Origin of the sequence: Streptomyces sp. NPDC051018, from assembly GCF_044456085.1 — a bacterium.
Lineage (GTDB): Bacteria > Actinomycetota > Actinomycetes > Streptomycetales > Streptomycetaceae > Streptomyces.
In genome coordinates this window covers 230687-346029 of the sequence record NZ_JBITFN010000006.1, presented here as the reverse complement: position 1 = coordinate 346029, position 115343 = coordinate 230687, and the positions used below count along the sequence as shown (strand labels likewise).

91 protein-coding genes, 1 tRNA gene and 2 pseudogenes (1 of these 94 cut by a window edge) are annotated in these 115343 nt (G+C 71.1%); 40 read left to right on the top strand and 54 right to left on the bottom strand.

Translation table 11 applies throughout. The features are described from left to right. Nucleotides 1–197: 197 nt before the first annotated feature. The 5 genes from ACIBCM_RS13820 to aspS form a co-directional block, all read right to left on the bottom strand. Complete coding sequence (locus ACIBCM_RS13820; RefSeq protein ID WP_399242641.1) at nucleotides 198–956, bottom strand: L,D-transpeptidase family protein; 759 nt, start codon at nucleotides 954–956, stop codon at nucleotides 198–200. Further along, a complete protein-coding gene (locus tag ACIBCM_RS13815) occupies nucleotides 953–1927 on the bottom strand; it encodes a hypothetical protein (RefSeq protein WP_399242639.1) in 975 nt (324 codons plus the stop codon). The genes ACIBCM_RS13820 and ACIBCM_RS13815 overlap by 4 nt, the downstream gene beginning before the upstream one ends. Further along, on the bottom strand, nucleotides 1914–2444 hold the full coding sequence (locus tag ACIBCM_RS13810; RefSeq protein ID WP_399242637.1) for a SigE family RNA polymerase sigma factor: 531 nt from the start codon (nucleotides 2442–2444) through the stop codon (nucleotides 1914–1916). Before ACIBCM_RS13810 ends, ACIBCM_RS13815 begins: the two co-directional genes overlap by 14 nt. 645 nt (nucleotides 2445–3089) lie before the next feature. Then, the gene (locus tag ACIBCM_RS13805) at nucleotides 3090–3818 is read right to left on the bottom strand and encodes an SMI1/KNR4 family protein (protein ID WP_399242635.1); all 729 of its coding nucleotides are present in this window, start codon (nucleotides 3816–3818) and stop codon (nucleotides 3090–3092) included. A 386-nt stretch (nucleotides 3819–4204) separates the two neighbouring features. Then, nucleotides 4205–6010, bottom strand: a complete 1806-nt coding sequence (aspS, locus tag ACIBCM_RS13800; protein WP_399242633.1) for an aspartate--tRNA ligase — start codon at nucleotides 6008–6010, stop codon at nucleotides 4205–4207. Nucleotides 6011–6373: 363 nt separating this feature from the next. Here aspS and ACIBCM_RS13795 point away from each other — a divergent pair, with 363 nt between their 5' ends. After that, entirely contained in the window at nucleotides 6374–8488 is a 2115-nt protein-coding gene (locus ACIBCM_RS13795) for a SpoIIE family protein phosphatase (RefSeq protein WP_399242631.1), read from the top strand. Nucleotides 8489–8901: 413 nt separating this feature from the next. On the opposite strand, the gene ACIBCM_RS13790 is transcribed toward ACIBCM_RS13795, so the two are convergent. Next, nucleotides 8902–12276 (bottom strand): BTAD domain-containing putative transcriptional regulator, encoded by a 3375-nt coding sequence (locus ACIBCM_RS13790; RefSeq protein WP_399242629.1) that lies wholly within the window; start codon nucleotides 12274–12276, stop codon nucleotides 8902–8904. A 463-nt stretch (nucleotides 12277–12739) separates the two neighbouring features. On the opposite strand from ACIBCM_RS13790, the gene ACIBCM_RS13785 reads away from it, so the two are divergent. Further along, on the top strand, nucleotides 12740–13489 hold the full coding sequence (locus ACIBCM_RS13785) for an SDR family oxidoreductase (protein ID WP_399242628.1): 750 nt from the start codon (nucleotides 12740–12742) through the stop codon (nucleotides 13487–13489). Nucleotides 13490–13800: 311 nt separating this feature from the next. Beyond that, nucleotides 13801–14439, top strand: coding sequence for an NAD(P)H oxidoreductase (locus ACIBCM_RS13780; protein WP_399242626.1), 639 nt, complete (start codon nucleotides 13801–13803; stop codon nucleotides 14437–14439). A gap of 133 nt (nucleotides 14440–14572) precedes the next feature. Here the strand turns inward: ACIBCM_RS13780 and ACIBCM_RS13775 are convergent, their stop codons facing one another. The 9 genes and pseudogenes from ACIBCM_RS13775 to ACIBCM_RS13735 form a co-directional block, all read right to left on the bottom strand. Continuing rightward, entirely contained in the window at nucleotides 14573–15481 is a 909-nt protein-coding gene (locus ACIBCM_RS13775; RefSeq protein WP_399242624.1) for a hypothetical protein, read from the bottom strand. Nucleotides 15482–15884: 403 nt separating this feature from the next. Continuing rightward, nucleotides 15885–16313 carry a hypothetical protein gene (locus tag ACIBCM_RS13770; protein ID WP_399242622.1) on the bottom strand — a complete coding sequence of 143 codons (429 nt, stop codon included), beginning with the start codon at nucleotides 16311–16313 and terminating at the stop codon, nucleotides 15885–15887. Nucleotides 16314–17075: 762 nt separating this feature from the next. Next, nucleotides 17076–18776 (bottom strand): MFS transporter, encoded by a 1701-nt coding sequence (locus ACIBCM_RS13765; protein WP_399242620.1) that lies wholly within the window; start codon nucleotides 18774–18776, stop codon nucleotides 17076–17078. 147 nt (nucleotides 18777–18923) lie between these two features. After that, nucleotides 18924–19022 (bottom strand): annotated as a pseudogene (locus tag ACIBCM_RS13760) (transcriptional regulator); the annotation flags it as partial. Between the two features lie 70 nt (nucleotides 19023–19092). Then, complete coding sequence (locus tag ACIBCM_RS13755; RefSeq protein ID WP_399242618.1) at nucleotides 19093–19860, bottom strand: inositol monophosphatase family protein; 768 nt, start codon at nucleotides 19858–19860, stop codon at nucleotides 19093–19095. After that, nucleotides 19857–20492, bottom strand: a complete 636-nt coding sequence (locus ACIBCM_RS13750) for a 2'-5' RNA ligase family protein (RefSeq protein WP_399242616.1) — start codon at nucleotides 20490–20492, stop codon at nucleotides 19857–19859. Before ACIBCM_RS13750 ends, ACIBCM_RS13755 begins: the two co-directional genes overlap by 4 nt. After that, a complete protein-coding gene (locus ACIBCM_RS13745; protein WP_399242614.1) occupies nucleotides 20489–21349 on the bottom strand; it encodes a carbohydrate kinase family protein in 861 nt (286 codons plus the stop codon). Before ACIBCM_RS13745 ends, ACIBCM_RS13750 begins: the two co-directional genes overlap by 4 nt. Then, nucleotides 21346–22611: a DUF4145 domain-containing protein gene (locus tag ACIBCM_RS13740; protein ID WP_399242612.1), complete on the bottom strand. Its 1266-nt coding sequence runs from the start codon at nucleotides 22609–22611 to the stop codon at nucleotides 21346–21348. The genes ACIBCM_RS13745 and ACIBCM_RS13740 overlap by 4 nt, the downstream gene beginning before the upstream one ends. Before the next feature lie 122 nt (nucleotides 22612–22733). Beyond that, the gene (locus tag ACIBCM_RS13735; RefSeq protein WP_399242610.1) at nucleotides 22734–24104 is read right to left on the bottom strand and encodes a hypothetical protein; all 1371 of its coding nucleotides are present in this window, start codon (nucleotides 24102–24104) and stop codon (nucleotides 22734–22736) included. Between the two features lie 258 nt (nucleotides 24105–24362). Here ACIBCM_RS13735 and ACIBCM_RS13730 point away from each other — a divergent pair, with 258 nt between their 5' ends. Then, nucleotides 24363–26168, top strand: a complete 1806-nt coding sequence (locus ACIBCM_RS13730) for an NHL domain-containing thioredoxin family protein (protein ID WP_399242608.1) — start codon at nucleotides 24363–24365, stop codon at nucleotides 26166–26168. A 448-nt stretch (nucleotides 26169–26616) separates the two neighbouring features. On the opposite strand, the gene ACIBCM_RS13725 is transcribed toward ACIBCM_RS13730, so the two are convergent. Next, a complete protein-coding gene (locus ACIBCM_RS13725; protein ID WP_399242606.1) occupies nucleotides 26617–26970 on the bottom strand; it encodes a hypothetical protein in 354 nt (117 codons plus the stop codon). Between the two features lie 325 nt (nucleotides 26971–27295). After that, nucleotides 27296–27556, bottom strand: coding sequence for a hypothetical protein (locus tag ACIBCM_RS13720; RefSeq protein ID WP_399242605.1), 261 nt, complete (start codon nucleotides 27554–27556; stop codon nucleotides 27296–27298). A 93-nt stretch (nucleotides 27557–27649) separates the two neighbouring features. On the opposite strand from ACIBCM_RS13720, the gene ACIBCM_RS13715 reads away from it, so the two are divergent. From ACIBCM_RS13715 to ACIBCM_RS13695, 5 genes are all read left to right on the top strand, one after another. Then, the gene (locus ACIBCM_RS13715) at nucleotides 27650–28489 is read left to right on the top strand and encodes a helix-turn-helix domain-containing protein (protein ID WP_399242603.1); all 840 of its coding nucleotides are present in this window, start codon (nucleotides 27650–27652) and stop codon (nucleotides 28487–28489) included. Beyond that, the gene (locus ACIBCM_RS13710) at nucleotides 28486–28701 is read left to right on the top strand and encodes a DUF397 domain-containing protein (RefSeq protein WP_399242601.1); all 216 of its coding nucleotides are present in this window, start codon (nucleotides 28486–28488) and stop codon (nucleotides 28699–28701) included. The genes ACIBCM_RS13715 and ACIBCM_RS13710 overlap by 4 nt, the downstream gene beginning before the upstream one ends. Before the next feature lie 137 nt (nucleotides 28702–28838). Then, nucleotides 28839–29048, top strand: coding sequence for a DUF397 domain-containing protein (locus ACIBCM_RS13705; RefSeq protein ID WP_399242599.1), 210 nt, complete (start codon nucleotides 28839–28841; stop codon nucleotides 29046–29048). Between the two features lie 796 nt (nucleotides 29049–29844). Then, nucleotides 29845–31086, top strand: coding sequence for a Cys-Gln thioester bond-forming surface protein (locus ACIBCM_RS13700; protein ID WP_399242721.1), 1242 nt, complete (start codon nucleotides 29845–29847; stop codon nucleotides 31084–31086). A 616-nt stretch (nucleotides 31087–31702) separates the two neighbouring features. Next, nucleotides 31703–32632, top strand: coding sequence for a tetratricopeptide repeat protein (locus tag ACIBCM_RS13695; protein ID WP_399242597.1), 930 nt, complete (start codon nucleotides 31703–31705; stop codon nucleotides 32630–32632). Between the two features lie 88 nt (nucleotides 32633–32720). On the opposite strand, the gene ACIBCM_RS13690 is transcribed toward ACIBCM_RS13695, so the two are convergent. Together ACIBCM_RS13690 and ACIBCM_RS13685 are read right to left on the bottom strand one after the other, a co-directional pair. Beyond that, nucleotides 32721–34022: a M18 family aminopeptidase gene (locus ACIBCM_RS13690; RefSeq protein WP_399242595.1), complete on the bottom strand. Its 1302-nt coding sequence runs from the start codon at nucleotides 34020–34022 to the stop codon at nucleotides 32721–32723. A gap of 329 nt (nucleotides 34023–34351) precedes the next feature. Then, entirely contained in the window at nucleotides 34352–35119 is a 768-nt protein-coding gene (locus ACIBCM_RS13685; RefSeq protein ID WP_399242593.1) for a hypothetical protein, read from the bottom strand. 238 nt (nucleotides 35120–35357) lie between these two features. Here ACIBCM_RS13685 and ACIBCM_RS13680 point away from each other — a divergent pair, with 238 nt between their 5' ends. Then, nucleotides 35358–35780 (top strand): hypothetical protein, encoded by a 423-nt coding sequence (locus ACIBCM_RS13680; protein WP_399242591.1) that lies wholly within the window; start codon nucleotides 35358–35360, stop codon nucleotides 35778–35780. Nucleotides 35781–35962: 182 nt separating this feature from the next. Here the strand turns inward: ACIBCM_RS13680 and ACIBCM_RS13675 are convergent, their stop codons facing one another. The 4 genes from ACIBCM_RS13675 to ACIBCM_RS13660 form a co-directional block, all read right to left on the bottom strand. Next, nucleotides 35963–37789, bottom strand: a complete 1827-nt coding sequence (locus tag ACIBCM_RS13675; protein WP_399242719.1) for an acyl-CoA dehydrogenase — start codon at nucleotides 37787–37789, stop codon at nucleotides 35963–35965. Nucleotides 37790–37908: 119 nt separating this feature from the next. Further along, nucleotides 37909–40323, bottom strand: coding sequence for a PQQ-binding-like beta-propeller repeat protein (locus tag ACIBCM_RS13670; protein WP_399242589.1), 2415 nt, complete (start codon nucleotides 40321–40323; stop codon nucleotides 37909–37911). Further along, entirely contained in the window at nucleotides 40320–42299 is a 1980-nt protein-coding gene (locus tag ACIBCM_RS13665) for a caspase domain-containing protein (protein WP_399242587.1), read from the bottom strand. Before ACIBCM_RS13665 ends, ACIBCM_RS13670 begins: the two co-directional genes overlap by 4 nt. A gap of 32 nt (nucleotides 42300–42331) precedes the next feature. Then, on the bottom strand, nucleotides 42332–42781 hold the full coding sequence (locus ACIBCM_RS13660) for a hypothetical protein (protein ID WP_399242585.1): 450 nt from the start codon (nucleotides 42779–42781) through the stop codon (nucleotides 42332–42334). Nucleotides 42782–42930: 149 nt separating this feature from the next. Here ACIBCM_RS13660 and ACIBCM_RS13655 point away from each other — a divergent pair, with 149 nt between their 5' ends. The 4 genes from ACIBCM_RS13655 (at nucleotide 42931) to ACIBCM_RS13640 (ending at nucleotide 46730) form a co-directional block, all read left to right on the top strand. Continuing rightward, nucleotides 42931–43386: an SseB family protein gene (locus ACIBCM_RS13655; RefSeq protein ID WP_399242583.1), complete on the top strand. Its 456-nt coding sequence runs from the start codon at nucleotides 42931–42933 to the stop codon at nucleotides 43384–43386. A gap of 234 nt (nucleotides 43387–43620) precedes the next feature. Beyond that, entirely contained in the window at nucleotides 43621–44589 is a 969-nt protein-coding gene (locus ACIBCM_RS13650) for a pirin family protein (RefSeq protein ID WP_399242582.1), read from the top strand. Between the two features lie 430 nt (nucleotides 44590–45019). Next, nucleotides 45020–45361, top strand: a complete 342-nt coding sequence (locus ACIBCM_RS13645) for a hypothetical protein (RefSeq protein WP_399242580.1) — start codon at nucleotides 45020–45022, stop codon at nucleotides 45359–45361. A 256-nt stretch (nucleotides 45362–45617) separates the two neighbouring features. After that, the gene (locus ACIBCM_RS13640; protein WP_399242578.1) at nucleotides 45618–46730 is read left to right on the top strand and encodes an AI-2E family transporter; all 1113 of its coding nucleotides are present in this window, start codon (nucleotides 45618–45620) and stop codon (nucleotides 46728–46730) included. 79 nt (nucleotides 46731–46809) lie between these two features. Here the strand turns inward: ACIBCM_RS13640 and ACIBCM_RS13635 are convergent, their stop codons facing one another. Both ACIBCM_RS13635 and ACIBCM_RS13630 read right to left on the bottom strand, forming a co-directional pair. After that, complete coding sequence (locus ACIBCM_RS13635) at nucleotides 46810–47670, bottom strand: DUF3592 domain-containing protein (RefSeq protein ID WP_399242576.1); 861 nt, start codon at nucleotides 47668–47670, stop codon at nucleotides 46810–46812. A 108-nt stretch (nucleotides 47671–47778) separates the two neighbouring features. Continuing rightward, nucleotides 47779–48894: a hypothetical protein gene (locus ACIBCM_RS13630; RefSeq protein WP_399242574.1), complete on the bottom strand. Its 1116-nt coding sequence runs from the start codon at nucleotides 48892–48894 to the stop codon at nucleotides 47779–47781. 623 nt (nucleotides 48895–49517) lie between these two features. Here ACIBCM_RS13630 and ACIBCM_RS13625 point away from each other — a divergent pair. Next, the gene (locus tag ACIBCM_RS13625; protein ID WP_399242572.1) at nucleotides 49518–50342 is read left to right on the top strand and encodes a maleylpyruvate isomerase family mycothiol-dependent enzyme; all 825 of its coding nucleotides are present in this window, start codon (nucleotides 49518–49520) and stop codon (nucleotides 50340–50342) included. Between the two features lie 73 nt (nucleotides 50343–50415). Here ACIBCM_RS13625 and ACIBCM_RS13620 read toward each other — a convergent pair whose 3' ends face one another. Together ACIBCM_RS13620 and ACIBCM_RS13615 are read right to left on the bottom strand one after the other, a co-directional pair. Further along, nucleotides 50416–51714, bottom strand: a complete 1299-nt coding sequence (locus ACIBCM_RS13620; RefSeq protein ID WP_399242570.1) for a nitrate/nitrite transporter — start codon at nucleotides 51712–51714, stop codon at nucleotides 50416–50418. Beyond that, on the bottom strand, nucleotides 51711–52361 hold the full coding sequence (locus ACIBCM_RS13615; RefSeq protein WP_399242568.1) for a GntR family transcriptional regulator: 651 nt from the start codon (nucleotides 52359–52361) through the stop codon (nucleotides 51711–51713). Before ACIBCM_RS13615 ends, ACIBCM_RS13620 begins: the two co-directional genes overlap by 4 nt. A gap of 420 nt (nucleotides 52362–52781) precedes the next feature. Here ACIBCM_RS13615 and ACIBCM_RS13610 point away from each other — a divergent pair, with 420 nt between their 5' ends. Next, nucleotides 52782–53696 (top strand): D-alanyl-D-alanine carboxypeptidase family protein, encoded by a 915-nt coding sequence (locus ACIBCM_RS13610; protein WP_399242717.1) that lies wholly within the window; start codon nucleotides 52782–52784, stop codon nucleotides 53694–53696. A 371-nt stretch (nucleotides 53697–54067) separates the two neighbouring features. Here the strand turns inward: ACIBCM_RS13610 and ACIBCM_RS13605 are convergent, their stop codons facing one another. The 3 genes from ACIBCM_RS13605 to pdhA (ACIBCM_RS13595) are packed head-to-tail and all read right to left on the bottom strand — an operon-like array spanning nucleotide 54068 to nucleotide 57744. Then, on the bottom strand, nucleotides 54068–55600 hold the full coding sequence (locus tag ACIBCM_RS13605) for a dihydrolipoamide acetyltransferase family protein (RefSeq protein ID WP_399242566.1): 1533 nt from the start codon (nucleotides 55598–55600) through the stop codon (nucleotides 54068–54070). A gap of 15 nt (nucleotides 55601–55615) precedes the next feature. Further along, a complete protein-coding gene (locus ACIBCM_RS13600; protein WP_399242564.1) occupies nucleotides 55616–56596 on the bottom strand; it encodes an alpha-ketoacid dehydrogenase subunit beta in 981 nt (326 codons plus the stop codon). Nucleotides 56597–56598: 2 nt separating this feature from the next. Then, nucleotides 56599–57744, bottom strand: coding sequence for a pyruvate dehydrogenase (acetyl-transferring) E1 component subunit alpha (pdhA, locus tag ACIBCM_RS13595; RefSeq protein WP_399242562.1), 1146 nt, complete (start codon nucleotides 57742–57744; stop codon nucleotides 56599–56601). A 371-nt stretch (nucleotides 57745–58115) separates the two neighbouring features. On the opposite strand from pdhA (ACIBCM_RS13595), the gene ACIBCM_RS13590 reads away from it, so the two are divergent. The 3 genes from ACIBCM_RS13590 to ACIBCM_RS13580 all read left to right on the top strand — a co-directional run bounded on the left by ACIBCM_RS13590 (nucleotide 58116) and on the right by ACIBCM_RS13580 (nucleotide 60802). After that, nucleotides 58116–58784, top strand: a complete 669-nt coding sequence (locus tag ACIBCM_RS13590; protein ID WP_399242560.1) for a response regulator — start codon at nucleotides 58116–58118, stop codon at nucleotides 58782–58784. Nucleotides 58785–59356: 572 nt separating this feature from the next. After that, a complete protein-coding gene (locus ACIBCM_RS13585; protein ID WP_399242559.1) occupies nucleotides 59357–59773 on the top strand; it encodes a pyridoxamine 5'-phosphate oxidase family protein in 417 nt (138 codons plus the stop codon). Between the two features lie 15 nt (nucleotides 59774–59788). After that, nucleotides 59789–60802 (top strand): phosphotransferase, encoded by a 1014-nt coding sequence (locus ACIBCM_RS13580; protein WP_399242557.1) that lies wholly within the window; start codon nucleotides 59789–59791, stop codon nucleotides 60800–60802. Between the two features lie 132 nt (nucleotides 60803–60934). On the opposite strand, the gene ACIBCM_RS13575 is transcribed toward ACIBCM_RS13580, so the two are convergent. Then, nucleotides 60935–62464 (bottom strand): protein kinase, encoded by a 1530-nt coding sequence (locus ACIBCM_RS13575; protein ID WP_399242555.1) that lies wholly within the window; start codon nucleotides 62462–62464, stop codon nucleotides 60935–60937. Between the two features lie 452 nt (nucleotides 62465–62916). Here ACIBCM_RS13575 and ACIBCM_RS13570 point away from each other — a divergent pair, with 452 nt between their 5' ends. From ACIBCM_RS13570 to ACIBCM_RS13545, 6 genes are all read left to right on the top strand, one after another. Continuing rightward, nucleotides 62917–64545: a protein kinase gene (locus ACIBCM_RS13570; protein ID WP_399242553.1), complete on the top strand. Its 1629-nt coding sequence runs from the start codon at nucleotides 62917–62919 to the stop codon at nucleotides 64543–64545. A gap of 426 nt (nucleotides 64546–64971) precedes the next feature. Next, complete coding sequence (locus ACIBCM_RS13565; RefSeq protein ID WP_399242551.1) at nucleotides 64972–65655, top strand: hypothetical protein; 684 nt, start codon at nucleotides 64972–64974, stop codon at nucleotides 65653–65655. A 97-nt stretch (nucleotides 65656–65752) separates the two neighbouring features. Then, nucleotides 65753–66421, top strand: a complete 669-nt coding sequence (locus ACIBCM_RS13560) for a PadR family transcriptional regulator (protein WP_399242548.1) — start codon at nucleotides 65753–65755, stop codon at nucleotides 66419–66421. 600 nt (nucleotides 66422–67021) lie between these two features. Further along, the gene (locus ACIBCM_RS13555; RefSeq protein ID WP_399242546.1) at nucleotides 67022–67801 is read left to right on the top strand and encodes an ABC transporter ATP-binding protein; all 780 of its coding nucleotides are present in this window, start codon (nucleotides 67022–67024) and stop codon (nucleotides 67799–67801) included. Further along, on the top strand, nucleotides 67798–70641 hold the full coding sequence (locus ACIBCM_RS13550; RefSeq protein WP_399242544.1) for an FtsX-like permease family protein: 2844 nt from the start codon (nucleotides 67798–67800) through the stop codon (nucleotides 70639–70641). The genes ACIBCM_RS13555 and ACIBCM_RS13550 overlap by 4 nt, the downstream gene beginning before the upstream one ends. Before the next feature lie 95 nt (nucleotides 70642–70736). Continuing rightward, the gene (locus ACIBCM_RS13545) at nucleotides 70737–71276 is read left to right on the top strand and encodes a bacterial proteasome activator family protein (RefSeq protein ID WP_399242542.1); all 540 of its coding nucleotides are present in this window, start codon (nucleotides 70737–70739) and stop codon (nucleotides 71274–71276) included. A 473-nt stretch (nucleotides 71277–71749) separates the two neighbouring features. Here ACIBCM_RS13545 and ACIBCM_RS13540 read toward each other — a convergent pair whose 3' ends face one another. Then, nucleotides 71750–72730, bottom strand: coding sequence for an NAD(P)H-quinone oxidoreductase (locus tag ACIBCM_RS13540; protein WP_399242541.1), 981 nt, complete (start codon nucleotides 72728–72730; stop codon nucleotides 71750–71752). Nucleotides 72731–72775: 45 nt separating this feature from the next. Further along, a pseudogene (locus tag ACIBCM_RS13535) lies at nucleotides 72776–73465 on the bottom strand (potassium channel family protein); the annotation flags it as partial. Nucleotides 73466–73768: 303 nt separating this feature from the next. Between ACIBCM_RS13535 and ACIBCM_RS13530 the strand changes: the two are divergent. Beyond that, nucleotides 73769–74761, top strand: a complete 993-nt coding sequence (locus ACIBCM_RS13530; RefSeq protein ID WP_399242714.1) for a potassium channel family protein — start codon at nucleotides 73769–73771, stop codon at nucleotides 74759–74761. Between the two features lie 285 nt (nucleotides 74762–75046). Here ACIBCM_RS13530 and ACIBCM_RS13525 read toward each other — a convergent pair whose 3' ends face one another. The 6 genes from ACIBCM_RS13525 to pdhA (ACIBCM_RS13500) all read right to left on the bottom strand — a co-directional run bounded on the left by ACIBCM_RS13525 (nucleotide 75047) and on the right by pdhA (ACIBCM_RS13500) (nucleotide 82967). Next, nucleotides 75047–76183 (bottom strand): molybdopterin molybdotransferase MoeA, encoded by a 1137-nt coding sequence (locus tag ACIBCM_RS13525; protein ID WP_399242539.1) that lies wholly within the window; start codon nucleotides 76181–76183, stop codon nucleotides 75047–75049. Nucleotides 76184–76596: 413 nt separating this feature from the next. Then, the gene (locus tag ACIBCM_RS13520) at nucleotides 76597–77499 is read right to left on the bottom strand and encodes an NTP transferase domain-containing protein (protein ID WP_399242537.1); all 903 of its coding nucleotides are present in this window, start codon (nucleotides 77497–77499) and stop codon (nucleotides 76597–76599) included. A gap of 203 nt (nucleotides 77500–77702) precedes the next feature. Continuing rightward, complete coding sequence (locus tag ACIBCM_RS13515) at nucleotides 77703–78683, bottom strand: hypothetical protein (RefSeq protein ID WP_399242535.1); 981 nt, start codon at nucleotides 78681–78683, stop codon at nucleotides 77703–77705. A gap of 497 nt (nucleotides 78684–79180) precedes the next feature. Next, nucleotides 79181–80776 (bottom strand): dihydrolipoamide acetyltransferase family protein, encoded by a 1596-nt coding sequence (locus tag ACIBCM_RS13510; RefSeq protein WP_399242532.1) that lies wholly within the window; start codon nucleotides 80774–80776, stop codon nucleotides 79181–79183. Beyond that, nucleotides 80776–81804: an alpha-ketoacid dehydrogenase subunit beta gene (locus tag ACIBCM_RS13505; RefSeq protein ID WP_399242530.1), complete on the bottom strand. Its 1029-nt coding sequence runs from the start codon at nucleotides 81802–81804 to the stop codon at nucleotides 80776–80778. The genes ACIBCM_RS13510 and ACIBCM_RS13505 overlap by 1 nt, the downstream gene beginning before the upstream one ends. Beyond that, nucleotides 81801–82967 carry a pyruvate dehydrogenase (acetyl-transferring) E1 component subunit alpha gene (gene pdhA / locus ACIBCM_RS13500; RefSeq protein WP_399242528.1) on the bottom strand — a complete coding sequence of 389 codons (1167 nt, stop codon included), beginning with the start codon at nucleotides 82965–82967 and terminating at the stop codon, nucleotides 81801–81803. Before pdhA (ACIBCM_RS13500) ends, ACIBCM_RS13505 begins: the two co-directional genes overlap by 4 nt. A gap of 205 nt (nucleotides 82968–83172) precedes the next feature. Between pdhA (ACIBCM_RS13500) and ACIBCM_RS13495 the strand changes: the two genes are divergently transcribed. Next, nucleotides 83173–83718: an Lrp/AsnC family transcriptional regulator gene (locus tag ACIBCM_RS13495; protein WP_399242712.1), complete on the top strand. Its 546-nt coding sequence runs from the start codon at nucleotides 83173–83175 to the stop codon at nucleotides 83716–83718. A gap of 51 nt (nucleotides 83719–83769) precedes the next feature. Here ACIBCM_RS13495 and ACIBCM_RS13490 read toward each other — a convergent pair whose 3' ends face one another. Together ACIBCM_RS13490 and ACIBCM_RS13485 are read right to left on the bottom strand one after the other, a co-directional pair. After that, a complete protein-coding gene (locus ACIBCM_RS13490; RefSeq protein ID WP_399242526.1) occupies nucleotides 83770–84396 on the bottom strand; it encodes a TetR/AcrR family transcriptional regulator in 627 nt (208 codons plus the stop codon). Further along, nucleotides 84393–85934, bottom strand: coding sequence for a 3-hydroxyacyl-CoA dehydrogenase (locus tag ACIBCM_RS13485; protein WP_399242524.1), 1542 nt, complete (start codon nucleotides 85932–85934; stop codon nucleotides 84393–84395). The genes ACIBCM_RS13490 and ACIBCM_RS13485 overlap by 4 nt, the downstream gene beginning before the upstream one ends. Nucleotides 85935–86057: 123 nt before the next feature. On the opposite strand from ACIBCM_RS13485, the gene paaN reads away from it, so the two are divergent. Next, entirely contained in the window at nucleotides 86058–87731 is a 1674-nt protein-coding gene (gene paaN / locus ACIBCM_RS13480; RefSeq protein WP_399242522.1) for a phenylacetic acid degradation protein PaaN, read from the top strand. A gap of 235 nt (nucleotides 87732–87966) precedes the next feature. Here paaN and ACIBCM_RS13475 read toward each other — a convergent pair whose 3' ends face one another. The 4 genes from ACIBCM_RS13475 to ACIBCM_RS13460 form a co-directional block, all read right to left on the bottom strand. Beyond that, the gene (locus ACIBCM_RS13475) at nucleotides 87967–88599 is read right to left on the bottom strand and encodes a TrmH family RNA methyltransferase (protein ID WP_399242710.1); all 633 of its coding nucleotides are present in this window, start codon (nucleotides 88597–88599) and stop codon (nucleotides 87967–87969) included. 83 nt (nucleotides 88600–88682) lie between these two features. Further along, nucleotides 88683–88850, bottom strand: a complete 168-nt coding sequence (locus ACIBCM_RS13470) for a hypothetical protein (protein ID WP_399242519.1) — start codon at nucleotides 88848–88850, stop codon at nucleotides 88683–88685. Then, nucleotides 88847–90163: an HTTM domain-containing protein gene (locus tag ACIBCM_RS13465; RefSeq protein ID WP_399242708.1), complete on the bottom strand. Its 1317-nt coding sequence runs from the start codon at nucleotides 90161–90163 to the stop codon at nucleotides 88847–88849. The genes ACIBCM_RS13470 and ACIBCM_RS13465 overlap by 4 nt, the downstream gene beginning before the upstream one ends. Before the next feature lie 11 nt (nucleotides 90164–90174). Beyond that, the gene (locus ACIBCM_RS13460) at nucleotides 90175–90876 is read right to left on the bottom strand and encodes a DUF5819 family protein (RefSeq protein WP_399242517.1); all 702 of its coding nucleotides are present in this window, start codon (nucleotides 90874–90876) and stop codon (nucleotides 90175–90177) included. 573 nt (nucleotides 90877–91449) lie between these two features. On the opposite strand from ACIBCM_RS13460, the gene paaA reads away from it, so the two are divergent. From paaA to ACIBCM_RS13430, 6 genes are all read left to right on the top strand, one after another. Beyond that, complete coding sequence (gene paaA / locus ACIBCM_RS13455; protein WP_399242515.1) at nucleotides 91450–92469, top strand: 1,2-phenylacetyl-CoA epoxidase subunit PaaA; 1020 nt, start codon at nucleotides 91450–91452, stop codon at nucleotides 92467–92469. Further along, entirely contained in the window at nucleotides 92466–92756 is a 291-nt protein-coding gene (gene paaB, locus ACIBCM_RS13450; RefSeq protein WP_399242513.1) for a 1,2-phenylacetyl-CoA epoxidase subunit PaaB, read from the top strand. The genes paaA and paaB overlap by 4 nt, the downstream gene beginning before the upstream one ends. Then, the gene (gene paaC, locus ACIBCM_RS13445) at nucleotides 92753–93469 is read left to right on the top strand and encodes a 1,2-phenylacetyl-CoA epoxidase subunit PaaC (protein WP_399242511.1); all 717 of its coding nucleotides are present in this window, start codon (nucleotides 92753–92755) and stop codon (nucleotides 93467–93469) included. The genes paaB and paaC overlap by 4 nt, the downstream gene beginning before the upstream one ends. Then, nucleotides 93463–94056 carry a 1,2-phenylacetyl-CoA epoxidase subunit PaaD gene (paaD, locus tag ACIBCM_RS13440; RefSeq protein WP_399242509.1) on the top strand — a complete coding sequence of 198 codons (594 nt, stop codon included), beginning with the start codon at nucleotides 93463–93465 and terminating at the stop codon, nucleotides 94054–94056. Before paaC ends, paaD begins: the two co-directional genes overlap by 7 nt. Then, a complete protein-coding gene (locus ACIBCM_RS13435) occupies nucleotides 94057–95112 on the top strand; it encodes a 2Fe-2S iron-sulfur cluster-binding protein (RefSeq protein WP_399242507.1) in 1056 nt (351 codons plus the stop codon). 156 nt (nucleotides 95113–95268) lie between these two features. Further along, complete coding sequence (locus ACIBCM_RS13430; protein WP_399242505.1) at nucleotides 95269–96510, top strand: acyl-CoA dehydrogenase family protein; 1242 nt, start codon at nucleotides 95269–95271, stop codon at nucleotides 96508–96510. Nucleotides 96511–97091: 581 nt separating this feature from the next. Here the strand turns inward: ACIBCM_RS13430 and ACIBCM_RS13425 are convergent. The 6 genes from ACIBCM_RS13425 to ACIBCM_RS13400 form a co-directional block, all read right to left on the bottom strand. Then, complete coding sequence (locus ACIBCM_RS13425; RefSeq protein WP_399242503.1) at nucleotides 97092–97436, bottom strand: rhodanese-like domain-containing protein; 345 nt, start codon at nucleotides 97434–97436, stop codon at nucleotides 97092–97094. A 133-nt stretch (nucleotides 97437–97569) separates the two neighbouring features. Continuing rightward, a complete protein-coding gene (locus ACIBCM_RS13420) occupies nucleotides 97570–98403 on the bottom strand; it encodes a J domain-containing protein (RefSeq protein WP_399242501.1) in 834 nt (277 codons plus the stop codon). Between the two features lie 33 nt (nucleotides 98404–98436). Continuing rightward, nucleotides 98437–99897: a DUF2252 domain-containing protein gene (locus ACIBCM_RS13415; protein ID WP_399242706.1), complete on the bottom strand. Its 1461-nt coding sequence runs from the start codon at nucleotides 99895–99897 to the stop codon at nucleotides 98437–98439. Nucleotides 99898–100419: 522 nt separating this feature from the next. Continuing rightward, a complete protein-coding gene (locus tag ACIBCM_RS13410; RefSeq protein ID WP_399242499.1) occupies nucleotides 100420–101085 on the bottom strand; it encodes a response regulator in 666 nt (221 codons plus the stop codon). Continuing rightward, complete coding sequence (locus ACIBCM_RS13405) at nucleotides 101048–103024, bottom strand: histidine kinase (protein ID WP_399242704.1); 1977 nt, start codon at nucleotides 103022–103024, stop codon at nucleotides 101048–101050. Before ACIBCM_RS13405 ends, ACIBCM_RS13410 begins: the two co-directional genes overlap by 38 nt. 259 nt (nucleotides 103025–103283) lie before the next feature. Beyond that, nucleotides 103284–103367, bottom strand: a tRNA-Leu gene (locus ACIBCM_RS13400). A gap of 976 nt (nucleotides 103368–104343) precedes the next feature. Here ACIBCM_RS13400 and ACIBCM_RS13395 point away from each other — a divergent pair. The 6 genes from ACIBCM_RS13395 (at nucleotide 104344) to pknB (ending at nucleotide 112456) form a co-directional block, all read left to right on the top strand. Further along, a complete protein-coding gene (locus tag ACIBCM_RS13395) occupies nucleotides 104344–105189 on the top strand; it encodes an FhaA domain-containing protein (protein WP_399242497.1) in 846 nt (281 codons plus the stop codon). 10 nt (nucleotides 105190–105199) lie between these two features. Beyond that, the gene (locus ACIBCM_RS13390) at nucleotides 105200–105712 is read left to right on the top strand and encodes an FHA domain-containing protein (protein WP_399242495.1); all 513 of its coding nucleotides are present in this window, start codon (nucleotides 105200–105202) and stop codon (nucleotides 105710–105712) included. A 148-nt stretch (nucleotides 105713–105860) separates the two neighbouring features. Then, nucleotides 105861–107354: a PP2C family protein-serine/threonine phosphatase gene (locus ACIBCM_RS13385; protein ID WP_399242493.1), complete on the top strand. Its 1494-nt coding sequence runs from the start codon at nucleotides 105861–105863 to the stop codon at nucleotides 107352–107354. Between the two features lie 26 nt (nucleotides 107355–107380). Next, nucleotides 107381–108790 (top strand): FtsW/RodA/SpoVE family cell cycle protein, encoded by a 1410-nt coding sequence (locus ACIBCM_RS13380; RefSeq protein WP_399242491.1) that lies wholly within the window; start codon nucleotides 107381–107383, stop codon nucleotides 108788–108790. Further along, nucleotides 108787–110250, top strand: a complete 1464-nt coding sequence (locus ACIBCM_RS13375) for a peptidoglycan D,D-transpeptidase FtsI family protein (RefSeq protein WP_399242489.1) — start codon at nucleotides 108787–108789, stop codon at nucleotides 110248–110250. Before ACIBCM_RS13380 ends, ACIBCM_RS13375 begins: the two co-directional genes overlap by 4 nt. A gap of 199 nt (nucleotides 110251–110449) precedes the next feature. Next, complete coding sequence (pknB, locus tag ACIBCM_RS13370; protein WP_399242487.1) at nucleotides 110450–112456, top strand: Stk1 family PASTA domain-containing Ser/Thr kinase; 2007 nt, start codon at nucleotides 110450–110452, stop codon at nucleotides 112454–112456. 108 nt (nucleotides 112457–112564) lie between these two features. Here the strand turns inward: pknB and ACIBCM_RS13365 are convergent, their stop codons facing one another. The 3 genes from ACIBCM_RS13365 to ACIBCM_RS13355 all read right to left on the bottom strand — a co-directional run. Continuing rightward, nucleotides 112565–113245: a class E sortase gene (locus ACIBCM_RS13365; RefSeq protein WP_399242485.1), complete on the bottom strand. Its 681-nt coding sequence runs from the start codon at nucleotides 113243–113245 to the stop codon at nucleotides 112565–112567. Between the two features lie 57 nt (nucleotides 113246–113302). Beyond that, complete coding sequence (locus ACIBCM_RS13360; protein WP_399242483.1) at nucleotides 113303–114592, bottom strand: class E sortase; 1290 nt, start codon at nucleotides 114590–114592, stop codon at nucleotides 113303–113305. 236 nt (nucleotides 114593–114828) lie between these two features. Next, nucleotides 114829–115343: the 3' portion of an aminodeoxychorismate/anthranilate synthase component II gene (locus ACIBCM_RS13355; RefSeq protein ID WP_399242481.1), read on the bottom strand. The gene runs 223 nt beyond the window's last position; 515 of the gene's 738 nt are visible here — the last part of the coding sequence; its start codon lies beyond the right edge, outside the window; the stop codon is at nucleotides 114829–114831.

Genomic DNA, 115343 nt, shown 5'->3' with positions numbered 1-115343 from the left:
GCCCGGCCCGTTCAAGGCCCGGGACGGACCCCCGACGCTCGGGCCCGGCCGACTCCCGACCCTCGCCGGGGGTCCAGGCGCCCAGGCCCAGGGGGCAGACACCCAACAGACGAGCCCGGCAGAACCAGCCTCGCCGGCGATTGAGGCGCGGGGTTCGGGGCGAAGCCCGACAGGCGGGCTCGCCCCCCGTTACGGGCTCAGCGCGCGAGTTCCTCCGCCGGGCCCATGACGACGACCGGGCGGTCCGCCGGGTCCAGGCGTCGCAGGAGGTCCTTCATCCGTTCGCGGGCCAGGCCCACACAGCCCTCCGTACCGCCGCCGTGACCCACATGGATCCAGATCCCGCCGCCACGGGACGTGCCGAGGGGGCGGGTCCAGTCGAGCGGGGTGGTGCCGGGCTTGCGGTTGTAGTTGACGGCGACGACGTAGTCGAACGCGCCGCGCTTCGGCTCGCCCTCGAAGTTCGTACCGCCGACGCGGAACGCCGGCCCCCGGTCGTACGGCAGCGAGGTCCCCGGATCGGCCAGCCGCCCGCCCGCGTCGGTGAGGCCGAAGACGCCTATCGGGGAGCGGAGGTCGCCCTGGCGGTGGTGCGGGGTCCAGCCGCGGTGGGCGTTGCGCGCGGGCCAGGGCTCGGTCACGGGCTTCCAGCCGAGTCCCGGATCGCGTTCGTACAGCGTCCCGGTGGACTGGTTGGAGTCCATGGACTCGCCGGTCACGACGAACACCTGCCGTGTCCCCGCGTCTATCCGCGCACGGGTCCCGGGCCCGAGGCCGGGTATCTCCGCGGGCCCCGGAGGGGTGGACGACGCCTTGGCGGACCCGGCGTCGTCGATCGCCGCGGCGGGCGCCCGACCGGACTTCCCCCCGTCCGCGCCGGAGCCGGAATCACCCATCTGGCAGCCCGTGAGGACCAGCCCCGCGGCCAGCGCGAGGAGCGGGACCGTACGCTTCATCGCCGTTCCCCTGTTCTGTCCGTTCCCGGTGATGTTCCGGGCAGCGTCGGCGTGTTCGTTCCCGGCCGCGTTCCGGGCAGGGCCCGCGGACTCGTCGACTGCCTGCGGGGAGCCTCGGCGTAACGGGCGTCCTCGACGCTGTCCGTCATCTCGTTCACCGTGCGCTCCGGCATGTCCTCCGCACCGCAGAGGGCGACGGAGACCAGAGCCCGGGACCCCTTCGCGCCGGCGATGACAGCGGTGTACGAGTAGACGCCGCCGATACTCCGGCAGGCGGGCGTGGGCTTGGGCAGCCTGTCCAGCGGCAGACCCAGCTTCCTCACTTTCAGGGGCCACCTCCCGGGCTTCTTCTCCAGGGTCAGTTCGAGAAGCGCTCCCCCGGGGCGCAACCGGCCGAGCGGCAGACACGTCCGCGCGCCGTCGACCGCACACGGCTGCCGGAACGCGCGGAGGGGCTGGTCCGCCGCGAACCCCCGGGCGGGTGCCTTGGATTCCGCGGCCTCCGGTACCTCCAGCGACTGCCAGCCCTCCGGGAGGCGGAGCCTGAGCCCGGCCAGATGCGGAAACTCGGCCGTGTGCTCCCCGGCCGTGCCGGACGGCGACGACACGCTGGGTCCCACGGAGACGGAGGGCGCGGCGGGCGGTACGGGCCCGGGGTCGCGCAGGGCCGCCGGCAGGAGTGTTCCGGCGAGCGCCAGCACGGTCACGGCCGTCGCGGTCGCGCCCACGGCCCGCCTCCGGCGCCGCCGGATCCGTTCCCGTATCTGCTCCAACCGCCCCTCGGGCGACACCAGCCGGGGAGTGGCGCGCTCCAGCAGGATGCGCAGCTCCCGTTCCCCGGCTCCGGTGCTCCCGCCGGTCCCGTCCGCAATGCCGTGCCGGTCCGGGATCCCGGTCCCGTCCGGCCTCCCGAGCCGTTCCGGGTTCCCGGCCCTGCCCCGATCGCCTGGGCGGGGGTCACGATCGCGCACGGCAGTCACCACCCTCCGCCATCGCGGTGGGCAGCAGTGCCCGCAGAGTACGCAGGGCCTTCGCCGACTGGCTCTTGACGGTGCCAGGGGCGCAACCGAGCGTGGCAGCCGTGTCCTCGACGCTCAGGTCCTCGAAGTAGCGCAGGACGACCACCGCCCGCTGGCGTACCGGCAGAGCGCGTACGGCGGCGGCGAGCGACTGCTCCAGGTCGACGATCTCGTACACGTCGTACGCCGCCCGGGGCTCGGTCTCCGGCACCTCGCCGTGCGGCACCTCGCCCCGCCAGCGTCTGCGCCACCAGGAGGCATGGGTGTGGATCAGCGCCTTGCGTATATACGCCTCCGGATGGTCCCCGGCGATCTTCTGCCACTTGGGCCAGACCCGCGCCAGCACGGTCTGGAGCAGATCCTCCGCGAGATGCGCGTCGCCCGTCAGCAGCCAGGCGACTCGAAGAAGTCTCGGGCCACGGGCGGCGACGAATTCCTCGAAGCCGCCGTCGTCGCGCTGGGAACCCATCCTGCCGCCCTCGCCGTTGAAACCCTGGAAGTCCTCGTAGCCGTTGAAGCCCCGGTGTTCTGTCGTCCACGCCAGGGGAACGCGGTGGGGCGGGGATCGGGTTGCCCTCCGTCCCGTGTTCCCACCGGACGCGGGCACGGACAGCCGGCCGGGACCGCGTTACCGGCCGGGCCAGGCCCTCCCACCCGCGAGTGCCCGCACGCCGGGCCGGGCGCCCGCGAGGCCGACGGTTCCCCACCCGTCGCGCGGGGTGCCGACGAACGCCGGGCCTGGCGTCCGTGCCACCGGGTCCCCGGTGCCGGGTTCCGGGTGCTCGTTGCCGGAGCGAGCGGCCGGAGCGAGCGGCCGGAGCGAGCGGCCCCCACCTTCACGCCGTAATAGATGCCGTTCCCACCGATCCGGTTCACCCGGCGGCCGTGAACACGACAGCCGTAAACACAGTGGCTTCGTAGGTGAGTTCCCAGAACGTCTGATGCTCAGCGGCGGGAACGCCCGGTTCCACGGGAGAGAGAGGTCGCCGAGCTCTGGAAACACCTCGGTGCCTGCTTCAGGACCATGGTTGTGCCCTGCACGAGGAGAGGGCCCGGGTGCTACCGAAGTCCAAGGTCCAAGGGGCGGCTGCGCCGGCAGGTCACCGCAACCTTGTCAGCGTTCGTCGTTCAGCCAATCGCCTGGGATCAGGTCACGAATGCGGTCGAGGTCTGCGGCTGTCCGGCCGCGGGCCAGAATGGCCATGCCGTCGTCGTCACGCAGAAGGACGTCCTGGCCCAGGAACCACCGGCTGGCGTGCTCCTCCTCGCCAGTGGGATACGCGGGGAAGGGCAGCCGGACGGCGTTCTCCTCCAGCAGTTCGATGCTGTCGTCGTCCGGGTCGAGGAAGTCGCAGAGCTCTTCATCGGCCTGCAGAGACTCGGACAGCACGATCTCGACGAAGCAGAGGGAAAGACGCTCCAGCCACTCTTCCCACCGCTCGGCGCTCTTGTCGGCAAGGTCAGGCCGGATGAACACCGCAGGGTCGTCATCCTGGAGGCTGTCGAGGAGGATGCCCCACGACGCTGCTCCTTGGTTCTCGTGACGGAAGACAAGGGCCTCCTTGGCGTCATCCACATACAACTGGGCCGGGCCGAGCAGCACATCGTGGTTGCTGGTGAGGTCCCGACGGCGCCCGAACAACAGATACGCCTCGCGCAACGCCGCCGGCAGCCGGACACCCAGCCTCTCCTCGGCGGCGACCAGATCCGCCTCCGCCCATCCGTCACCACTCTCCAGGGCAGCAGCCCAGTGGGCAGCGAAACCCTGGACGAAGCTCCACGCACCTCTCCGGCCCTCAACGCCTCCGGCAAGAGACGCAGCAAATTCGAACTCTTGTGTCATGTCAGGACGATACCCATCCCGCTCATCAGGCCCCTGCACACCCCAACACGCCGACGGAGTGTCCTCGGAACTCGGCAACATTCCTGACCTGCTTGATCAACATCTGCTACCCGAACTCGGCATCGATCCCCCTCCGTACAACGACGAAGCCGACACAGCGGCCGGGAACACGGCGGTACGGCGGCCGGGAACGCGGATCCCTGATGGCCCCGGAACGGCCCGAGCCGCACCGCCCGGCACCGGCCCCGCGCCTCACCCGCCGACCCGGCACCCGGCACCCGGCACCCGGCACCCGGCACGGGAAACGCCGAAGACCCCATACCACCACAGCGGTACGGGGCCTTCGCCCGGCGGTCAGGGAGCGCCGGGGCGGGAGTTCGCGGGGGTCACTCCCCGGGCTTGGCGACCGGCTTGCGCAGCTGGATGTTCAGCTCCCGCAGCCGCGACTCGTCCAGTTCGGTCGGCGCGCCCATCATCAGGTCCTGGGCGTTGCCGTTGAGCGGGAAGGCGATGGTCTCGCGGAGGTTCGGCTCGTCCGCGAGGAGCATCACGATGCGGTCGATGCCCGGGGCGATACCGCCGTGCGGCGGGGCGCCGAGACGGAAGGCCCTCAGCATGCCCGCGAACTCGTGCTCGACGGTCTCGTGGTCGTAACCGGCGATCTCGAACGCCTTGAGCATGACCTCGGGCTCGTGGTTGCGGATGGCGCCGGAGGACAGCTCGGTGCCGTTGCAGACGATGTCGTACTGCCAGGCGAGAATGTCGAGCGGGTCCTTCTCCTCCAGGTCCTTCATACCGCCCTGGGGCATCGAGAAGGGGTTGTGGGAGAAGTCGATCTTCCCTGTCTCCTCGTCCTTCTCGTACATCGGGAAGTCCACGATCCAGCAGAACCGGAAGACGCCCTCCTCGAAGTGGCCGGACCGCTTGGCGGCCTCCACCCGGACGGCGCTCATGATGCGGGAGACCTCGTCGACCTCGCCCGCGCCGAAGAAGACGGCGTGTCCGGCGGCGAGGCCGAGGCGCTCGGTGAGGACCTTGACGTTCTCCTCGGTGAGGAACTTGGCGATGGGGCCGGAGAGTGTGGGGGTACCTCCCTGGCCCTCAGGGCCATGGGGGACGTCCTCGGCGACGCGGACCCAGGCCAGGCCCTTCGCGCCCTGCTCGACCGCGTACTCGCCGAGCTGGTCGAAGAACTTGCGCGGCTGGGCGGAGACGTCCGGCACCGGCAGGGCGCGCACGTGCTTGCCCGCGAACGCCTTGAACTCGGAGCCTTCGAAGACATCGGTGATGTCGAACAGCTCCAGCTTGGCGCGCAGGTCCGGCTTGTCGTTGCCGTACTTCAGCATCGACTCGCGGAAGGGGATGCGCGGGAACGGCGAGGTGACGTGCCGGCCGTTGCCGAACTCCTCGAACAGCTCCGTCATCAGCTTCTCGACGGGCCCGAAGATGTCCTCCTGCTCGACGAAGCTCATCTCCAGGTCGAGCTGGTAGAACTCACCGGGCGAGCGGTCGGCGCGGGCGTCCTCGTCGCGGAAGCAGGGCGCGATCTGGAAGTAGCGGTCGAAGCCGGCGATCATCAGCAGCTGCTTGAACTGCTGCGGGGCCTGCGGCAGCGCGTAGAACTTGCCGGGGTTCAGCCGGGAGGGGACCACGAAGTCACGGGCGCCCTCGGGGGAGGTCGCCGTGAGGATCGGGGTCGCCATCTCGTTGAAGCCGAGGGCGGTCATCTTGTGCCGGATCGCGGAGATCACGGCAGTGCGCAGCATGATGTTGCGGTGCATGCGCTCACGGCGCAGATCGAGGAAGCGGTACTCCAGCCGCCGCTCCTCGTTGACGCCGTCGTCCGTGTTGACGGTGAAGGGGATCTGGGCCGCCGCACCCAGGACCTCGACCGCCGAGACCTCGATCTCGATCTCACCGGTGGGCAGCTCGGGGTTGACGTTGTCCGCGCCCCGGCTGACGACCTGGCCGTCCACCCGGACGACGGTCTCCTTGGTGAGATGGCTCAGCGCCTCGTTCGCCGGGGTGCCGGGGCGGGCCACCAGCTGGGTGATCCCGTAGTGGTCGCGCAGATCGATGAAGAGGATGCCGCCCAGGTCTCGGCGATTGTGCAGCCAGCCGCTCAGCCGGACGTCGGAGGAGACGTCAGAGGCGCGGAGCTCGCCGCAGGTGTGGGACCTGTACCGATGCATTCTCGTTCATCCAGTCTTGGGGATTCGGGGGTGGCCGGGCCTGTCAAGGTTACCGCCCGGCTCCCCCGCTCCTCATTGGCTTATACATGCCACGGCGCCACCTCCCCAGGGGGCTCCCGGCGGACTCCCGGCGGTCCGCGGACGCTGCCCGGCGCGGTCCGGCGCGGTCCGGCGGTCCGGGATCGGGAAACACGGCCCGGCGGTCCGGAGAGGCCGATCGGGCCGGGTCCGAACTCGGGTCCGAACCCGCGTCCGTGCGCCCGGCCGTGAACACCGCCGTGCGCCCGGGTGTGTGACCAGGCCGACCACCGCCGTGTGGACCCCGCCACATCATCCGGTCGCGGATCGGAATAAAGTGAGGCAATGCGCACCGAGGACGTCCTGGCCGCGATCGCGACCGGCCTGTGGCGGTGGGACAACGCATCCGGGACGGTCACCCTCGACGCAGAGGCCGCCCGGTTGCTGGCGCTGCCCGTGGAGCCCGGTACGTACCCCGCCTCCGTCGTACGCTCCCGCTTCCACCCCGTCGACTGGAACGAGATGAACGCCGTCGTCTCCCTCGCGCTCGCCGAGGGGACGGTCGCCGAGGGAAGACTCCGTATCGTCGACGACGCGGGCCGGGTCGTCCGGACGATCCGGGGCCGCTCCAAGCCGCTCGCGGCCGGGGACGACGGCACGTACGAGCTGATCGGCATGCTCCAGGAGGTCGCCGAGCCCGCCGAGGGCACGGCCGCGAAGACCCCCATCACCGGTGACTGGCGGCGCTCGCGGGAGGCGTTCCTGCTGGACGCGGGCCGGGCGCTCGCGGAGGCCCGCTCCACCGCCGAGGTGCTGCGGGTCGCCGCCTCCCTCTCGATGCCGGGCTTCTCCCCCGACGGGCTCGCGATCTTCGGCGCGGCCAGCGACCGGCTGACGATCATCGGACACCACGGCCACCAGGGGGCAGGCGAGGACCCGTTCAGCGATATGCGGCTGGACACGGACCACCCGGCCGCCGAGGTCGTACGCACCGGCCGGGCGGTCTATCTGCCGAACCCGGAGGAGTACAGCCGCCGCTACCCCACCAGCTGGCCGCTCGCACAGCCGCTCGGCCGCCGGTCGTGGGCGTATCTGCCGCTGATCGTCGCGGGACGCACGATGGGCGCGTGGATGGCCGCGTTCCGCCACCAGGTCGTCTTCACACCCGACGAGCGCTCCGTACTGACCACCGTCGCCCGGATGCTGGCGCAGGCCCTCGCCCGGGCCGGGGTCGCGGAGACCGAGCGCGAGCTGTCGCTCGGCCTCCAGCGCTCGATGATGCCCGTCCTCGGCCCCGCGATCCCGGGGATGACGGTGGCCGCGCGCTATGTGCCCACCGGCGGCGGCCTCCAGGTCGGCGGTGACTGGTACGACATGATCCCCCTGCCGTCCGGCCGGATCGCCCTGGTCATCGGCGATGTGCAGGGCCACGACGTACGCGCGGCCGGGCTGATGGGCCAGCTGCGGATCGCCCTGCGCGCGTACGCCTCCGAGGGGCACCGGCCCGACGCGGTGCTGGCGCGGGCCTCCCGCTTTCTGCACGGCATCACCGATACGTACGAGAAGGCCGACTACTCCAGCCCCCGCTTCGCCACCTGCCTCTATCTGGAGGTCGACCCGGCCAGCGGCTGTGTCGAGATCGCCCGGGCCGGGCATCCGGAGCCCGCGGTACGGATGGCCGACGGCACGGTGATCCTGCGGCCCACCGAGGGCGGGCTGCCGCTCGGCATCGACCCGGACTCGGACTATCCGACGACCCGGCTCACGCTGGAACCCGGCGAGACGATGATGATCTGCACGGACGGTCTGCTGGAGACCGGCGGGCACGATCTGGACACCGGGTGGGCCCGGCTGCGCGAGGTCCTGGAGAACCACCCCGAGCACGCGTCGCTGGAGGAGCTGGCGGACTCCCTCGTCCAGGCCGTCCACGGCCCGGTCTCCCACTACACGACCGGCCCACTCGCCGACCGGCGCGAGGACGACGTCGCCGTCCTCCTCCTCTCCCGGGAGGGCACCGCCGTGCGCGAGGCCCCCCGCCGTACGGCCATGACCATCGCCCAGGCCGAACCCGAGCGCATCTCGGCGGCCCGCCGGACCGCGCGGGAGCTGCTGCACGACTGGGCCGACCCCGAGCAGATCGACGCCGCGGTGCTCATGGTCTCCGAGATGGTCACCAACGTCCTCGTGCACACCGACGGCAACGCCCTGCTCGTCGCCGAGGTGACCTCCGGTGACAGCGAGGGCCCCCGCAGGGTCCGCGTCCAGGTCAGCGATACGAGCGACGAACTGCCCCATATGCGCCGGCCGGGCGAGCTGGCGTCCTCCGGCCGCGGACTGGTCCTGATGGAGATGCTCGCGGACGCGTGGGGCGTGGACCCGCGGGGCGAGGGCAAGTCGATCTGGTTCGAGCTGTACGAGTCGGCAAAGACGGACGCCCCGGATCCGGCGGGCGGCGGCTGAGCGGACCCGGCGGGCGGCTGAGCGTGCGGGGCGGGGCCGATCGGGGCGCGCCCGGGGGCTGAGGGGCACCCGGTCTGAGGAGCGGCACCCGGCATGAGGGACACCCGGCCTGAGGAGCGCCCGGGTTTGCGGACCGGGGCGCTGCGGTACCGCCGCCGTGTACGGGCGTCACGTGTAGGGGCGTCACCGCCCGGCCCCGGGGTCGGCGCCTCGCCGGGACAGGGCGACCGTGTGCTCAGCCGCCCGCCGGGCCGGAAGCCGGAGCCGGAGTGACCGCCGTGCCCGCCTGGTCACCGCTTCCCGGCCGGAAGCCGTACCCGGGCCGTACGCCGTCACCACGGCGACAGCCGTAGCGCCGTACCGGAGCCGGACACCCTACCCGGGCCGTCATCCCGTCCGAGCCGGTCAACCGATCACGCCGCCCCGCCGACCACCTCATCCGAGCCGGACGCCGTGTACGCCGTGTCCGGGGAGCGGTCCGCGCCGAGCGCGGTGTGTTCGGCGAAGGCCGCCGGGCCGAGGGCGGCCCGCACGGCCGCCGTGACACGGTCCACGTCGCCGCTCTCGGCCACGGGCAGCGGGGCGCCGGTGGAAAGGCGTACCGCGGCGGCCGTACCCAGCAGGGTGGCGGCCTCGCGATGGCGTTCCGCGAGCGCCAGGGCACCCGCGATCCCTTCGAGGGCGAGGGCGACGGCCCGGGGATCGCCGGTCGTACGGGCGATGACGAGGCCCTCCTCCTGGAGCCGCAGCGCGGTGGCCGCGTCGCCGCGCAGTTCCGCGCAGAAGCCCAGCTCCGCCAGGATCAGCGCGTTGGCGTTGTCGAGCCCGACGGTCCGGTGCCAGTCGAGGACCGCCCGCATATGGGTCTCGGCCGCGTCCAGATCCCCCTCACGGCGGGCGCCGAGGCCCAACCCCAGCTCGGCGTTGATCTCCCCGGCCCTGAAGCCCTGTTCGGCGGCGAGCCGGCGCGACCGCTCGTGCAGTTCCCGGGCCCCGTCGAGATCACCGGTGAGCAGGGCGATCCGGCCCAGCCCCGACAGCAGGTCCGCCGCCTGGGTGCTCAGCCCGAGGCGTTCGGCCATGCGCAGGCCCTCCCGCTGGAGGATCCCGGCCCGCTCGTAGTCGCCGTGGATCTCGGCGAGGGCCGCCAGGGGAGCGATGGTGCACAGCCGGGCCGCGTCGTCGCCCAGCTCGCGGAAGAGGTCCGCGCTACGGGCGCCGGCCCGGCCGGACTCGTCGAGCGCGCCCGCCAGCAGCAGCTGCATCGAACGGTCGCCGAGGGCCGCGGCCGTGCCCCACCGGTCGTCCCGTGCGCTGAAGCCGTCGATCGCCTGCTCGGTCAGGGACCGGCCCGCGGGAGCGTCGCCGGTCACACACAGGGCGTGGGACAGGATCCAGGCGGCGTGGGCCCGCCAGGAGACAGCACCCGGCCCGCCACCCGCGCCACCGGTGCCACCCGCGCCACGTACGCCCTCCGCCGGACCGTCACCCGTACCGCCCACGCCATCCACCGGACCGTCACCCGCGCCGCCCGCAGCGGAAGCGCCGAGCCCGCCCTTCGCGGCATCGGCGCCCGCCACCGCCCTCTCGTACCCGGCCAGCGCGTCCTTGATCCGTACGGCGCGGTCCGCCCCGTCCCCCGCCATGATCGCGAACGCGCTGCTCCAGACGGCGACCCGCGCCCTCAGCTCCTCGGGGGCCGTGCCCGGGGCCGCCAGCGCCGACTCCAGGAACCGCCGCCCCTCACCCAGCCTGCCGCGCAGCACCCAGTACCAGGCGAGGGACGCGGTCAGCCGCAGCGCGGACGCGGTCCGCCCGGTGTGCAGGGCGTGGGTGAGGGCGGCCCCCAGATTGGCGGACTCGATGTCCAGCCGGTCCAGCCACTCCCGCTGGCCGAAGCGGCGCAGCCGGGGCTCCGCGTCCTCCGCGAGGGCGAGATGGTGGACGAGGTGCCGCTCCCGTACCGCGTCGGTCTCCCCGGCCCCGGCCAGTTGTTCCAGGCAGTACGCGGCCACGGATTCGAGCAGCCGGTAGCGCGGCCCGGCGGCCCCGGGCGCGGCGACCAGCAGCGAGCGGTCCACCAGCCGTACCAGCAGATCGAGGACGTCCGCCCGGTCGACCCCGTCACCGGCGCAGACCTCCTCCGCCGCCTCCAGGGTGCAGCCGTCGGCGTGGACGGCGAGCCTGCGCAGCACGGTCCGCTCGGGCTCCGTCAGCAGCTCCCAGCTCCAGTCGATGACGGCGCGCAGGGTCTGCTGCCGGGCGGGCGCGCCCCGGGCGCCCGAACTGAGCAGCCGGAACCGGTCGTCGAGCCGTTCCAGCAACCGGTGCACGCCCAGGGCGCGTACCCGGGTCGCCGCCAGCTCGATGGCCAGCGGAATACCGTCGAGGCAGCGGCAGATCGCCTCCACGGCCGGGGTGGTGTCCGCGTCGAGGACGAACCCGGGCGCGGTGGCCGCCGCGCGCACCGCGAACAGCTCGACGGCTCTGTCCAGCCGGAGCGTGGGCACGGTCCACAGGGTCTCCCCGGCCAGGGCGAGCGGCTCCTGACTGGTGGTCAGGACATGGAGGCCCGGCGCGGACCGCAGCAGCGTCTCCACCAGGGTGGCCGCGCGGTCGGCGACATGCTCGCAGTTGTCGAGGACGAGCAGGAGCTCCTTGCCGCGCAGAGCCTCCGCGAGCCGCTCGGCGGTGGTGAGCCGCGCGTCCTCGGGCAGTACGCCCCACACGGCGTCGTCACGGACACCGAGCGCGGTGGCGACGGTCCCGGCGATGTCCGTGTCCGGTTCCGCGCCCGCGAGTTCGGCGAGGCAGACGCCGTCGGGGAAGGTGTCGGCCAGTTGCCGGGCGGCCTCGACGGCGAGGCTGGTCTTACCCACCCCGCCCGGACCGGTCAGGGTGACCAGCCGCCGGGTGCCGATGAGTTCCCGTACCTCCGCGACCGCCTCCTCCCGGCCGATCAGCCCGGTCAGCGCGGCGGGCAGATTGGTACGGGGACGCGAGCCGGCCGCCGGCCGCGCGGGCGCGGCGGGTGCCTCCAGGTCCGGGCTCTGGTTCAGCATCGCCCGCTGGAGGGCGGTCAGCTCCGGGCTCGGGTCGAGCCCGAGCTGATCGGCGAGCTGGGCGCGCAGATCCTCGTACCCGGCCAGGGCCTCGCTCTGGCGGCCCGCCCGGTAGAGGGCGCGCAGTTGTACGGAGCGCAGGCGCTCGCGCAGCGGATACCGCTCCACCATGGCCGTCAGCTCGCCGACGAGGATCCGGTGCTCGCCGAGTTCGAGGCGGGCCTCGGCCAGTTCCTCCTGGACGACGAGACGTTCCTCCTCCAGCTTGTTGACCGCCGCCCTGGTGAAGGTTTCCTCGGCGAAGTCCGCGAAGGGGTCCCCGCGCCACAGATCGAGCGCCTGGGTGAACAGGGCCACCCGCGCACCCGGTTCCCCGCCCGCGCGGGCCCGGTCGGCGAGCCGGGCGAAGCGGACGCTGTCCACCGCGTCGCCGTCGGCCGTGACCAGCGCGTATCCGGGCGCCCGGGACTCCACGAGATCACGGCCGCCCGGTTCGGCCTCCTCCAGGACCCGGCGCAGCTGGGAGACCTTGGCCTGGAGCGCGCGCCTGGGGTTGCCGGGGGGCTGCTCGCCCCAGAGGTCGTCGATCAGCCGGTGCGCGGAGACCGGTCGGCCCGCGTCGACGAGGAGCGAGGCGAGCAGGGCTCTGACCTTGAGTTCGGGAATCGTGACGGGCAGGCCGTCGGCCGTCCATACGCTCAGCTGCCCCAGAACCCCGAATCGCATGCCGCAACCGTAACCCGGGGCGCGGGAACGGGGCCCGTACCGGCTGCTCCGGACCTGACCCGGCCGTACCGCCGCACCGGCTCCGCAACGGGCTAACAGGCCCGTACCGAGTCGTACGGACACCCGGGGCCGCACCGGGGCCGTGCGAGCACCGCGCGCCGCACCGAGCCCGTACGACAGGCCCGAGCCCGTATACGGCCCGTATACGGCAGGCCCGGATCCCGTGCCGTACCCCGCCCCACCAGGCGGTTCCGGCCCTGTTCGAGCCGTACCGCGTGGGCCCGAACAGGGCCGCAACACCGTCCGAGCCGGATCCGAAGCGCCGGGGCGGAGTCTGGGAACCGCCGCAAGGACAACGGCGAAGAACACGAACACCGCACAACACCGAATAGCACCGAATAGCACTGAGTAACACCGAACAACACCGAGTAACACCGAAATGACGATGACAAGGAGCAAGGCCATGGGAAAGCTCAACGGCAAGACCGCACTGGTGACCGGGGCCAGCCGGGGAATCGGCCGGGCCATCGCGCTGGCGCTGGCCGCCGAGGGCGCACGGGTCGCGGTGCACTACGCCCGGGACGAGGTCGCCGCGAAGAGCACGGTGTCGACGATCGAGGCGGCGGGCGGCCAGGCGTTCGCGATCCGTACCGAACTGGGAGTCCCCGGGGACGCCGAGGCACTGTGGGCGGCCTTCGACGAACACGCGGACGGGGTGGACATCCTGGTGAACAACGCGGGGGTGGTCGGCAACGGCCTGATCCACGAGGTCAGCGAGGAGGACTACGACCGGGTATTCGCGGTGAACGTCAAGGCCCCCTTCTTCGTCACCCAGAAGGGGCTGGAGAGGCTGCGCGACGGCGGACGGATCATCAACATCTCGTCCGGTGTCACCAAGGTCGCCTTCCCCGCCATGACCTCGTACGCGGCTGCCAAGGGAGCCGTCGAGGTGCTGACCCTGACCCTCGCCCAGACGCTGGGGTCGCGCGGTATCACAGTGAACGCGGTCTCCCCCGGAACCATCGAGACGGACATCCACCCGTGGATGGCGGACCCGGCCGCGAAGGCGCACGCCGCGAAGTTCTCCGTCTTCAACCGGGTCGGCCAGCCGGCCGATGTCGCCGATGTGGTCGCCTTCCTGGCCACGGACGACGCCCGGTGGATCACCGGCCAGAACATCGACGCCAGCGGCGGTTCCGGCCTCGGCCTGTGACGGCCGCACCGCCCGGCCGCCGCATCCAGCGGCGGCCGGGTCGCCCGTCCCGGCCCGGGCCCGGGCCGGCTCACGCACCACCGGCGACGGCACCGGCCCGGCCCACGCACCACCGGCGGCCCTGACCCGCCGGATCCCGCACCCGCACCACCCCTGCACCCGCTCCACCTCCCCACCCGAAATCCGGCACCCCGAAGTCCGACCCCTGAAATCCGACACCCCGAAGTCCGACACCCCTGAGATCCGAACCCCGAAATCCGACACCCCTGAGATCCGAACCCCGAACGATCGACGTCACTGGAGGCGTGGCCATGTCCCGGACCCTGCTCGTACTCGCCCATCCCCGAGGTGACGCGCTGACCACCCAGGTCGCCGAGCGCACCCGCCACAGACTGGAGGCGGCGGGGCACACCATCGATCTGCTCGATCTGTACGCGGAGGACTTCGACCCCCGGCTGACCCCTCCCGACGAGCCCGACTGGGAGAACCGCGATAAGGTCTACTCGCCGGAGGTCCGCGCCCATATGGCCCGGATCGAGGCGGCCGACGACATCGTGGTGGTCTTCCCGGTCTGGTGGTTCTCCCTCCCGGCCGTCCTCAAGGGGTGGATCGACCGCGTCTGGAACTACGGCTTCGCCTACGGGCGCAGCAAGCCCCGGCTCGCGGGCAAGCGGATGCTCTGGCTCGGCCTGGCCGGCTACTCCGGCGAGGCGTTCGCGAAGAAGGGCATGGTCGAGGTGGTGGACCGGCAGCTACGGGTGGGCATCAGCGAGTTCTCCGGCATCGACCAGGTGGTCGTACACCTTCTCTACGGCTCCGAACTCTCCGGCGTCCCGCACGCGCTGCGCGCGGGTCGCGTACAGGAAATGTTCGCGGGCGCGGACGCGGCCCTGGACGCCCTGCACGCACTGGGGGCGGAGGCGGAGACCGAGGCCGCCGTGCTCGGATGACGGCGCCGACGGCACAGGACACCGGCCCCGGGAGAGATTTCCCGGGGCCGACGCCCGTGTGGACGGGCTTTCGGGACGGGAATCCATCCGCACTCCCGATGGATCGACCCCGCCTGCCTGTCCCCGGGGTTCCTCACGGCCCCGGTTCGTCCAGAATGCTCTCGTCGAACACGATGTCCGACCATTCCAAGGTGTTGAGGTCCTGCTGCCAGGCGCGGCGCTGAAGTCCGAGGGTGCCGATGGTGCGGAAATCCTTCCCGCCGATACGGAACTCCGTCGACTTCACCTCACCGTCCTTGGACCAGACGATCTCCGGGACCCAGACGCAGTCGCAGGTACGTGTGTTCACGCGGAGGTTGATCGTGAGCGCCCTTCCGCCCACGAGTTCCTGCGGCAGTGATTCCCGGCCCTCGAACCTCACGGTCGCGAAGTCGGCGCCGCCGTCGAGGTCGGCATAGGCGTTGAGAGTCGCGGTTCCCCCTCCGCACTGTCCGTTCTGAAGTCCCACCAGAGTCGCCTTGTCGGCGGCCGGAGCAGGCTTCCGGTTGAGGACTTTGATCCGCAGTTCCTTGATCTGCAACGGTCTGCTGTCGCCCGGTTGCACATCGATAGTGAGATGCGTACTGGCGGGGTCTCCGGCCGTTTCCTCGTTGATGAGCTTCGGATCCGGCCTGCCGTCCTCCAGTACGGGGATCTCGGAGAAGTCACGCGGCGGCCGGTTGACCACCCATGCCTGCCACGGGCACAGATACTCGCTGCGGAGATGACGGATTCCCTCCGTCTCCGCCTCGGACTGGTCCACCCGTCTGCCCTCCGCGGACGGGGGCAGATCGCCTGATGCGGGGGAGTCCGCCGCGGACGTGGACGAGGAACCCGATACGGAGGGTTGCGGACCCGGTTTGGTGGTGACCGCGTTCCTCGGCGAGAGAGAACCGGATACGTACAGGGGCGGCTTCTCCTCCTTGAACTGATCACCGATCCAGGAGAATCCGCCGACGATCCCCAGCCCGATGACCATCACGATGACCGGCGCCACGATCATCGTGGCGGTGAAGTTCCCGTCCCTCAGCGGCAGATACCGCTGCCAGCCGCTCCGCTGACTTCCGGTGCCGGGTCCGGGCTGCCCATCGGGTCCGGGCTGCCCGGGCGCGGCCGGTCCGGGGGTTGGCGTGGCCTGCCCAGGAGTTGGCGCCGGGGAAGGCGCGGGGGCCATCTGCGGCTGGACCGGTGGTTCCGGGGACGTACCACCCTGTTGTGGCTCCGGTGCGTTCGATGAGTCCGGTGAGCCCGGTAACTGCGAGGCGTTGTCTGACATGGGATCTCCTGGAACAGATGGAGCGATCTCGGAGGATTCCCGCCGGATAGTGCGCCACCGGGCGGGAATCCGGGCGGGAATCCGGGCGGGAATCCGGGCAGAAATGCGTGCGGGAATGCGTACGGCTCGGTTACCCCGCGTCGACGATGACGTCGTAGGGCGGTGTGGTGAGAGAGTTGAAAGGGCTGTCCATCTTCTCTGTACTGAGAATGTAGGTGCCCGGTTTCAGATCCGAGATCGCCTGGTACCGGCCGGTGAAAAAGGGCTCGGTCCCGGTCCAGTACCCGGACCCCAGGCTCGGCTTGAGAATCCAGCCGCCGGGCATGATGACGGCCGGGTACACCGGGCCGATTCCGTCCCGGTCGATGGTGAAGGACGCGCCGGCTTCGGCATTGGCGCCCGGTGTGCCGACCAGGGTGAAGGAGAAGTACCGGACATGGAACGGTGAGCCGGGGGTCAGCGGCTGGCATCCCCGGGCGACCACCGGGCGGACACCGGCGACTCCGAGGCGCAGCGGGTCGGAGAACGTGCCGCTTCCCGGGAGAGAGCCGCAGTCCACCGGCCCCGAAAACGGGACTCGGCCCGTGGCACCACCGGCCGAATCCCAGTCGTTGAACGGATCCGCCTCGTCGGGCGACGGGCTGTTCCCGGTGACGGCCTCTTCGGTGGTATCCGAAGCGGAGGGTTCCGGAGCGGCGGTCTCGGAGGCCGGGGAGGATTCGCTGATCCCGGGAGTCGGCGAACCGGTGCCGGAAGGAGATACGGACGAGGAACTCACCGACGGCGAATCCGCCCTGTCCGTACGGTCGGACGAGAAGCCGCATCCACTGGCGAGTAACAGAACTCCCAGCGACGATATGCTCTTTCGGATCATCAATCCCCCCAGCGTCGGAGCGGCCCCAACGGCTGCTCCGTGCGCCGGATATTACTTCTCTTCAGGGTGGGGATCCCTTAAAACAGGACATCTCCCTCTCCTGCCGTTCTGTGTGACGGCACATCCCGGTCCGCTCCCGTCCGGCCCGCCCACCCGGCCATCCGTACGCACCACCAACCGCCACCGGCCCTCACCCACCGGAACGTATGCCTCGACGAGCACGACCGGCCCGGCCTCCCCTCGCAAACGAACCACCCGCCGACCGCGTCCCCGACCTCACCGCGCGGGGCGACACGGCCCCTCCCGCACACCACACGCGGGTGCGGGCCGTGGCGACTTCCGTCACCGCGACCCGCACCCGCATCTCGTACCACGCGCCCGCCGTATCCGTGGCCGGCGCCCCTTCCCGGTGCACGGCCTCCGTGCACACGACCTCCGTGCACGACCTCACTGCACGACGACGGGCTTCTCGCCGTCGGTACGGGAGCGAGCCGCGCCCTCCGTACCGGGCTGCCCCGCGTTCCCGGCGTCCCGCACGTTCCCCGCGTCCCCCTCGTCCTGGGTGCCCGGGGTATCCGCCGCGTCCCCGGCGGTGTCCGCCCCGTGCCCCGCGTCCATGCCCGCCCCGATCGGGGCGACGTGCCGCAGCAGGGTCAGGGTGAGGACCGCGGTGACCAGGGCGAAGCCCGCGCTCACCAGCACCGCCGTGTGGAACCCGGTGGTGAAGGCGTCCCGGGCCACGGTCAGGAGCTGACCGCCCAGTTCCCCGGGGAGCCGCGCCGCCTCGGCCGCCGCGCCGCCCAGGGTGTCCCGGGCCGACTCCAGCGCACCGCCGGGCACCCCGGCGGGCGCCTGTGCGCTCACCTCGTCGCGGTAGACCGCGACGGCGACACTTCCGGTGCCCGCGATGCCGAGGGCCAGCCCGAGGTCGTACGCCGTCTGCCCGGTCGCGGCGGCCGCTCCGGCCTTCGCGGCGGGTGCGGCACCGACGGCGAGCGCGGTGCCCAGCACACTGATCGGGGCGATCCCGAACATCACGAGCGCGAGCCCGAGGGAGACGGCCACGACACCGCTCCCGAGGGAGAGCGCGAATCCGGCCAGCGTCACGGCGAGACCGCCGACGATCACATACGCGGGCCGCGTCCGCCGCGCCAGGACCGGCGTCAGCTGGGAGCCGACGACCAGACCCGCCGCTCCGGGCAGCAGCCACAGACCAGCCACCAGCGGGGACAGCTCACTGATGCCGAGCAGATACTGCGGCACCAGGTACTCGATACCGTTCAGGGCCATCATGCCGAGGAGCAGGGTCAGCAGTGCTCCGGTGAAGGCGCGGTTCGCGAAGAGCCGCAGATCGAGCAGCGGGGTCTCCAGCCGCTGCTGGCGCCGTGCGAACAGCACCCCGGCGACCACGCCCGCCGCCATGGCGGCCAGATACGTGCCCTGCGGACCGTACTCGGCGAGCTTCTTGATCCCGTAGACGGCGGGGAGCACGGCCAGCAGGAACAGCACCACGCTGATCAGGTCCAGCCGCCCGGCGTCGGGATCCCGGTACTCGGGCAGCAGCGCCGGTGCCGCCACCAGGACCGGCAGCATCACCGGCACGCCGACCAGGAACACGGAGCCCCACCAGAAGCTGTCCAGCAGGACGCCTCCGATGACCGGCCCGATCGCGATACCGACGGACAGGGCGCTCACCCACATCGCGATGGCGGTGGCCCGCTGGCGGGCGTCGGTGAACATATGGCTGATCAGCGAGAGCGTGGACGGAAGCACGGCGGCCCCCGCGATCCCGAGCAGCGCCCGGGCGGCGATCAGCATCTCCGGGCTGCTGGAGTAGGCCGCGAGCAGCGATGCCGCGATCACCCCGGTGGACCCGGCGAGCAGCAGCTTCCGCCGCCCGACGCGGTCCCCCAGCGTGCCCATGATCACCAGGAACCCCGCCGTGAGGAACCCGTAGATATCGGTGGTCCACAGCAGCTGGCTACTGGACGGGTTGAGATCGGCGGTCAGATAGGGGGTGGCCAGCCACAGCACCCCGAGGTCGGCGGTCATCAGCGTGACCGGCAGCAGCAGCACGGCGAGCCCGAGCCACTGCCGGGCCCCCGCCCTGTTCTGGTTCTGTTCTGGGTTCTTCGTCGTGGAAGTCATGCCGGTACTGTCCGCGCCACCGCTTCGGATCCGGCTCGGACACTGTTACGGCCCTGTTCGGCCCGCGCTCCCGGAGCCCCTGACGCCCCCGGGAGACCCGGCGTACGAACACCGGCGCCCGGCACCGAAGAGTTCCGGCGCCGGGCGCTGAGCTGGTGCCCGCAGCGCTCCCGTGTTCCCGGGTGCCGCCTCCGCGCGCTCGACGAAGTTGCGGTCCGGCATGCGTCGGCCCTGTTCGATCGAGGCACGGATCGCCGCCGGTGCGCGGCGCGGTGGCGCTCTCCCGGGTGACTTCAGGGGCCCGGTGAGCAGCAGTTCAGGCGCTGGCTGAATGTCCCTCCCACAGGTCTGCGAGCGACCGCGCCACCCCGGGCGCGCCCGCCAGGAGGACCGGCGAGTCGAAGGTGAACGCCTCGCCGCCGGCGCCGATCACCGTCCGCCCCCGCTCGTGGCACAGAGCGACTCCGGCCGCGATGTCCCAGGGCTTGGGGGCGATGCTCACACAGGCATCCAGCCAGCCCTCCGCCAAGCCCACCAGGTCCAGCGCCATCGAACCCTGCATGCGGACGCGGTAAGCGTCGTCCTGGACGCGGTCGAGGAAGCGGCGCGCGCCGCCGTGGGCCGATCCGGTGCCGGAGACTCCCACGACCGCGCGGCCCAGGTCCGCGGCCACGGGACGCGCTTCCTGCGGTCGGCCGGGCGTCGTCCACCGCCGACCGAGGGCCGGTGCGTGCACCACGCCCAGCAACGGGACGCCCTCATACACATAGGCGAGCGATACGGCGTACATCGGTGCGCCCCGGGCGAAGTTCATGGTGCCGTCGATCGGGTCGAGCAGCCAGCAGCGCTCAGGGAGCGGGGACCCTGTCGGCGACGACTCCTCGCCGACGACGGGGATCCGTGGAGTACGGGCGGCCAGCACCCGTGTCACCCGGGACTCCACCTCGATATCGGCGGCGGTGACCTCCTCGCCGGAGGCCTTGAACCGCGCGGACCGCCATTCCCCGTCGGCCGTCGCCAGCCAGGTGACCGCCTCGTCCACGGCCGCCCCGGCGGCCGTCAACAGCTCGTTCCGGACCGTCACCTCCGGCCCAGCGGTCGTTCCAGCAAGGTCTCCGCATGGGCGCCGTGCTCGCCCATCACATAGAAGCTGAGCCGGTCGAAGACCCACTCCTTCGGCAGACTCACCCGGTCCCGCGCGGTTCGGGCCAGTCGCAGGGCGGTCTCCTCGTCGGCACGCCCCAGCGTCACATGCGGGGCGTAGGCATCGCCGGTGTACCGGTAGCCGTAGCGCTCGTAGCTGGCGCGCTCGTCGTCGGTGAAGCGGGAGACGTCCTTGTTCCCGTCGAACGAGGCCCGGTCGAGGTGCGGGTCCAGTACCGCGAGCACGGCCGTCTGGAGTGCCTGGAGCAGCGGCGGCCGTTCCAGGGCGAGGAACAGCCAGCCCGTGGGCTGGTAGACCACTCCCGTACTGGCGAGAGACACCTCGCCGCGCAGACCGCTCCCGACCGCCGACGCCCCGATGGCCTCAAGCGCCTCGGCTGGGGCGAGGGAGTCGGCGAACGGTCCCTGGAAGACCGTGACATGGGGGAGATTTCCGTCCGGATGCAGCGTGGGCCGCAGTTGTACGCCACCGCCGACGTCCCCCTGCAGGTGAACGGCGGCACGCAGGTGGTCCGCTCGCGGTAGCAGTGCGACTCCGAGCCATCTCGTCACGGGTGAGCTCCTAGTTTCGTGATCACATGAACTGCCGCGTCGAGTCCTCGCCGCATACAGGCCGTCGGCGGTTCGCCGCTGAGCCAGCCCGCTATGACACCCGCGTCGAACGCGTCGCCCCCGCCCGTTCTGTCCAACGGTGCCACCGGCACCGTGGGTTCATGGAACAGCGTGCCGGCGGCGGTCGCCCACACGGCACCCTCTGCGCCCAGGGTCACTATGACATCACCGGCGACCAGCTTCGCCAGGTGCCGTGCGGTACCGGCCGCCCCTGCCGCGCCGTGCGCCTGTGGCAGACGAGCCGCCTCATCGGCGTTCATGAAGTTGAGGGCGGCCCCTTGCGCCAGCTCGCTCATGTCCCTGCCGTTCCACTCGACGGACACACTCCGCCCGACCCGGTGCGCGAGTTCGACGACCCGTGCGAGTGCGGGGGTGGGCTCGCCGACGACATGGACGTGGTCCGCCGCGCGTACGTCTTCTTCTGTGACGGCGTCGAAGGCGAGACCGCGGTCCGCGCCCGCGAACGTGAGCATGCGCTTGTCCCCATCGGACGAGAGGACGACGGCCATGCTCGTGCGGGCTCCCGCCTGCACCTGTGTCAAGGAGGTGTCGACACCGCTTGCGCCCAGTACTTCCCGGCACATCGTGCCGGCGGTGTCGTCACCCACGGCGGACACCAGCCTGACCGAGCAGCCCTGCCGCATCAGCCCCACAGCGGTGTTCGACGCCGCGCCTCCCGGCAGCACGCGGCACTCCTCGCCCCGCAACTTCTCGTGCTCCCCGGGAAGCCGATCGGTCCGGGCGATGACGTCGCAGTTCACACCACCCAGGACCAGCACGCGCTTCCGCCCGTTCATGGCCGACCCCAGCGGTAGCTCTCGAACAGCACATGACGCACCAGCCGTTCACGGCTGTCAGGAAGCGTCTCCGGCGGAAACGAGGCATGGGTCACCAGATCACGGACCAGATGCTGGTACGTCTCGTCGTCCGACCCGGACTCGTGGAACGCGCGCATCAGCTCCCGGTGCAGCTCCCCGGGGCGCAGATCCAGCTCCTCCAGCCACGCCCGGTTCGCGATGAGCACGTTGGCGGCCGCCGAACGCAGCCGTTCCTGGGTCGGGAGCGACAGCATGTCGGAGTTGAGCAGTTCGAAGTACGCGTCGCCCTCCTGCGCGTGCATACGCAGATTCTGACCGCCGACCGCCAGCACGTCCCGGTTCAGATGGAACAGCTCCAGCCCGAGATGGTGCGGTACGTCGAGGACGCTCACCCCCATGTCCGCCAGGCCCGCCTCGTCGGTCGACAGAGCCGAGAGAAGGTTGCTGAACATGTCGCTGTGCTTGGGCACCGCGATCTGTGCGCCGGCCGGATCCGAGAGGAACTCCTGTGCCGTCACTCCGCCCCACCGGCCGCCGCGGGCGGCGAGCAGATAGAAGTTGCGACCGCCCATGGAGTAGCCGACCCGGCCCACGGGAACCACCTGGTCGCGGACCCCCTGCTCGGTTTCGAGCAGGCGGAGCATGCGTTGCTCGTTGTAGACCGCCACATCGAGAACGCGGGTCGACACATCCCGTACGAGATTGTCCGACCAGGGGAGCTGCACCGGCACGACATGGTGGTTCCGCCGTGCCAGAGCCTTCTCCAGGCCGCAGCCGAGCAGGACGGCCTTCACCACGATCAGGGTCGAGTCGGCGAGGCGGGTCGTGCCTCTGCCGCGCCGGTGGTCGGACAGCTCGTGCCGCGCCGCGTCCTCGGCCAGCGAACTGCTCGTCTGCCCGTACCACACGGCCAGTTGCGTCAGGGCGTTGAGGCAGGGCCTGACGTCCTCGGCGGAGATCTCCTCGACGGACGAGTCCTGGGCGTGGCTGCCGTAGTTGCCGTAGTTCTGAATCGTACGCACGGCAAGGACGACCTTGGGCGGAACCAGGTTCTTGGCCGAGAGCACTGTCAGCAGGGACTCCAGTGTCGGCTTCGAACCGACGGCTTCCCGGATGGCGATGTCCAACAGGATCGACTCCGCTGCTCTCCTCGCTGTGCCGAGGAAGACCTCGGGGTCGGATTCGGCGTACCTCAGAGCCTTTCTGTACAGCCGGAGCGGCTCCCCTTCGTTGCCCGTCACTCCGTGTCCCGCATCCTCGTCTCCCCCGTTCGCGGAGAGCAAGCTAACAGTGTGATCGGCTGCGGGTACAGACCGCATCCGGTCGTCGCCGTCATCGGCTGCCGCGGTCGGCGGCGCGGGGATCATCTGCGGTCACCCGGTTCTTTCCCGCGCAGCGAGGACAGCACGAGGCGGCCATAGCGCGTGGTGAGGGCCAGAGCCGTGGCGGCCAGGGCGGCGACGAGTGCGATGACGACGGCCGTGACTCCCTTGGCGTCGAGCACCTGAAGAAGGCTCAGCGCGGTTCCGAGCGGCAGGCCGAGGATCGTCAGGACGCCGAGTGCGCCCGCGATCTGCTGGCTCTCCTGGGTCTGCACCAGCCGGGCGTAGTCGGCCGCTTCGGCGAGGATCCCGTCGAAGCGCTCCGAGAGGCGGTACTGGGCCTGGAAGCTCAGCAGCAACTCGTTGGCGGGGCCGTGAGCGGTGAGGTGCTGGCGCCAGTAGGTGCTGCGGAACGTGGCGATGTGCCGTTCGAGGGCGGATACCCGATGGGCCAGTTTCGGACCGTCGAAGACACCGGAGAGGCCGTCCGTGAGTTCGTCGATGTGGTCGCGCTGGATGGCACCGAGCAGCAGAGCGTCGAGGTAGACGGTGCGGAAGTGCAGTTGTGCGAAGCCGTAGAAGTCACCGTTTCCCGTGTCCGGGCGATGTCCGAGGAAGGCGGCGCCGTGGCGTAGTACGAGAGCGCTCCAGTCCGCGGAGATCCGCAACGCGTGACCCGTTCGTTCGGGCCACTGCTCCAGCGGAGTGGGGAAGTCGCCGTCCGTGGACCTGGAGGCGAGGTACCAGAGCCAGCGGTCGGCCGTGTCGGGCAGTCGCCCGTCCTGCCTCAGCACGGGGGTGGCGTTCGCGTCGGGCGTGAGGAAGGCAATCGTGTACGGGCGGGCGATCGCGAACGGGGCCGCGGCGTTGCGCAGTTCGGCGACTCCGTCGAGCAGCACGACGGGGGAGAGCGGGCCGTCGAGCGGATCGGCGGCGGCAGGACTGCGGTTGCCGATGGCGCGCAGCGCCTCCAGCAGGGCCGGGCCCTCCACGTCGAAGTGCAGCACCGCGAGTCCGTGGTCCGGGTGACGCGCGGTGGCGGTGGCCAGTAGCTCGGCTCCCCGCAGATGCAGCGATTCGTGCCGTACGTCCATGTGCCGGTACCAGCGGCACGGCCGTTCCGGGGTGCCGTAGAGGGCACGGGCCGCGGCCGGGGCGAAGTACGTCTGACGGGTGCTCGTATCAGTGCGGCGGCTGCCCAGCTCGAAGGGTATGGGCCCGGCCGGCCAGTCGGCGGGGGCGGTGAACCGGACCGGCAGGACGACGGCCAGTGCCTGCCGAATGCCGATGACGGAACTGAGGTCCGTGGTCAACGAGTTGGCCTCCGATACGGGACTGGCGTTCTTGAGCCGGGCGAATCTCAGGATACGGATCGTTACCCGCGGTGAGCAGAGCGTCTCCTGCTCGGGCAAGCGGGACGTATGCTGCCCGGGCGCGCGTGGGCGCTCGGTCGTTGGGGTTCTCGGTGGGCACCGGTCGAGACCGCTGCCCGGGCACGCGTGGACGGTTGCGGATACGTGACCCGGCGTGTGCGTTCAGTAACCAGGCCGGACGGTCATATGGGTTTCCTTCGGGACGTCCCGGAGGTCGCCGTGGTCGAGCGCATGCCCCGAGCGGGCGCTTCGTATGGGCGTGATCCTGCGTTCACCAGCGGATGGCAAGCTTGAAGGATGAACGATGCCGCCCCGGCGCCCACCCCCGCGCCCGAGCCCCGCCGCCGTGCCCGTGTCCGTGCTCCCGAGTTGCGGGGGCGGGCCTGGCTGAACACGGGCGGCAGGGACCTCACCCTCGCCGATCTGCGAGGGCGCGTCGCGATTCTCGATTTCTGGACGTTCTGCTGCATCAACTGCCTGCATGTCCTGGACGAGCTGCGCGAGCTGGAGGAGAAGCACCGCGACACCGTGGTGATCGTCGGGGTGCACTCGCCGAAGTTCGCGCACGAGGCCGAGCCCCGGGCGGTCGTGGACGCGGTCGAGCGGTACCGGGTACGGCATCCCGTGCTCGACGATCCGGAGCTGGCGACGTGGAAGCAGTACGCCGTACGGGCCTGGCCCACCCTCGTCGTGATCGACCCCGAGGGCTACATCGTCGCCCAGCACGCCGGGGAGGGGCACGCCCACGCCATCGCCGGGCTGGTGGCGGAACTGGAGGCCGAGCACGCGGCCAAGGGGACGCTCAGGCGCGGTGACGGGCCCTATGTGGCGCCCGAGCCGGTGGGGACCGACCTGCGGTTTCCCGGGAAGGCGGTCGTGCTGCCGTCCGGGAACTTCCTCGTCTCGGACACCACCCGGCACCGGCTGGTGGAGCTGGCGGCCGACGGGGAGACCGTCGTACGGCACATCGGCGGGGACGGGGAGTTCAACGAGCCCCAGGGACTCGCTCGGCTGCCCGACGGCCGGGTGGCCGTCGCCGACACGGTGAACCACGCGATCAAGGCGTACGACCCGGAGACCGGGAGGATCGGGACACTCGCCGGGACCGGGCGCCAGTGGTGGCAGGGGTCGCCGTCGGCCGGCCCGGCCCGGGAGGTCGATCTGTCGTCGCCGTGGGATGTGGCCTGGTGGGGCGACCGGCTGTGGATCGCGATGGCCGGGGTGCATCAGCTGTGGACGTACGACCCCGGAACCGGGACGGTTCAGGTCGCGGCGGGGACCACCAACGAGGGGCTCGTCGACGGGCCCGCCGCCGAGGCGTGGTTCGCGCAGCCGTCGGGGCTCGCGGCGGACGGGGAGCGGCTGTGGATCGCCGACTCGGAGACGTCCGCGCTGCGCTGGATCGACACGGGCGGGGTCGTGCACACGGCCGTCGGCACGGGCCTGTTCGACTTCGGGCACCGGGACGGCGACGCCGGACAGGCCCTGTTCCAGCATCCGCTGGGGGTCACCGTGCTCCCGGACGGATCGGTCGCCGTCAGCGACACGTACAACCACGCCCTGCGCCGTTACGACCCCGTGAGCGGGGCCGTCACCACCCTCGCGACCGATCTGCGGGAGCCGTCGGACGCGGTCGTCGTGGGTGAGGACATCGTGGTGGTGGAGTCCGCCCGGCACCGGCTGACCCGGCTGCGTCTGCCGGAGGAGGCGGTACGGGTCGAGGCCGTCGCGCACCGTACGCAGCGGGAGGCCACCGAGGTCACCGGGGGCCGGCTGCGGCTGGACGTGGTCTTCGAGGCGCCGACCGGGCAGAAGCTGGACACGCGTTACGGGCCGTCGACCCGCCTTCTCGTCTCCGCGACGCCGCCCGGGTTGCTGCTCGACGGGGAGGGCGCCGGGACCGGCCTCTCCCGAGAGCTGGAGATCGACCCGGCGGTCGGGGAGGGCGTACTGCATGTGTCGGCGATGGCCGCGTCCTGCGACGACGACCCGTTGAACGAGTACCCGGCCTGCCACGTCCATCAGCAGGACTGGGGAGTACCGGTCCGGGTGACCGAGGGCGGGGCCCCGCGGCTGCCGCTGGTGCTGGCGGGCCTGGCGTGACGACTCCCGCCGGACGGCCCTGAGCTGCGCCTGACCTGCGGGGGCCCGGGCTGCGGGGGCGCCTGACCTGCTCCTGGCCTGCGCCGGGCCTGCGGGGTTCCTGACCTACGGGGGCGCCTGACCTGCGGGCCCCGGAGCCGGGGGCTTTGACCTGCGGGGGCCCGGAGCCGGGGCACCCGAGCCCCGCCCGTCCGTACGACCGGGGCGCCAACCGAGGCAGGGCCGGGTTCCCGGCCCTGCGCGGGGCGCTACGCGTCCCGGTCCAGCTCTCCGGGGACCGGGGCGGGCGTCAGGGTTCCGGCGTGCTGGGGGCATGCGTGCAAGGTCGCGGGGGCTCCGCTCGGCCGCCCGACGGAACGGACCGGGAGAGGAGCAAGGGTCCAGCGTCCGCAGACACAGCAGCTGGCGCCGGAGTCGGCGGGCGGCTCCCCGGTCAGTCCGTCGCGGGTCATGCGGGAACCCCCAGGCGGGCGGCAACGGTCCGGTCGGGAGCGAACGGCACATCCTGACCGAGGACGGCGGCCACGGCGGAGACCCGGCGCTGCCGCTGGCGCTCCCACTCGGCCTCCTGATCCCTGATCCAGTCGCGGAGGTACGGCGGAACGCGAGGCTCCCGGAGAAGCGGCGCGGTCCGGGCGAGCACATGGGGCGGGACAGGGGTGCTCGCCGTGCAGATCACCGGCGGGGTGAACTTTGTCCGAGCGGCGAAATGGGCGGGTGAGTGCCGTCCGGGCCGCTTGCGGCGGGTGAGCGGGAAGAGTTCCAGGACCCGTACGAGGGCACGGGAGATACGATCACGCATACGTCGTTCAGCTCCTGTTGAAAGCTGTGTCGGCGAGCCCCGGGATGACCGTTGCTGCGGTCTCCCGGGGCGACTTGTCCTCCGGCCCGGAGGGAGGGCCGTTTCGGGGTACGGGCACGGGTGCCACCGCCCGTACGTCAGGCTCCACTTCGGCGGAACAGCGGGTCCTCGGCCCGGACGAGGGCGTCGGCGGGCACCGGTGCCTGTCGCCGCCCCGGCGGTGCGGCACCGCACCGGGATGTTCCGGAGACGCACGCGATACGGGCCCGTAAGCCCCGCGACTCCACGGTTTTGAAGGTCCACCGGGTGTGGCCGAACCGTCTGGTCACTCCCATGTCGTGCTCCCACTGCTGCTGTGCTCGTTCAGTTCGGCCAGGGCCGGCCGGATTCGATCCATGACGGTGGCGGGACGTAAATCCGCGCGGGAGGCGTCCCATTCGATTCCGCCGCCGGGTGGCCGGAGATAGAGGCGATCCCATTCCGTGTCCATGACCACCCCGAGCGACTTTCTCCGTATGTCGAACACAAGTGCTCCAACGGCGAGTTGAGGGTCTTCTTCCTGCGGGCCTTCACTGCGATCGGCCACGGCCGCTCCTCTGCGTAGCGAAACCACTACCGGGGCGCATCAGGGTGACCTACAGTCGGAAGGGTCTTCAACGTTCCTGTTCTGGAGGGCACATTGGTCAACCGCAAGGAGTTAAATCCCGACGCGAGCCCGGAAGCGGCCTTCGGCGCACGACTTCGCAGCTCACGCGAGGCACGCGGATGGAAGCAGGACGAGCTTGCCGAACAGCTGGGATATACCGGCCGACATATTTCGGCAGTCGAAACCGGTCGCAAGCCGCCAACCCTGCGATTCTCGCGCGGTTTGGATGTCGCCTTCGGAGTCGAAGGCACGTCCGAATCCTTCGAACGCGTGTGGCGCGAGATCCGGCACGGTTCGTTGATGGAGGGCTTCCCCGAGTACGTCGGCTACGAAGCCAGGGCCGTTGAGATCCGGCTGTACGAGATCGGGATCATTCCGGGGTTGATCCAGACACCGGATTACGCCCGAGTCCTCGCGAACGGCGCCGTACAGCGCGGCAGCATCACGCCCGAACAGGCCGACGAACGGGTCTCGTTCCTCGCCGAGCGGCAGGCGGCTCTGGCGCATCCAAAGCCACCGATGATGCTGCTCGTTATGGATGAGAGCTGCTTCCGTCGCCAGGTGGGCGGGCCTGAGGTCATGGGCCCGCAGCTCGACAGGCTGGTGGAGTTCGCCGAACTCCCCAACACCATGTTGCAGATCGCCACATATGACATCGGTGAGCGCAGGCCGTTCAATCTGCCGGTCAACCTGCTGACGCTCTCCGACCGCTCCGTCGTGTCCTACGTCGAGTCTCAGACTCAAGGGCATCTGGACCGGGAACTCACCTCGGTATTACCCCTGTTGACGGCCTACCATCAACTACAAGCCGTATCAACCTCACAAGCGGAGTCCATAGCCATGCTCCGCGAGCTTCGAAAGGGCACCCCGTGACGAGCACGATCGACGCCCCCTGCTGGGCCAAGTCCTCCTACAGCGACAACGGTGGCAACTGCGTCGAATGGGCCCCGGCCCACGCTTCCACCACCGGCATAGTCCCCGTCCGCGACTCCAAGACCCCCGGCGGCCCCATACTGAACCTCCCCGCCCCCGCGTTCACGACCTTCGTAGCGGGCATCAAGACCGGCGAGTTCGGCACCGCCTGATCCCTGTGCTGATCGAGGAAGCCTCTTCCGGGGGTCGTCTTCGATCAGCTCCGGGCCGTGTAGCGGGACCACAGGCCCGAGCCAGCGTCACCGTTCGCGTCCGTATCCGTGATCAACGAGGTACGAAAGGGCACGACATGACACCGAAGCCCCTCCCCTGGGTCAAGTCCTCCTACAGCAACAACGGTGGCAACTGCGTCGAATGGGCCCCGGCCCACGCTTCCACCACCGGCATAGTCCCCGTCCGCGACTCCAAGACCCCCGGCGGCCCCATACTGAACCTCCCCGCCCCCGCGTTCACGACCTTCGTAGCGGGCATCAAGACCGGCGAGTTCGGCACCGCCTGATCTCCGGGCGGGACTCCGACAACGCGCGCTCCCGTTCTGCGCTGGAGCTGACGCCGCAGGGTCCCCGGCTCCCCCGCCTCTTGGCAGCGGGCCTACCTCTCCTGCCGGGTGGCCATGTCGGCGAGGGCGGGGCCCGGAGGACAGTCCGGTTCCTCGCCGAAGCCATGAGCGGGATGATCGCCGAGCGCGGCTGGGACTTGGCCCGTTCACCGGTGCTGTACCGGCGCTCCGCACCGGCAGCTTTGAGGCGTGCCGTGAGAGCGGCCGACGGTACCCAGCCGGCTTGGCGGTCGACGAGGTCGCGCCATGCCTCCTGGGGAGCCACGCCGAGCGCGTTGAGGTCCGGATCTTGAAAGGGAGCGGCTCGGGCTTCATGTTCCGGGGCGCGTGAGTGGCCGAGGAAGTTCGGCGTAGGGCCCGTTTGAGGAGCCGGATCGAGTTCTCCGGCATTGTGGCGATCCGTCGCGGCCAATCCTTTTATCAGATTTTCTGAATTCGTTGTGCCTGATCGGCACGGGGGTGGCTTCGTTCGCTTCAAGTGACAGCGCCCTCACATCGGTTGGGCAACGGCGGGCAGTCGGCAAAGCCGTGGATTATCAGAAGAAATGACTTAAAGTCGCAGCCTCAAATGGGTTATATAGTTCGAAGGACTCGATATCGTGCTCATCGCAGGATTCGATGGCATGGGCCCTTTGAGCGCCTTGCCGACATGGCTCTCCGTGGGATGAAAAGGCTGGGCGCGAGAATGGTGAACAGGGCAATAAGAAGATCGACACGGATTGCGCGTGCGGTGACGATGGGTCTCCTCGCGTGCGTCGTGCTCCTCGCGCCTGGCACGGCTACGGCCGCAATTGCCGCGCCTGCGCAGGACGACGGCACGGTGTACATCGGTGCCCGAGAGGGATACAGCGGCACCGGCATCTTCCCCGTGTACTCACCCGTACCGGCGAACCCCGCGGCGCCGGGTGAGCCGTCGCTCTGGGCGTACTGCATCGAGCACAACGTGAGCCCACGGACGAAGACCAACGGCACGGTGGGCGAACTCGGGAGCTACCTCGGAGCCAACTACTTCACCGATCCGGCGGTCCAGAGCAAGGTCCTCTGGGTGCTCGCGCACAGCTATCCCGCCCTGAGCCTCGAAGAGTTCGGAGCTGCGGCGGGAGCGACCGCGATCACACGCAACGACGCGATCGAGGCGACGCAGTACGCGATCTGGCGGTACACCGATCTCAACTTCGACGCGCCCTGGGCATGGGAGACCCCCGCATCGGAAACCGCCTACTGGTACCTCGTGAACGGTGCGAACGCGAGCACCGGGACGACGCCGCCGGCCACGACCACGATCTCGATCTCCGCGCCGAGCACCCAGCAGGACGCCGGAACGCTCGTCGGCCCGTTCGTCGTGACGACCAACCAGCCCACGGTGAGCGTCTCCGTCGACCCCGCGGCGAAGCTGACCGACGCGAACGGGACCGCTGTCGACCGGGACTCCGTCGTCAACGGCCAGGCCCTGTACCTCGATCTCCGAGGCACGAAGAAGTCCGGGACCGCGACGATCACGGCGACGGCCGCGGGTTCGGCGATCAACGGCAAGGTCGTCTCGGTTCCCACCGAGCCCGGAGGCACGCCCACCGCGGCGAACCACGCTCAGTCGATCATCCTCGTGGCAGCGAGCGGAGCCACGACGAGTGCCGAGGCCGTCGCGCGGTGGAACGCTGACGAGGACGACAGCACCGGCGGGGGTAACGGCACCGGCGGCAACACCACCGGTGGCAACGGCACCGGCGGAGGCAACGGCAGCGGTGGCAACACCACCGGCGGTGACAGCAGCACCGGTGGGGGCGCGACGGGTGCCACCGCCGGCGGGGCGACGCCGTCCGCCGAGCCGAGTGTGTCGGTCTCGCCCACGTCCGGCCGCCCGCTGGCCGAGACCGGCAGCAGCGGCACCGGTCTGATCATGGGTATCGCCGCCGCGCTCGCGGTGGTCGGCGGTGTTGTCCTGTTCACCGTCCGCCGTCGGCGTTCCGCCCGGCACTGACCCAGCCCTGCCCCAACCCCGTGGGCCCGCCGCTCCGCACTGCGCGAAGCGGCGGGCCCACCGCGTACACGCCCCTCGCGGGCGGCAGGCCCGGCGGCCATGCCCTCGGGGACGTGGAGTTCACTCAACTCCCTGTCTCGCGAGGCCGATAGGACCCACGATGTAACCCTTCGTAGTCCTCGGTAACCCTTGGGAAGGGGCCTGGTCATGATGGACCCCGAAGGGCACCACCTCGCCGACGCCATCCAGCAGGCGTGCGCCGAGCGGGGCTGGGGCCCCTCCAAACTTGCCAGGGAACTCGGGCTCGCCGCCGGACGCGGTCCCAGCGGCATGACGCGGCAGTACGCCCGCAAGCTCCTGGTCGGCGAGCGAAGCCCCGGCGAGACGTGGATGCGCGCGGTCGTACGGGTCTTAGGAATTGATCCCCAGCTCGTCGACACCAGCGCGCCGCCTGAGCCCAGCGTCGATACCGTGGATTCAGTCTTGGCTCTTGGAAGGAGCGATGTGGACCGCCGGAGTTTCCTGACAGCCTCGGGCGGCGCCGCCCCTGTCCTTCCTCGGCGTCCCCGACTCCGACGCGATCACCCGGCGCGTACACGCTGTATCCCCCACCGCCGTGCGGGTCGGCCAGGGCGAGGTCGACGCGATCAAGACCATGGTCAAGACGCTCGGCGACAGCGCCGCCGAGTACGGGGGCGGACACATCAAGCACCTGGCCGTGCGCTACCTCACGGACAACGCCGGTCCGTGGCTGCACGGCCGCTACTCCGAGGCCACCGGACGGGCGCTGTACGCGGCCACGTCCCAACTCGCCCACCTCATCGGCTGGATGGCTCAGGACGAAAGCGACGACAAGCGCCATCAGGCCCTCGTCCGCCACTATTACGCGCACGCCTACCGCCTCGCCGACGAGGCAGACGAGGCGGAATTGGCAGCCACCGCCCTGCGCGGGCTGACCGTCCCGGCCATCGGCCTCGGACCCCGTCACCGAGCCGAAGCCATCGCTTTGGCCGAGAAATCCATGGAGTACGCCAAAGACCTCGGCGATCCCCGCGCGGTGGCCTACTACCAGTCCACGCTCGCCGACGCCGCGGCGGTGGACGGCGACCACCGCCTCGCCACCAGGGCCCTGTCCGCCTCGCAGAGCCAGATCGAACGGACCGCCACCGCACCGCCGGGAGAGTCCTGGGCGAGTCACTTCTCCATCGGACGCTGGGCCTACGCGTCCGGGATGACGCTGGCAAAGATGGGTGACCTTCCCAGTGCCCGCGAACACCTACACGAAGCCCTCGACCGGTACGGACTCGACCGCCGCCGCACCCGCGCCAGTCTCCTGGGCCACCTCGGCGAGATCCACCTTCGCCAAGGCGACCTCGACGGTGCCCTGGCCGCATGGGAACAGTTCCTCGACTGTGCCGAGGGCATCCAGTCCGTACGCGTCCATGACGCGGCCCAGGACATGCGTGTCCGACTGGCCCGGTACTCCGGCGACACCCATGCCCGCGACCTGTCCGAACGAGCCGAGCGCTTCCTCACCCGAGCCTGAACCGGAACCCGAACCGGCCGGACGGGCCGCGTACCCGGGACAGGAACGGCCGGGCCCGGCGGCTCGGCCGGCCCGCGGGAGGTTCCGCTCAGCCCTGGAGGAACGCCGTCAGCGCGTTCGCCAGCAGATACGGGTCGTCCGCGCCGCACAGCTCGCGCGCGCTGTGCATCGACAGGATCGCGACCCCGATGTCGACGGTCCGGATGCCGTGGCGCGCCGCCGTGATGGGGCCGATCGTCGTGCCGCAGGGCATCGCGTTGTTCGACACGAACGTCTGCCACGGCACCCCGGCCCGCTCGCACGCCGCCGCGAAGACCGCACGGCCGCTGCCGTCGGTCGCATACCGCTGGTTCACATTGACCTTGAGGATGGGGCCGCCGTTGGCGCGGGGGTGGTGCGTCGGGTCGTGGCGCTCGGGGTAGTTGGGGTGGACGGCGTGGCCGGTGTCGGAGGAGAGGCAGACCGTGCCCGCGAAGGCGCGCGCCCGGTCCTCGTACGTACCGCCGCGCGCGAAGACGGAGCGTTCCAGCACCGATCCGAGCAGCGGGCCGTCCGCGCCGGTGTCGGACTGGGAGCCGTTCTCCTCGTGGTCGAAGGCGGCGAGCACCGGGATGTACGGCAGGTCGCCGGTGGCGGCGACCGCCGCGAGCGCGGCCGTACCGGCGTGTACGGACAGGAGGTTGTCCATCCGGGGCCCGGCGACCAGTTCCCGGTCGCGGCCGAGGTACGACGGCGGTTCGATGGAGTGCACCATCAGGTCCCAGCCGGTGACCTCGCCCGCCGGGAGCCCGGTCTCCTCCTCCAGGAAGCGGATGAGGTCGCCCTCCCGGACATCGCCGAGGCCCCAGATCGGCTGCATATGGCGCTGCTTGTCGAGCTTCAGCCCGTCGCTGTGGACCGAGCGGTCCAGGTGGATCGCCAGCTGCGGCACCCGCAGCAGCGCCCGGTCGACGTTGACCAGCCGCTCCGAGCCGTCCCTGAGGCTCAGACGCCCGGCGAGTCCGAGGTCACGGTCGAGCCAGGTGTTGAGCAGGGTTCCGCCGTAGATCTCCACGGCGATCTGCCGCCAGCCGGCCGAGCCGGTGTCCGGCAGCGGCTTCACCCGCAGATTGGGCGAATCGGTGTGCGCGCCGACGATCCGGAACGGGGTGTGCGCCCGCGCCCCCTCCGGTACGTACCAGGCGATGATCGCGCCGCCCCGGAGCACATACCTGCCCCCGGCCGTCCCGTCCCAGGAGTCCGTCTCCAGCACCTGACGGAAACCGGCCTTCTCCAGCCGCTCGGCGGCGACCGTCACGGCATGATACGGCGACGGCGCGGCGGACAGGAAGGACATCAGGTCGTCGGTGTGCCCGCGGCCGAAGCGGACCGCTGCGCTGCTGGTGCTCATGGGGCCACTGTAACCAGGGGACAGGCCCGGCAGGGGCCTCGTCGAACCGGAGCACGCCCCACCGCGCTGCGGTGCCGCACCGGCCGTTCCCCGGACCTCTCACCAGCCGTTCCCCCGGTTCCGTCACCCATGCTTCCCCCGTTCCGTCCCCGGCCGCCGGCCGGTCCTCCGGCCGTCGCCGCCCGCCCTGTGCCACCGAGCCGTGGTGCCTCGGAGGCACCGGTCCTCCCCCGGGAGCCACCGCGTTTCAGCCGTCCCGGGGCCAGGCTCCCCGGCCCCAGGAGTCCCCTGAGGCTCAGACGTCCCTGAGGCTCAGGAGTCCCAGACGCTCAGGAGTCTCCGAGCCTGCGGTAGTCGAGCGCGTCCTCCTTGAGCTTCACGGTCGGCGGCTCGCCGTTCTGCACCTGCCGGGAGCGCTCGGCGATCATCCTGCCGATGGCCATCAGCTCGTCGCCGACGTAGATCTTCGCGTTCAGGCCGCCGGTCTCGAACACCAGCACCGTGGTGCCGACCTGGCTCATGACCACGGAGCCCTGGCTCCTCAGCTTGCTCTTGCCCCGTTTGGCGCCCGACGACTCGCCGATCAGCCCGGGCAGCGGGGACCCGGCGGTGTCCCGCGGGTCCAGCGACGCCTGGGCGTGCCGGTCCAGCAGAAGCCTGGATGCGTTGGTGGCCCCGGCGGCGCTCCCGTACGCGTAGACACTGAAGGCGAGCGTGCCGGCGTCCGCCCGGGTGAACATGGTGCTGCTCGCGAAGAGGGCGCCCTCGCAGACCGGGTCCTTCTTGTCGACGCAGCTCACCGGCGCCCTGTCCTGGGTGCGGAGGTCGACCGCGACCGGTTCCCCGGAGGACTCGCCGCCCCAGCCGGGGAGATCCGCTTCGCGCGGCATCACGGCCGTGACCTGCTCCGCGGTGAGCACGGTCGCCTTGCCTGCCGTGGAAGGGCTCGGCGCGGACCCCGTCGCCCGGTCGCTCTCGCCGCCCCGGTCCCCCTTGCCGCCGCCGTCGTCCGAGCCGCACCCCGTCAGCAGCAGCGCCCCCGCCACCGCCCCGGACACCGCGAAACGCGCAAGGCGGCCATACCTCGTGATCCTCATGTTCCCCCCATGTGTTGGCGGCGATCATACGGACGGCCCGCCCCCGCAGGAATCCCCGGGGAAGGTCACTCCGGCACAAGGATCCTGCGACTCCATGCCAATGACCGGCCCCGACCAGGGCGAATAGCCTGCACCGAACCAGGGGGCTGTGCAGGGTTCGTCCCCGGCCCCACCTGTCCGGTCGCTCATTCCCGTGCCTTCCCTGCCTTCGTCAAACGCGGCTGACTCAAGGAGAGTTGTGAACAAGTTCGCCCGGATCGGCATCACATCCATCGCCCTGCTCGGGGCTGTGCAGGTCGCTTCCCCCGTCACAGCCGCCCCCGCGGCCCCCACGGAGCAGTTCCATGTCTGCTACAAGAACTCCGACTGCAACATGGGCTACTCGGCGGGCGTCCTCGACTGGAACGACGGGGGACATGCCCAGCACCTCTCCGGCAGCGTGGTCAACCGCACCAACAGCGACTACTCCACCACCGTGGTCTTCGAGGCGTACTCCTTCGACGAAAAGGTGGACAGCGACTCGCGGACCTCCAGGAACGGGACCCACAACTTCGACGTGTTCCTCACCGGGTGGATGGTCAACCGCATCAAGATCACCGTCTGCCAGAACTTCCCGACCGGCCAGAAATGCGGTGCGGCCGAGCACTACTACTACGGGTAAGAGGCCGGTTCCCCCTTCCCGCGGCGGAGGGGGGAACCGGCGTTGTCACGGTGCGGGCTCACCCATGACGGCCCGTCCCCGGTCCGGACCCGTTCGGGACCGGGGACCCGGCACCACGGTCCTCGGACCACGGACCTCGGACCTCGGACCTCGGACCTCGGACCACGGACCCGGCAAAGGATCTAGAAGGCCGCCTCGTCGAGGTCCATCAGCGAGCCGTCCACCGACTCCGCGATCAGCCGCTCGGCCGAGACACCGGGCAGCACGTTCGCCGCGAAGAACTTCGCCGCCGCGATCTTGCCCTGGTAGAACGGCACGTCCTTCGCCGGCGCCGTCTCCAGCTTCTCCGCCGCGACCGCCGCGCCCCGCAGCAGCAGATAGCCGACGACCACATCGCCGGAGGCGAAGAGCAGCCGGGTGGTGTTGAGGCCGACCTTGTAGATGTTCTTCACGTCCTCGCCGGTCGCGATGAGGTCGTTCGTCATCGCCCCGACGATCGCCTCCAGGTCGACGGCCGCCTTGGCGAGCGCCTCCCGGGCCGGGGCCAGCTCCTCACCGCCCGTGCCGACCGCGAGGAACTTCTTGATCTCCCCGGAGAGGCCGTTGAGCGCCTGGCCCTGGTCGCGGACGATCTTCCGGAAGAAGTAGTCCTGGCCCTGGATGGCGGTCGTGCCCTCGTAGAGGGTGTCGATCTTGGCGTCCCGGATGTACTGCTCGTGCGGGTACTCCTGGAGGTAGCCGGAGCCGCCGAGGGTCTGGAGCGACTGGGCAAGCTGCTCGTACGACCGCTCGGAGCCGTAGCCCTTGACGATCGGCAGCAGCAGGTCGTTCAGGGCGACCAGGGCCGAGGTGTCACCGCCCTCGGAGTCCTTCGCGGCGATCTCGTCCTGGATGGAGGCGGTGTACAGCACCAGGGCGCGCATGCCCTCCGCGTACGCCTTCTGGGTCATCAGGGAGCGGCGGACGTCGGGGTGGTGGGTGATGGTGACCTTGGGCGCGGACTTGTCCGTGAAGTTGACCAGGTCGGTGCCCTGGACGCGCTCCTTGGCGTACTCCAGCGCGTTCAGATACCCCGTGGAGAGGGTGGCGATCGCCTTGGTGCCGACCATCATCCGGGCGAACTCGATGATCATGAACATCTGGCGGATGCCGTCGTGCTTGTCACCGATCAGCCAGCCCTTGGCGGGGTGCCGGTCGCCGAAGGTGATCTCGCAGGTGTTGGAGGCCTTGAGCCCCATCTTGTGCTCGACGTTCGTGGCGTACACGCCGTTGCGCTCGCCCAGCTCGCCGGTCTCCCAGTCGAACGCGAACTTCGGTACGAGGAAGAGGGAGAGGCCCTTGGTGCCGGGTCCGGCGCCCTCGGGGCGGGCGAGGACGTAGTGGAGGATGTTCTCCGACAGGTCGTGCTCGCCGGACGTGATGAACCGCTTCACGCCCTCGATGTGCCAGGAGCCGTCCTCCTGCTCCACGGCCTTCGCACGGCCCGCGCCGACGTCCGAGCCGGCGTCCGGCTCGGTGAGCACCATGGTGGAGCCCCACTGCTTCTCCACGGCGATCCGGGCGATCTTCTTCTGGGCCTCGTTGCCCTCCTCGAAGAGGATTCCGGCGAAGGCCGGGCCCGAGGAGTACATCCAGATGGCCGGGTTGGCGCCCAGTAGCAGCTCGGCGTACGACCAGATCAGGGAGCGGGGCGCGGTGGTGCCGCCGATCTCCTCGGGCAGGCCCAGGCGCCAGTACTCCGAGTCCATGAAGGCCTGGTAGCTCTTCCTGAAGGACGCGGGGAGCGGCGCGGTGTTCGTCCCGGGGTCGAAAACAGGAGGGTTGCGGTCGGCGTCCGCGAAGGATTCGGCCAGCTCGTTCTCCGCGAGCCGGGCGATCTCCGCGAGGATGCTCTTGGCGGTGTCGACGTCCATCTCCGCGAACGGGCCGGTGCCGTACAGCTTGTCGCGCCCGAGGACCTCGAAGAGGTTGAACTCGATGTCGCGGAGATTCGACTTGTAGTGCCCCATGGCGACGGCTCCGTAAAGATCGGGAGGCGGGTCCTCGTACTCATACCAATCGGTAACAATGATGATGCTACCCACGGGTAATAAGTTTCAACCCCCTTGCCCCGACTGTGACCGGCGCCCTACCGCGGCCCGCGGAGGGGGTCGACAGCGTACAGCCCGTGGTCATAGCACCCGAAGTACACAAGACCGTTCAGCAGGACCGGCGACGAGTCGATGGGCCGAGAGGTGCGAAAGCGCCATTTCTCCCGGCCGGTCCGCAGATCGAGGGCGAGGAACTCCGGACCGCCGCTGCCCGTGTAGACCGTGCTCCGGTGGATCAGAGGGGTGGTCCCGATGCCGTCGGACGCGTCCTTGTCGGCACGGGTCCGCTTCGACCAGAGGATCTTCCCCGTCCGCGTGTGCACGGCGAACACATCGAAGTCGGTGGTGCAGGCCACGGCGACCTCACCGCTCACGGCGACCCTGGTGTACCCGGGGCTGTAGCCCTCGCCGGACGTCAGGGCGGTCACCCGGGGGTCCCCCGTCCGCAGATCGAGGCCGAACAGATCGCCGTTGCTCGTGTTCAGCCAGGCGAGCCCGCCGGCGCCGACCGGGGGCGCGCCCGCCGAGTCCTGGAGGGGGCGGCGCCAGCGGACCTTCCCGGTGGCGGCCTCCAGGCAGTACACGGCCGAGTCGTTGCAGAACAGCAGCGCGCCCCCGTAGCGGGTCGCGCCCTCGGAGAACGTGCCCGGACCCGACCACCGCCAGCGCACCGCCCTCGTCGCCAGATCCACCGCGAGCAACTGACCCGCGTGACGGCCGTCGCGCTCGGTCGCGGTGACGTACGCCGCCGTGCGGTCGGTCACCACATCGCCCCGGCCGGTACCGGTGGCGAACCACAGCCTCACTCCGTCCCGGGTACGCAGCGCGGTCAGTTTCTCGTCGATGCAGAGCACGACGTTGCCCGCCCCGTCGAAGTCGAACCATCTGCTCATCGACCGCTTGGCCCGGCGGGGCCGCCACAGGCGGGTGCCGGTCCGCGCATCCACGGCGTGCAGCGACAGATCCATGTCGGCCACCAGCACCACCGATGAGCGGGCGTCGGCGAAGACCGGGGAGTGGATCGAGGCTCCCGCGTCGTATCGCCAGCGTGGCCGGTCGGCGGCCAGGAGCCGGCGGGCAAGCACGGCCCCGCCCGCGACGGCCCCCGCGACGGCCGCCCCTCCGAGAGCGAACGCCTGCCGCCGCGAGAACCGGCGGACCCGTGTTCCGGGCGGCGCTCCGGCACCGGCCCGGTCCGCGGGACGGGCACGCTCTGCGAGCGGCGCGGCCGACGTCGCGGATTTGGAGGCGTCGTCGTCGAGGGGGGACGATGTGTCATCCGCGCTGGGAGAGGTCTCGGTCCGTGAGCTGCGGGAGGTCCGCGCGGTGCCGTCGGCCGTCTCGGCACGAGGGGTCGGCGCGGGCTCTCCGGTCCAGGCGGGCTTTCGGGTTCCGGCGGGCTTTCCGGTCCCGGCGGGCCGCGGGTGCCCTGCGGCTTCCTGCGGTGGTGTACGGAGCACGGGCCGCCCCCCGGGCTTCCCGCGCGCGGGCATCGGTGCCTCCATGCCCAGCACGTACTCCGCCCGCCGCAGGATCTCCGTAAGCAGCGGGGTGGGCAGCCATGATCCGTAACGTGTGTCAGGCGCGGGGAGCCCGGCCACGAGCGCGGCCATGGCGGGCCGGTCCGCCGGGTCCTTCCTCAGACAGCGCGTGGCGAGTGTGCGCAGCGCGCCCGGCACCCCTTCGAGGTCGGGCGCCTCGTGCACGGCCCGTACCGCCACCCCGATCGGATCGCCGCTCCCGAACGGCCCCCGGCCCGTCGCCGCGAGGACCAGCACGGCCCCCAGCGCGAACACATCGGCCGGAGGACCCGCCGGTTCGCCCCGCAGCACCTCGGGAGCGGTGAACCCGGCCGCCCGCGCCGTACCCGGTCCGGCCAGCAGGGTGCTCACGGAGCAGCCGAGGTCGAGGAGCCGGGGACCTCCGGCCGTCAGCAGCACATTGCCGGGCGTGATGGCGTGGTGCGCGATGCCGGCGTCGTGGACGGCGGCGAGCGTGGTGCCCAGGCCGGCCGCGAGGTTCCACAGCACCGAGTCCCGGAGTGGTCCTGCCAGGTCCAGCGCCTGTGCGAGGCCGATCCCCGGCCGGTGGTTGTGAGCGACCCAGGGCGGGTCGTCGTAGGCGTGCGCGTCGACCCATTCGGCGAGGCCGGGGTGCCGGACCGCGTGGGCGGACTGAAACGCGGCAGCGAGCCGGGGCCGCAGGCCCTCCGTGCCGGCGAACTCGGTCCGGACCGCCTTGACCGTGAGATGGCGGCCCCGGTCGGTGCGGGCCACGCAGATCCGGGTGGGTCCGGTGTCAGCGAGCACCGCGACGATACGGAACGGTCCGACCTGGAGCGGATCACCCGGACCCGGCGCGCGCGGCCGGTCGTGCGGCGGCGAGGGCGAGAAGGCGCCCCTGTCTCCGGCCCACTCCAGACCGCTGTGTCCGCCGCCGCCGTCCCCACTCATGACGGCGGCTTCGTCAGACTGGTGTGGTACCAGAAGTCGTCGACCGCGTCCTCGTACCCGCGAACGTTGTTGTGGACCGAGATCCGCGCGTAACAGGCGCATTTCTCATGGGTCCAGCTCAGCGTGGCATCGTGTCCGTCGTACTCCTCGATCACATAGGTGTAGCCCTCGGCGCTGCCCCGGTGGGCGATCTTCCGCCGGTTGTCCGCCGCGCGCTCCGCCATCTCGGCCGCCGCGTCCGCGACATCGTCGGCCTCCAGGAACGTGACCCGGTAGGTGACGTCCCAGCGGGTGAACGTGCACTCCCTGCCCTCGCAGGAGTCGGCCGAGGCGATCCAGGAGGCGGCCATGGCCAGCATCGCGCGATCCGTGAAGGCCCGCTGCGGCCGGTCGAGATAGCCGGACACGGCGAGATAGAGGGCAGTGGGCACCACCGTGAGCGCCACACCCCACACAGTGAGGGCGCGCAGCCAGGGCCGGGTGGGCCGGAGCGGACGTCCGCGCGTCGCGGCGCCCCGGGGCCGGCCCAGCACCGGCATCCTGGCCAGGATCCAGTGCGCCGCGACGGCGCCCGGAATCAGACCGCAGATCCCGGTCAGCCAGACGTAGAAGACCCGCTCGAAGGCCACCGACTCCTTGAGCGAGAGATACGTCATGGTGTCGTCGACGGTCCATGACGTGCCGGAGTAGAACGCGCAGTTGTAGGCCAGGTAGGCGCACGGGTACCAGAGGACCGCGACGGCGAGCACCAGCGGGAAGGTGCGCCGGACGCTGCGGGGCTCCGAGGGCGGCAGCCGGATCGCGGAACCGACGAACACGGCGGCGAGCAGGAACACGGGTGCGGTGTTCTCGCCGTAGAAGGAGAAACCCTCCCACATTCCGTACGCGGTGAGCACGACCAGGCCGGAGGCCGGCAGCCACCACCAGGAGCCCATCAGCCGGGCGAGCAGCATCATGACGAGGACCGAGCCGCAGATCACACCGAGCCCGATCAGCGCGACTTCGTAGAACGCCGACCCCAGGGGCTCGACGGTGGTGAATCGGTCGTACGCGGAGGGCTTGTCGGCACCGTCGGCGACCGGCCACTGGGCCCGGTAGGCCAGCTCGTCCACGGACACCTGGGTGCCGCCCGCGCCGGCGCAGCCGAGCACGAGGAGCACCAGGGTCAGCGCCCAGCGCCCGACGGCGCGCAGCCAGGCGGGGGCGGACTGGTCTTTGGGGTCGGACCGGTCGAGGGCGTAGGGGGAGAGCAGGGGCACCGGCGACGGGGCGGGCAGCCGGGCGATGACGACATGGGGGTCGCCGTCGAAGGAGGTGCGCTGAGTGGGGGTGCCGCCCGCGCCATCGGTCTCCATCCGGGCGTACGCGAAGTCGAAGAGGTCCGACACCTTGGTATCGGCGGCGTACGGCCGGTCGGGCCCGGCCCGCAGGCCCCCCACCAGATAGCCGGTGAACCGGCTCATCCCCATCAGGCTGGTGGCGTCGGGGGTGGTCTCCCGCTCCCGGCACGCGGTGATGATGTGGCGTCCGCGCCCGCTGGAGGCCAGGTAACGGCCGTCCGGCGCGGTTTTCGCCGCTCCGCCGTAGCAGCAGTCGAGGACGATCAGGGTGACGGCGGCGGGCGAGGTCCGCAGGATCGCGTCGATCACGGGGAAGCCGATGGCCGTCTCACCGGCGGTCGCCAGTGTGGTGTCCCGGGCGCAGAGCCGCAGGGAGCCGCTCTCCGGCGGTCCGGGCAGCCCGTGCCCGCTGTAGTAGACGAAGACGAGGTCTTCGCGCTCCGCGCGGGCGCACAGTCCGCGCAGGGCATCGAGGATCTCGGTGCCGTCCGGGTCCCGCAGGGCTTCCACGTCGGCGTCGTCGAACAGCCCGATCCCGGGGTCGACGAGCGCGGCCGCGAGGTGGTGCACATCGTTGTAGGGGCCGCGCAGCTCCGGCAGCCCCGGATCGGCGGGGTAGTGCCCGTTCCCGATCAACAGGGCACGGTAGGTGCGGGGCACGGGAGCCGCTACCCGGCCCGCAGCCGCTCGGAGAGTTCCTCGAGGATCTCGAAGAGGCGGTCGAACTGCTCGTCGGCGGGTCGGTTGCCATGGATGTGGATCGTCCGCTCGGTGCCGTCGCGCTCCGTGTACGTGATCTTCATGCTGCGGGTCTGGTCGCGGGAGAGCCAGGCCCGCCAGCAGCCGGCCGCCGTGCGCAGTGCCGCCGCCGAGGTCAGCGCCACGACGACGGTGTCGAGCAGGCCCTTGCTGCCGGGGAGCGGGAGGAGACCGTCACGGCGCACCGTCAGGCCGTGCGCGCCGAGATCTCGTACCAGCTCGCGCTCCTGCTCGAGCCAGGCGTCGTCCTGCTCGTCGAAGCGGTCGCTGTTCAGCGCCAGTCCCAGATCGAGCACCGGTGTACGCCCGGTCTCGGCCACCGGTGCCTGATCGGTCCGCGGTACGCCCTCGTCAGCCATCGAGCCCCCCAACTACGCGTGGATTCCGAGATGTTCAGCCTAGCCATCCGGCGAGTTCCGCGCGTTCTTTCGGGCGGGATCCCGACCTCGGTGTCCACAGCGGTGCACAGCGGGGACGAGGGACCGGGGGACTGGTTACTCTTGCGCTCATGTACGGCTATGACCAGAGTCAGGGCGCGCAGCAGTACGCACCCCAGCAGCCATACGGGGGGCCGCCCCCCGGGCAGCCGCTCTACCCGGAGCCCTCACCTCCGTCTCTCGCCGACGCTGTACGGGCCTTCACGACGGCCTCGCTCTCCGCCGAGGACTTCCAGCAGATCTTCGCGACCTCGAAGGTCTACTGCCCGCGCGGGGACAATCCCGGGTTCCTGGCGCTGCACAACACCCAGCAGCCGGTGATCCCGATGTTCACCTCCCTCAAGGAGCTGCGCAGATACGCGGGCAAGGAGTCCAAGTACTTCGTGATCACCGGGGCGGAGGTGATCGACCTGCTGCCGACCGGGTACGGCTTCGTCCTCGACATGGAGGGGGAGCACCGGATGGTCTTCGACGCCAAGGCCGTGGAGCAGATGGTCGACTTCGCCATGCGCCGCATGTACGGCTGAGTCCGATGTACGACTGAGCCCGCGCGGCCGGCCCGGCCCCCCTTCGGTGCCGGGCCGGCCGGTCGTCCGGGGGCGCGGCCCCGCCGTGGCACGAGCCGTTACATACCGACCTGTCCCTGTTCATGGACGCCCGGGAGGAATACCTCCCGGGCGTTCGCCGTTCCGGGTAGCGAGAAGTTCAGTATTCAACTAACCTGGTCCCCAGGTCGCAGGTCGCACAAGGAGGTACCCCCAATGCCCGCAGTGACTGTCGACAATCCACTCACGCTTCCGCGCGTCTCGGCCGCGGCCGACGCCGTGGCCCGTCCCGTGCTCGCCGTGACCACCGCTCCCAGCGGTTTCGAGGGGGAGGGTTTCCCGGTCAGGCGCGCGTTCGCCGGGATCAACTACCAGTATCTCGACCCGTTCATCATGATGGACCAGATGGGCGAGGTGGACTACGGAGCCGGTGAGCCCAAGGGAACCCCCTGGCACCCCCACCGCGGCTTCGAGACCGTGACGTATCTGATCGACGGAACCTTCGTCCACCAGGACAGCAACGGCGGCGGCGGAACCATCCGCAACGGCGACACCCAGTGGATGACCGCCGGCTCCGGCCTGCTGCACATCGAGGCGCCGCCGGAGGAGCTGGTCGTGTCCGGCGGGCTCTTCCACGGGCTCCAGCTCTGGGTGAACCTCCCGGCCGCCGACAAGATGATGGCCCCCCGCTACCAGGACATCCGCGGCGGCCAGGTGCAGCTGCTGACCTCCCCCGACGGCGGCGCCCTGCTGCGGGTCATCGCCGGGGAGCTGGACGGCAACGAGGGCCCCGGCATCACCCACACCCCGATCACGATGATCCACGCGACGCTGCGTCCGGGCGCGCAGATCACCCTGCCGTGGCGCCAGGACTTCAACGGTCTGGCGTACGTCCTCGCCGGACGCGGCACCGTCGGCACCGACCGGCGCCCGGTCCGGATGGGCCAGACCGCGGTCTTCGGCGACGGCGGCTCGCTGACCGTACGGGCCGACGAGAGCCAGGACTCGAACAGCCCCGATCTGGAGGTCGTCCTCCTGGGCGGACAGCCCATCCGGGAGCCGATGGCGCACTACGGGCCGTTCGTGATGAACACCCAGGAGGAACTGCGCCAGGCCTTCGAGGACTTCCAGAAGGGCCGGCTGGGCACGATCCCCGCGGTCCACGGGATGTCCGAGGGTCTCTAGTCCCGCGGTGCGGTGGCCGGTGGGCGCGGAGCCCGTGCCACCGGCCCACCGCGACCTCCCCCGGTCAGGGCCCTGCCGGACGTCGGAAGAGACGTCCGGCAGGGCCCTGACCGCGCTTCCGGGGTGCCCGGCGTCCGGAGCCGTTGGTCATACTCACACGAGTGATCGCGGGAGGCGGACTGCGGTGGACACGAGCAGATGGCGGAAGGGTCCCGAGCACTGGCTCAAGGAGACGAGCTGGTGGTGGGTGCCGGTTTCGGCCGTCGCCACCATGGTCTTCGTCTGAGGGCTCGCCGGTCTGCTGGCGGGTGGCTGCGACACAGGCCCTCGTGGCGGTTGTGTCGCCGCGGCCGGATTCGAGCTGCGCGGCTGGGCTCTCTTCATCGGCATCCTGGCCGTCATCGCCGTACTCCTGCCATCGCTGACCACCATGCACTGGCCCCGCGCTGCGGGGGCACTCGCGGGGTGCTGCCTGGGCGCGGTGTACATGATCACCCAGGGTACGGGCACGGGACATCTGATCACGGCGGCGCTCCTCCTGGTCTTCGGCCTCGTGACATCCGCTCTGACCTGGACCGGACGGCGCAAGCGCCACAGCCGCAGCCCGGTCGGCAAGGCCCTCCGTACCCGGAGCGGGTCCGAGGTGCGGATCGTGGAGGACACACGCGGCAGTCGGTGGCTGACCTGTGCCGGCTGCGGCCACGACTCGTACGAGAACGCGTCACAGGCACCCTCGGCGGCGCGCGAGCACGCCGGTACGTGCCCGCTCTGACGGCCGCCGGCCGGGTGGCGAAGGCCGCGGCGAGCCCCGGGAACCCGCGTGAGGGTGAGCGTGGTCCTGCGGTACGGGTCCGGGAGCCCCGGGTCTCCGGGCCCGCGGGGTCCCGGGCCTGGCGGGTCCACCGGGCCTCCGCCGTCTCCGGGACCTGGCGGGTCCACCGGGCCCCCGCGGGGTGCGGTTGACGGGGTGTCACCCGGGTGGACGCCGTACGCGGGACGGCGCCCCCGGACCATGATCGCCTGGGGAGGTGCAGACTCTCCTCCCCGAGCCGGTACGGCGGCTCGCCGCCTGGTGCGCCGTCCTGCTGCTGATCGCCGGGGTCGGCGCGGTGGGGATCTGGCTGATCATCTACTTCAGGACCGCCGTCACGCCCTTTCTGCTGGCGATCCTCGGGACCGCCCTCCTCGGCCCGCTGCACAAGAAACTCGTCCAGATGGGCGTGAACCGCTCGCTGGCGGCGGGGCTGACCTGTGTCGCCGTGGTCGGGGTGGTCGGCGGGGCCACGTACATCATCGTCGCCGCGCTGCTCGACAGCGGCGCCCAGATCCTCGCCGCCCTGCGCAGCGCGGCGGAGGGGATCAGCAAGCACTTCGGGCCGGCCGGGACCTCCCTCCACGATCTCGCCGCCAATGCGCGGGACCTTCTCGCGAAGTTCGGCGGAACGGCCGCGTCCGGAGTGATCAGCGGGCTGAGCGTGGTCGGTCAGGCGATCGCCACCGCCGTCCTCGCCCTGCTGCTGATCTTCTTCTTCCTCCGTGACTCCCACAAGGCGGCGGGACTCGCCCGCTCGCTCGCACCCCGCGCGCACGCGGACACCCTCGAAGCGATGGGCCGGCGGGCCTTCGAGGCCGTCGAGGGCTTTATGCGCGGTACGACGTTCATCGCGCTGATCGACGCGGTCTGCATCACCGTCGGACTGCTGATCCTGCGGGTGCCGGGGGCGGTCGGTCTGGGCGCCCTCGTCTTCGTCGGCGCCTATATCCCCTACCTCGGCGCGTTCCTCTCCGGCGCGGTCGCGGTCCTCGTCGCCCTCGCCGACCGGGGCTGGGTGATCGCCCTGTGGGCCCTCGGTGTCGTCCTCGCCGTCCAGGTCCTGGAGGGCCATGTCCTCCAGCCGGTGATCCAGAGCCGTACCGTCCAGATGCACCCGGCGGTCGTCATGCTGGCGATCACGGCGGGCGCGGGCATCGCGGGCATCCTCGGCATGCTCCTCGCTGTCCCGGTCACGGCGGCGGCCTTCGGTGTCATCGGCGAACTGAGAACGCACTACGGCAACGGCAGCGACATCGGTACGGGCAAGGGCCCCGACGGCGGCACCGGCGGCAGCACGGGTGATTCCGGCACGGCGCCCCCGGACTGAGCCCCGAGGGCAGCCCCGAAGACCCCGAGAGAGCGGCGCCGTACGACCGCCCGCCGCACGGGACACCGCCCGCCGGGCGTCACAGCGCGACCGCGCCCACGACGACCGCCGCCACACCGATGAGCAGGGCCACGGCGCTGAGGACGAGGTCCAGTCTCCGGGAACGGTGTACGGCCGCGAGGTCCGGGGTGAAGACGGCCGGGTCACCGGGTGAGTAGTGGATCGTGAGGTCCCGGCCGTACGAGCCGGCCGGGTCCGGCAGCCCCTCGGTGCAGTAGGCGGTGACGGCGGTGCCCTCGTGGGTGGAGAAGGCGACGACCGGAGTGTGGCCGGTGAGGGTGTGGCCGTCCTCGTCGGTGGTGGCGTCCCTGAGCACGGCGATGACACGGCCCCGGACGGGGGCGACGGAGGTCAGCGCGTCGATACGGCGGCTCGTGAGACGTGCGTTCCCGGGCATGTAGTACGCCCCCGAGAGGGTCCAGGGCACCCCGAAGCCGAGCAGGGCCCACGGCCAGCCCCATTCGACCACGGCGAAGACCACCAGTCCGGCGTAGATCAGGAAGACCGCGCAGTTCGGCCGGCCGAGTCCGTAACGGCCCGCCCGGAGGTCACCGGTGAACCGGAAGGCATGCGGTCCCCCGCGCGGGTAACGGATGCCGATCTCCCGGCCCGTCCAGGCCGCGGTCACCCGCTCCCCGTGCTCACCGTCGTTCGTCACGGTGAACTCCTCCCCGGTGGACGGGTCGCGGAAGGAGACGACCACGGCTATCCCGTTCCCGGCGGAACTTCCGTGCCGGGGCTCCCGGACCCGCTCGATCCGGCCCATCACACGGACCGTCCGCTGCGCCCGGGTCACCCCGGCCAGCGACCGGCCGTATCCGATCAGCGCCAGGGTGCCGAACACCCCGCACCACAGCGCCAGATATCCGTGCGAGTCCATGCGTTTCCTCCTGCCACTCCAGGGGCCCTCCCGCCACTTCGGGGGCGGCCCGGCCCTGACGCCGTCGGGCGGCTGATCATCCGCTGCGGGTACGGCCGGGCCCCGGGGTCAGCGTGCCGGGGCGCGCCGCACCACCGTGCCCTTGCCGTCCGCCTCCAGTGAGGCCGCGCCGCCGGGGCCGCTCACGCCGACCCTGATGGTGAGGGAGCCGGTGAGGTTCTCGGCGGTGATGTGCCAGCTCCGCGGGGAGCGGACACCGAGCGTGGTGGTGGCCTCCTCGACCAGGGCGGGGAGTCGTTCGTAGGGCAGGGCACCCGGGTCGAACCCCGGGGCCCCCGAACCGGTGGGAGCGAACACGACCGACAGCAGGCGTTCCCGCACGACGACGGTGAGAGCCGGGCCCTTCGGCGAGGACAAGTCCTCGCCCCTGGTGAGCGAGTCGACCGCCCGCCGCAGTTCGCCCCGGTCGAGGAACGACTGCCCCGGGCCGAGGGCGACCGTACCGGACGCCGATGTCACGACCGTCGTCGACGACGTGACGGAGACGGAGGGCGTGGCGGCCGGGGTGACCGAGGCGGGAGGCCGCGCGGTGGCGTCCCGGCCGAGCAGTTCGGCGCGGAACAGCAGGATCACGCCGGCCGCGCCGAGCAGCAGGCCGAGGAGCATGACGAAGCCCACGGCACAGCCCTCGGAGGGCTCGCTCGCCATCGCGGGCCGGGGCGCCGAGTCGAGGCGGGCCCCGCTCACCCGCTCCTCCCACTGAGGCGTCGGCCGCTTCACGATCCTCACCCGCCACGGCCGGTCCGGCGGGTACTGCACCACCACGATGCCGCGCGGCCGGTAGTCGGTCAGGTCGACGAGGTTGATGTCCTGGGTGAACTCCACGCGGTACGCCGGCTCGCCGTCCGGCGCCACGGTGAGATCGAACCGCACCGGCACATCGCTGGACTCACCCCTGACGGCGTGCAGGCTCTCGATCATCGCGAGTGCCGTACGGGGGACGACGGCCGCCTCCCGTGCCCGCCGCGGGGCACCGGCCAGGAAGAGGAGCAGACCACAGACCGCGGGCAGACCGAGCCCCGTGACGAACAGCGGCACGCTCTCGACGACGACGCCGACGACGAGAGCGGCCAGCGACGTCCCCGTCAGCCCGCCCGCCGTGAATCCCCGGGCAAGGGCGACGGGGGTACTGCGCGTGGGCGGCCCGTCCGTGGTGATCGTCATTCGGGCGATTGTGCCGGGCCCGGGTGACGGCCGGTAGATCTCCGGGCGTCCGGCACCGGTTCCGCCGGAAACGACTCCGGGCGCCGGCACCGGCGTTCCCGCCCTCTCCGGGAGACTTCCTGTGCGGAGCCCGCGGCGCCGGAGGACGTGCTCACGCACGTTGGAACGTTCATTACAGCCGCATTCAACAGACGTGCGGTGGCACTTCATCTCCGCACACGCCTCACAGGCGCACGGGCCACACGGACCCCCGCAGTCGGGCAGACCGGACAGGACGGACGGCCCCGGGCAGGTCCCGGGCATCGGCGCGGGTGGATGAGGCGGATGAGGGTGCCCTCATCACCGGGCCGCTCAAGGGGCGGAGAAAGGGGAGGGTTCGTACCGCAATAGGACGGTATGGAGGGGCGTCTCGCGCGTACCCCTACCGCCCATGTATTCGAGGCCCGCGCTCGGGCCTACGATCGTCACACGAAAGCACTGCCGGGTCACCGCCCGGCAGCGTAACTTAAGCGCCGAACCTCCCACACAGCGAACCGTCAGCCGACCACCCGTCAACAGCCAAGTCCTGGCCGCAGAGCCGTCAGCCGCCCAGCCCGCGTACCGCAGAATCGTCGAGGGGTCCCGTGACCGTCCATCCCAGCCTCCAGACCTACGCCGATGCCTGGACCCACTCCATCGAATCGATAGCCGAGCTGGTGGGGCCGCTTGTCGAGGGTGAGTGGAACCGGCCCACGCCGTGCCCCGCCTGGTCGGTGCGGGACGTGGTCTCGCATGTGATCGGCATGGAGACCGAGATGCTCGGCGATCCACGGCCCATTCACACCCTGCCGCGTGATCTCTACCACGTGAAGAACGACTTCGCCCGGTACATGGAGATGCAGGTGGACGTACGCCGGCATCACACCGCTCCCGAGATGACCTCGGAGCTGGAGTACACGATGATCCGGCGGGCCCGTCAGCTGCGGAACGAGAACCGCGCGCCGGACACCATGGTCCGCGCCCCCCTCGGTGCCGAGCAGACGCTCGAAGTGGCCATGCGGACGCGCGCGTTCGACACCTGGGTGCATGAGCAGGATCTGCGGAACGCGCTCAACAAACCGGGCAATCTCGACTCCCCGGGCGCGCTGATCACCCGGGACGTGCTGCTGGAGGCGCTGCCCAAGGTGGTCGCCAAGGACGCGGGCGCGCCCCCGCACTCGGCCGTGGTGATCGATGTGCACGGGCCGCTGGAGTTCCTGCGTACGGTACGGGTGAACGCGGACGGCCGCGGCACGATCGACGGATCGCCCTCGCTGGGCCCCGTGGTGACCCTGGCGACGGACTGGGAGACGTACTACCGGCTGGCCTGCGGACGGGTCCGCCCGGGCGCCGTCGCGGACCGGATCAAGGTGGACGGGGACCAGGACCTGGCCGCGGCGATCCTGCGGGAGTTCGCCGTCACGCCGTGACGGCTCCCGAGGGCCCTCGGGAGCCCCTGAGGCCGCTGTAGGACACCTGAGGCCCCTGGGGCCGCCCTCGCGGTCACGCCGGCACGTGCACCGTCTCCACGCGGCTCGCCACCAGCCTCTCCCGCTCCAGCCGTACCGTCCGTCCCCGCAGGCGCAGGATCTGGGTGATCCCCAGCGCCTCCAGCACGAAGACGCAGGAGAACGCGATCCGGTAGTTGTCCCCGGTCGCGTCCAGCAGCAGACCGATCGCGAGCAGTGTCGTCATCGAGGCCGTGAAACCGCCGATGTTGACGATTCCGGACGCCGTGCCCTGACGCTGCGGCGGATTCGCCGGGCGGGCGAAGTCGAAGCCGATCATCGAGGCCGGTCCACAGGCCCCGAGCACCGAGCACAGAACGATCAGCAGCCACAGGGGGGCGTGATCGCCGGGGTACGCGAGGGTCGCGGCCCAGACGACCGCGGTCGCCAGGACCGTACCGAGGGCGAGCGGGATACGGGCCGCGTGATGGCGCGCGATGACCTGTCCGTACACCAGGCCCACCACCATGCTCACCAGCACCACCAGCGTCAGCAGCAGGCCCGCGGCCTCGCGGCTCAGGCCCTGGTCCTCGACGAGGAACGGCAGGCCCCACAGCAGCATGAACACCATCGCCGGGAACTGGGTGGTGAAGTGGACCCACATGCCGAGCCGGGTGCCGGGCTCGCGCCAGGACCGCGCGATCTGCCGGCGGACGAAGCCGGCGCCCGCGTGCTGCGCCGGGGGCGGTGTATGGCCCTCGGGGTGGTCCTTGAGGAAGAGCAGCACCAGTACGAGCACCAGCACTCCGGCCACCGCGCTGCCGCCGAAGGTGGCGGCCCATCCGGCGCCGTCCAGGAGACGTGCGATCACCACCGTGGAGACGAGATTGCCCACCATGCCGAAGAGCGAGGCGACCTGGGCGATGAGCGGCTGCCGGCGGGCGGGGAACCAGCGGCTGCCGAGCCGCAGCACACTGATGAAGGTCATCGCGTCGCCGCAGCCGAGGAGGACCCGCGCGGCCAGCGCCGTACCGTACGAGGGGGAGAGCGCGAAGCCCAGCTGTCCGACGGTGAACAGGGCCGCGCCGATGGCCAGCACCTTCTTGGTGCCGAGCCGGTCGACCAGCAGGCCGACGGGTATCTGCATGCCCGCGTAGACGAGCAGCTGGAGTATGGAGAACGTGGAGAGGGCGGAGGCGTTGACGTCGAAACGATCCGCCGCGTCGAGTCCGGCGACCCCGAGGGACGTACGGAAGATGACGGCGACGAAGTAGACCGCGACACCGATGCCCCAGATCGCGGCGGCGCGGCGGCCACCGGGCGGGTCGCCGGGGAGGGAGACGGCGGAGGTCACCGGATCTCCCCCCGCGCCAGCTGGCTGAACCAGCCCACGTGCCGGTGGATGAGACCGGCCGCCCGGTCCGCGTCACCCGCGCGCAGGGCGTCGAGGATCTCGCCGTGCTCGGTGACGTTCTTGGCGATCCGGTCGGGGTGCGCGTGCATGACGGCGACCCCCATTCTCAGCTGGCGGTCGCGGAGTTGGTCGTAGAGACGGGAGAGGATCTCATTGCCGCCGCTGCGCACGATCTCCGCGTGGAAGGAGCGGTCGGTGACGGCGACGGCGGCCAGATCCCCGGCCTCGCCCTGCCGCTTCTGCTGTTCGAGCAGTTCCTCCAGACGGGCGAGGAGCAGCGGTGAGGCCGGTACGGCCTTGCGGGCCGCGTGCTCCTCGACCAGCAGCCGGGTCTCGATCACATCGGCGATCTCCTGCGCGGAGACGGCGAGGACGAGCGCGCCCTTCTTGGGGTAGAGCTTGATCAGCCCCTCGACCTCCAGTTTGAGCAGCGCCTCGCGGACGGGGGTGCGCGAGACCCCCACGGCCTCGGCCAGCTCGCCCTCGGTGAGAAGGGTGCCGCCCTCGTAACGGCGGTCCAGGACGGCCTGCTTGATATGGGTGTAGACGCGTTCGGCGGCGGGAGGGGCGGGGGCGGTGGCAGACATGCGCACAGCATAGATACATGAGGGGTGCATCTGTAGGCCCCGTCCACGATGCAGACGCCGGCGGGTCCACCGCGGGAGACGGGGGCGGACACATCCCGCCCGCATCCCGTCCGCGCCCCGCCCGCACCCCAGCCCGCACCTCGTCCGCCCGCCCCGATCGGTACGGCCCCTCCGGCCCGTCAGGTCACTCGGGCCGGCTCGGAAGGATCACCCGGGCCGCCCGCGCCGCACCGGGCGCACAGCCGCCACCACCACCCGTCCCCGAAACCTCCACAGAGTTTTACGATCCCGGGCGCATCCATTCGTACCGCTGGAGCGTCTTCCTTTCAGACCCCTCACAGTCAGCCGGGGTTCCCACACACTTTTTCGCAACGCATCCGTCAACTCGGAGAGCTTCTCTTGATATTCAGCCGCGTGCGCGTGCGCAGAGCCGCCACCGTCGCCCTGTCCGGCGGCCTTCTCCTCACCGCCTCCCCCCTCACCGCGCCCGCTCAGGCGGCGCCCGCGATCCCGTCCATCAGCGCCAAGGGCGGCTACATGGTGGACCAGGCGACCGGAAAGGCGATCTACGGGAAGAGCAACAACACCCGCCGTCAGATGGCCAGTACGACCAAGGTCGTCACCGCCATAACGGTCCTCACCACCCCCGGCGTGAACCTCAACCGCAAGGTGACCGTCAAGCAGACCTACCGCGACTACGTCGTCCGCGAGGGCGGCAGCACCGCCAACCTCCAGACCGGTGATGTGTTGACGGTCCGTCAACTGCTGTCGGCGCTGATGCTGCCCTCGGGCTGCGACGCCGCCTACGCCCTCGCCGACACCCTCGGCACCGGCAGCACCACCGCCGCCCGTACCAAGTCGTTCATCGGGATGATGAACAAGAAGGCCGCCAAACTGGGCCTGAAGAACACCAAGTTCGACTCCTTCGACGGAATCTCGCCCGGCGGGCAGAACTACACCACCCCCGCCGACATGGCGAAGATGGCCCGCCACGCGTTCTCCAGCCCCGTGCTCCAGGAGGTGGTGAAGGCGACGAGGTATGTGACGACGGCCACCACCAGCAAGGGCACCAAGCGCACCTACACCTGGAACAACACCAACACCCTGCTGGGCTCCTACAAGGGAGCCGTCGGCATGAAGACCGGCACCGGCACGGCGGCCGGGCCCTGCCTGGTCTTCGCCGCCACCCGTAACGGCAAGACGTACGTCGGTGTCGTCCTGAACGGAACCGACCGCTTCCGCGACGCGGCCAAGCTGCTCGACTTCGGCTACGGCTCCACCAGCGCGAAGAGCATGTCGCTGCGCTCGCTTCCGGCGGGTACGCAGCGCGACTAGTTCCATGACCGCGTGGACGGTCCGGGCAGCCGCGCCTCCCGGACCGTCCGTCTGCGGCGGGGACGGCGGGTCGTCCCCGCCGGGCGGGGACGGACAGCCGGACAGCGCGAGCCCCGTGACACTGTGCCGTGTCACGGGGCTCGGCCGGTTGACGGCCCCTCGGGCCCAGGAGCCCGTCAGGCGCGGGGCCCTCGGGCACAGGGAGCCGTCAGGCACGGACGCCCGTCAGGTCCAGGACCGGACAGGCCCCTCGGACCAGGGACCGTCAGGCACAGGCACCTCGGGCCCAGGGACCCGTCAGGCACGGACGCCCGTCAGGCACTGACACCTCGGGCCACGGGCCCGTAGAGCCCCGTCCGCCCCGGGACCCCTCAGGCCCAGGTGATCAGCCGCTTCGGGTTCTCCAGTATCGCCGCGATGTCCGCCAGGACCCGGGAGCCCAGTTCGCCGTCGACCAGACGGTGGTCGAAGGAGAGCGCGAGGGTGGTGACCTGGCGCGGCTTGACCTTGCCCTTGTGGACCCACGGCTGAAGGCGGATCGCCCCGACCGCGAGGATCGCGGACTCGCCGGGGTTGAGGATCGGCGTACCGGTGTCGACGCCGAAGACGCCGACGTTGGTGATGGTCACCGTGCCGCCCTGCATGGCCGCGGGTGTCGTCCGGCCCTCCCGGGCGACGGAGACCAGTTCGCCGAGTGCCCGCGCCAGTTCGGGCAGGGTCTTGCCGTCCGCGTCCTTGATGTTCGGCACGATCAGACCGCGCGGGGTGGCCGCCGCGATACCCAGGTTGACGTAGTGCTTCTGGACGATCTCCTGGTTCACCTCGTCCCAGGAGGAGTTGATCGCGGGGTTCCGCCTGATCGCGACCAGCAGCGCCTTGGCGATCAGCAGCAGCGGATTGACCCGCAGACCCGCCATGTCCTCGTCGCCGCGCAGCTCGTCGACGAGCTTCATCGTCCGTGTCACATCGAGCGTCACGAACTCGGTGACGTGCGGCGCGGTGAACGCGCTGCCGACCATCGCCGCCGCCGTGGCCTTCCGTACGCCCTTGATGGGGATACGCGTCTCCCGCGTATCCGCCGTGAGGGGCGCGGGGACCTCCGGCCCGGCCTCGGGGGCGACCTCGACGACGGGCACGACGGGCACGACCGGCGGCGCGGCCACGGCCGCGTGGACGTCGTCGCGCGTGATGATGCCGTCGGGTCCCGTCGGGGTGATGTCCGCGAGGTCGACGCCGAGGTCCTTGGCGAGCTTGCGCACCGGGGGCTTGGCCAGCGGGCGGGGGGCCGTGGCGAGACCGTGGCCGTTCAGTTCGTTCCGGACGGCGGCGGTCGCGGGCGCGGCGGGCGTCCCGGTTGCGGCCTGCCCGGGAACGGTCCTGCGCGCCCGGCGCCTGCTGGAGGTCTCGGCCACCCCGTACCCGACGAGCACCGGCTGGCGTCCTCCGGGCGCGGCCCCCGGCTCACCGGCCGGCTGCTCCGCCACCGGCGCGGAGGCCGGTACGGGTGCCGGTGCCGGTGCCGGTGCCTGATCAGAGGCAGGGGCAGAAGCAGAGGCAGGAGCGGAAGCGGCGGCACCCGCTCCCGTACCGGAAGCAGAACCGGATCCGGAACCGCCGGCCGCGTCCGGCCCCGGACCGTCACCCGGCGCCACATCCACCGAGATGATCACCTGGCCGACATCGACCGTCGTCCCCTCCGGAAAGCGCAGTTCGTGCACGACCCCGTCGTACGGGATCGGCAGTTCCACCGCCGCCTTCGCCGTCTCGACCTCGCACACGATCTGCCCGTCCGTGACCGGGTCACCGGGCCCTACGTACCACTTGAGGATCTCCGCCTCGGTGAGCCCCTCGCCCACATCGGGCATCTTGAACTCGCGGAAGCGGAGCGAAGCGTCTTGTGTCATGGTCTTCGGCACTCCTCAGTACGCGAGCGAGCGGTCGACGGCGTCGAGTACCCGGTCCAGCCCCGGGAGGTACTCCTCCTCCAGCCGCGCCGGCGGATAGGGGGCGTGGAAGCCGCCCACCCTCAGTACCGGGGCCTCCAGATGGTAGAAACACCGCTCCGTGATACGGGCGGCGATCTCCGCGCCGGAGCCGTAGAAGACGGGGGCCTCGTGGACGACGACCAGCCGGCCCGTCCTCTCCACCGACGCCTGGACGGCGTCGAAGTCGATCGGGGACATCGAGCGCAGATCCAGCACCTCGACGGACTTGCCCTCCTCGGCCGCCGCGGCCGCCGCCTCGGTGCAGACCTTGACCATCGGCCCGTACGCGGCGAGTGTCAGATCGGTGCCCGCGCGCACGACGCGGGCGGCGTGCAGCGGGCCCGGGATGGCCTCGGTGTCGACCTCGCCCTTGTCCCAGTAACGCCGCTTCGGCTCGAAGAAGATGACCGGGTCGTCGCTCTGGATGGCCTGCTGGAGCATCCAGTACGCGTCCGACGGGTTCGACGGCGAGATGACCTTGAGGCCCGCGACATGCGCGAAGAGCGCCTCGGGCGACTCGCTGTGGTGCTCGACGGCGCCGATCCCGCCGCCGTAGGGGATGCGTACGACGACCGGCAGCTTGATCTTGCCCAGCGCGCGGGCGTGCATCTTGGCGAGCTGGGTGACGATCTGGTCGTACGCGGGGAAGACGAAACCGTCGAACTGGATCTCCACGACCGGCCGGTAGCCGCGCAGGGCCAGCCCGATCGCGGTGCCGACGATGCCGGACTCGGCGAGCGGGGTGTCGATGACCCGGTCCTCGCCGAAGTCCTTCTGGAGGCCGTCGGTGACCCGGAAGACACCGCCGAGCTTTCCGACGTCCTCGCCCATGATCAGGACCTTGGGGTCGGTCTCCAGGGCCTTGCGCAGCGACTCGTTGAGCGCCTTGGCGAGCGGAAGCTTCTGTACGGCCATGGTTAGTTGCCCTCCTCGGCGAAGGACGCCTGGTACGTGGCGAACTGGGCGCGCTCCTCGTCCACGAGGGCGTGCCCGTCGGCGTAGACGTTCTCGAAGATCGCCATACGGTCCGGATCGGGCATGGCACGGACGGCCTCGCGCACCCGCCGGGCGAGCGCGTCGCTCTCCTCGTCCAGCGCGCCGAAGAACGCCTCATCGGCGTGGCCCTCCCGCTCCAGATACGTCCGCAGCCTCAGGATCGGATCCTTGGCCTCCCAGGCCGCCCGCTCGTCGTCGTGCCGGTACTTGGTCGGGTCGTCGGAGGTGGTGTGCGCGCCCATCCGGTAGGTGAACGCCTCCACCAGCGTCGGGCCCTCACCCCGGCGGGCCCGCTCCAGCGCGGACCGGGTCACGGCCAGACAGGCGAGTACGTCGTTGCCGTCCACCCGGACGCCGGGGAAGCCGAAGCCCTGCGCGCGCTGGTAGAGCGGGACGCGGGTCTGGCGCTCGGTGGGTTCGGAGATCGCCCACTGGTTGTTCTGGCAGAAGAAGACGACGGGCGCGTTGTAGACCGCGGAGAAGGTGAACGCCTCCGCCACATCGCCCTGGCTGGAGGCACCGTCACCGAAGTAGGCGATGACGGCGGAGTCGGCGCCGTCCTTGGCCACGCCCATCGCATAGCCGGTGGCGTGCAGCGTCTGGGAGCCGATGACGATCGTGTAGAGGTGGAAGTTGTTGGTGGTGGGATCCCAGCCGCCGTGGTTGACCCCGCGGAACATGCCGAGCAGATTGGTGGGGTCGACCCCGCGGCACCAGGCGACGCCGTGCTCACGGTAGGTCGGGAAGACATAGTCGTCGTCGCGCAGCGCCCGGCCGGAGCCGATCTGCGCTGCCTCCTGGCCGAGCAGCGAGGCCCACAGGCCCAGCTCGCCCTGGCGCTGGAGGGCGGTGGCCTCGGCGTCGAAGCGGCGGGTCAGGACCATGTCCCGCAGCAGCCCGCGCAGCTCGTCCGGGGTCAGGTCGATCTCGTATTCGGGGTGCTGGACGCGCTCGCCCCCGGGCGTGAGCAGCTGTACGAGCTGCGGCTCGGAACTCTGCGGTTTCTTCGCGGCGCTCACGCGCTTACTGCGTCGCGGTTTGCGAGCGGCAGTGCTCTCCACGGTCACGTGCGTGCTCCTCCGTCTGTCCGGTCCCCCGGGTTCGCCGGGAGCCTGGGGTCGCCCCTGCCGTCGGCAAGGGGAGGCTCGCCTGCTCTCGTCCCGCACGGGGTGTGGTGCGGTGCCGGGAACAGGCGTGACAGGTGCCCCGGCGAGCGTCCTGTCCAAAGCACGTTACCCAGTGGGCCGCATTCCTGCGAAACCCCATTTGACCTGCGTTTTTGCTTGGATTTCCAAGTAAATCGGCAAACGGGGCAAACAGCCACTGGTCACAGCCTCGGTCAAGCCGTCGATGACAGCCTCACGAACCGCCGGGAACAACCGGAACGTTATCCCGGGCACCTGGGGCACGGGAAGAGTCGATGTGTGAGACTGCATTCGTGCGCGAAGAAGGAAAAATCACCGTATTCCTGCTCGATGATCATGAAGTCGTCCGGCGCGGCGTCCATGAGCTGCTCTCCGTCGAGGACGACATCGAGGTCGTCGGCGAGGCCGGAACGGCGGCGGACGCGCTGGCGCGGATCCCGGCCACCCGGCCCGATGTGGCGGTGCTGGACGTGCGGCTGCCGGACGGGAGCGGTGTGGAGGTCTGCCGTGAGATCCGTTCCCAGGACGACAGCATCAAATGCCTGATGCTCACCTCTTTCGCGGACGACGAGGCCCTTTTCGACGCGATCATGGCCGGGGCCTCGGGTTATGTCCTGAAGGCGATCCGCGGCAATGAGCTGCTGTCGGCGGTACGGGATGTGGCGGCGGGCCGTTCCCTGCTGGACCCGGTGGCGACCGCGCGCGTACTGGAGCGGCTGCGGGACGGCAACAACCCCAAGCGCGACGACAAGCTGGCCGGTCTGACGGAGCAGGAGCGCAAGATCCTGGATCTGATCGGTGAGGGCATGACGAACCGGGCGATCGGCGAGCGGCTGCACCTCGCCGAGAAGACGATCAAGAACTATGTCTCCAGTCTGCTCTCCAAGCTGGGGATGGAGCGCCGGTCCCAGGCGGCGGCGTATGTGGCACGGCGGCAGGCGGAACGACAGCACCACGGGTGAGCGCGGGGCCGGGGCGGGCGCCCTGGGCCGGCGGGGGCGCGCGGGCCGGGGGGCGGGAAGCCCCGGGTGAACCGGTGGCGCCCGGGTGAACCGGTGGCGACGGTCGCCGGACCCGGACCCTGAAGCCCCGGAGTCCGGGCGGCCCAGGCAGCCGGGCGGCCCCGGGTGAGCACAGGTCCGGGCAGGCGCAGGTCCGGGCGGTGAGCCGGGTGCCGGGGAGCGCTTCGGGGCTGCGGGGGGTCCGGAGTGTCCGGGAGCCCTCGGCACACCGCCGCCGCCCGGCAGCCCACCCCCGGCCGGGCTCCCCCGGGCGCCCGCACCCGGACAGCCCGGCACCGGCACGGCCCCGGCACCCACCCCCCGTACGCCTCGACCGTACGCAGCACTGCGCACACTGACGTACGGCGCCGAACGCACCCACCGTATGTTTCTGACCAGCGGTTTTCACCCTGCGTAAGCGGGTCACCCGATTGGGCTGACCCGTCCCGGGCCGGCCCGCGGGACTTACGTCCCCGTGGAGCAGGGGCCCCGGCCCCTTCACGGCGGGCAGACGCTCGCCGACAGTGGAGTACATGTCCACCGAGGAACTCCGCGCCATCGAGCTGCTCGGCCGTGTCTCGTACGGCCGGCTCGCGACCAGTATGCGAGCGATGCCGTTCGTGGCCCCCGCCCGGCACATCGTGCGGGACGGGGGCGTTGTCCTGCGGATTCACCGTGGCTTCGGCTACCACCGGGCGTGCAACGGCAGCGTCGTCGCGTACGGCGCGGACAACTTCGACTCCGGCGGCAGGACGCTGTGGTCCGTACAGTTCACCGGCACCGCGGAGATCGTCCGGCCGACGCCGGAGCAGATACGCCTCTTCGGCGACGAGCCGGCCCGGGCGGACGGCGAGCGGTTCGAGCCCGTCTTCATGCGCGTCGAACCCCAGTTCGTCACCGTGCATACCCTCGACTATCTCGAAGAGCAGCCCAACGGACACGCTGCGTGATCTAACATCTGGCGCGTGCCGAGCCCAACTGCCCCCGCTCCACCCGTCGGTGCGCTGCTGCGCCGTTACGAGGACCCGGGGGATCCGCTCTCCTGCCGACCGGTGACCCTGGGGCTTCTCAACCGCGGTTACCGGCTCGCCACCACCCGGGGCGCGTACTTCCTCAAGCACCATCTCGACGGTGACCACGAGGCCATCGCCCGCCAGCACCGGGCCACCCAGCGCCTCCAGGCGCTCGGGGTGCCGGTCGCGCCGCCCGTGGTGGACGCGCGGGGCGGCACGGTCGCGGTGATCGGGGGGCGCTGCTACGCGTTACATCCCTGGGTCGACGGCCGCCATCGCGACGGCGCCCATTTATCGGCGTCCCAGAGCCGCCGGCTCGGCTCCCTCCTCGGGCTCGTCCACACCTGTCTGGAACAGGTCATGGACCGGCACCGGACGGAACAGCGCGAGGACGCGTACGAGAGCGCGGACCCCGCCGAAACCTTCGTGCTGATCGACGAACTGCTCGCCCTGGCCCGTTCCGCACGGCCCCGTGACGCTCTGGACGCCCTCGCCGAGCACCGCCTCCTGGAACGCCGGACCCTGCTGGAGCTCCACGCCCACCGCAGGCCGCCCCCCGCCTCGGCCGGCGGCTGGGTCCACGGCGACTTCCACCCCCTGAACCTCCTCTACCGGGGCGCCGAGCCCGCCGCGATCGTCGACTGGGACCGCCTGGGCGTCCAGCCCCGCGCCGAGGAGGCGGTCCGCGCGGCGGCCATCTTCTTCGTCCAGCCCGCCGGTGAACTCGAACTCGCCAAGGTCCGCGCCTACGCCCGCGCGTACCGGCACGCGACCGGCGCCGACACCGCCGAACTCGCCGCCGCCGTCCACCGCGTCTGGTGGGAGCGCCTCAACGACTTCTGGATACTCCGCTGGCGCTACCAGCTCCACGACCGCAGGGCCGACCCGCAGTTCGCAGCGGTGTCGGCCCTGGCGGTCTGGTGGACCAGTCGGTACGAGGCGGTCCGGGACGCGTTCGCGACCTGATCCCGGGCGACCTCGCGGAGCCGGGGGCCTCCGATCGGGCCTCCGATCACCCCGCCGTACGTCCGGCCGTCCCTCCCCGTACGTCCCGCCGGTCGCGCGTCCCGCGATAGGTCTGCCCGGGGGCGCGACCGGTCAGTTAACGCCGGGCGGGCCGCCCGGATTGCCATTCTGGCCGCCCTGAGTGCCGGGGTCGGAGGACCCTGGATCGGGCGAGCCCGGGTCCGGATCGCTCGACGCGGAAGTACTCGGGGGAGGGGACTCGGTCGTGTCGTTCGACTCCGACGCGTCGCCCGACGGCTCCTGCACCGGCGGCGGCTCGGCGGGGCGGCTGTACGTCGACCTACGGGGGCTCTCACGGTACGACGGGGAGTCGTCCACCTCGTCGTCCGGCGACGGTTCCTCCGACGCCGTCGGCGACTTGCTGGTCGTCGGTGCCGGCGACTGGGAGGTCTTCGTGTCGTCCTTGGGCTTCTGGGTCTCGTCCGCCGCGTTGAGCGCGAAGGCGACGCCCGCGACGACCGCCACCACCGCGAGCGCGGCCATCAGCCACACCTTGCCGCGACCGCCCCGGCCGTTGCGCCTCGGCCCGCCGGCGTAACCGCCGTCGTCCGGGTTCATGGGCGGCAGGATCGGTCCCTGCGAGGTGTCTCCGTGTGCCGAGGGGTGCACGGCCGTCGGACCGGTGACGCCCTGGGGAGGGGTGCCTCCCTCGTACATCCCGACCGGGCCGGTGTTCCAGCTGCCGTTGTGGCTGCCCTGCTGCTGGAGCATCTGGAGCGCGTACTGCACCAGCCCGCGCATCTCCTCCGAGCTCTGGAACCGGTCGTCCGGATCCTTCGCGAGGGAGCGCATCACCAGGCCGTCCAGCTCCGGCGGCACCGCCTCCAGGACCTCGGACGGCGGCACCGGGATGTCCTGGACGTGCTGGTAGACCACCGACAGCGGGGTCTCCCCGGTGAACGGGGGCCGCAGCGCCAGCAGTTCGTAGAGCAGACAGCCCGTCGCGTAGAGATCGGAGCGGTGGTCGACCGCCTTGCCCAGCGCCTGCTCGGGCGAGAGGTACTGGGGTGTGCCCATGACCATGCCGGTCTGCGTCATCGTCGTGGAAGCGCCGTGCAGGGCGCGCGCGATGCCGAAGTCCATCACCTTCACCGCGCCGGAGTTGGTGATGATCACATTCGCGGGCTTGATGTCACGGTGCACGATGCCGTGCTGGTGGGAGTAGGCCAGTGCCTCCAGCACCCCGGAGACGATGATCAGCGCCTGCTCGGCCGGGGGCGCCTCCGCGTTGAGCAGCAGATCGCGGATCGTCCGGCCCTCGACCAGCTCCATGATGATGTACGGGACGGCCTGGCCGCCCACCTCGTCCTCACCGGAGTCGTAGACCGCCACGATGGCGTGGTGGTTCAGCCCCGCGACCGACTGCGCCTCGCGGGTGAAGCGGGCCTTGGAGACCGGGTCCTCGGCGAGATCCGCGCGCAGCAGCTTCACGGCGACGGTGCGGCCGAGCCGTACGTCCTCCGCCGCGAACACCTCGGCCATGCCGCCGCGTCCGAGGCGGTGCGTCAGGCGGTAGCGGCCGTCGCCGACCAGCCCGCCGGCGCCCCAGGAGTCAGCCGGTTCCGGCACGCCGCCGACGCCTGCTTCGGGTTCGGGTGCCATCAGTCCTCGCCGTCGTAATCCATGGAGCCGTCGTGTCTGGTGAAGCCGTCGTGCCGGGTGGGGCCGTTGTGAAGCCGCCCGTGTGCGGGTGGAACCACCGTGAATCCGTGGCGGTGCCGTGTAGCGGTGCCGTGTATCTGTGTATCAGTGGATCTGTGTAGCGTGCCGGGATTCGTTCTGCTGCCTCACGCTACAGCCTTCGTACGACAGGACCGCCCGGGATGGACCGGTCATCAAACCCGCTGTGAGCACGGCCACGCAAATCCCCGCCGATCCGGTAACGCTTGCGGGACCTTGTCGTGCGTACGGTCACGGAACGGGCACCCGGCTTGACGTGTCGGGTGCCTCAGGCAGACTTGCCACGTAAAACGAACGGATCGCGGATCATCGCGCGCCGCCGGTGACCGCGCAAGTCGGCACCCGGCTCTTCGCGCCGAGGGGGAAGCACAGTCATGAGCCAGGACGGCGCGCAGGGCCGCCATGCGGGCGGTTCCGTGGCAGGTGGCCGGTATCAGCTCCGCGATCTGCTCGGTGAGGGCGGGATGGCCTCCGTCTATCTGGCGTACGACTCCGCCCTGGACCGTCAGGTCGCCATCAAGACCCTGCATTCGGAGCTGGGACGCGAACAGTCCTTCCGCGAGCGGTTCCGGCGTGAGGCGCAGGCTGTGGCCAAACTGTCGCACAGCAATATCGTCTCGGTCTTCGACACCGGCGAGGACACGCTCGACGGCTCGCTGATGCCGTACATCGTCATGGAGTACGTGGAGGGCGCGCCGCTCGGCTCCGTGCTCCACGAGGATGTCCGGCGGTACGGGGCGATGCCCGCCGACAAGGCGCTGCGGGTGACGGCCGATGTCCTGGCCGCGCTGGAGACCAGCCATGAGATGGGCCTGGTCCACCGGGACATCAAGCCGGGCAATGTGATGATCACCAAACGCGGTGTCGTCAAGGTGATGGACTTCGGCATCGCGCGAGCCATGCAGTCCGGCGTCACCTCGATGACACAGACCGGCATGGTCGTCGGAACCCCCCAGTATCTGGCGCCGGAGCAGGCGCTCGGGCGCGGTGTGGACGCGCGCTCCGATCTGTACTCCGTCGGCATCATGCTCTTCCAGCTGCTCACGGGCCGGCTGCCGTTCGACGCGGACTCACCGCTGGCCATCGCGTACGCGCATGTGCAGGAGGAGCCGGTCGCCCCCTCGACGATCAACCGGTCCATCACCCCGGCGATGGACGCGCTGATCGTCCGTGCGCTGAAAAAGAACCCGAACGAGCGATTCCCGAGCGCCGCGGCGATGCGGGACGAGTGTCTGCGGATCGCCGCCGCGGGCGGGACGGCCGCGCCGGCGATCCTCCCCGGCGCCCCGGTGGCGAGCGGTTCGGGTGTGGGCTCGGCGGTCTTCCCGCCCGTGGACCAGTCGGCGCTGCACGCCCCCGCCCCGGGCGTGCAGACGCCCTACCAGCCGGGTCCCTACGGGACGCCGACCCCGCCCCCGGCCGTGGGGCAGCCGACGCCGCAGTACGGCTATCCGCCGGTCGCCGGGCAGCACTCCCCGGCCGGGTACCAGGGGCCGACGGTGGCCCCGGCCCCGTACGCCATCTCGCCGCAGCAGACGGGTCGGAACGGGGGAGGTGGCGGGGGCGGCCGGGGCAAGCATGTGCTGCTGATCGCCGTCAGCTCCGTGCTGGGGCTGCTGGTGGTCGCCGGTCTGGTCAAGGCGCTCACGGACGGCGACTCCGGGGACGACGCGGGCGGCGGGGGCAGCAGCCCGAGCCCGTCGGCGAGCGAGGCGGTCATCCCGCCGGACCGTACCCGCACGATCGAGTCCACGAAGTGCTCGGACGCGCTGGAGGACGGCTCGGACCCCTCGAAGGTCTACGCGCCCGATCTCCGCTACCGGGACGTCCTCTCCGTGAAGGAGTGCCTCCGCTCCGCGGGGTGGACCTGGAAGATCACCGAGGTCGACAACCCGCAGTACCCGAAGGACGCTGTGGTGGGCCAGTTCCCGAGCCAGGGTCAGGGCGTCCTGCCGAAGAACCAGGAGTTCGAGCTGGAGATCTCGACGGGCAAGTCGGGCTGAGGAGCCCCCGGGACACGGCCACCGGGCTGCGTGACGACCCTGGCCCTCCCCGGCACGTCGGCTGAGGGAACCCCGGGACCCTCGCCCTGTTCACGGCGCCCCGCCCGCCGTTCACGGCACACCACCCGGTTCGGGCGGGCGTACGTGCGGGAGGCGCCGGGCCCGTACCCGTGGGTGCTGCTTCTGAGCGGGCCTACCTCTGGGCACTACCTCTGAGCGGGCCACCCTGGGCGCTGCTTCTGGGCTGGCCGCCCCTGGGCGGGGCCGCCGCCGAACGCTCCCGCACCCCTTCGCGCTGCCGGCCGTCCCCGCCCCGCCGAACGGCCCGGCCGCATCTGCATACCTCCGCCCGAGATGCCAGATTTATCACATTATGTGACTCTGAGTCCGTCGTCACGGCCGCTCGGTACGGGAGGGAGTCACCCGGTGATTCCAAGTCTCCGCACACGGTGCGCGATCGCGGTCGCCTCGCTCGTCGTGCTGACCACGCCCCTCGCCGCCTACGCGGAGGAGTCCGCGGTACCCGATACGGCGCCTTTGCCGGGACGGCCCGCCGTGCCCCACGCCACCGCCCCGGCGGAGCGGCCCCCGGCCCCCGCCCTCCCGACCGCCGTGCCACCCGCCCCCTCACCGGCCGTACCGGCACCCGCCGCGCCCGCGCCCGCCGTGTCACCGTCGCTCGCGGGACGGCCCGCGGGCGAGGGGCGGCCCCGGCCCGGGCGTCCCCCCGTGAGCATTCCGCCCCCCGAAGCCGGTGAGACGGCCGCCACCGAGACGGAGCCCGGCCCGTCCACGAGCGCCCCCGTGTCACAATCCCGTCCCGGTTCGGCCTCCGCCTCGGCTCCCGCGCTCCGTCCTTCCGCCCAGCCCCAGGAGCCCCGAACCCCCCTTATGGAGGACGACCCCCCTCTGACGGACGACGAAGAGGTGGCCGTGGAGGAGCCGGAGCCGTCGCTGAGCCCGGACGCGGCCGCCGCCGCACGTCAGCGGCCCGCGCAGGCCGCTCCCCAGCCCTCGGCGCAACAGGTCTCACCGGCCTCCCTCGGCCTCGGAATCGCGCTCATGGGTCTCGGAATCGGCTTTCTGGGCGTCCGTATGAGGCGACGCTGACCGCGCGTACACCGCAGTGTCCCCCTTGAGACGGACCCCCGGATGTCCGTCCGACGACGGTTGGCCCGGCGCAACATACCCGGTATACATACCGAGTATGTCCATCCGTCACGGGCTCCTCGCCCTCTTGGAACACGGGCCGCGTTACGGCTCCCAGCTCCGTTCGGACTTCGAATCCCGCACCGGGGCCACCTGGCCGCTCAACGTCGGCCAGGTCTATACGACCCTCAGCCGGCTGGAGCGCGACGGCATGGTCGCCCAGAACGGTGCGGACGACGCGGGCCACGACCTGTACGTCATCACCGAGGCGGGGCGCAGCGAGCTGATGAGCTGGTTCGAATCGCCCGTCGACCGCAGCAGCCCGCCCCGGGACGAGCTGGCCATCAAGCTCGCGATGGCCATCGGCGCCCCGGGCGTGGACGTCCGCGCCGTCATCCAGTCCCAGCGCCATCACACCGTGAAGGCGATGCAGGACTACACCCGGCTCAAGGTCCAGGCGCTCGCCGAGATCGAGGCCGGGACCACGGGCGGGGAGGCGAGGGAGCGTGATGTGGCCTGGCTGCTGGTCCTGGAGCAGCTGATCTTCCAGACCGAGGCCGAGGCGCGCTGGCTCGACCACTGCGAGGCCCGGCTGATCCGGCTCTCCGTCACGGCCGAACGGAGAGCGGCACAGCACCCGACGACGGCCGCCCCGCTGCTCGGACAGTCCTCGCCGTCGGTGCCTTCCGAGGCCCTCGGCGGGGTTTCCGGGCAGCCCCCGGGCTGACCCGCCCGACCCGCACCATCACCTGCGTCACCACCCGCGTCACCACCAGCACGATCATCCGTACCGACCGGTCCGCCGGGTCCGCGCACCACGGCCACGGCCACGGACCCAGTCAAGGGCACGGGCCCCGGCCCCGGTCCCACAACCACAACCACAACCACACAGGCTTCCGCCGTACCGGCTCCGGCGGCACGGGAACCTCCGCGGTGGAGGCTTCCGCACCGCAGGGCCTCCCGCACCGCACGAGCTTCCGCACCGCACGTCCTGCCGCACCACTCGGGCCTCCGCACCACACGGCTCAGCCACGACCCGGTTCAGTCCGACCCGGTTCAGCTCGACTCACTTCGAATCGACCTCGAATCGATCTCTGACCGAATCGACCTCGGACCGGATCGACCTCGGACCGGATCGGATCGGCTGAGCCCGGTCCGGCTCAGCTCGGATTCACCGGCCCGATGAACCTCGGAGCCCACGCCCTCGGATTCCCGCGCACCATCCGGGGACCCGGAGGCGGAGGACTCCACCCGAACCCGCAGGGCCTCGCCGGCTCCCCAGCCCCACAGGCCCTTCGCTCATTCCGCTCAAGGGGGGAACCCACCCATGTCCGAATCCCAGCCCCATCAGTCGCAGCAACCACAACAGACCCAGGGCTCACAGCGTCCGGTGCTCCAGCTCCAGCAGGTGGTCCGGATCCACGGCAGCGGGGCGACCGAGGTACACGCGCTCCGGGGCATCAACCTCGATGTGTTCCCCGGCGAACTCGTCGCCGTCATGGGCCCGTCGGGCTCCGGCAAGTCCACGCTGCTCACCATCGCGGGCGGCCTCGATATGCCCACCTCGGGCCAGGTGATCGTCGAGGACACGGACATCACCACGGCCGACCGCAAGAAGCTGGCCGCGCTGCGCCGCCGCAGCATCGGCTATGTCTTCCAGGACTACAACCTCATCCCGGCGCTGACCGCCGCCGAGAATGTCTCCCTGCCGCGTGAACTGGACGGCACCTCCGCCCGCAAGGCCCGGGTCGAGGCCCTCGCCGCCCTGGAGGAGGTGGAACTGGGCCATCTCGCGGACCGCTTCCCGGACGAGATGTCCGGCGGCCAGCAGCAGCGCGTCGCCATCGCCCGCGCCCTGGTCGGCGACCGGCGGCTCGTCCTCGCCGACGAGCCGACCGGCGCCCTGGACTCCGAGACCGGCGAATCCGTGCTGGCGCTGCTGCGCGCCCGCTGTGACTCGGGCGCCGCGGGTGTCCTCGTCACCCATGAGCCGCGCTTCGCGGCCTGGGCGGACCGGGTCGTGTTCCTGCGTGACGGCGCGGTCGTCGACCAGACCGTACGCACCGAGGCGGACTCCCTGCTGTCCGGCCAGGCGGCCGAGCTGTGAAGACCTGGTACCACTCCTGGCGGGCCGCGATCAGGATCGCCCGCCGTGACGCCTGGCGCGCGAAGGGGCGGAGTTCTCTCGTCCTCGCGATGATCGCCCTCCCCATCCTGGGTGTCAGCGCCGCCGATGTGACCCTGCGCAGTGTGGAACTGTCCGCCGAGCAGAAGCTGGAGCGGTCGCTGGGAGCCGCGGACGCCCGGATGGACGACCCCGGTCTGGGCGGGGCGCCCCTGATGCAGGCACCCGACCCCGACACCTTCTCGATGGTCGGGAAGCACGAGGACCGTCCCTTCCCCGAGGGCAGGACCGAACTGGCCAAGGCCCTGCCCCCGGGGGCCAGGTCTCTGACCGACGCGCTCGGCCGGGCCAAGGTCCATACGGAACACGGTCTGCTGAGCACCGAGATCCGGGAGCTGAAGGCCACGGATCCGATGGTCGAGGGGATCATGACCCTGAAGAAGGGCCGGCTCCCGCAGAAGGCCGAGGAGGTCATGGCGACCACCGCCTTCCTCGACCACAGCGGTCTGCGTGTGGGCTCCCGGCTCACGGCCCGGCATCTGGACCGCGCGTACACGATCGTGGGCGCGTACGAGCTTCCCGGCACGCTCGAGACCGACCAGGTCAACGCCCTGCCGGGCTCCCTTCTCGCACCGCTCGACAAGGCCCTGGCCAAGCTTGAGCTGCCCACCACGGAGTCGAGCACCAGCCATCTGGTGACGGTCAAGGGTGGTTTCACGTGGAGCATGGTCAAGGCGGCCAACACCAGGGGTGTGACGGTCGAGTCACGTGCCGTCACCCTGGATCCGCCGGCCGACTCCGAGGTCCCGCTGTACCAGCAGCCGGACTGGCAGAACTGGCAGCCCGGTCCGGCGGCGGACGCCGCCGCACTCGCCGCGGTCGCCACGGTCGTCGGTCTCGCGATCCTGGAGATCTGTCTGCTGGCGGGGCCCGCCTTCGCGGTCGGAGCCCGGCGCTCACGCCGGCAGCTCGGCCTCGTCGGGGCCAACGGCGGAGACCGCAAGCACATCCGCGCCATCGTCCTCGCGGGCGGTCTGGTGATCGGGCTGTCGGCGGCGGTCATCGGCACTGTTCTCGGAGTGCTGCTCACCCTTGTGCTCAGGCCGGTCCTGGAAGGCTATGGCGGCAGCCGGTTCGGCGGTATCGACATCCGGCCCCTGGAGCTTCTCGGTATCGGGGCGCTCGCCGTGTTCACGGGTGCGATGGCCGCGCTCGTACCGGCGATCACCTCGTCCCGCCAGCCCGTGCTGGCCTCGCTCACCGGCCGCCGGGGGATCCGCCGGAGCAGCCGCGTACTGCCGGTGATCGGTCTCATCGCCGTCGCGCTCGGCGCGGCCGTCGCACTGGCCGGATCCATGTTCATGGACAGCATCGTCGTGGTCGGGCTGGGAGCCGGTATCGCCGAACTCGGCGTTGTCGCCCTCACCCCGGCCCTGGTCGGGCTGTTCGGCCGGCTGGGACGCTTTCTGCCGCTGTCCCCCCGGCTCGCCCTGCGGGACGCGGTACGCAACCGGGCGCGTACGGCCCCGGCGGTGGCCGCGGTGCTCGCGGCGGTCGCGGGCACGGTCGCGGTCGCCACCTACGCCGCCAGCGAGGATGCCCAGGCGCGGGCGCAGTACACGCCCCGGCTGCCCCACGGCGCGGTCCTGGCGCTCGACGAGCAGAGCGCCCGGGACGTCCCCGCCATCCGCTCCACCGTGCAGCGCATGCTGCCGGTCGCCGAACGGGCCGATGTGGACCGGATCGTCGTCGGCAAGCCCAGTTGTTCCTCATGGGACTGGAGCAACGGCTGCGGGCGCCACGAGTTGGTCCTGCCTCCGGCCCACCGCTGCCCGCTCGAGGCCGTGGGCGAGACCGGGGACCCCGCGCGGAACTACACGGTGGCGGAACGGCGCAAGCTCGCCGGGGACTGGCGCTGCAAGGACTCGGGCAGCTTCTACTACAGCAATACCCCCGTCCTGGTGGGCGACCAGAAGCTGCTCAAGGCACTCGGCATCAGCGATCCCGGGGTGGCCAAGGCACTGGAGTCAGGCAAGCCGGTCGCCTTCGACAGGCGCTACTACGACGCCGGGGGCAAGATCGGCATCCGGATGATCACCGACGTCGAGGCCGCCGACGAGGCACAGGCACAGAACAAGGAGGTCCCCGGCGTCGTCAAGTCCTTCGACACCTACCGGGCACCCGAGGACACCGACGCCTACGGCATCTCGGTAATCCTTCCGCCCTCGGCGGCCAAGGCGGCAGGGATGACCACGGTCCCGTACGGCGCTTTCTACGCGACGGACAGGATGCCGACCGGCAAGGAGCGCCAGCAGCTGGACGGCGAGCTGGCGAAGATCGGCGACGACATCTCGCTCCATATCGAGGAGGGCTATGTCAGCGAGTCCGATATCGCGATGGTGGCACTCGCCGTCTTCGCCGGTCTGATCACCATCGGGGCCGCCGGAATCGCCACCGGCCTCGCCCAGGCCGACGCGGAGGCCGATCTGAAGACCCTGGCGGCCGTCGGTGCGCCGCCACGGGTACGCAGAACGCTCAGCGGGTTCCAGTGCGGAGTGGTGGCCCTGATGGGGGTGGTCCTCGGATCGGCGGCGGGAGTGCTGCCGTCGATCGGGCTGCTGCTCACCGAGCGGCGCGACCAGATGGAGATGTACCGGCAGGCCCTTGACGCCGGCTACGCAGGTACGAAGCCCTTCATACCCATCGTGATGCCCTGGCCGACCCTGCTCGCCCTGCTGATCGCGGTCCCCGTCGGTGCGGCGCTCCTCGCGGCCCTGGTGACCCGCTCCCGAGGCGCTCTGGCCCGCCGGGCGGCCTCATAACAGTTCACCTGCGGTTTTGTGCCCCCGTACAGGAGTGATCATTCCTGTACGGGGGCACACCGCGTGATGAAGCGTCTGTGCGAGAGAATGGCTGCATGGAGATGCCGAGGAATGAACGGTCGCAGGAGAGCCCCCATGTTCTGGTCGTGGGGCAGGACGGTATGGCACTCGGCGGCGGTGACGGCGACGACGAATCGCGCGAGGTCCCGGTGACGGAGATGGTCGAGCAGCCCGCGAAGGTCATGCGGATCGGCAGCATGATCAAGCAGCTGCTGGAGGAGGTCAGGGCGGCACCTCTGGACGAGGCGAGCCGTGTCCGCCTCAAGGAGATCCACGCCGGTTCGGTCAAGGAGCTGGAGGACGGGCTCGCGCCCGAGCTCGTCGAGGAGCTGGAGCGCCTCTCCCTCCCCTTCACCGATGATGCGATCCCCTCCGAGGCGGAGCTCCGTATCGCCCAGGCCCAGCTGGTCGGCTGGCTGGAAGGTCTTTTCCACGGTATCCAGACGGCTCTGTTCGCCCAGCAGATGGCGGCGCGGGCCCAGCTCGAACAGATGCGCCGCGCTCTTCCGCCCGGGGTCTCCCACGACGACGACAACGCCCAGCACGGCCCGGTCCGCTCCGGTCCGTACCTGTAGGGTCCGCCGGGGCCGTATCCGCCGGGCCAGTATCCATAGGGTCCGGTCCGCTCCGGCGGTATCTGTGGGCCCGGTCCCGCTCCGGCCGTATCTGTAGGACCGGTCCACTCAGGCCCGTACCCGTTACCCATACCCGTACGAGCCTGACCGGATCGGACCGTGAGGGCGAGTGAGGCAGCCCGCCGGCCCCGGCAGGCTGCCTCGGGTCGGCGGAGGGCGCTTGCGGCACTCGCGGCGCTCGCGCCGGCGGATGCGGAGGTGCCTCGGGGCGGCGGAGGCGCCTGGCGACCACCGGGCGCCGGCGGAGGCGGAGGTGCCTCGGGGCGGCCGAGGCGCCTGGCGACCACCGGGCGCCGGCGGAGGCGGAGGTGCCTCGGGGCGGCCGAGGCGCCTGGCGACCACCGGGCGCCGGCGGATGCGAATGTGCCTCGGGGCGGCGGAGGCGCCTGGTGTCGGCCGAGGCGGTTACAGGGTCAGTCCGTGCGCAACAGCACCTTGCCCACATGCGTCCCCGACTCCAGCACCCGGTGCCCCTCCGCCGCCTCCCGCAACGGCAGCTCGCAATCCACCACGGGCCGGATCCGGCCCCCCTCGATCAGCGGCCAGACGTGCTCACGGACCGCCGCCACGATCGACGCCTTCTCACCCAGCGGGCGCCCCCGCAGCGAGGTCGCGGTCACCGCCGCACGCTTGCCCAGCAGCGTCGCCAGATTCAGCTCGCCCTTGACCCCGCCCTGGAGGCCGATCACCGCGAGCCGCCCGTTGACCGCGAGAGCCCGTACATTCCGGTCCAGATACTTCGCGCCGATGATGTCGAGGATGACGTCCGCCCCGTCCCCCTGCGTCTCCTTGCGCAGTTCGTCCACGAAGTCCTGCTGCCGGTAGTCGATCAGAATGTCCGCGCCCAGCTCCGCACACCGCTCCAGCTTCTCGGGCGTGCCCGCCGTGACGGCCACCCGGGCGCCCACCGCCTTGGCGAGCTGGATCGCCATGGTGCCGATACCGCTCGAACCGCCGTGGATCAGCACCGTCTCACCCGGCCGCAACCGCGCGATCATCAGCATGTTCGACCATACGGTCGCGGTCACCTCGGGCAGCGCCGCCGCCGTGACCACGTCCAGCCCCCGCGGTACGGGCAGCAACTGCCCCACGGGCACCGCCACCTTCTCCGCGTAACCGCCGCCCGCGAGCAGGGCGCACACCTCGTCGCCGACGCTCCACCCCGAGATCCCCGGGCCGAGGGCCGTGATCCGGCCCGAGCATTCGAGTCCGGGATACGGGGACGCCCCCGCCGGCGGCTCGTAGAAGCCCTGTCGCTGAAGCAGATCCGCGCGGTTGACCGCGCTCGCCGCGACCTCGACGAGGACCTCGCCCTCGCCGGGTACGGGATCGGGCACTTCGGCCCAGACGAGCGCCTCGGGGCCGCCGGGTTCGGGAATCGTGATCGCATGCATGGCCGCGAGGCTACTCCGGCCCTCTTCCGTCGCCCCGTCCCGCCATCACTTCCCGCGCCGGTTTCCCCTGTGGGGCGCCACCGAGCCGTCCGCCCGCACAATGGTGATGAGACGGTCCGTCAACTGGAGCGGACTGGCCGCGGGGTCGTCGTATCCGAGCAGCCGGTGCCCCCGCAGCACGCTCACCACCAGGTCGTCGGTGTCCCGTACATGCAGACCCACCTCCGCCTTTATGACCGGCCGCTCGACGAGATCGAGCCCGCTGCCCTGCTGGATCAGGTCCTCCATCACCGCCCCCGCGCTCGGGCTCAGTACGGACAGGCCGAGCAGCCGCCCCGCCGCGCTGGCACTCGTGATGACCGCGTCCGCGCCGGACTGCCGCAGCAGGGGCGCGTTCTCCTCCTCGCGTACGGCCGTGACGATCTTCGCGTCCTTGTTCAGCTGGCGCGCCGTCAGCGTGACCAGTACCGCCGTGTCGTCCCGCTGGGTGGCGATGACGATCCGCCGCGCCCGCTGCACCTCCGCGCGGATCAGCACATCGCTCCGGGTCGCATCGCCCACGACCCCCGCGAACCCGTCCGCGATCGCGCCGTCGACGACCTTGCTGCTCGGGTCGACGACGACGAAATGGTCCTTCCTCAGCCCCGTCGCGGTCAGCGTCTGAATCGCGGAACGACCCTTCGTTCCGAAGCCGACAATGATGGTGTGGTCACGCACGTCATGCCTCCAACGCTCATCCGCACCCAACTTCGTGCCCGACCGGTGTCCGCCCCGGGAGCCGACCGTATCGACCGCGCCCCCCGTACGGACCCGTACCGGGTTCACGGACACGTGTCGAGCCTTGCTCCCCACTCGCCCGCAAGATCCGCGACCATGGTCACTCATGCCGACCGACTGGGCCAACGCCGGAGGGGAACCGCGATGAAGGGCGACAAACAACCGCCGCCCAAGGCAGGGAGATTCTCGATCCTGCGCTCTCTGTGGTACCGCTCACGCAGCGAGGCCAAGGACGACGCCGAGGCCGGACGCTCCATCAGCATGCCGACGCAGGCGGCCGTTCCGCCGCTCCAGCAGGTGCTGCGGCGGCTGGCCATGGCCCTGCTGGTGCTGGCGGTCACGACACTGCTCGTCTGGCTGGACCGTTCCGGCTACAACGACAACGCGGACGGCAAGGTCGACTTCCTGGACGCCGCGTATTACACGACGGTCACCCTCTCCACCACCGGTTACGGCGATATCGCCCCGGTCAGCGACGCCGCGAGGCTGACGAACATCCTCGTCATCACGCCCCTGCGCGTGGTGTTTCTGATCATCCTGGTCGGTACCACCCTCGAAGTGCTCACCGAGCGCACCCGGCAGCAGGTACGTGTCCACCGCTGGCGCTCCCGTATGCGTGACCATGTCGTCGTGGTCGGATACGGCACCAAGGGCCGGCACGCCATCGAGACCCTGCGGGGCCAGGGGATCACCAAGGACAAGATCGTCGTGGTGGACCCCCAGCAGAAGGCCGTGGACGCCGCCGGCGCGGACGGCCTCGTCGCGGTCCTCGGCGACGCCACCCGCTCCCGTACGCTGCTGCGCGCCGAGTTGCAGACCGCCGCCCGGGTGATCATCGCCCCGCAGCGGGACGACACCGCGACCCTGGTCACCCTCACCGCGCGCCAGCTCAACAAGCGCGCCGCCATCGTCGTCGCGGTCCGGGAGGACGAGAACGTACCGCTGCTGAAGCAGAGCGGCGCGGACACCGTCGTCACCAGCTCCAGCTCGGCCGGCCGGCTGCTGGGGGTGTCCACGGCCAGCCCGCATGTCGCCGACACCCTGGAAGACCTGATGACGCACGGCACCGGACTGAGCCTCATAGAGCGCTCCGTGGCCAAGGACGAGGTGGGACGCTCACCGCGCGAATGCGCGGACCTGGTCGTGGCGGTCGTCCGCCGGAAGACGATGCTGGATTACGCGGACCCGGAGGCCGCGAGTCTTCAGTTCGGGGACCGTCTGATCACCATCAGCCGGGAGGAGCCGCCTCGCTGAGCCACGGATCACGGGTCACGGATGGACGGGCCGTGGTACGGCTGCCGGGTCGTGGTACGGCTGCCGGGCCGTGGTCACGGATGACCCGGCCGTGGTCACGGAGAGTGTTTCACGTGAAACACCCCCTTGGCAGGGGGCAGCACCGTGAGTGACCCGGCCCGGAGGGCCGTCGGTGTCGCCGTTCAGGGGCCGGGGGCATCCCGGTTCAGGGCGTCCGGGGCACGGGTCCCCTGGCCGGGACCGTCAGCTCGGGTCCACGGAAGATCCACTCGGGTTCATATGAGTTCAGCTCGGGGTCCACGGGAGGTCCAGGACCTCCAGCTCCTCGCCGTGCCGGGCACCGGCCGGCGGTACGACCGCCAGCCCGTCGGCGGCGGCGATCCCCCGCAGCATCGCGGGCCCGTTGTAGTGCAGCGGCACCAGATACCCGGCCCGGTGGACGACCGGCACCAGCCGGGTGTCGTACGGATGGGCCCGCACCTCGCCCCGCAGGGGCGCACGGTACGGAACGGGGGCGGGCAGTCCCGCCAGTCCCCGCAGCAGCGGCTCGGCGAGCGTGAGCAATCCGGACACGGCCGCGAGCGGGTTGCCCGGCAGCCCCACCAGATGTCCGGCCGGCGAATCCTCCCCACCGGCCTCCGTTCGGGCGGGGAGACGGGCCAGCAGCATCGGATGCCCCGGCCGGACGCCGACCCCGTCGACCAGCAGCTCCGCGCCCGCCTTCCGCAGGACGGAGTGCACATGGTCGACCGGCCCTGCGGCCGTGCCACCGGTGGTGAGAACGAGGTCGGCACCCGAGGCCGTGACGGCCCGGTACAGCGCTCCCGCGTCGTCGCCGAGCCATCGGGTGGCGACGGTCTCGGCACCCAGGGCGTCCAGCCAGGGGCCGAGCATCGGCCCGAGGGCGTCCCGGATGAGCCCGTCGTACGGCAGTCCCGCGGCGAGCAGCTCATCGCCGAGGACGAGGATCTCGACGGTCGGCCTGGGGACGACGGCCAGTTCGTCGTAGCCCGCCGCCGCCGCGAGCCCGAGGGCCGCCGGGGTCACCAGGGCCGCCGCGGGCAGCAGCAGATCCCCGGAGCGGCACTCCTGGCCCCGCGGCCGGATGTCCTGCCCGGGGGTCACCCGCCGATCGGCGTACAGCAGCCGCTGCCCCGCGTCGGTACGGGCGTGCTCGGCACGGATCACCGCGGTGGCCTCGGGCGGGATACGGGCGCCGGTCGCGATACGTACCGCCGTACCGTCCTCCAGCGGCGGGGACTCACCGCGTCCGGCGAGGATCGATCCACCGGCCTGAAGGGCCCAGGGTCCGGGGCCCGCGACGGCCCAGCCGTCCATGGCGGAGGTGTCGAACGAGGGCAGATCGCACAGTGCGGTGAGCGGCTCGGCCAGCACATGGCCGATGGACTGCCCGAGCGGCACCCTCTGCGCCCGCCGCGGTACGGCACGTCCGAGGCGCCCGGCGAGGCTCCGTGCCTCGGGCCACGCGGTCGCACGGTGGGCATCTGATTCCGGCTCCGCGCCGCCGCCACGTCCCGGCCCGGGGCCGCGACGCCCGGCAGCGTCCCGGTGGCTTCCCCGGCGCCGCACCAGCGCGAGGGCGTCCTCCACACCGTCGGAACCCGCTGCGGTCGCGGTCCCGGTCGCGGTCCCTGTCTCGGTTCCGGCGCCCGTACGGGCCCCTGTTCCAGTGTCTGTACGGGTCCCTGTGCCGGTTCCGGCCTCACCACCGGCGTCCCGGCCGGCGGCGGATCCGGTGGCGGGCTCTGCGACGGGGCCGGAGGGTTCGCTGGTGCCCGGTCCGAGGCGCGCGGCCCGGAGACGGTTCTGGCCGCTCATTCCGCGTCGGTCCGGTCGGGTCCGCCCGCCGGCGGGTTCTGTTCCGCCTCCCGGGCCCAGCGCAGGGCGAGCGCGGTCGCCCTGCGCGCGGCCTCCGCGACCGCCTCGGGGCCGCCGTCCCGCATGGACGCCGCCGCGTACCCCACGAGAAACGTGGTGAGCGGCGCGGCGGGGCGTGCGACGCCGTGCGCGGCGTCACGGGCGAGGTCGAGCAGCGTCTTGGTGTCGACGTCGAGGTCGACACCGAGTTCGTCCTTGACCGCTGTGATCCATTCGTCCAGCACGTGCTCATGCTCCCTGATATGAGCCCTGGCGGTCGAGATGTCCTCCCAGGTGTCGCAGTCGAAGGAGGCGAGCGGGTCCGCCTCGACCCTGATGAGGTCCAGTTCCTGAGTGAGCAGCCGCAGCGGGAGCCCGGCCAGTGCCCCGTACTCGGTGGCGAGAAGCGCGATCTCCCTGCGGAGCGGTTCGGTCCGGTACGCGGCCACCAGCGGCTGCTCCCGCCCTCCGGCATCGATGAGCAACGCCCCCTCGCGTCCACCCGCGCTCAGGGCCTCGACCAGTCGGCGCACGGTCGGCTCACCGAGGAACGGCAGATCCGCCGAGAGCACGAGCACGGCCTCCGAATCCGCCCCGAGCTGTCGCGTCCCGGCGTCCAGCGCGGCGACCGGACCACTGCCCGGCGGGTCCTCATGGGCCCAGACGACAGGGCGCGCGGTCGGCCTGCGCCCTCCGACGACCACGGTCCGCCGGGCGCCCCGACAGGCACCGAGCACCCGATCGAGCAACGCCCGCCCGCCCACACTCAGCCCGGGCTTGTCCGCCCCACCGAGCCGCTTCGCGGCGCCTCCGGCCAGCACGATGGCGTCATACGCGGTATTGCCCCGGGTCGCGGTCATGCCTTGCAGTATGTGCCGCGCCCCGGAACCACGGAACACCGAGTCGATCACCCCGACCCGCCCGTCCACTCCCGGAGTCCCCCCGCCCAGGACCGGCCGAGGGTGGACGGGGCCGGGGTGGGCGGGCACGGAGCAGGCCGGAGGCAAGGCCAGGTGGGCAGGTCCTGGGCGGACGCGGCCGGGTGGACGGTCTGCCCGGCGGCCTACGCCGTCTCGCTCCGGCCCTCCTGGAACGAGCCACCTCGCGTACTCGGCTTTCCCGCGCTCGCGGCTCCGTCCGTCATAAGCCTCAGCTCTCCGTCAGTCGCGGGCCGCAGCGTCAGCAGGATGTGCCGGGCTCCGGGCAGATCGGCCTCGTTTCCGTCGATGGTCACCGTGTGGGCCAGGCCGTCGCGGCGCAGCACCAGTTCCTGGCGTACGGCACTGCCGCCGTACGTCACCAGCTGACGGCCGTCACCGTCGTCCGTACACCGGATGGGTACACCGAAGGGAACGGGACAGCCTTGCGCGTCGCGGCGCCGGGTGTCCGCTCCAGAGCGCTCCACGCCAAGGTGCAGATCCGGTGAGCCGGGGCGGGTGTAAGTGGCTCCGAACCCGTCCTCGCTCGCCCCGACGGATTGGAGTACGTAGCCGGTCGGTGGTTCGCCGACGCGCAGCAGTGCACGGTCCACCCGGTTGTCGGCGATCCATTCGTCGGGTGTGGGCGGCTGGGCGGCCTGCCAGGAGACGTAGCCCCCGCCGACGGCGAGGGCGGCCGCGGTGGCGAGGGCGGCCGCCCGGATCCGCGTTCCCGGGAGGAAGAACGCGGCGGCGAGCGCGTAGCAGACGCCTCCCGAGAGATACAGCGCCGCCAAGTCGTTCTCCCCGTCGTAGACGCGGAAGTGCACCGCTGCGGCCCCGATGGCGCCTGCGGTTCCGAGTCCGTACACCGCCGCTGCCCATATCCACAGACCCCGCGCCCGGCGGGTGAGCGGCACCAAGGAGCGTGCGGAGAGCGCGAAGCCCGCGAGAAGGGAGACCGCAAAGGGCATCACAGCGACGAGGGCGGCCACGGGCGGCTCGGCGTCGTCGGAGACGAGTCCGATGACCACCGCGACGAACTGGACGCCGGTGAGAAAACAGCCAACTGCCCCCACCCCCACAAGGTGGGCGAGCACCGGCACCATGTCGTTCCTGCGGACCATACTCTATGAGCACGCAGATGCGGACGCCACGGTTCCCGGGCGGGAGAACTCATGTTACGACTGCCGTGGCAGCCGTCCCACGCCGGCTCGCGTGGCCGTCCCCAGGCCGAGTGCGGGCCGCACGGCCGTGGTGCGCCCCGTCTCAGCAGGCCCGAGGCGTACCGGGGGAAGGCCGGGTGACCGGGCCGCCGTGCGCCCACGGGCCCAGGGCGCAGAGTCCGGCGGAACCGGCGCCCCCGGTGTACGGCGCCGATGCCGCAGTCGCACCAGACCGCGACGGGGGGCTGCCGCTGGAACCGGTGGAGTGCCCATGAGGTCATCGAGGAGACGGAAGCCATGCCCGCAGCCACCCCTCCCTCGCCACGGGCCCGGCAGGCGACCCGGCCGCCGGGGTCGGCCGGTCGCCCATCCACAGCCACCGGACGCCGGTCACCCACCCCCGACCACCAGCCACCCCGCCACCCGCCATCGGTCGGCAGACGGCAGACGGCAGACGGCTACAGCGTCCGCAGCAGCACCGTCGGCTGCTCCACACAGTCCGCGACGTACCGCAGGAACCCGCCCGCGGTACCGCCGTCGCACACCCGGTGGTCGAAGGTGAGCGAGAGCTGGACCACCTGGCGCACGGCCAGCTCCCCCTGGTGCACCCATGGCTTGGGCACGATCCTGCCGACCCCCAGCATCGCCGCCTCCGGGTGGTTGATGATCGGAGTGGAACCGTCGACACCGAACACCCCGTAGTTGTTCAGCGTGAAGGTGCCGCCCGTCAGTTCGGCGGGGGTCAGCTTCCCCTGCCGGGCCGACTCGGTCAGCCGCCCGAACTCCTCGCTCAACGACTCGGCGGAGCGGCTGTGCGCGTTCCGCACGACCGGGACGACGAGCCCGCGCTCCGTCTGCGCCGCGAACCCCATGTGCACCTCGGGCAGCCGCACGATCTCCCGGGCCTGGAGGTCCACGGTGGAGTTCAGCTCGGGATAGCGGGCGAGGGCCGCCGTACAGATCCGGGCGAGCAGCGCGAGCACCGATATCTTCGGCCCGCCCGCCGCGTTCATCGCGGCCCGCGCGGCCATCAGCTCCGTCGCGTCCGCGTCGACCCAGCAGGTGGCGTCCGGGATTTCGCTCCGGCTGCGGGACAGCTTGTCGGCCACGGTCCCGCGGACGCCCCGCAGCGGTATCCGCTCGCCCCCGGTGGAGGCCCCGGCGGCGATGCCCACCGGCTCGGGGGCGGGCGGCGCTTCGGCGGCCCGCATGGCGTGCTCGACGTCCGCGCGCAGGATCAGCCCGTCCGGACCGGAACCGGTCAGCTGCCGCAGGTCCAGCCCGTGCTCCCGGGCGAGCCGCCGCACGAGCGGGGAGACCACGGCCACGGGGCCACCGTCCACCCCCGCGTCGGCCCCCACGTTCCCGCCGTCGGACCGGACCGGCCGATCCGCCCGGACAGCGGTGGTGACGGGCCCCGACTCGGCGGCGGAACGCCCCTGGGCACCGGGCGGCGCGGCGGATACGGGGGCCGCCGCTGGGGCGGCCGGAGTCGGCCGGACCCGCCGCCGACGGGCCGCGGGCGCCCCCGTCCCGTACCCGACGAGCACATTGCCCGACGATTCACCACCGCTTCCGGAAGCCCCCGAGCCGCCGCCCGGAGAACCGCCCCCGGATGATCCGGCGGAACCAGTTGGCCCGGTCGAACCCGTTGAACCTGAGGAACCCGTTGGACCGCCCGAACCCGTCGGACCGGCGGATCCTCTTGAACCGCCCGCCCCCGGGGGACCTGTGGTCCCCGTGGGCTCTGAAGACCCCGAAGACCCCACAGCTCCGGGCCCCGGGGCCTCCGGTCCGCCGTCCGCCGCGGCGCCCACCGCGACCGTGATCAGGGGCGCCCCGACCGGAAGTTCCGTACCCTCCTCGCCGAAACGGGCGGTCACCACACCCCCGTAGGGGCAGGGCACCTCCACCATCGCCTTGGCCGTCTCGACCTCGACCACGGGCTGGTCGACGGCGACGACATCGCCCACCGCGACCAGCCAGCGCACGATCTCGGCCTCGGTGAGCCCCTCGCCGAGATCCGGCAACCTGAATTCGAGCACCTGAGCCATCAGCTCTCCGCCTCCCACTGCAACCGCGCCACCGCGTCCAGCACCCGGTCCACTCCAGGCAGATGGTGCCTCTCCAGCATCGGCGGCGGGTAGGGAATGTCGAATCCGGCCACCCTCAGCACGGGAGCCTCCAGGTGGTGGAAGCAGCGCTCCGTCACCCGTGCGGCGATCTCGCCCCCCGGACCGCCGAATCCGGTCGCCTCATGGACGACGACCGCCCGCCCCGTACGCCGCACGGACGCGCAGACGGTCTCGTCGTCGAACGGCACCAGGGTGCGCAGATCGACGACCTCCAGGTCCCAGCCCTCGGCGGCCGCCGCCCGGGCCGCCTCCATACAGACCGGCACGGAGGGCCCGTAGGTGATCAGCGTGGCGCTGCTCCCCCGGCGCCGGACCACAGCGCGCCCCAGGGGCTCCACCGGGGCGGGAGCCTGTGGTGACCAGGCCGCCTTCGACCAGTACAGCCGCTTCGGCTCCAGGAAGATCACCGGATCGTCCGAGGCGATGGACGCCCTGAGCAGCCCGTACGCGTCCTCGACGGTCGCCGGTGTGACGACATGGAGCCCCGGGGTCGCCATGTAGTACGCCTCGGACGAGTCGCTGTGGTGCTCGACGCCGCCGATGCCCCCGCCGTACGGCACCCGGACGGTGATCGGCAGCGGCATCGCGCCCCGGGTGCGGTTGCGCATCCGGGCCACATGGCTGATCAGCTGCTCGAACGCCGGATAGGCGAAGGCGTCGAACTGCATCTCCACGACCGGCCGCAGCCCGTACATCGCCATGCCGACGGCGGTGCCGAGGATGCCCGCCTCCGCCAGGGGCGTGTCCGTACAGCGCCTGTCGCCGAACTCCTCGGCGAGCCCGTCCGTGACCCTGAAGACCCCGCCGAGTGCGCCGACGTCCTCGCCCATCACATGGACGGACGGGTCCGCCGCCATGGCGTCGCGCAGGGCACACCGCAGTGCCTGCGCCAAGGTGGCGGGCTTCACCGCGGGCTCGGCCTGGGGCGGGGTCGTGGCGGTGGTCATCGGGTCCCTCCCTCCACGCCCGACGGGTCCGCGTCGAGTCCCTCGGCCTCCAGCTCGGCGCGCAGCTGCGCGGCCTGCTCGCGCAGCTGGCCGGTCCGCTCGGCGTAGACATGGGCGAACAGGTCCATCGGGTCGAGCCGCGCGTCCGCGTTCATCCGCTCGCGCAGCCGTGCCGCCATCGTCTCGGCGGCCTCGGTGACCTGCGCTCTCCGGTCGTCGTCCAGCAGGCCCCGCTCGGTCAGCGCGCGCTCCAGAAGCAGGATCGGATCGTGGTCGCGCCATGCCTCGACCTCGGCGTCGCCGCGGTAGCGGGTGTCGTCGTCCGCGTTCGTATGCGCCTCCATGCGGTAGGTCACGGCCTCGATCAGCGTCGGGCCACCGCCCCGGCGGGCCCGCGCCACTGCCTCGGAGAGCACCTGGAGGACCGCGGGCGCGTCGTTCCCGTCGACGAGGCGGCCCGGCATCCCGTAACCCACCGCCTTGTGGGCGAGGGAGGGCGCTGCGGTCTGCTTGGCCAGCGGTACGGAGATCGCGAAGCCGTTGTTCTGCACCAGGAAGACGACGGGGGCCTGCCACACGGCCGCGAAATTCAGCGCCTCGTGGAAGTCGCCCTCGCTGGTGCCGCCGTCGCCGACCATCGCGAGCGCGACGACGTCGTCCCCCTTGAGCCGGGCCGCGTGCGCCAGTCCCACGGCGTGCGGCAACTGGGTGGCGAGGGGAGTGCACAGGGGGGCGATCCGGTGCTCGTGCGGGTCGTACCCCGTGTGCCAGTCGCCGCGCAGCAGGGTCAGGGCCTGCACGGGGTCCAGTCCGCGCGCCACGGCCGCGAGGGTGTCGCGATAGCTCGGGAAGAGCCAGTCCCGGTCCTCCAGCGCCAGGGCGGCGGCCACCTCGCACGCCTCCTGGCCGGTGCTCGACGGATAGACGGCGAGCCTTCCCTGCCTGGTCAGAGCGGTTGCCTGGGTGTTGTACCGACGGCCGCGGACCAGCTCGGCGTACAGCGTCAGCAGCAGCTCGGAGTCGACGCCGGCGGCGGCATCGGTGCCGAGCACCCGGTACGGCTCGGGGTCCGGGAGCAGGGGTGCGGGGTCGGTGCGGGGCTGCCACGCCGGGGGCGGGGTGGGCCGGTACGCGACGGCCCCGGGCAGCTCCTGCACTGTCATGCTGCTCTTTCGCAACGCGAGCACCTCCTCGAGGGAGCGACGGAACGAGGCGGCCGGCGATGGCGCGCCTCCCCTACCGATTGTTCGGTCGTTGACGCAATTTGGCTACAGGCGGCTTCAGCCTGTGGACAAACGGTTCTCCACAGCCTGAGATAGACACAGGTCGTCCATGGCAGGGAGGCGGGGGGACATGGCAGCTGAACAAATGGCCGAGGGCGGGGACCGTACCGAGCAGGCGTCTCCACCACGGGCGCTCGACGCCATCGACCGTGACATCCTGCGCATCCTCCAGTCGGACGGGCGGGCCTCGATACGTTCCGTCGCCGAGCGGGTCCATGTGTCACGCGCCAACGCGTACGCCCGGATCAACCGGCTCATCGACGACGGGGTGATCCGGGGTTTCAGCGCCCGTATCGACCATGAGCGCGCGGGCCAGGGAGCGTCCGCGTACATCACGCTCAAGATCGTGCAGAACTCCTGGCGCACGGTCCGCGAGCGGCTGGAGGCGCTGCCGGGCGCGGCCCATATCGCCCTGGTCAGCGGTGATTTCGACGTACTGCTGCTGGTGCACACACCGGACAACCGCACCCTGCGCGAACTGGTCCTGACCCGGCTCCAGGCCATCCCCGAGGTGCTGTCCACCCGTACGCTGCTGGTCTTCGAGGAGACGGATCCCGATCCCGTGCCGGACTCCGGGCGGCCGAGCCGCCCGAGCCATACGGTTCCGTCCCCGGACGCCGAGCAGCTCTGAGAAGGCGCCTGACGGCGGCTCAGGCCGCCGCATCGGAGCGGGTGCCCCCGGTCAGGTCTCCGCCGCGCCGGAGCGAGTGGCCCCCTGCTGCCCCGTCCGCAGCCCGTCGAAGGCGATGCGCACCACCGTCTCGGCCAGCCGCTCGCCCTCGTATCCGCTGCCCGGATGCGGCCGGTACCACTCCACCAGGGAGTTCACCATGCCGAAAAGCAGCCTCGTGGCGAGCCGGATGTCCACGTCCGCGCGGAGATCGCCGTCCGCCGCCGCGGCCTTCAGCAGTTCGGCGACCCTCTGGTCGAACTCCCTGCGTCGCTCCATCGCCCACCGCTCGGTCCTGGTGTTGCCGCGCACGCGCAACAGCAGCGTCACATACGGCAGATCGGCCATCAGCACCTCCACGGTGCGCCGGGTCACGTACTCGACGCGCTCGATGGCCCGCCCGCGCTGCGCCCCCGGCTCGTCGAGCACGGCGAAGAGCCCGTCGAGCGCCCGGCTCACAGCCCTGCGCAGCAACTCCTCCTTGCCCGCGACATGGTGGTAGATGGACGACTTGGAGATGCCCGCCGCCTTGGAGAGATGCTCCATCGAGGTGCCGTCGTAGCCGCGCTCGTTGAAGACGCGCACGGCCACCGTCAGCAGCGTCTCGGGCGTGTAGGTGTCGCGCTTGGCCGTGGTCATGAGACGTCGCCCTCTCCCTCGCCCGCGTCGTAGCGACGACGGAGCGCGAGGCCGGGGGCGTAGCGCCCGCCCGGCACGCACTGATGGAGGTTCTCCAGCAGGATGTGGGCCCAGCCGACGGGCAGCCGGCGGTTCCATTCGAGGGGGCCCAGCGGGTGGTTCACCCCGAGCCGCATCGCCGTGTCGATGTCGTCCTCGGTCGCGACGCCCTTGGCCACCGCTTCGGCGGCGATGTCGATCAGCATCGCGACGGTACGGGCCACGATCATGCCCGGTACGTCCTCGATGACGCTGACCTTCTTGCCGAGCGCCTGGAACAGCCCGGTCGCCTCCTGAAGGGTGCGTTCCGCGCCGTACGGGGCAGGGGCGAGCGCGATCCGGGTGGCGGCCCGGTAGTCGGGCGAGAGATCGAAGTACACGAGGTCCCGTCCGGCGGTCGGCGCCCCGAGGGTGAGCTCCAGATGGCCTCCGCCGGGCAGCACCAGTCTGGTGCCCATGTACGCGTCTTCCCGGGTGACGGGGATACCGGCCTCGGCGATCATGTCGAGCAGCTGCGCCGCGGGACCCGGATCGCCCTGCGCGGTGACCTGGGCGGGAGCGTCGGCGGGGGGCGCGGTGACCGGCTCGGGCCGGTCGGCGCCCTCCCCGTAGTCGTACCAGCCGCGGCCCGTCTTACGGCCCAGCAGCCCCGCCTCCACGAGCCGCCGCTGAGCCAGGGAGGGCGTGAACTTCACATCGTGGAAGAAGGAGTCCCATACGGAGCGTGTGACGGCCTCGTTGACGTCCTGGCCGATCAGATCGGTCAGTTCGAACGGGCCCATCGGGAATCCGCCGCACTCACGCAGGACGGCGTCGAGGGTGGCGGGGTCGGCGCCCCGCTCCTCGTGGATCGCGAAGGACTCCGCGTAGAAGGGTCTGGCCACCCGGTTGACGATGAACCCGGGCAGATCGGCGCAGCGCACCGGGGTCTTGCCCCAGGCCGCCGCGGTCGCCCACGCGCGCGTGGCGGACTCCTCGTCGGTGGCGAAGCCGCTGACGACCTCGACGAGGGGGAGCAGGGGAGCGGGGTTGAAGAAGTGGAGTCCGACGACGCGTCCGGGCCGCTTCAGGGGACCCGCCACGGCGGTGACGGAGAGCGAGGAGGTGTTGGTGGCGAGCAGGCAGTCGTCCTCGACGATCGCCTCCAGCGCGGCGAACAGCTCCTGCTTGGCCGCCAGTTGCTCGACGACGGCCTCCACGACGAGCGCCGCGTCGCCGAGCCGGGCGAGATCGTCCTCCGGACGCAGCCGGGCGTGTGCCGCGTCCCGCTCGGCGGCGTCCATACGCCCCTTGTGGACCAGCCGGTCCAGCCGGGCACCGATGTCGTCGGCCGCCCGCGCAGCCCGGCCGGGTACGGCGTCGTAGAGCCGTACGGGGTGGCCGGCGGCGAGGGCGACCTGGGCTATGCCCCGCCCCATGGTCCCGGTGCCGACCACGGCGACGACCCGGCTCCGGTCGACGGCCCCCCGGGTGACGGGGCTCTGCTCGGTGACGGTCATGGAGGTGATCCTCCCCGATGAGTTTTCCACAGGTTTGACGGGCCCCCTTGTACCGACCGATCGTTCGGTTACTCTAACTCTGTCGTTACGTCCCTGCCCAGCCCGACGAGGAGTTCGTCCGTCATGCAGCTGACCGAGACCCGGCTGACCAGCCACCGGGCGACGCTCGACCAAGCCCTCGAAGCGATCCGCACCCGCGCCTACTGGTCACCCCACCCCGAGCACCCCAAGGCGTACGGAGACAGCGCGCCCGCCGACGGCCTCGCGGCCTTCGAGGCGCTCCGGGGCACCCGCTTCGACCTCGATCAGCCGGGCACCGACGGCTGGACGGGCGCCGAAGTCTCCCCCTTCGGCCCCGACTTGCGCATCGAGTATCCGCACCCGGATCCCGATGTGCTGCTCCCGGCCATGCGTGCCGCGATGGCCGCCTGGCGCGAGGCCGGACCCGAGCAGCGCGCCCTGGTCTGTCTGGAGATCCTCTCCCGCATCAGCGCCCGCACCCATGAGTTCGCCCAGGCGGTGATGCACACCAGCGGCCAGGCGTTCATGATGGCCTTCCAGGCGGGTGGACCGCATGCCCAGGACCGCGGCCTGGAGGCCGTGGCGTACGCCTATCTGGAGCAGACCCGCACCCCGGCCGCCGCCGACTGGTCCAAGCCCCAGGGCAAGCGCGACCCGCTCCAACTGCGGAAGACCTTCACCACGGCCGGCCGCGGTATCGCCCTGGTGATCGGCTGCAACACCTTCCCGACGTGGAACGGCTACCCGGGCCTGTTCGCCTCGCTGGCCACCGGCAATCCGGTGCTGGTCAAGCCCCACCCGCGCGCGGTGCTCCCGCTGGCGCTCACGGTGCGGGTGGCGCGCGAGGTGCTCGCCGAGTCCGGCTTCGATCCGAATCTCGTCTGCCTGGCGGTGGACCGCCCCGGTGAGGGCATCGCGAAGAGCCTGGCGGTCCGCCCCGAGATCAAGATCATCGACTACACGGGCTCCAGTGAGTTCGGCGACTGGCTGGAGGCCCACGCCCGCCAGGCGCAGGTGTACACGGAGAAGGCGGGTGTCAATACCGTCCTCGTCGACTCCACCGACGACTACAAGGGGATGCTGTCCAATCTCGCCTTCTCCCTGTCCCTGTACAGCGGCCAGATGTGCACCACCCCGCAGAACCTGCTGATCCCGCGCGACGGCATCCCCACGGACGCCGGCCACAAGTCGTACGAGGAGGTGGTGGCGGATCTCGCCGCCTCGGTCGGCGGTCTGCTCGGCGACGGCGCCCGGGCGAACGCGCTGCTGGGCGCGCTGGTCAACCCCGAGGTGAAGAGCCGTCTGGAGAAAGCCGCCGGTCTTGGCGAGGTGGCTCTGCCCTCCCGGGAGGTCACCAACCCCGACTTCCCGGACGCGGTCGTCCGTACCCCGGTGATCGTCAAGCTCGACGGCGCCAAGCCGGACGCCGAGGCGGTCTTCCTGTCCGAGTGCTTCGGCCCGGTCTCGTTCGCGGTCGCCGTGGACTCGGCGGAGGACGCCCTGGACCTGCTGCGGCGCACGATCCGGGACAAGGGCGCGATGACGGTCGGCGCCTACACCACCTCCGGGGAGACCGAGCGTGCTCTTGAGGAGGTGTGCCTGGACGAGTCGGCACAGCTCTCCCTCAATCTGACGGGCGGGGTGTACGTCAACCAGACGGCGGCGTTCTCCGACTTCCACGGCTCCGGCGGCAATCCCGCGGCGAACGCGGCCCTGTGCGACGGAGCGTTCGTCTCGAATCGCTTCCGGGTGGTGGAGGTCCGGCGCCAGGCGTGACCGCCCCAGCCGCACACCGCCGTTCCGCCACCGCCCTGCCGGCCCGCCTCCCCTGGGGGCCCGGGCCGGCAGGGACCGGGGCCGTCAACGGGGCCTTGGACGGCCGCCGAGGCCCCCGGGGCGCGGAATCCCGCGGGGAGGGAAGCCCACGGGGTCGTCGGAGCGGCAGAGGGGCCGTGGCCCCGGGGCCCGGCGCCGGGAGCCGTTTCCGCCGGGGCGGGGCCGTCGGCGGTCTCTACAGGGACGGGATCCGCGCGTGCCGCTGCACCCAGGCATGCATGGCGATCGCCGCCGCCGCGCCCGCGTTGATCGACCGGGTCGAGCCGAACTGAGCGATCGAGCACACCATCGACGCGTGCTTGCGTGCCTCGTCCGTCAGCCCGGGGCCCTCCTGCCCGAAGAGAAGCACACACCGGCGCGGCAGCTCGGTACGCTCCAGCGGCACCGCCCCCGGGAGATTGTCGATCCCGATGATCGGCAGCTCCTGGTCGGCCGCCCAGGCGGTCAGCGAGTCCGTGTCGGGGTGGTGGCGCACATGCTGATAGCGGTCCGTGACCATGGCGCCCCGCCGGTTCCAACGGCGGCGGCCCACGATATGGATCTCCCGCGCGAGAAAGGCGTTGGCGGTCCGCACCACCGACCCGATGTTGAAATCGTGCCCCCAGTTCTCCACGGCCACATGGAAATCGTGCCGACGGGTGTCCAGATCGGCGACGATCGCCTCGCGCGTCCAGTAGCGGTAGCGGTCCACCACATTGCGGCGGTCGCCGTCGGCCAGCAGCTCGGGGTCGTAGCGCTCCTCGCCGGGCCAGGGCAGCGGATGCGGGCCCACACCGATCTCGGGGCCGTACCCCTCGTCGTACTGGATCGGGACGTCCGAGCCCCCGGAAGCCCCGGGGTTCGCGGGGACGACGGGGTTCTCGGTGTTCTCGGGCAGTTCCCGGGTGGTGCTCACCCCACGAGCGTACGGGGGCGGCGGCCGTGACCGGTCTCTTGTGGTCGGCGGCCGTACGCGATGACCCGGCTCTGCCGATCGACGGCCGAGGCCGTAATGGGGCTCTGCTGCCGCACGACGATCGCGACCAGGACCGGACCCCACGGGCCGATGGTCGCGCTCACCCCACGAGCGTACGGGTGTGCTCAGGGCTCTCCCGTCGCTGCTCCGGCAGCGGATCCCGGTCCGGCGCGGGCGGCTTCCCCGGGGTGCGCTTCAGCAGCCGGTTCCGCCCCCGCGAGGCCCGGGCGCCCAGCCAGACCAGGAAGGCCGTGGGCAGGAACACCGCGTCTGCGGCGATCATCGCCATCGAGAAGAACGGCAGGCCCATGATCACGGCGATGCCCGCATGCTCCATGATCATGACCACGAGCAGGACGTTCTTGACCCGGCGGTTGAAGAGGGTGAACGGAAACGCGACCTGCACGATGACCGTTGCATAGGTCAGCGCCATGACGATCAGCCCATGGGAGGCGAGCAGATCGGAGAGGGCGGGCCAGGGCGTGAAGTACTCCAGCTTGAGCGGGTAGTAGAGCGCGGTGCCGTCCTGCCAGCGCGACCCCTGGATCTTGTACCAGCCGGCGGTGGCGTAGATCAGACAGACCTCGGCCATGATCACGAGCAGCGCCGCGTTGTGGGCCAGGTTGGCGAGACAGTCCAGCAGAACGCGGATCTGACCGCGGGGAGCGTACCGATCGGCGGTCCACCACAGGGCCAGTCCGACCCAGACCACCCACATGACCACCAGGTAGAACACGCCGGTCCGGTTGAGGAAGGTCGCTGTGAGCAGGCCGAATCCCAGCACCAGCCACAACGCGGAGCCGACCCGGTCCATCCGGGGCCCCACCGGGAGGCCCGGTGCCACGTCCTGACCGACGGCGTCCGGGCGTCCTTCGACGCCGGACGGGTCGGCCGGGCGGCCGTCACCCCCGGACGGATGGGTCTTCACGGACGGGTCGGCCGCCGCACGGGCGGCGCGGGCCGCACGGCGCGCGTCCAGCGACCAGACCTGGCCACAGCGGGTGAAGACCAGATAGATGGCCATCAGGTGGATGACGTTGTCGCCGCCGTCACCGATGAAGATGGAACGATTCTGGAGCGAGAGCACCCCGACCATGAACAGCACGGACATCGTCCGCGTCCGCCAGCCGAGCATGAACAGCACACTGGAGAGCACGGCGAGGACGTAGATCGCCTCGAACCAGATGACGCTGTCCGTCCACATCAGCGCGGTGAAGGCGTCGTTGCCCGCGATCAGGTCGCGCCCCATCTCCCAGCTCCACGGCCCGTCCGGACCGTACAGCTCATGGCGGTGGGGCAGCTCGCGGAGGAGGAACACCAGCCAGGTCGCGGCGAAGCCGATCCGGACCACGGCGCTCTGGTACGGGCCGAGGGCGGTCGCGGTGACCCGCTGGAGGAACCCGGCGGCCTTGCTCATGGACGCGTCGCTCACTGACCGGCCTCCGTACGCTTCGTACGCTCGGTACCGCCGTTGTCGGCCCCGCCCGGCAGATCTGCTTCGGTGACCGGCCACCACGGCAGTACGCGGTAGACGGGGCGGGTGTCGGTCTTCTCGCCGCTCCACACCGGCGCCTTCACCATGGCTGACGAGGATCTGACCTGGACCCGCTCGACGGGACCACCGAGGTCGTGGCCGTCCAGGCGCAGCATCACGATCCGGCGCAGATAGCCCTCGGAGAGGCGGCCGCGCGTTCCGGTGGCGCGGTCCTGGTTGTCGTGCGAGTTGGTGTAGAAGTCCCAGGCCCGGCGCAGTTCGTTCTGCGAGGTGTGGCTGGGGAGGAGAGAACCGCGTACCGCCTCGATGTCCTCGGCGGTCAGATCGATCCACTCGGTGGTTCTACGGCCCCCGTCCGAGGTCCTGACCTCGGCTTTCACCTGGATGGCGATGTTCTGCTGGAGCGGATTGGGAGCGAAGAGCTTCCAGTTCTGCTCGAACTCGGGGTAGATCCAGGCGTCCACGCCCTTGCCGTAGTGCTTGGTGACCGTGTTGGACGGTGAGACATGCAGAAAGACCATGGCCAGATGGACACAGGCGAGTAAAGCGACGAGTCCCAGGGCGAGGGCGGCGATGGCCTGATAGGGGAGCGAGAGCGCCGCGATGCCGCTGGACGGCGTGGCGGGCGCGGGCACCTGCCCGTCGGAGCCGGCAGCGGGTCCGGAGCCGCGTCCGGAACCGGCGTCGGCTGCGGGGTCGGGTCCGGAGCCGGGCCCTGGCACGAGCAGGGGATCAGATCCGGAATCGGGCCCGTCTGCGGTACGGGGCCCGGGTCGCGGCACGGCTTCGGGCCCCGTCACAGCGTCGGCCCTTGGCAGGCCCTCGGTCCGGAGCGCCGCCTCCGGTACGGGTGAGCCGGGTGCGCCGGCCCCGGATATGGAGCCCGCACTCTCGCGGTCGCGGTCGGGCGCCGGTTCCGCGCCGGACGGGGCCACCCGGTCGGCCCCGCGTGGGGGTTTCGGTTCCCGTGGGTGGTCTCGCCGGGGGTCCCGCCCGGGTTCCCGCTGGTCCGAAGGCCGGGACGCACCGTCCGGAGACGCCCCGGAACGCCCGGCTCCAGCGCCCTCGACGTCATCGCCCTCGTAGGAGTTCATCCCGCCCCGATCCCCGCCCGGTCCACCTCGGTTATCCACAGGGTTGACACCTTAAGGGCCGCCGACTCACCATTGAAGTCAATGAACCGAACGATCGGTCGGTAGGGGGTCCGGATGACGTCAGTGACCGCGGATACGGCGGAGATGTACGAGGCGGTCTTCGACGCGGCCGTCGCGGCGGACGAGCGCATCGAGCCCCGCGACTGGATGCCGGACGCCTATCGGGCGACCCTGGTCCGGCAGATGGCACAGCACGCGCATTCCGAGATCATCGGTATGCAGCCCGAGGCGAACTGGATCACCCGGGCGCCCTCCCTGCGGCGCAAGGCCATCCTCATGGCCAAGGTGCAGGACGAGGCGGGCCACGGCCTGTATCTGTACAGCGCGGCGGAGACCCTGGGCACCAGCCGCGAGGAGCTGCTGGACAAGCTCCACGCCGGCCGCCAGCGATACTCGTCAATATTCAACTACCCGACGCTGACCTGGGCCGACGTCGGTGCGATCGGCTGGCTGGTGGACGGAGCCGCCATCACCAACCAGGTCCCCCTCTGCCGCTGTTCCTATGGCCCGTACGCCCGTGCGATGGTCCGGATCTGCAAGGAGGAGTCCTTCCACCAGCGCCAGGGGTACGAGCTGCTGCTCACCCTCTCCCGGGGCACCCCCGCCCAGCACGAGATGGCCCAGGACGCGGTGAACCGCTGGTGGTGGCCCTCGCTGATGATGTTCGGCCCGCCGGACGACGAGTCGGCCCACTCGGCGCAGTCCATGGCCTGGAAGATCAAGCGTCACTCCAATGACGAGCTGCGCCGGCGCTTCGTGGACATCTGCGTCCCCCAGGCCGAGACGCTGGGCCTCTCGCTGCCCGATCCCGATCTGCGGTGGAACGAGGAGCGGGGACACCATGACTTCGGCGCCATCGACTGGTCCGAGTTCCATGAAGTCCTCAAGGGGAACGGGCCGTGCAACGAGCAGCGGCTCGCCCAGCGCCGCCGCGCCCACGAGGAAGGCGCCTGGGTCCGGGAGGCCGCGGCCGCCTACGCGGACAAGCACCGGGGCGGCAGGCAGCGGGCCCCCCGCACACAGGAACCGGCGCAGAACCCCCGTACGCAGGAACGCCAGGAGGCGACCGCATGAGCAGCTCGACGGACTGGCCGCTGTGGGAGGTCTTCGTGCGTTCGCGGCGCGGCCTGTCCCACACCCACGCCGGCAGCCTGCACGCACCGGACGCCGAGATGGCGCTGCGCAATGCCCGGGATCTCTACACCCGGCGCAATGAGGGCGTCTCCCTGTGGGTCGTGCCCTCCACCGCCGTCACGGCCTCCTCACCGGACGAGAAGGACCCGTTCTTCGAGCCGGCCGCCGACAAGCCCTACCGCCACCCGACGTTCTACGAGATCCCGGAAGGGGTGAAGCACCTGTGACGACCACCGCCCACGCCGCGGCTCTCGCCCTCGGCGACGACGCGCTGGTGCTCTCGCACCGGCTGGGGGAGTGGGCCGGCCATGCGCCCGTCCTGGAGGAGGATGTCGCACTCGCCAATATCGCGCTGGATCTGCTCGGACAGGCCAGATTCCTGCTGTCCCTCGTCGGGGACGAGGACGAGCTGGCGTATCTGCGGGAGGAGCGGGCCTTCCGCAACCTCCAGCTGGTCGAGCAGCCGAACGGCGACTTCGCGCACACCATCGCCCGCCAGCTCTATTTCTCGGTCTACCAGCGCCTGCTGTACGAGGAGCTGGCGGCCTCGGACGGCGAGTTCACCGCCCTCGCGGCGAAGGCGGTCAAGGAGGTCGCCTACCACCAGGACCATGCCGAGCACTGGACCCTGCGCCTCGGCGACGGCACGGCGGAGAGCCATGAGCGGATGGGGCGGGCCTGCGAGGCGCTGTGGAAGTTCACGGGTGAGATGTTTCAGCCGGTGGAGGGCCTCGATGTCGACTGGCGGGCGCTGGAGGCACGCTGGCTCGCATCGGTGACGGCCGTTCTGCGGCGGGCGACCCTGACCGTGCCGGACGGCCCGAGGTCCAACGGCTGGGCGGCGGGCGCCGGACGCCAGGGGCTGCACACCGAGTCCTTCGGCCGGATGCTCGCCGAGATGCAGCATCTGCACCGCAGCCACCCGGGGGCGTCATGGTGACCGGCACCCCTCATGAGACCGCACCGGCACCGGCGGAGCGGCTTCCCGGGTCCGCCGAACCGCGTGAGCCCGGGACGGCGCCCCCGGACGGAGACACCCGGCTGGAGGCCGAGCTGCGGCGCCTCGCGGGCTCGGTTCCCGACCCGGAGCTGCCGGTACTGACCCTGGCGGAGCTGGGTGTGGTGCGCGGGGCGCGGCTGCTGGGCCCCGGCCGGGCCGAGGTGACACTGACCCCCACCTACACCGGCTGCCCGGCGATCGAGACCATGACCGCCGATATCGAGCGGGTGCTGCACGAGCACGGCATACCGGATGTCTCCGTCGTCAGGGTCCTCTCCCCCGCCTGGTCGACCGACGACATCAGCGCGGAGGGCCGGCGCAAGCTCGCCGAGTCCGGGATAGCACCGCCCCGGCCGCACCGGGCGAACGACCCTTCCGGCCCCCTCCCGCTCACCCTCTCCGTGCGCTGTCCGCACTGCGGCTCCACCGAGACGGAGCTGCTGAGCCGGTTCTCCTCCACCGCCTGCAAGGCGCTGCGCCGCTGTGTCTCCTGCCGTGAACCGTTCGACCACTTCAAGGAGTTGTAGATGTTCCACTCACTCCGGGTCGCCGCGGTCGAACAGCTGACGGACGACTCGGTCGCCGTCACCCTCCGGGTACCGCCCGAGCTGCGGGAGACCTTCCGGCACACCCCAGGGCAGCATCTGGCCCTGCGCCGGGTGGTCGAGGGCGAGGAGATCCGCCGGACGTACTCGATCTGTGCCCCCGCCGTCCCCGCCGGCGACGAGCCCGTACTGCGGGTGGGTATCCGGCTCGTCGACGGAGGCGAGTTCTCGACGTACGCCCTCAAGGAGCTGTCCGTCGGCGATCGGGTCGAGGTGATGCCCCCGATGGGCCGTTTCCTGCTCGATCCCCGCCCCGGCTACTTCGCGGCGATCGTCGGCGGCAGCGGGATCACCCCGGTGCTGTCGATGGCGGCGACGGTTCTGGCGCGGGAGCCGAAGGCCCGGTTCTGTCTGATACGGAGCGACCGGACCGTGGCGTCGACGATGTTCCTGGACGAGGTCGCCGATCTCAAGGACCGCTTCCCGGACCGCTTCCAGCTGGTCACCACGCTCTCGCGCGAGGAGCAGCAGGCCGGGCTGCCCTCGGGGCGGCTGGACCAGGAGCGGCTGAGCGGCCTGCTGCCCTCGCTTCTCCCGGTGGAGGACGTGGACGGCTGGTTCCTGTGCGGGCCCTTCGGGCTGGTCATCGGCGCGGAGCGGGCGCTGCGGGGGCTCGGGGTGGACCGGCGCCGTATCCACCAGGAGATCTTCCATGTGGACGACGGTTCGGCCCCTGCCCCGGCACCGCTCGCGGCACCGGCCCATGCCGCGCTCACGGCGACGCTGGACGGCCGTTCGGGCACCTGGCCCGTCCACGAAGGGGAATCGCTGCTGGAGACGGTGTTGCGCGCCCGCTCGGACGCGCCGTACGCGTGCAGGGGCGGGGTCTGCGGCACCTGCCGGGCCTTCCTGGTCTCGGGCGAGGTGCGCATGGACCGGAACTTCGCGCTGGAACCGGAGGAGACGGACGCCGGCTATGTGCTGGCCTGCCAGTCCCACCCGGCCACATCGGAGGTCGAACTCGACTTCGACCGCTGAGCCCGGGGCAGTGGTCCAAGCCCCGGAACCGTGGGCCGTTTCTCCCCCCGGGGGCTGGTCGATGCCCACGCGTCCCGCGCTGTGTTCATTTTCAGGAACCTGTTCTATCTTGACGACCCGTCAGATCCGGCGGTCCGCTTATGGGAGGACAGGGCTGTGGACTTCACCTTCACCGAGGAGCAGCAGGCGGCCGTCGAGGCGGCGAAGGCGGTCTTCTCGGATGTCGCACCCGACGCGGTGCCGAGTCCGGCGCTCACACAGGGCGCGGTGGCCGAGGAGTTCGACCGGCCGCTGTGGGCCGGGCTGGCGGGCGCCGATCTGCTGAGTCTGGTGCTCTCCCCCGAGCGCGGAGGCGCGGGGCTGGACTCCATCGCGCTCTGTCTGGTGCTGCGGGAGTCGGCGAGGGTCCTCGCCCGGGTGCCGCTGCTGGAGACGAGTGCGGTCGCCATGGCCCTGGAGCGTTACGGCAGTGTGGAGCTGGCCGACGAGATCCTTCCCCGGGTGGGCCGCGGTGAGCTGGTGCTCTCCGTCGGAGCCCAGGGCTGTACCGGCCATGACCCGGCCGAACTCGCCGTCGTCGCACGACGGGACGGCGGGCGCCGTACCACCGTGCCTGCGGAGACCGAACGCGACGACGGCTCCGGAGCGGCGAACCGGCCCGGAGCGGCGGACCGAGGCGGGGACGGGGACGGCTGGGTGCTGGACGGTGTCCAGACGGGTGTGCCCTGGGCCCATTCCGCCGATCTGATCGCCGTCCCGGCGCACACCGGCGAGGGGCGCCCCGTTCTGGCGCTGGTCGCACGGGACGCGGAGGGTGTCACCCTCGCCGAGCAGTTCTCCACCGGAGGCGAGCGGTATGCCGAGGTGACACTGGACTCCGTGCGGATCTGCGACCGCGAACTGATCGACGACGAGCACGCCTGGGAGTGGCTGCGTCAGCTGCTGACCACCGGCACCTGCGCGCTCGCCCTCGGCCTGGGTGAGCGGGTGCTGGCGATGACGAGCGAGTACACCGGAAAGCGCGAACAGTTCGGATACCCGGTGGCGACCTTCCAGGCGGTCGCGGTCCAGGCCGCCGACCGCTATATCGATCTGCGGGCGATGGAGGCGACCCTATGGCAGGCGGCCTGGCGGCTGACTCCCGCGAGGGGGAGCGCCGGGGTCGGCGGCCCGCTGCCGGTTGCCGGTGATGTCGCGGTGGCGAAGATCTGGGCGTCGGAGGGCGTACGCCGGGTGGTGCAGACGGCCCAGCATCTGCACGGCGGCTTCGGCGCGGACACCGACTACCCGCTGCACCGCTATCACGCGTGGGCCAAGCAGCTGGAACTCTCCCTGGGGTCCGCAGCGGCCCATGAGGAGGCCCTCGGTGACCTCCTGGCCGCCCATCCCCTCGGCTGACGGCGGAAGGGCCGGACCAAGCCCTGACGGGCTCCGGCGGGCCCTGTGGGCGGCCCCAACAGGCCCATAGAGCGCCGCGCGGGCCTCGCACCGGGCCCCGGAGCGCCCTGAGGCCGTACCGTCAGGTCCCGCCGGCACCGTCCCACCGGGCGCGCGACGCCCGGCACGCCCCCATGGGCCGCACGCCGCGCCGTCGGGATCACCCATGTACACCCCGTACGAGCGTGATCCCCGCCGTGCGACCGCACACACCGGAACTCCGCAGGCACCGCCCTCCGGGGCGGACGGCACGGCGGACTGTGCCCCCGTGACGGCACGGCCCGGCGCCCGCCCTCCGAGCGACGGCCCAAACGCGGGCACCCCCGGGTCGGCCGAGAGACCGGTCAAGCCGGGACGCCCCCACGGTCCCGGACCACGCCGTCCGGCCCGGCGCGGTGCCCGCCCCCGCCCGGACGGCCGGAAGAGCTCACTCCGCACGGCCCGCCGTGGCGCCCACGCCCACCTGCCCGACGCGCCCGCGGCGCCTCACGCAGTCACGCAGTCACGCAGTCACGCAGTCACGCAGTCACGCAGTCACGCAGTCAGAGGACGAACGCCGGGCCGCCGTCGTCCGTGACCATCGGGCGGCCCGCGCCCTCCCAGGCGAGCATGCCGCCGTCGATGTTCACGGCGTCGATCCCCTGCTGCACCAGATACTGGGTGACCTGAGCCGACCGGCCACCCACCCGGCACATCACAAACGCCCGGCGCCCCTCCGCCACCGCCTCGGTCACCTCACCGAACCGGGCCACGAAGTCGCTCATCGGCACATGCAGGGCACCTTCCACATGCCCGGCCTTCCACTCATCGGCCTCGCGGACATCCAGGACCAGACCGTCGGACGGCACGGCGGCAACATCCACCGAGGGCAGCGGGGCGAAATTCATGAGTCAGGCCTTCTCTCGTGGGGACCGCGTGGGGCGGCTTCTCGTGGGGCGACAGTGGTGACAGCGGTATCAGCCCGGGCGCGTTGTCCGTGCCCGGCACCCGGGCGGCCGCCCTGCCCTGCACTCCGGGAAACTACTGCACCCACCGGACCAGTTCCCGCTCCCGCTCGGCGACCTGCGCGAGCAGCTGCTCGGCGATCTCCTCCAGCAGCCGGTCCGGATCGTCGGGTGCCATCCGGAGCATCGCTCCGATCGCGCTCTCCTCCAGCTCGTTCGCGACGGCGACCAGCAGCTCCCTGCGCTGCGACAGCCACTCCAGCCGTGCGTACAGCTCCTCGGCCTCGCTCAGCCGCTGCTCGGGCGGTACGGGACCCGCCTCCCACTCCTCGGCCAGCTCCCGCAGCTGCTCCGCGTCACCGAGCCCGTAGGCGGCGTTCACCCGGGTGATGAACTCCTCGCGCCTGGCCCGCTCCGGCTCGTCCTGCGCCAGATCCGGGTGCGCCTTACGGGCCAGCTCGCGGTAGAGCCTGCGGGCCTCCTCGCTCGGCCGCACCCGCTTGGGCGCCCGCACACGCTGACCGCTCAGCATCGCGGTGGCCTCGGGAGAGAGGCCGTCGGAATCCATCCAGTCGTGGAACAACTCGTCCACGCCCGGCATCGGCATGACGATCGCCCGCGCCTCCTGCGCCTTGCGCAGATCCTCCGGATCACCGGTGCGGGCGGCCCGCGCCTCCGCGATCTGCGCGTCCAGCTCGTCCAGCCGCGCGTACATCGGCCCGAGCTTCTGATGGTGCAGCCGGGAGAAGTTCTCCACCTCCACCCGGAACGTCTCCAGAGCGATCTCGAACTCGATCAGCGCCTGCTCGGCCGCACGCACGGCCTTCTCCAGCCGGGCCTCCGGCCGCGTCTGCGCGTCCTGCTCTTCGTCGTTCCGGGTCGTCGGCCCGCCGGGCACATCCTGGGTCACCCGCTCAGCCTACGGGCGCGGCCGGGCCCCGGGTCACACTCCCAGCTCAGCGGTGATCCGACCGCTCTTGATCGCCGACAGCAGCGCGGCGTGATCCGCTTCCGTACGGTCCGCGTAGAGAACGGCGAAGGACGCCATCGCCTCATCCAGCTCCTCGCTCTTGCCGCAGTAGCCGGACAGCAGCCGGGGATCGGCGCTATGGGCATGGGCGCGGGCCAGCAGGGCACCCGTCATCCGCCCGTAGTCGTCGAGCTGTGCGGCCGTGAGCGCGGCCGGGTCCACGCTCCCCTTACGGTTCCTGAACTGCCGTACCTGGAAAGGCCGTCCCTCGACCGTTGTCCAGCCCAGCAGAATGTCACTGACGACCTGCATCCGCTTCTGGCCGAAGACCACCCTGCGACCCTCGTGCTCGCTCGGCGGTGTCTCGAACCCGGCAGCGGCCAGATGAGGCAGCAGCGCGGACGCCCGTGCCTCCTTGACCTGGAGCACAAGAGGTTCGCCCCGGTGATCGAGCAGAAGCACCACATAGGAGCGGGTTCCGACGCTTCCGGTGCCGACGACCCGGAAGGCCACATCATGGATCTCGTATCGCGCGAGCAGCGGCAGCCGGTCCTCCGAGACCGTGCCCAGGTACTCCGCCAGGGACGAGGCGACGGCAGCCGCCTCCGCGTCGGGCACTCGCCGCAGCACCGGAGCCGCGTCCACAAAGCGCCGCCCCTCGCCCTCGGCGTCCGAGAACGCCTCCGTCGCCTTGGCGGCGAAGCGCGCGCTGGTGTTGTTACGGGCCTTCTCCGAGACCCGCTCCAGGGTGCCGATCAGATCCCGCGCATCCGTGTGGGAGACCAGTTCCTCGTCCGCGATCGCGTTCCAGGCGTCCAGCGCGGGCAGCTTCGCCAGCAGCCGCATGGTGCGGCGGTACGCGCCCACGGCGTCGAACGCCGCGTCACGGCATATGTCCTCGTCGGTGCCTGCCACCCGGCCCGCCAGCACCAGCGATACCGCGAGCCGCTTCAGATCCCACTCCCAGGGACCGACGACGGTCTCGTCGAAGTCGTTCAGGTCGATGACCAGCCGACCCTGGACGTCACCGTACAGACCGAAGTTGGCCGCATGCGCGTCGCCGCAGAGCTGGGCGCTCACACCGGTCGTAGGGGTGCCGACCAGATCGTGGGCCATCAGTCCGGCCGAGCCTCGCAGAAAAGCGAAGGGCGAGGCCGCCATCCGGCCGACCCGGATCGGCGCCAGTTCGGGCACCCGGTCCTTACTGGACTCCTCGACGGCCTCGACCGCGTCCGGCCGGTCCACCGCGGGCACGAACGAATCGTGCGAAGACCTCGGCACCCGGTCCCGCAGCGACTTACCGATCTGCTTGGGCGACCGGGAGTCTCCCGCGCCGGCAGCTCCACGCCGTGCGAAGCCGGGCACGACCGGGATACGGCCGCTGCCTGCGGAGCGGGCCCGCCCATCGGCCTCGCCCTCGACGGAACCCGCCATCCCTGCCTGCGTGAGCCCCACCGGCGCCACCGACTCAGCCTCGCTCATGCGCTGCCCCGCTCCTGTGCCTGTTCAACATCAATTGCCCCTGACCGTACCGCCGCTCCCCAGCGGGCGTCTCCCGGGTGGACAACTCCGACAAGGTCGCCCCGGACCGTGAACACCGGTGTCCAAGCCTCCAACCTCGTTTCCCCTTCTGTCCGTTCGATCTCCAGGGCAGTGCCCCAGCGCCTCCACCCCATCCGGCGATGTTTCACGTGAAACAGACAACGCGGATGTTCCACGTGAAACATCGCCCAACAGCTACCGCCCTCCGACGCGGCCCCCTTCACTCAGAGCCCCACCCGCCCGGCCCGGCAGCGGCTCGGGGGCTTCGGACTCCGGGGCTCGGCACCCGGGCTCTCCGGGCACCTGCCACGCTCCGGAAACCCAGCCCCGGCGTCCGGCCCACTGCCCCCGGCGGGGCGCCCGGGTACCCGCATCTCACCTACCGCTGTCCCGTCTACCGCTGACGGCGGATCCTCAGGCGCCCAGCCCGGCATCCCGGGCCAGCAGCGCCGCCTGCACCCGGTTCTCGCACTCCAGCTTCGCCAGGATCCGGCTGACATAGGTCTTCACCGTGGCCTCGCTCATATGCAGACGCCTCCCCGCGTCCGCGTTGGAGAGCCCCTCGCCCAGCAGCGCCAGCACTTCCCGTTCCCGCGCACTCAGCTGGGCCACCCGCGCCCGCGCCTGCTCACCACGTGCCGCTGCCCGTCCGGTGGCCAGCTGATCGACCACATGACGGGTGGCTCCGGGGGAGAGATAGGCATCGCCGGCAGCGGCGGCCCGTACGGCTCGGATCAGCTCCGCGGGGGCGGTGTCCTTCAGCAGAAAGCCGGCGCCCCCGGCCTCCAGGGCCCGCAGTACATTCTCCCGGTCACCGAAGGTCGTCAGAATGATCACCCGCGCTCCGGGCACGGCCCTGCGCAGCTCCCCCATCGCCGTGAGTCCGTCCATCACCGGCATCTGGATGTCGAGGAGCACCACATCCGCACCGTGGGAACGTGCCAGCTCGATCGCCTCGCGCCCGTTAGCGGCCTCCGCCACGACCTCGATCTCCTGGTCGGAGGTGAGGATCATCCGGATCCCGGCCCTGATGAGCGGCTCGTCATCCGCGATGACGACCCGGATTCTCGGCCCCGCCATATCCACCCTCGCACTCACCCATGTCGACCCGGTCCACCGGCCGACCCCAGCATGCCCGAACCGTCCCGCCCGCCCCCGGCCGGTGCCCCGGCGCCCGTTCCGCCACCGCTCCCGCGCCACTCCCGGCACGCTCCCGCCCCGGCTCCCGCACCCCGCCGCCACCCGTTCCCGCGTCCGGTGCGATCCACCGTCGCGTCTGGTGCGATCCACAGCGGCGGGCCTGCATCGTGACCTCGTACGAGCGCTTCTCGATGAGCTTGCCGCCCTTGAAGCAGAACCGGAACACCGGCTCCTTGTCCCAGCTGTCGGAAATCTCCTCCGACATCAGCACCAGGCACTCGGATCCGGCCGGCTCACCCGGTGCCTCCTTCTTGTCCCCCAGCCCCCGGGTGAAGAAGGTGTCCCCGTTCGGCAGCCTCCCGCGCACCGCGTCCTCGTCCGCGCCGATCTCGACGGCGTCGTACGTGGACCGGTCGATCATTCCGCCCTCCAGGGAGATGACGAGGACGTACCCGCCGACGACAAGGGTCGCGACCAGCATCACCACCACGGCCAGGGATATCCCACAGCCCAGCCCGGTGCCGCCGGCCCTGCCGTGACGCTTGTCCAGCGCGCCGATCACCGGCTCCCTCACCGTGGTGTCCCCGTGCATGGCGGGAACACCCTGTCCGTGAGGGGCCGCCGGCGCCTGCTGAGGAAAGTCGTCGTCCGCCGGCACAAAAGGCGCGGCCTCCACCGCCCCGTACGGCAGCACCCCCGCCACCCGGAAGCCGCCGCCCTCCATGGGCCCGGCGTGGACGATCCCGCCCACCAGCCGGGCCCGCTCACGCAGCCCGGTCAGTCCCTGGCCCCCGCTGACCGCGTCCCCGGCCGCCGCGGGATCCGCGACTCCACTGACGATCTCCACGACGAGGGAGTCCGGCTCATATCTCAGCTCCACGCCGATCGGAGCGCCCGGAGCGTGCTTATAGGCATTGGTCAGCGCCTCCTGCACGATCCGGTAGGCGGCGTGGTCGGCCGCGGCCGGAAGGGGCCGCTGCTCGCCCGAGCGCCGCAGTACGACCGTCTTGCCGGCGGCCCCGGCCGCCTCCACCAGCGCGTGGATACCGGCCGTCCCCCGGGCGGCCCGTTCCGATTCACCGACCGGCGCCTCGGAGCTCCCGGCCCCGTCCCGCAGGATGCCGACGACCTCACGCAGTTCGTGCATCGCGGCCACGGAGGAGTTGCGCAGCACACCTACGGCCTCCCGTTGCCGCTCGGTCAGTTCAGGGTCGACCTCCAGCGCTCCGCTGTGCACGGAGATCAGGGCCAGCTGGTGGCCGAGGCTGTCATGCATGTCCTGGGCGATGCGCTGACGCTCCAGCAGCCGGGCCTGCCCGGCGATCATCCGGTGTTCCCGCACCAGTTGGGCGTTGCGCTCCCGCAGAGCTTGCAGCAGGGTCCGCCGCTGGCTCCAGTAGCGGCTGGCCAGACCGGGGACGACGGCGGTGGCGAGATAGGCCAGGGTCGTCACCAGGGTCAGCCCGAATGGCATCCTGCCGGACCAGTAGATCGCAATGCAGCCGGCGAGATAGAGCACATATCCGACGGAGAACGCGGCGAGCGCCCGGCCGGCGCCCTCGATCCTGCGCCCGGCCGACCAGGCGACCAGCGGCATGACCAGGAAGAAGCCGCCGACCACCCCGCCGAGCGCGGCCGTGACCGCCAGAACCGGCACGGGCAGACGGCGGCGCAGCAGCGAGCACCCGGCAGACCCGAGAGCCACGGCGAGCAGCCTCGGCCCGCTCTCTCCGAGCAGGTCCTCGACCCCGGCCGCCAGCAGGGCCACCACCAGCGCGAGCACAAGCTCCCGCGCAGGCGTCCACCGTAACGGCGCCGGGGCAGATCGGCCCGGGAGCTCCGCGGACGCCCGCCTCGGCGACCAGGGATCGGGCACCATCAGCCATGTCCAGCCCGTCCGGAGCCCGGCCCGTACTCTCGTCGACGCGTTCACATCCGCACCCTAGGCAGCCGGTTCCGGGCCCTGCGTCCCTCTTTCGTCCCGCAGGGGAGCGACGAACGTCGTGCGTACGGATTCCACCGCGCCCGGGTGCTGACGGACCCGACCCGCTGCAACCGGACACACCGAAGACGCAACCGGGCACACCCGAGAACGCGGAAGCCCCACAGGCCAAGGACCTGTGGGGCTTCCGATCTTGTGCGCGAGGGGGGAGTTGAACCCCCACGCCCTTTCGGGCACTGGAACCTGAATCCAGCGCGTCTGCCTATTCCGCCACCCGCGCATTGGGTGCTGTCGCTGGGCTCCCCACCGTTGGGTGTCTCCCCCTGGCGACTTCCAGAAGATTAGCACGCTGCCCTGGGTGGATTCACATCCGTTTGTTGGGGCAGCCCTGACCGGGGAACACGGACGGGACTGACCGCGGGGACGGACCGCTGGAAGGCCGGCGTGGAGGAGGGGAGGCACGCGGGGAAGCAGGGAAAGGTAAGGAAAGGACGGCGGGGCAGCAGGGCGGCAGGACATCGAAATGGCGGGAACGGCAGGCACGGCAGGCACGGCAAGGGAGCGGACAAGCGGGGCAGGGCGCCGCGGGCAGGGAACGGGAGACGGACCACGGTCGTTCTTCCCCTCGGGACCTCGGGACCTCGGCACAGGACTCGGTACGGACCTCACGGCAAGATCCGGCCCGGGTCGCCACGGGCCCGGCCGGGACCTCGGCTCAGGACCTGGCAGGGCCCGGGCACAGGACCTCGGAGGGAGCCCGGCCGGTTCATCGGCCGCGGTGGCGTCCGGGAAAACCGGTACCGGCCGAAGGAAACCGGTACCGGCGGGAGACGGGCGGCGGCCAAAAACCGGCGGCGACCGGAAGGCGGCCCCGGCCGGAGGACCGGCGGCGGCCGCAAAACCGGTACCGGCCCGGTGAACCGCTGCGTGAAACCGCCGAGTGAACCGCCGCGAAACCGGTGACAGCGTGCCGGTGGAGCAGACCGGCGGGAGAGGCCGGTGCGGATCGGCCGGCGGCCCCGTGCGGACATCCGGCGGGCCCCTCCCACGGGCCCGCCGCCGCTCCGCGGCACGGCCCGCCCCCCGCTCCTCCGCGGTCCACCCTGGGTGCGGGACACTGGCATGAGGCCGCCTCTACGATCCGTGTGAGAGGTGACACTCATCGACGGGGCAGACAAGGGGAACCAGCCGATTTCCCGACGCGTGGATACGATCAGTAAGCAGTATCAGGACGGCAGCAATGGAGGAGGTGCCCGATGGGAGTTCTGAAGCGTTTCGAGCAGCGACTCGAAGGTCTGGTCAACGGCACCTTCGCCAAGGTGTTCAAGTCCGAGGTCCAGCCCGTCGAGATCGCCGGCGCTCTCCAGCGCGAGTGCGACAACAACGCGACGATCTGGAACCGCGAGCGGACGGTCGTCCCCAATGACTTCATCGTCGAACTGAGCACGCCCGACTTCGAGCGGCTGAGCCCGTACTCGGGGCAGCTCGGCGACGAGCTGGCGGGTCTGGTGCGGGACTACGCCAAGCAGCAGCGCTACACCTTCATGGGGCCCATCAAGGTCCATCTGGAGAAGGCCGACGACCTCGACACCGGCCTGTACCGGGTGCGCAGCCGGACTCTCGCGTCGAGTACGTCACAGTCTCCCGACCGGGGTCCCTCGGGCTCCGGCGCTCCCGAGGGATACGGCTATCCGCCCCGCGCGGTACCGAGCCCGCCCCCCGGCGCGCCTCCCATGCCCTCCGCACCCCCTCCGGGCGCGGGACGCCCCGGCCTCGCGCCCGTGGGCCCGGCGGGTGGTCCCGGACCGCTGCCGGGAGCGCAGGTACGACGCTGGATCGAGATCAACGGCACCCGCCATCAGATCTCCCGCCCGACGCTGGTGCTGGGCCGCAGCACCGACGCCGATGTGCGGATCGACGACCCCGGCGTCTCCCGCCGGCACTGCGAGATCCGGACCGGAACGCCCTCGACGATCCAGGATCTCGGGTCTACCAACGGCATCGTGGTAGACGGGCAGCACACCACCCGCGCTACGCTCCGCGACGGCTCGCGGATCGTCGTGGGCAGCACCACCATCGTTTACCGGCAAGCCGAAGGGTGAAGCGGGGGCAATGTCAGAGCTGACCCTGACGGTCATGCGGCTAGGTTTCCTGGCCGTTCTGTGGCTGTTCGTGATCGTGGCCGTCCAGGTCATCCGCAGCGACCTGTTCGGCACGCGCGTCACCCAGCGCGGTTCGCGCCGGGGCGGCGACACGCGCCAGCAGCAGGCGCGCCAGCCCGCCGCGCCGCCGCCGCAGCGCCAGCAGTCCGGCAACAGGCAGCGGCGGGGGGCGCCGACGAAGCTGATCGTCTCGGAGGGCACCCTCACCGGCACCACGGTGGCGCTCCAGGGCCAGACCATCACGCTGGGCCGGGCCCACGATTCGACGATCGTGCTGGACGACGACTACGCGTCCAGCAGGCATGCCAGGATCTACCCGGACCGTGACGGCCAGTGGATCGTCGAGGATCTCGGGTCCACCAACGGCACCTATCTCGACCGGACCCGGCTCACCACCCCGACACCGATTCCGCTGGGCGCGCCGATCCGCATCGGCAAGACCGTCATCGAGCTGCGGAAGTAGTAGGACTAATGACAGCGTGCGAGCGGAGCGAGCGAGCCGCAGCGGTCCCGACAGCGGACCGGGACGGGCTCCCGACCGGAGGGTGGGCAGTGTGGCTCGAGACCGGCTGTACCCCGAGGCAGCATCGACAGGGCAGGGGCAGGTGGGCATGAGTCTGTCCCTGCGCTTCGCCGCCGGATCGCACAAAGGCATGATCCGGGAGGGAAACGAGGACTCCGGCTACGCCGGTCCACGGCTCCTGGCGATCGCCGACGGCATGGGGGGGCAGGCCGCCGGTGAGGTCGCCTCCTCGGAGGTCATCTCCACTCTCGTCACGCTCGACGACGATGTGCCCGGTTCGGACATTCTCACCTCGCTCGGTACGGCCGTGCAGCGCGCCAATGAACAGCTGCGGCTGATGGTCGAGGAGGACCCTCAGCTCGAAGGCATGGGCACCACGCTCACCGCCCTGCTCTGGACGGGCCGGCGGCTCGGTCTGGTCCATGTCGGCGACTCCCGCGCCTATCTGCTGCGCGACGGTGTGCTGACGCAGATCACCCAGGACCACACCTGGGTGCAGCGGCTGGTCGACGAGGGCCGTATCACCGAGGAAGAGGCCACCACCCACCCGCAGCGCTCCCTGCTGATGCGCGCGCTGGGCAGCGGCGACCATGTGGAGCCCGATCTGTCGATCCGGGAGGTCCGGGCCGGTGACCGCTATCTGATCTGCTCCGACGGGCTCTCCGGCGTGGTCTCCCACCAGACGATGGAGGACACCCTCGCCAGCTACCAGGGCCCGCAGGAGACCGTCCAGAATCTGATCCAGCTCGCCCTGCGCGGGGGCGGCCCGGACAACATCACCTGCATCGTCGCCGATGTCCTGGACACGGACTCCAACGACACCCTGGCCACCCAGCTCAGCGACACCCCGGTCGTCGTCGGCGCGGTCGCCGAGAACCAGTACCCGCTGAACGACGGCGGCGCGATGCAGACCCCTGCGGGCCGCGCGGCCGGTCTCGGCCGCCAGGTGCCGCAGCAGCCGCCCGGCGGCTTCGGCCCGCCCGGCAGCGGCGACGGCGCGGGGTACGGCGGGACGCAGTCCGAGGGCGGCTTCGGCACATACGGCGACGACGACTTCGACAAACCGCGCGGCGGCCGCAAGTGGCTGAAGCGATCCTTCATCACCGTGCTCGCCCTGGTGGTCGTCGGCGGTGCCCTCTACGGGGGCTACCGCTGGACGCAGACGCAGTACTACGTCGGCTCCCGGGACGGGCATGTCGCGCTCTACCGGGGCATCAGCCAGGATCTGGCGTGGGTCTCGCTCTCGAAGGTGGAGAAGGATCACCCCGAGATCGAACTCAAGTACCTACCGCCCTACCAGCGCAAGCAGGTCGAGGGCACGATCACCCAGGACAGCCTCGGCAGAGCGCGGGCGAAGATCGGCGAACTCGCCGGTCAGGCCGCCGCCTGCAAGAAGGAAGAGCAGCGCCGTGAGGCGGCCGACAAGGCCGCCACGGCGCCTCCCGGCGAGGGCCAGGCGGGCGGCACCGCCGGCAAGCCGGCCGGCCAGAACACCAGCAAGCCGTCCGCAGCCTCTCCCTCCCCGGGCCCCACCCTCTCGGAGGAGGAGCAGAAGCTGGCCTCGAACTGCGGGAAGCAGTAAACAGCCGTAGGGGGCCTTTCTCCGTCATGAGCGTTGTCACCAACACCACCACGATCGGTGCGATCGACGCACCGAGCCGCCGCAACACCGAGCTGATGATGCTCGCGTTCGCCGTGGCCATTCCGGTGTTCGCGTACATCAATGTGGGACTCGCCCTCGACGGGGAGCTGCCCGCCGGAATCCTCGGCTACGGACTCGGGCTCGGGCTGCTCGCGGCGGTGGCCCACCTCGTGGTGCGGAAGTTCGCCAAGTACGCCGACCCGCTGCTGCTGCCGCTGGCGGTCCTGCTCAACGGGCTCGGTCTGGTGATGATCTGGCGGCTGGACCAGTCGCCGCGCCTGATCCGCCGTGCCGAGCAGCTCTTCGGCGGGTTCTCCCCGGACGCGCCCAAGCAGATGCTGTACTCGGCGATCGGCATCGCGCTGTTCGTCGGGGTGCTGCTGGTGCTCAAGGACCACCGGATCCTCCAGCGGTACACCTACATCTCGATGGCGGTGGCGCTGGTCCTGCTGGTGCTGCCGATGTTCTTCCCCGCCCGCAACGGCGCGAAGATCTGGATCAGCCTCGGGCCGATCAACATCCAGCCGGGTGAGTTCGCCAAGATCATCATCGCGATCTTCTTCTCCGGTTATCTCATGGTGAAGAGGGACGCCCTCGCGCTCGCCAGCCGCCGGGTGATGGGGCTGTATCTGCCGCGGGGCCGCGACCTCGGCCCGATCCTGGTGGTCTGGGCGATGTCGATCCTCATCCTCGTCTTCGAGACCGACCTCGGCACCTCACTGCTGTTCTTCGGCATGTTCGTGATCATGCTGTACGTGGCCACCGAGCGGACCAGCTGGATCGTCTTCGGTCTGCTGATGTCGGCGGCGGGCGCGGTCGGCGTGGCCACCTTCGCGACCCATGTCCAGCAGCGTGTGGACGCCTGGCTCAACCCCTTCTCCGAAGCGGTCTGGAGGCAGAGCGAGCAGGTCGGCCAGGCGCTGATGTCCTTCGGCGCCGGCGGCACCCTGGGCACCGGCTGGGGCCAGGGTGACTCCGACCTCATCCAGTTCGCCGCCAACTCGGACTTCATCCTCTCCAGTTTCGGGGAGGAGCTGGGCCTCGCGGGGGTGATGGCGTTCCTGATGCTGTACGGCCTGGTCGTGGAGCGCGGTGTCCGTACGGCGCTGGCCGCCCGCGACCCGTTCGGCAAGCTCCTCGCGATCGGGCTCTCGGGCGCCTTCGCCCTCCAGGTCTTCGTGGTGGCAGGCGGGGTCATGGGCCTCATCCCGCTGACCGGTATGACGATGCCGTTCGTCGCGGCCGGCGGTTCGTCCGTGATCGCCAACTGGGCGCTGATCGCCATTCTGATCCGTATCAGCGACACCGCGCGCCGGCCCGCCCCCGCGCCCGCCCCGTCCCCCGACGCCGAGATGACCCAGGTGGTCCGACCGTGAACAAGCCCCTGCGCCGGATCGCGATCTTCTGCGGGCTCCTCGTACTGGCCCTGCTGGTACGGGCCAACTGGCTCCAGTACGTGGACGCCGACGAACTGAACACCAACGAGAAGAACCGCCGCGTCCTGATCGACCGGTACGCCGGCGAGCGCGGCAACATCATCGTCGACGGCGACCCCATCACGGGCTCGGTCAAGACCGACGACACCGACTTCGCGTACAAGCGGACCTATGTCAACGGCCCGATGTGGGCTCCGGTGACCGGGTACGCCTCGCAGGCGTTCGACGCCAACCAGTTGGAGAAGCTGGAGGACGGCATCCTCACGGGCAACTCCGACCAGCTGTTCTTCGACCGCACGATGGCGATGTTCACGGGTGACAAGAAGAAGGGCGGCAATGTCGTCACCACCCTGAGCGGCGCCGCCCAGAAGGCCGCCTTCGAGGGCCTCGGCTCCAAGAAGGGCGCGGTCGCGGCCATGGACCCCAGGACCGGCAAGGTCCTCGCGCTGGCCTCGACTCCTTCGTACGACCCCTCCTCCTTCGCGGGCAACTCCGCCGCCGACACCAAGGCGTGGACCACGCTGACCTCGGAGGACAACAAGGACAAGCCCATGCTCAACCGGGCGCTCCGCGAGGTCTACCCGCCCGGTTCGACGTTCAAGGTGGTCACCGCGGCGGCGGCGCTGGAGCACGGCAAGGTCGACGACATCAACGCCCCGACCGACACCCCCGAGCCGTACACCCTGCCGAACACCCGGACCGTGATGAAGAACCAGGTCAGCGGGTGCAAGAACGCGACCCTGAAGAAGGCGCTGGAGGTCTCCTGCAACTCCGTCTTCGCCAAGCTGGGTGACGATGTCAGCCGGGACAAGATGCTGGAGACGGCACAGAAGTTCGGCTTCAACAACCCCGAGCTGGACACTCCGGTCCGCGCGGCGGAGTCCCGCTACGACAAGACGATGGACCGGTCCGGCAACTCGCTCTCCTCGATCGGTCAGTTCAACACCGCCGCCACCCCGCTCCAGATGGCGATGGTCGCCGCCGCGATCGCCAATGACGGCAAGCTGATGAAGCCGTACATGGTCGACAAGCTGGTCGCGCCCAATCTCGACGTGATCTCCCAGACCAAGCCCCAGGAGCTGAGCCGCCCGCTCTCGTCGGAGAACGCCCAGCTCGTCCAGGACATGATGGAGAACGTCGTCGAGAACGGCGGTGGCAGCAAGGCCGCCATCGGCGGTGACGTCAAGGTCGGCGGCAAGACCGGTACCGCCCAGCACGGCGCGAAGAACAGCAAGCGCCCGTACGCGTGGTTCATCTCGTACGCCAAGACGGCCGACGGCTCCCCGGTCGCGGTGGCGGTCGTCGTCGAGGACAGCGACGCCAGCCGGGGTGACATCTCCGGTGGCGGACTCGCCGCCCCCATCGCCAAGGACGTCATGAAGGCGATCCTGGACAAGTGAGAAAGTGCCCGGAAAATGAGTGAGAAGTGACGCGTATCACGTCCACCTCTCATACCTGCACATTGCGATACCGGTCAGGTCTCAGGTGAAGGTCACGGGCCGACCGGATGGTGGGCGCCCGGTAGCGTATGCGCGAGCAGCACACCACCGGACCACTGACAGATGCGGTGGGGACTGACGGAGAGGGCTGGAACTAGTTATGGAAGAGCCGCGTCGCCTCGGCGGCCGGTACGAACTGGGCTCGGTGCTCGGCCGCGGTGGCATGGCGGAGGTCTACCTCGCCCACGACACCCGGCTCGGCCGCACCGTCGCCGTGAAGACGCTGCGGGCCGATCTCGCCCGTGACCCGTCCTTCCAGGCCCGGTTCCGCCGGGAGGCCCAGTCGGCCGCCTCGCTCAACCACCCGGCGATCGTCGCCGTGTACGACACCGGCGAGGACTATGTCGACGGGGTCTCGATCCCGTACATCGTCATGGAGTACGTCGACGGCTCCACCCTCAGGGAACTGCTGCACTCCGGGCGCAGACTGCTGCCCGAGCGCACACTGGAGATGACGATCGGCATCCTCCAGGCGCTGGAGTACTCCCACCGCAACGGCATCGTCCACCGTGACATCAAGCCCGCGAACGTCATGCTGACCCGCACCGGCCAGGTCAAGGTGATGGACTTCGGCATCGCGCGCGCGATGGGCGACTCCGGTATGACGATGACCCAGACCTCGGCCGTCATCGGCACCGCCCAGTACCTCTCCCCCGAGCAGGCCAAGGGCGAGCAGGTCGACGCCCGCTCCGACCTGTACTCCACCGGCTGTCTGCTGTACGAGCTGCTCACCGTCCGGCCGCCCTTCGTCGGCGACTCCCCCGTGGCGGTGGCGTATCAGCATGTACGCGAGGAACCGCAGCCGCCCTCCACCTTCGACCCCGAGATCACGCCCGAGATGGACGCCATCGTCCTGCGGGCCCTGGTGAAGGACCCGGACTACCGCTACCAGTCCGCCGACGAGATGCGGGCCGACATCGAGGCGTGCCTCGACGGCCAGCCCGTCGCCGCGACGGCGGCCATGGGCGCGGTCGGCTACGGCGGATACGGCCCGGGCGAGCAGCCCACCACGGCACTGCGGCAGGCCGACCCGGCCGCGCAGACCTCGATGCTCCCCCCGATGAATCCCGACGACGGCGCCGGGGGATACGGCGGCTATGACGACCGCCCGGACCGGCGCCGCCAGAAGAAGTCGAACACCTCGACGATCCTGCTGGCGGTCGCGGCCGTGCTGGTGCTGGTCGGCGCGATCCTCATCGGCAGATCCATCTTCAGCGGCGACGGAGGGGGCCAGGGCGATGTGCCCGTGCCCGTGCTGGTCGGCAAGACGCTCGAAGAGGCGCAGGTCCTCGCGGACAACGCCCAGGTAAAGGTCGCCCAGTCCGGTACGGCGCGCTGCGACCAGCCCAAGGACACGATCTGCAGCCAGACACCCGAGTCCGGGAAGATGCAGCAGGGCGACACCATCCAGGTGGTCGTCTCCGAGGGCGCGCCCAAGATCGAAGTCCCCGACGTCACGGAGAAGTCGGAGGAGAACGCCAAGGAGGCGCTGACCCGCAAGGGCTTCAAGGTCGAGGTCAAGACGGACGAGTCGTCGGACGAGGACCCCGGCACGGTCATCGCGCAGAACCCGCCCGGCAACAGCCAGGCCGAGAAGAACTCGGTCGTCACCATCACGGTCGCCAGGCAGGCGCAGAAGAGCGTGCCCCAGGTGGTCGGAAACCAGCTGGCGAGCGCCCGGCAGCAGCTCCAGACGCTGGGATTCCAGGTGACGACGGAGTTCGTCGACTCCGACCAGCCCAAGGACCAGGTCATCAGGCAGTCCCCGGAGGGCAATTCCCGGGCGGCCGAGGGCTCCACGGTGAAACTCACGGTCTCCAAGGGGCCGGAGCAGCAGCAGACCCCGGTCCCGAACCTGTTCGGCCAGACGCTCGGCAACGCCAAGGCGATGCTGGAGCAGGCCGGTCTGCGTATCGGCAATATCGACGGCCCCGACGACGACAACGCACTGGTGGTCGGCCAGAACCCGGCGGCGGGCTCGCAGGCGAACGGCGACGGCCAGGTCAGCGTCCGGACCCAGGACGTCGGCGGCGGTAACGGCAACGGCGGCAACAACGGCGGCGGTAACAACGGCGGGTTCATCAACGGCGGCATCGGCGGCGACTGATTCCACCGCGCCGTGACAGGCGCTCGGCGAGAGGCCCCGGCACCTTCGGAAGGGTGCCGGGGCCTCTTGCCTCTTGCCTCTTGCCTCTTGCCTCTTGCAGGGATCGTTTCAGCGCAGTTCCCCGGGAGGCGTACGGTCGTTGTCGACCTTGACCTCACGTACCAGCTCGCCCCAGACGATATAGCGGTAGTCGGAGGTGAAGATGGGGGTGCAGGTCGTCAGGGTGATGAAACGGCCCGCCTTGGTCTTCCCCGACTCCTTCGGAACCGGGTCCAGCACCTTCACGTTGTACTTCGAGGTCTGGGGGAGCTTCTTGTAGACCTTGTAGACGTACCAGGTGTCCTTCGTCTCGAAGACGATCGGGTCGCCCACCTTGATCTTGTGGATGTTGTGGAACTTCGCGCCGTGGCCGTCGCGGTGCGCGGCGAGGCTGAAGTTGCCCTTGGCGTCCCAGGGGAGCGCCGATCCGACCGGCTCGGTGTAGTAGCCCGCGATACCGTCGTTGAGCTTCTTGGGGTCGGTGCCCTTCTTCACCAGCACCTCGCCGTTCTTCATGGCGGGTACGTGGAGGAAGCCGATGCCGTCCTTGGTGTCGAGCCCCCGGGGCGCGTTGTCGCTCTTCCAGCCGTCGCGCATCCGTTCGCTCTGGCGGGACGCCTCGCGGTCCGCGACCACATTGGTCCACCACAGCGAATAGGCCACGAAGAGCCCCAGGATCACGCCTGCGGTGATCAACAGCTCGCCGAGGACACTGATGACACCGGCGACCCGGCTGCGCGCACGTGACACTGCACCTGTTCCCGTCTGATAGTCCCCAGGACCTGATCAGGCCCTGAAGCGTGTCGCCTAGCCTATGAGCGCGTCCGGTTTGCCCTTGCTGCGCGGCCGTTCCTCGACCATCTTGCCCCACACGATCATGCGGTAGGTACTGGTGAACTCCGGCGTACAGGTCGTGAGGGTGATGTACCGGCCGGGCTCGGTGAAGCCCGATCCCCGGGGAACCGGACTGATCACACCGATGTTGGACGGTGCCGTCTGGGGCAGGATGCTCGCCATCTCGTACGTGTAGTACGCGTCCCTGGTCTCGACGACGATCGGGTCGCCCGGCTTGAGGCGGTTGATGTAGCGGAACGGTTCGCCGTGGGTGTTGCGGTGGCCGGCGACCGCGAAGTTGCCCGTCCGGTCGGAGGGCATGGCGGTCTTGAGCCTGCCCTCGGCGTAGTGGCCCACCATGCCCCGGTCGAGGACCTTGTTCTTGTTGATCCCCTCGGCGACCGGAACGACGACATCGAGCTTGGGGATGTACATGATGGCGAAACCCTGGCCGGGTTCGAAGGCGCCCGGTGTGCGCTCGTCCTTCTCGAAACTCTCCTGGATCTTGTCGGTCTCCTTGCTGACCTCCTGCCCGGCACGGACATTGGTCCACCAGAGCTGGTAGGTCACGAACAGGAGCATCAGCACGCCGAAGCTGATGAACAGCTCCCCTATGGCCCGGCTGGCGATGACGGCGGGGCTGTCCTTGGCCGCGCGGGCCGCCCGGCGGGCCTCGACCCGTGAGAGCGGCCGGGCGGGCGCGTCGGAGGCCGTGACGGAGGCAGAGGCCGTGGCGGAGTCGGGCTGTCTGCGCCCCCGGCCCCTGGCCGCCCTGCGCCGTTCGGCCCGGCCGGGGCCGGGCGGGGGCGGCGATACCGGCTGGTGGGCCGGGGAGGCCGCGGGGGCGGGCTGCGTTCCGAGCGCGCCGCGGGTGTCGGACGTACGCAGTCCGATGGTGGCGTCGTCCCGGTCTTCGTCCCCGCCGGGTACCGGCCCGGAGACCGGTACCGGTATGGACGCCGGCCCGGACGCCGGTATGGATTCCGGCGATTCCGACACCGGTACCGGCCCGGGAGCGGGGGGCCGGGTATCCGGACGTCCGTACGGCGGGCCCGCGAGGGGGTCGGCCGGCGGCGGACCGTTCACAAGGCCGGCCGGCGGACCGGTCAAAGGGCCGGGCGCCGTGCCGTTCACGGGGCCGGGCACGCCGGGCCGCCGTCCGTTCACCCGGCCGCGTACCGAGGCGGCCGGAGCACCGGGAAGGGGGTCCGTCAGAGGATCGCCGAGAGGTTCCGCGAAGGGATCAGTGAGAGGCCCCGGCACGGGGACCTCCGGCCGGCGGTGCCGGGGTCCCGCCCGTTCCGGTCTCCTCGGCGCCCCGGAACGCGTGAACCAGTCCTGGCGGCCGTTCTCGTCGTACGGCTCCGGGGACGGCGGAGCGTGCCCCGAGGAAGCGGCCGGGCCGGCCCCCGGCTGCCCGTGCCCCTCGGGCTCCTGGTGGAGAAGCGGGCGGGCATGCCGGGGCTGTCGGCCCGGCTCCTCCCCAGGATGCCGGGCGGTCACGCCACGGCCTTGCCCACCACCGGCGCGAGCCCCGCCGAACGCTCGACGGCCCCCGTGTCACCGCACTGCGCCAGCCAGTTGGCGAGCATCAGATGCCCGTGCTCGGTGAGCACCGACTCGGGGTGGAACTGCACGCCCTCCACGGGAAGTTCCCGGTGGCGCAGCCCCATGATGATGCCGTCGGCCGTCCGCGCGGTGACCTCCAGGACATCGGGCAGCTCGGCCGGTTCCGCGGCCAGCGAGTGGTAGCGGGTCGCGGTGAAGGGCGAGGGCAGACCGGCGAAGACGCCCCGGCCCTCGTGGGTGACGGGCGAGGTCTTGCCGTGCAGCAGTTCGGGAGCCCGGTCCACGACGCCTCCGTACGCGACCGCCATCGACTGCATCCCGAGGCAGACCCCGAAGACGGGCACCCCGGTGGAGGCGCAGTGGCGGACCATCTCGATACAGACACCGGCCTGCTCGGGGGTGCCGGGACCGGGGGAGAGCAGAACGCCGTCGAAGCCGTCCTGGG

Coding starts and splice junctions, on each gene's coding strand:
- ACIBCM_RS13820 (WP_399242641.1), bottom strand. CDS start 956: ATGAAGCGTACGGTCCCGCTCCTCGCGCTGGCCGCGGGGCTGGTCCTC.
- ACIBCM_RS13810 (WP_399242637.1), bottom strand. CDS start 2,444: ATGGGTTCCCAGCGCGACGACGGCGGCTTCGAGGAATTCGTCGCCGCC.
- ACIBCM_RS13805 (WP_399242635.1), bottom strand. CDS start 3,818: ATGACACAAGAGTTCGAATTTGCTGCGTCTCTTGCCGGAGGCGTTGAG.
- aspS (WP_399242633.1), bottom strand. CDS start 6,010: ATGCATCGGTACAGGTCCCACACCTGCGGCGAGCTCCGCGCCTCTGAC.
- ACIBCM_RS13795 (WP_399242631.1), top strand. CDS start 6,374: ATGCGCACCGAGGACGTCCTGGCCGCGATCGCGACCGGCCTGTGGCGG.
- ACIBCM_RS13790 (WP_399242629.1), bottom strand. CDS start 12,276: ATGCGATTCGGGGTTCTGGGGCAGCTGAGCGTATGGACGGCCGACGGC.
- ACIBCM_RS13785 (WP_399242628.1), top strand. CDS start 12,740: ATGGGAAAGCTCAACGGCAAGACCGCACTGGTGACCGGGGCCAGCCGG.
- ACIBCM_RS13780 (WP_399242626.1), top strand. CDS start 13,801: ATGTCCCGGACCCTGCTCGTACTCGCCCATCCCCGAGGTGACGCGCTG.
- ACIBCM_RS13775 (WP_399242624.1), bottom strand. CDS start 15,481: ATGATCGTGGCGCCGGTCATCGTGATGGTCATCGGGCTGGGGATCGTC.
- ACIBCM_RS13765 (WP_399242620.1), bottom strand. CDS start 18,776: ATGACTTCCACGACGAAGAACCCAGAACAGAACCAGAACAGGGCGGGG.
- ACIBCM_RS13745 (WP_399242614.1), bottom strand. CDS start 21,349: ATGAACGGGCGGAAGCGCGTGCTGGTCCTGGGTGGTGTGAACTGCGAC.
- ACIBCM_RS13730 (WP_399242608.1), top strand. CDS start 24,363: ATGAACGATGCCGCCCCGGCGCCCACCCCCGCGCCCGAGCCCCGCCGC.
- ACIBCM_RS13725 (WP_399242606.1), bottom strand. CDS start 26,970: ATGCGTGATCGTATCTCCCGTGCCCTCGTACGGGTCCTGGAACTCTTC.
- ACIBCM_RS13705 (WP_399242599.1), top strand. CDS start 28,839: ATGACACCGAAGCCCCTCCCCTGGGTCAAGTCCTCCTACAGCAACAAC.
- ACIBCM_RS13700 (WP_399242721.1), top strand. CDS start 29,845: ATGGGTCTCCTCGCGTGCGTCGTGCTCCTCGCGCCTGGCACGGCTACG.
- ACIBCM_RS13690 (WP_399242595.1), bottom strand. CDS start 34,022: ATGAGCACCAGCAGCGCAGCGGTCCGCTTCGGCCGCGGGCACACCGAC.
- ACIBCM_RS13685 (WP_399242593.1), bottom strand. CDS start 35,119: ATGAGGATCACGAGGTATGGCCGCCTTGCGCGTTTCGCGGTGTCCGGG.
- ACIBCM_RS13675 (WP_399242719.1), bottom strand. CDS start 37,789: ATGGGGCACTACAAGTCGAATCTCCGCGACATCGAGTTCAACCTCTTC.
- ACIBCM_RS13670 (WP_399242589.1), bottom strand. CDS start 40,323: ATGAGTGGGGACGGCGGCGGCGGACACAGCGGTCTGGAGTGGGCCGGA.
- ACIBCM_RS13660 (WP_399242585.1), bottom strand. CDS start 42,781: ATGGCTGACGAGGGCGTACCGCGGACCGATCAGGCACCGGTGGCCGAG.
- ACIBCM_RS13655 (WP_399242583.1), top strand. CDS start 42,931: ATGTACGGCTATGACCAGAGTCAGGGCGCGCAGCAGTACGCACCCCAG.
- ACIBCM_RS13650 (WP_399242582.1), top strand. CDS start 43,621: ATGCCCGCAGTGACTGTCGACAATCCACTCACGCTTCCGCGCGTCTCG.
- ACIBCM_RS13645 (WP_399242580.1), top strand. CDS start 45,020: ATGCACTGGCCCCGCGCTGCGGGGGCACTCGCGGGGTGCTGCCTGGGC.
- ACIBCM_RS13635 (WP_399242576.1), bottom strand. CDS start 47,670: ATGGACTCGCACGGATATCTGGCGCTGTGGTGCGGGGTGTTCGGCACC.
- ACIBCM_RS13630 (WP_399242574.1), bottom strand. CDS start 48,894: ATGACGATCACCACGGACGGGCCGCCCACGCGCAGTACCCCCGTCGCC.
- ACIBCM_RS13615 (WP_399242568.1), bottom strand. CDS start 52,361: ATGTCTGCCACCGCCCCCGCCCCTCCCGCCGCCGAACGCGTCTACACC.
- ACIBCM_RS13605 (WP_399242566.1), bottom strand. CDS start 55,600: ATGACACAAGACGCTTCGCTCCGCTTCCGCGAGTTCAAGATGCCCGAT.
- ACIBCM_RS13600 (WP_399242564.1), bottom strand. CDS start 56,596: ATGGCCGTACAGAAGCTTCCGCTCGCCAAGGCGCTCAACGAGTCGCTG.
- ACIBCM_RS13585 (WP_399242559.1), top strand. CDS start 59,357: ATGTCCACCGAGGAACTCCGCGCCATCGAGCTGCTCGGCCGTGTCTCG.
- ACIBCM_RS13575 (WP_399242555.1), bottom strand. CDS start 62,464: ATGGCACCCGAACCCGAAGCAGGCGTCGGCGGCGTGCCGGAACCGGCT.
- ACIBCM_RS13570 (WP_399242553.1), top strand. CDS start 62,917: ATGAGCCAGGACGGCGCGCAGGGCCGCCATGCGGGCGGTTCCGTGGCA.
- ACIBCM_RS13560 (WP_399242548.1), top strand. CDS start 65,753: ATGTCCATCCGTCACGGGCTCCTCGCCCTCTTGGAACACGGGCCGCGT.
- ACIBCM_RS13555 (WP_399242546.1), top strand. CDS start 67,022: ATGTCCGAATCCCAGCCCCATCAGTCGCAGCAACCACAACAGACCCAG.
- ACIBCM_RS13545 (WP_399242542.1), top strand. CDS start 70,737: ATGGAGATGCCGAGGAATGAACGGTCGCAGGAGAGCCCCCATGTTCTG.
- ACIBCM_RS13540 (WP_399242541.1), bottom strand. CDS start 72,730: ATGCATGCGATCACGATTCCCGAACCCGGCGGCCCCGAGGCGCTCGTC.
- ACIBCM_RS13530 (WP_399242714.1), top strand. CDS start 73,769: ATGCCGACGCAGGCGGCCGTTCCGCCGCTCCAGCAGGTGCTGCGGCGG.
- ACIBCM_RS13520 (WP_399242537.1), bottom strand. CDS start 77,499: ATGACCGCGACCCGGGGCAATACCGCGTATGACGCCATCGTGCTGGCC.
- ACIBCM_RS13515 (WP_399242535.1), bottom strand. CDS start 78,683: ATGGTCCGCAGGAACGACATGGTGCCGGTGCTCGCCCACCTTGTGGGG.
- ACIBCM_RS13510 (WP_399242532.1), bottom strand. CDS start 80,776: ATGGCTCAGGTGCTCGAATTCAGGTTGCCGGATCTCGGCGAGGGGCTC.
- ACIBCM_RS13505 (WP_399242530.1), bottom strand. CDS start 81,804: ATGACCACCGCCACGACCCCGCCCCAGGCCGAGCCCGCGGTGAAGCCC.
- pdhA (WP_399242528.1), bottom strand. CDS start 82,967: ATGACAGTGCAGGAGCTGCCCGGGGCCGTCGCGTACCGGCCCACCCCG.
- ACIBCM_RS13495 (WP_399242712.1), top strand. CDS start 83,173: ATGGCCGAGGGCGGGGACCGTACCGAGCAGGCGTCTCCACCACGGGCG.
- ACIBCM_RS13490 (WP_399242526.1), bottom strand. CDS start 84,396: ATGACCACGGCCAAGCGCGACACCTACACGCCCGAGACGCTGCTGACG.
- ACIBCM_RS13485 (WP_399242524.1), bottom strand. CDS start 85,934: ATGACCGTCACCGAGCAGAGCCCCGTCACCCGGGGGGCCGTCGACCGG.
- paaN (WP_399242522.1), top strand. CDS start 86,058: ATGCAGCTGACCGAGACCCGGCTGACCAGCCACCGGGCGACGCTCGAC.
- ACIBCM_RS13465 (WP_399242708.1), bottom strand. CDS start 90,163: ATGAGCAAGGCCGCCGGGTTCCTCCAGCGGGTCACCGCGACCGCCCTC.
- paaA (WP_399242515.1), top strand. CDS start 91,450: ATGACGTCAGTGACCGCGGATACGGCGGAGATGTACGAGGCGGTCTTC.
- paaB (WP_399242513.1), top strand. CDS start 92,466: ATGAGCAGCTCGACGGACTGGCCGCTGTGGGAGGTCTTCGTGCGTTCG.
- paaD (WP_399242509.1), top strand. CDS start 93,463: ATGGTGACCGGCACCCCTCATGAGACCGCACCGGCACCGGCGGAGCGG.
- ACIBCM_RS13435 (WP_399242507.1), top strand. CDS start 94,057: ATGTTCCACTCACTCCGGGTCGCCGCGGTCGAACAGCTGACGGACGAC.
- ACIBCM_RS13425 (WP_399242503.1), bottom strand. CDS start 97,436: ATGAATTTCGCCCCGCTGCCCTCGGTGGATGTTGCCGCCGTGCCGTCC.
- ACIBCM_RS13415 (WP_399242706.1), bottom strand. CDS start 99,897: ATGGCGGGTTCCGTCGAGGGCGAGGCCGATGGGCGGGCCCGCTCCGCA.
- ACIBCM_RS13410 (WP_399242499.1), bottom strand. CDS start 101,085: ATGGCGGGGCCGAGAATCCGGGTCGTCATCGCGGATGACGAGCCGCTC.
- ACIBCM_RS13405 (WP_399242704.1), bottom strand. CDS start 103,024: ATGGTGCCCGATCCCTGGTCGCCGAGGCGGGCGTCCGCGGAGCTCCCG.
- ACIBCM_RS13395 (WP_399242497.1), top strand. CDS start 104,344: ATGGGAGTTCTGAAGCGTTTCGAGCAGCGACTCGAAGGTCTGGTCAAC.
- ACIBCM_RS13390 (WP_399242495.1), top strand. CDS start 105,200: ATGTCAGAGCTGACCCTGACGGTCATGCGGCTAGGTTTCCTGGCCGTT.
- ACIBCM_RS13385 (WP_399242493.1), top strand. CDS start 105,861: ATGAGTCTGTCCCTGCGCTTCGCCGCCGGATCGCACAAAGGCATGATC.
- ACIBCM_RS13380 (WP_399242491.1), top strand. CDS start 107,381: ATGAGCGTTGTCACCAACACCACCACGATCGGTGCGATCGACGCACCG.
- pknB (WP_399242487.1), top strand. CDS start 110,450: ATGGAAGAGCCGCGTCGCCTCGGCGGCCGGTACGAACTGGGCTCGGTG.